The 115,343-nt window shown below is 37.7% G+C and carries 111 protein-coding genes, 1 other RNA gene, 1 riboswitch and 3 other annotated features (1 of these 116 running past the window's edge); of the genes, 21 read left to right on the plus strand and 91 right to left on the minus strand.

Annotated features, from left to right (window positions below):
* Positions 1 to 64 precede the first annotated feature (64 nt).
* The 6 genes from grpE to MKY76_RS15660 all read right to left on the minus strand — a co-directional run bounded on the left by grpE (position 65) and on the right by MKY76_RS15660 (position 6,491).
* The gene (gene grpE / locus MKY76_RS15635; RefSeq protein WP_004227038.1) at positions 65 to 637 is read right to left on the minus strand and encodes a nucleotide exchange factor GrpE; all 573 of its coding nucleotides are present in this window, start codon (positions 635 to 637) and stop codon (positions 65 to 67) included.
* A 17-nt stretch (positions 638 to 654) separates the two neighbouring features.
* Positions 655 to 1,683 carry a heat-inducible transcriptional repressor HrcA gene (hrcA, locus tag MKY76_RS15640; protein ID WP_342556829.1) on the minus strand — a complete coding sequence of 343 codons (1,029 nt, stop codon included), beginning with the start codon at positions 1,681 to 1,683 and terminating at the stop codon, positions 655 to 657.
* An 89-nt stretch (positions 1,684 to 1,772) separates the two neighbouring features.
* Positions 1,773 to 2,918: a radical SAM family heme chaperone HemW gene (hemW, locus tag MKY76_RS15645; protein ID WP_342556830.1), complete on the minus strand. Its 1,146-nt coding sequence runs from the start codon at positions 2,916 to 2,918 to the stop codon at positions 1,773 to 1,775.
* Positions 2,919 to 3,090: 172 nt separating this feature from the next.
* Positions 3,091 to 4,254, minus strand: a complete 1,164-nt coding sequence (gene chrA, locus MKY76_RS15650; protein WP_342556831.1) for a chromate efflux transporter — start codon at positions 4,252 to 4,254, stop codon at positions 3,091 to 3,093.
* A gap of 85 nt (positions 4,255 to 4,339) precedes the next feature.
* Positions 4,340 to 5,188, minus strand: coding sequence for a DUF4179 domain-containing protein (locus MKY76_RS15655; protein ID WP_112118207.1), 849 nt, complete (start codon positions 5,186 to 5,188; stop codon positions 4,340 to 4,342).
* Between the two features lie 103 nt (positions 5,189 to 5,291).
* Positions 5,292 to 6,491 carry an oligoribonuclease gene (locus MKY76_RS15660; protein ID WP_048392176.1) on the minus strand — a complete coding sequence of 400 codons (1,200 nt, stop codon included), beginning with the start codon at positions 6,489 to 6,491 and terminating at the stop codon, positions 5,292 to 5,294.
* 142 nt (positions 6,492 to 6,633) lie between these two features.
* On the opposite strand from MKY76_RS15660, the gene MKY76_RS15665 reads away from it, so the two are divergent.
* The 5 genes from MKY76_RS15665 to MKY76_RS15685 all read left to right on the plus strand — a co-directional run bounded on the left by MKY76_RS15665 (position 6,634) and on the right by MKY76_RS15685 (position 12,889).
* A complete protein-coding gene (locus tag MKY76_RS15665; RefSeq protein WP_115674115.1) occupies positions 6,634 to 7,341 on the plus strand; it encodes a polysaccharide deacetylase family protein in 708 nt (235 codons plus the stop codon).
* Between the two features lie 132 nt (positions 7,342 to 7,473).
* Positions 7,474 to 8,061: a TetR/AcrR family transcriptional regulator gene (locus MKY76_RS15670; protein ID WP_048392174.1), complete on the plus strand. Its 588-nt coding sequence runs from the start codon at positions 7,474 to 7,476 to the stop codon at positions 8,059 to 8,061.
* A gap of 22 nt (positions 8,062 to 8,083) precedes the next feature.
* On the plus strand, positions 8,084 to 9,226 hold the full coding sequence (locus MKY76_RS15675) for an FAD-dependent monooxygenase (protein ID WP_342556832.1): 1,143 nt from the start codon (positions 8,084 to 8,086) through the stop codon (positions 9,224 to 9,226).
* 338 nt (positions 9,227 to 9,564) lie between these two features.
* Complete coding sequence (locus MKY76_RS15680) at positions 9,565 to 11,208, plus strand: pyridoxal-dependent decarboxylase (RefSeq protein ID WP_342556833.1); 1,644 nt, start codon at positions 9,565 to 9,567, stop codon at positions 11,206 to 11,208.
* Positions 11,192 to 12,889, plus strand: coding sequence for a methyl-accepting chemotaxis protein (locus tag MKY76_RS15685; protein WP_257960648.1), 1,698 nt, complete (start codon positions 11,192 to 11,194; stop codon positions 12,887 to 12,889). Before MKY76_RS15680 ends, MKY76_RS15685 begins: the two co-directional genes overlap by 17 nt.
* Before the next feature lie 81 nt (positions 12,890 to 12,970).
* Here the strand turns inward: MKY76_RS15685 and MKY76_RS15690 are convergent, their stop codons facing one another.
* From MKY76_RS15690 to MKY76_RS15720, 7 genes are all read right to left on the minus strand, one after another.
* Entirely contained in the window at positions 12,971 to 13,399 is a 429-nt protein-coding gene (locus tag MKY76_RS15690; protein WP_342556834.1) for a GatB/YqeY domain-containing protein, read from the minus strand.
* A 49-nt stretch (positions 13,400 to 13,448) separates the two neighbouring features.
* Entirely contained in the window at positions 13,449 to 14,474 is a 1,026-nt protein-coding gene (locus MKY76_RS15695) for a DUF1835 domain-containing protein (protein ID WP_342556835.1), read from the minus strand.
* A 263-nt stretch (positions 14,475 to 14,737) separates the two neighbouring features.
* Positions 14,738 to 15,727 (minus strand): zinc-dependent alcohol dehydrogenase family protein, encoded by a 990-nt coding sequence (locus MKY76_RS15700; protein WP_342556836.1) that lies wholly within the window; start codon positions 15,725 to 15,727, stop codon positions 14,738 to 14,740.
* 18 nt (positions 15,728 to 15,745) lie between these two features.
* Positions 15,746 to 16,156: a GNAT family N-acetyltransferase gene (locus MKY76_RS15705; RefSeq protein ID WP_036076278.1), complete on the minus strand. Its 411-nt coding sequence runs from the start codon at positions 16,154 to 16,156 to the stop codon at positions 15,746 to 15,748.
* 69 nt (positions 16,157 to 16,225) lie between these two features.
* Positions 16,226 to 16,909: a VOC family protein gene (locus tag MKY76_RS15710; protein WP_036076277.1), complete on the minus strand. Its 684-nt coding sequence runs from the start codon at positions 16,907 to 16,909 to the stop codon at positions 16,226 to 16,228.
* 86 nt (positions 16,910 to 16,995) lie between these two features.
* Positions 16,996 to 17,334 carry a cupin domain-containing protein gene (locus MKY76_RS15715; protein WP_112118197.1) on the minus strand — a complete coding sequence of 113 codons (339 nt, stop codon included), beginning with the start codon at positions 17,332 to 17,334 and terminating at the stop codon, positions 16,996 to 16,998.
* Between the two features lie 58 nt (positions 17,335 to 17,392).
* On the minus strand, positions 17,393 to 18,145 hold the full coding sequence (locus MKY76_RS15720) for an SMI1/KNR4 family protein (RefSeq protein ID WP_342556837.1): 753 nt from the start codon (positions 18,143 to 18,145) through the stop codon (positions 17,393 to 17,395).
* A gap of 149 nt (positions 18,146 to 18,294) precedes the next feature.
* On the opposite strand from MKY76_RS15720, the gene MKY76_RS15725 reads away from it, so the two are divergent.
* The 3 genes from MKY76_RS15725 to MKY76_RS15735 all read left to right on the plus strand — a co-directional run bounded on the left by MKY76_RS15725 (position 18,295) and on the right by MKY76_RS15735 (position 19,680).
* A complete protein-coding gene (locus MKY76_RS15725) occupies positions 18,295 to 18,630 on the plus strand; it encodes a hypothetical protein (protein ID WP_103118461.1) in 336 nt (111 codons plus the stop codon).
* A gap of 10 nt (positions 18,631 to 18,640) precedes the next feature.
* A complete protein-coding gene (locus tag MKY76_RS15730; RefSeq protein ID WP_342557914.1) occupies positions 18,641 to 19,189 on the plus strand; it encodes a GNAT family N-acetyltransferase in 549 nt (182 codons plus the stop codon).
* A 356-nt stretch (positions 19,190 to 19,545) separates the two neighbouring features.
* The gene (locus tag MKY76_RS15735) at positions 19,546 to 19,680 is read left to right on the plus strand and encodes a hypothetical protein (protein ID WP_004226973.1); all 135 of its coding nucleotides are present in this window, start codon (positions 19,546 to 19,548) and stop codon (positions 19,678 to 19,680) included.
* Positions 19,681 to 19,811: 131 nt separating this feature from the next.
* On the opposite strand, the gene MKY76_RS15740 is transcribed toward MKY76_RS15735, so the two are convergent.
* From MKY76_RS15740 to gpr, 10 genes are all read right to left on the minus strand, one after another.
* On the minus strand, positions 19,812 to 20,675 hold the full coding sequence (locus MKY76_RS15740) for a GH25 family lysozyme (RefSeq protein WP_342556838.1): 864 nt from the start codon (positions 20,673 to 20,675) through the stop codon (positions 19,812 to 19,814).
* A 215-nt stretch (positions 20,676 to 20,890) separates the two neighbouring features.
* Positions 20,891 to 21,280: a tautomerase family protein gene (locus MKY76_RS15745; RefSeq protein ID WP_036076271.1), complete on the minus strand. Its 390-nt coding sequence runs from the start codon at positions 21,278 to 21,280 to the stop codon at positions 20,891 to 20,893.
* Positions 21,281 to 21,780: 500 nt separating this feature from the next.
* Complete coding sequence (locus MKY76_RS15750; protein ID WP_175400704.1) at positions 21,781 to 22,014, minus strand: hypothetical protein; 234 nt, start codon at positions 22,012 to 22,014, stop codon at positions 21,781 to 21,783.
* An 876-nt stretch (positions 22,015 to 22,890) separates the two neighbouring features.
* Entirely contained in the window at positions 22,891 to 23,607 is a 717-nt protein-coding gene (locus tag MKY76_RS15755) for a hypothetical protein (RefSeq protein WP_048392161.1), read from the minus strand.
* A gap of 328 nt (positions 23,608 to 23,935) precedes the next feature.
* Positions 23,936 to 24,556 carry an AAA family ATPase gene (locus MKY76_RS15760; protein WP_036076269.1) on the minus strand — a complete coding sequence of 207 codons (621 nt, stop codon included), beginning with the start codon at positions 24,554 to 24,556 and terminating at the stop codon, positions 23,936 to 23,938.
* 133 nt (positions 24,557 to 24,689) lie between these two features.
* Entirely contained in the window at positions 24,690 to 25,031 is a 342-nt protein-coding gene (locus tag MKY76_RS15765; protein WP_081011009.1) for a DUF2834 domain-containing protein, read from the minus strand.
* A 795-nt stretch (positions 25,032 to 25,826) separates the two neighbouring features.
* Positions 25,827 to 27,653 (minus strand): translation elongation factor 4, encoded by a 1,827-nt coding sequence (gene lepA / locus MKY76_RS15770; RefSeq protein WP_004226914.1) that lies wholly within the window; start codon positions 27,651 to 27,653, stop codon positions 25,827 to 25,829.
* A gap of 518 nt (positions 27,654 to 28,171) precedes the next feature.
* On the minus strand, positions 28,172 to 30,067 hold the full coding sequence (locus MKY76_RS15775) for an acyltransferase family protein (RefSeq protein ID WP_342556839.1): 1,896 nt from the start codon (positions 30,065 to 30,067) through the stop codon (positions 28,172 to 28,174).
* 594 nt (positions 30,068 to 30,661) lie between these two features.
* Complete coding sequence (gene spoIIP / locus MKY76_RS15780) at positions 30,662 to 31,516, minus strand: stage II sporulation protein P (RefSeq protein ID WP_225340378.1); 855 nt, start codon at positions 31,514 to 31,516, stop codon at positions 30,662 to 30,664.
* Positions 31,517 to 31,636: 120 nt separating this feature from the next.
* Entirely contained in the window at positions 31,637 to 32,653 is a 1,017-nt protein-coding gene (gene gpr / locus MKY76_RS15785) for a GPR endopeptidase (protein WP_048392158.1), read from the minus strand.
* 163 nt (positions 32,654 to 32,816) lie between these two features.
* On the opposite strand from gpr, the gene rpsT reads away from it, so the two are divergent.
* Positions 32,817 to 33,065, plus strand: a complete 249-nt coding sequence (gene rpsT, locus MKY76_RS15790) for a 30S ribosomal protein S20 (RefSeq protein ID WP_004226906.1) — start codon at positions 32,817 to 32,819, stop codon at positions 33,063 to 33,065.
* A gap of 95 nt (positions 33,066 to 33,160) precedes the next feature.
* Here rpsT and holA read toward each other — a convergent pair whose 3' ends face one another.
* On the minus strand, positions 33,161 to 34,171 hold the full coding sequence (holA, locus tag MKY76_RS15795) for a DNA polymerase III subunit delta (protein ID WP_257960637.1): 1,011 nt from the start codon (positions 34,169 to 34,171) through the stop codon (positions 33,161 to 33,163).
* 165 nt (positions 34,172 to 34,336) lie between these two features.
* Between holA and MKY76_RS15800 the strand changes: the two genes are divergently transcribed.
* Positions 34,337 to 34,474: a YqzM family protein gene (locus MKY76_RS15800; protein ID WP_004226902.1), complete on the plus strand. Its 138-nt coding sequence runs from the start codon at positions 34,337 to 34,339 to the stop codon at positions 34,472 to 34,474.
* Positions 34,475 to 34,502: 28 nt separating this feature from the next.
* Here the strand turns inward: MKY76_RS15800 and MKY76_RS15805 are convergent, their stop codons facing one another.
* From MKY76_RS15805 to MKY76_RS15860, 12 genes are all read right to left on the minus strand, one after another.
* Entirely contained in the window at positions 34,503 to 36,779 is a 2,277-nt protein-coding gene (locus MKY76_RS15805) for a DNA internalization-related competence protein ComEC/Rec2 (protein WP_342556840.1), read from the minus strand.
* A gap of 14 nt (positions 36,780 to 36,793) precedes the next feature.
* Positions 36,794 to 37,363, minus strand: coding sequence for a ComE operon protein 2 (locus MKY76_RS15810; protein ID WP_004226897.1), 570 nt, complete (start codon positions 37,361 to 37,363; stop codon positions 36,794 to 36,796).
* A gap of 105 nt (positions 37,364 to 37,468) precedes the next feature.
* Entirely contained in the window at positions 37,469 to 38,095 is a 627-nt protein-coding gene (locus MKY76_RS15815) for a helix-hairpin-helix domain-containing protein (protein ID WP_315056896.1), read from the minus strand.
* A gap of 279 nt (positions 38,096 to 38,374) precedes the next feature.
* Positions 38,375 to 39,112: a class I SAM-dependent methyltransferase gene (locus MKY76_RS15820; RefSeq protein ID WP_115674130.1), complete on the minus strand. Its 738-nt coding sequence runs from the start codon at positions 39,110 to 39,112 to the stop codon at positions 38,375 to 38,377.
* Positions 39,113 to 39,457: a ribosome silencing factor gene (gene rsfS, locus MKY76_RS15825; protein WP_004226890.1), complete on the minus strand. Its 345-nt coding sequence runs from the start codon at positions 39,455 to 39,457 to the stop codon at positions 39,113 to 39,115.
* Positions 39,454 to 40,026, minus strand: coding sequence for a bis(5'-nucleosyl)-tetraphosphatase (symmetrical) YqeK (yqeK, locus tag MKY76_RS15830; RefSeq protein ID WP_048392153.1), 573 nt, complete (start codon positions 40,024 to 40,026; stop codon positions 39,454 to 39,456). Before yqeK ends, rsfS begins: the two co-directional genes overlap by 4 nt.
* On the minus strand, positions 39,995 to 40,585 hold the full coding sequence (locus MKY76_RS15835) for a nicotinate-nucleotide adenylyltransferase (protein ID WP_315056890.1): 591 nt from the start codon (positions 40,583 to 40,585) through the stop codon (positions 39,995 to 39,997). Before MKY76_RS15835 ends, yqeK begins: the two co-directional genes overlap by 32 nt.
* 9 nt (positions 40,586 to 40,594) lie before the next feature.
* Complete coding sequence (gene yhbY / locus MKY76_RS15840) at positions 40,595 to 40,897, minus strand: ribosome assembly RNA-binding protein YhbY (protein ID WP_048392151.1); 303 nt, start codon at positions 40,895 to 40,897, stop codon at positions 40,595 to 40,597.
* Positions 40,898 to 40,902: 5 nt separating this feature from the next.
* Positions 40,903 to 41,733, minus strand: a complete 831-nt coding sequence (gene aroE / locus MKY76_RS15845) for a shikimate dehydrogenase (RefSeq protein ID WP_054550070.1) — start codon at positions 41,731 to 41,733, stop codon at positions 40,903 to 40,905.
* Between the two features lie 32 nt (positions 41,734 to 41,765).
* Positions 41,766 to 42,869 carry a ribosome biogenesis GTPase YqeH gene (gene yqeH / locus MKY76_RS15850; RefSeq protein ID WP_054550069.1) on the minus strand — a complete coding sequence of 368 codons (1,104 nt, stop codon included), beginning with the start codon at positions 42,867 to 42,869 and terminating at the stop codon, positions 41,766 to 41,768.
* Positions 42,866 to 43,387: a YqeG family HAD IIIA-type phosphatase gene (locus tag MKY76_RS15855; RefSeq protein WP_016994153.1), complete on the minus strand. Its 522-nt coding sequence runs from the start codon at positions 43,385 to 43,387 to the stop codon at positions 42,866 to 42,868. Before MKY76_RS15855 ends, yqeH begins: the two co-directional genes overlap by 4 nt.
* A 36-nt stretch (positions 43,388 to 43,423) precedes the next feature.
* Positions 43,424 to 44,206, minus strand: coding sequence for a phosphatidylserine decarboxylase (locus MKY76_RS15860; RefSeq protein ID WP_048392148.1), 783 nt, complete (start codon positions 44,204 to 44,206; stop codon positions 43,424 to 43,426).
* Positions 44,207 to 44,342: 136 nt separating this feature from the next.
* On the opposite strand from MKY76_RS15860, the gene pssA reads away from it, so the two are divergent.
* Both pssA and sigK read left to right on the plus strand, forming a co-directional pair.
* Entirely contained in the window at positions 44,343 to 44,843 is a 501-nt protein-coding gene (gene pssA, locus MKY76_RS15865; protein WP_048392670.1) for a CDP-diacylglycerol--serine O-phosphatidyltransferase, read from the plus strand.
* 86 nt (positions 44,844 to 44,929) lie between these two features.
* Entirely contained in the window at positions 44,930 to 45,637 is a 708-nt protein-coding gene (sigK, locus tag MKY76_RS15870) for an RNA polymerase sporulation sigma factor SigK (RefSeq protein ID WP_004226867.1), read from the plus strand.
* Between the two features lie 123 nt (positions 45,638 to 45,760).
* Here the strand turns inward: sigK and MKY76_RS15875 are convergent, their stop codons facing one another.
* The 17 genes from MKY76_RS15875 to MKY76_RS15955 all read right to left on the minus strand — a co-directional run bounded on the left by MKY76_RS15875 (position 45,761) and on the right by MKY76_RS15955 (position 63,683).
* Positions 45,761 to 45,916 carry a hypothetical protein gene (locus MKY76_RS15875; RefSeq protein WP_026023469.1) on the minus strand — a complete coding sequence of 52 codons (156 nt, stop codon included), beginning with the start codon at positions 45,914 to 45,916 and terminating at the stop codon, positions 45,761 to 45,763.
* Between the two features lie 51 nt (positions 45,917 to 45,967).
* The gene (gene mtnN, locus MKY76_RS15880) at positions 45,968 to 46,660 is read right to left on the minus strand and encodes a 5'-methylthioadenosine/S-adenosylhomocysteine nucleosidase (RefSeq protein WP_016994157.1); all 693 of its coding nucleotides are present in this window, start codon (positions 46,658 to 46,660) and stop codon (positions 45,968 to 45,970) included.
* A gap of 60 nt (positions 46,661 to 46,720) precedes the next feature.
* The gene (locus tag MKY76_RS15885) at positions 46,721 to 47,380 is read right to left on the minus strand and encodes a YrrS family protein (protein WP_048392147.1); all 660 of its coding nucleotides are present in this window, start codon (positions 47,378 to 47,380) and stop codon (positions 46,721 to 46,723) included.
* Between the two features lie 143 nt (positions 47,381 to 47,523).
* Positions 47,524 to 48,012, minus strand: coding sequence for a transcription elongation factor GreA (gene greA, locus MKY76_RS15890; RefSeq protein WP_016994160.1), 489 nt, complete (start codon positions 48,010 to 48,012; stop codon positions 47,524 to 47,526).
* A 175-nt stretch (positions 48,013 to 48,187) separates the two neighbouring features.
* Positions 48,188 to 48,826 carry a uridine kinase gene (gene udk, locus MKY76_RS15895; protein ID WP_112118183.1) on the minus strand — a complete coding sequence of 213 codons (639 nt, stop codon included), beginning with the start codon at positions 48,824 to 48,826 and terminating at the stop codon, positions 48,188 to 48,190.
* Entirely contained in the window at positions 48,826 to 50,106 is a 1,281-nt protein-coding gene (locus MKY76_RS15900) for a U32 family peptidase (RefSeq protein WP_313870173.1), read from the minus strand. Before MKY76_RS15900 ends, udk begins: the two co-directional genes overlap by 1 nt.
* Before the next feature lie 14 nt (positions 50,107 to 50,120).
* On the minus strand, positions 50,121 to 51,053 hold the full coding sequence (locus tag MKY76_RS15905) for a peptidase U32 family protein (RefSeq protein ID WP_115674133.1): 933 nt from the start codon (positions 51,051 to 51,053) through the stop codon (positions 50,121 to 50,123).
* Between the two features lie 5 nt (positions 51,054 to 51,058).
* Positions 51,059 to 51,691: an O-methyltransferase gene (locus tag MKY76_RS15910; protein WP_315056865.1), complete on the minus strand. Its 633-nt coding sequence runs from the start codon at positions 51,689 to 51,691 to the stop codon at positions 51,059 to 51,061.
* Between the two features lie 286 nt (positions 51,692 to 51,977).
* Positions 51,978 to 53,105, minus strand: a complete 1,128-nt coding sequence (gene mltG / locus MKY76_RS15915) for an endolytic transglycosylase MltG (RefSeq protein ID WP_048392143.1) — start codon at positions 53,103 to 53,105, stop codon at positions 51,978 to 51,980.
* 149 nt (positions 53,106 to 53,254) lie between these two features.
* The gene (locus MKY76_RS15920; protein ID WP_048392142.1) at positions 53,255 to 53,782 is read right to left on the minus strand and encodes a DUF1292 domain-containing protein; all 528 of its coding nucleotides are present in this window, start codon (positions 53,780 to 53,782) and stop codon (positions 53,255 to 53,257) included.
* 344 nt (positions 53,783 to 54,126) lie between these two features.
* Entirely contained in the window at positions 54,127 to 54,435 is a 309-nt protein-coding gene (locus tag MKY76_RS15925; protein ID WP_004226842.1) for a DUF1292 domain-containing protein, read from the minus strand.
* Between the two features lie 18 nt (positions 54,436 to 54,453).
* On the minus strand, positions 54,454 to 54,870 hold the full coding sequence (ruvX, locus tag MKY76_RS15930) for a Holliday junction resolvase RuvX (RefSeq protein ID WP_004226840.1): 417 nt from the start codon (positions 54,868 to 54,870) through the stop codon (positions 54,454 to 54,456).
* A gap of 2 nt (positions 54,871 to 54,872) precedes the next feature.
* On the minus strand, positions 54,873 to 55,139 hold the full coding sequence (locus tag MKY76_RS15935) for an IreB family regulatory phosphoprotein (protein ID WP_004226839.1): 267 nt from the start codon (positions 55,137 to 55,139) through the stop codon (positions 54,873 to 54,875).
* An 88-nt stretch (positions 55,140 to 55,227) separates the two neighbouring features.
* Positions 55,228 to 57,888 (minus strand): alanine--tRNA ligase, encoded by a 2,661-nt coding sequence (gene alaS / locus MKY76_RS15940; RefSeq protein WP_269897568.1) that lies wholly within the window; start codon positions 57,886 to 57,888, stop codon positions 55,228 to 55,230.
* Positions 57,889 to 57,975: 87 nt separating this feature from the next.
* Positions 57,976 to 58,191 (minus strand) — a binding site (T-box leader).
* Positions 58,192 to 58,259: 68 nt separating this feature from the next.
* Positions 58,260 to 59,225: a magnesium/cobalt transporter CorA gene (gene corA, locus MKY76_RS15945; RefSeq protein WP_315056830.1), complete on the minus strand. Its 966-nt coding sequence runs from the start codon at positions 59,223 to 59,225 to the stop codon at positions 58,260 to 58,262.
* Between the two features lie 245 nt (positions 59,226 to 59,470).
* A riboswitch (M-box (ykoK) riboswitch) is annotated at positions 59,471 to 59,636 on the minus strand.
* 57 nt (positions 59,637 to 59,693) lie between these two features.
* Complete coding sequence (gene hpaB / locus MKY76_RS15950) at positions 59,694 to 61,127, minus strand: 4-hydroxyphenylacetate 3-monooxygenase, oxygenase component (RefSeq protein ID WP_066036481.1); 1,434 nt, start codon at positions 61,125 to 61,127, stop codon at positions 59,694 to 59,696.
* A 123-nt stretch (positions 61,128 to 61,250) separates the two neighbouring features.
* Positions 61,251 to 63,683: an ATP-dependent RecD-like DNA helicase gene (locus tag MKY76_RS15955; protein WP_315056825.1), complete on the minus strand. Its 2,433-nt coding sequence runs from the start codon at positions 63,681 to 63,683 to the stop codon at positions 61,251 to 61,253.
* Positions 63,684 to 63,872: 189 nt separating this feature from the next.
* Here MKY76_RS15955 and hisA point away from each other — a divergent pair, with 189 nt between their 5' ends.
* The 3 genes from hisA to MKY76_RS15970 all read left to right on the plus strand — a co-directional run bounded on the left by hisA (position 63,873) and on the right by MKY76_RS15970 (position 66,219).
* Positions 63,873 to 64,640 (plus strand): phosphoribosylformimino-5-aminoimidazole carboxamide ribotide isomerase, encoded by a 768-nt coding sequence (hisA, locus tag MKY76_RS15960; protein ID WP_048392137.1) that lies wholly within the window; start codon positions 63,873 to 63,875, stop codon positions 64,638 to 64,640.
* On the plus strand, positions 64,637 to 64,924 hold the full coding sequence (locus MKY76_RS15965) for a hypothetical protein (RefSeq protein WP_048392136.1): 288 nt from the start codon (positions 64,637 to 64,639) through the stop codon (positions 64,922 to 64,924). The genes hisA and MKY76_RS15965 overlap by 4 nt, the downstream gene beginning before the upstream one ends.
* Before the next feature lie 545 nt (positions 64,925 to 65,469).
* On the plus strand, positions 65,470 to 66,219 hold the full coding sequence (locus MKY76_RS15970; protein ID WP_048392669.1) for a GTP pyrophosphokinase family protein: 750 nt from the start codon (positions 65,470 to 65,472) through the stop codon (positions 66,217 to 66,219).
* Between the two features lie 89 nt (positions 66,220 to 66,308).
* Here MKY76_RS15970 and MKY76_RS15975 read toward each other — a convergent pair whose 3' ends face one another.
* The 5 genes from MKY76_RS15975 to MKY76_RS15995 all read right to left on the minus strand — a co-directional run bounded on the left by MKY76_RS15975 (position 66,309) and on the right by MKY76_RS15995 (position 71,707).
* Positions 66,309 to 67,754, minus strand: coding sequence for an MDR family MFS transporter (locus MKY76_RS15975; RefSeq protein ID WP_066036483.1), 1,446 nt, complete (start codon positions 67,752 to 67,754; stop codon positions 66,309 to 66,311).
* Between the two features lie 172 nt (positions 67,755 to 67,926).
* Positions 67,927 to 68,586, minus strand: coding sequence for a tetratricopeptide repeat protein (locus tag MKY76_RS15980; protein ID WP_315056815.1), 660 nt, complete (start codon positions 68,584 to 68,586; stop codon positions 67,927 to 67,929).
* 74 nt (positions 68,587 to 68,660) lie between these two features.
* Positions 68,661 to 69,785: a tRNA 2-thiouridine(34) synthase MnmA gene (gene mnmA, locus MKY76_RS15985; protein ID WP_315056812.1), complete on the minus strand. Its 1,125-nt coding sequence runs from the start codon at positions 69,783 to 69,785 to the stop codon at positions 68,661 to 68,663.
* Between the two features lie 78 nt (positions 69,786 to 69,863).
* Complete coding sequence (locus tag MKY76_RS15990; protein WP_112118175.1) at positions 69,864 to 71,012, minus strand: cysteine desulfurase family protein; 1,149 nt, start codon at positions 71,010 to 71,012, stop codon at positions 69,864 to 69,866.
* A 275-nt stretch (positions 71,013 to 71,287) separates the two neighbouring features.
* A complete protein-coding gene (locus MKY76_RS15995) occupies positions 71,288 to 71,707 on the minus strand; it encodes an Rrf2 family transcriptional regulator (protein WP_004226809.1) in 420 nt (139 codons plus the stop codon).
* 203 nt (positions 71,708 to 71,910) lie between these two features.
* Between MKY76_RS15995 and MKY76_RS16000 the strand changes: the two genes are divergently transcribed.
* Positions 71,911 to 73,197, plus strand: coding sequence for a replication-associated recombination protein A (locus MKY76_RS16000; protein ID WP_112118174.1), 1,287 nt, complete (start codon positions 71,911 to 71,913; stop codon positions 73,195 to 73,197).
* 81 nt (positions 73,198 to 73,278) lie between these two features.
* On the opposite strand, the gene MKY76_RS16005 is transcribed toward MKY76_RS16000, so the two are convergent.
* From MKY76_RS16005 to hisS, 15 genes are all read right to left on the minus strand, one after another.
* Positions 73,279 to 73,995, minus strand: a complete 717-nt coding sequence (locus MKY76_RS16005) for a hypothetical protein (RefSeq protein ID WP_315056802.1) — start codon at positions 73,993 to 73,995, stop codon at positions 73,279 to 73,281.
* Between the two features lie 293 nt (positions 73,996 to 74,288).
* Entirely contained in the window at positions 74,289 to 74,807 is a 519-nt protein-coding gene (locus tag MKY76_RS16010) for a hypothetical protein (RefSeq protein ID WP_048392128.1), read from the minus strand.
* Between the two features lie 209 nt (positions 74,808 to 75,016).
* The gene (locus MKY76_RS16015; RefSeq protein ID WP_112118171.1) at positions 75,017 to 75,403 is read right to left on the minus strand and encodes a hypothetical protein; all 387 of its coding nucleotides are present in this window, start codon (positions 75,401 to 75,403) and stop codon (positions 75,017 to 75,019) included.
* Positions 75,404 to 75,544: 141 nt separating this feature from the next.
* Positions 75,545 to 76,306, minus strand: a complete 762-nt coding sequence (locus MKY76_RS16020; protein WP_048392126.1) for a tRNA threonylcarbamoyladenosine dehydratase — start codon at positions 76,304 to 76,306, stop codon at positions 75,545 to 75,547.
* Between the two features lie 301 nt (positions 76,307 to 76,607).
* The gene (locus MKY76_RS16025) at positions 76,608 to 77,690 is read right to left on the minus strand and encodes a MupG family TIM beta-alpha barrel fold protein (protein ID WP_315056794.1); all 1,083 of its coding nucleotides are present in this window, start codon (positions 77,688 to 77,690) and stop codon (positions 76,608 to 76,610) included.
* 24 nt (positions 77,691 to 77,714) lie between these two features.
* Entirely contained in the window at positions 77,715 to 79,040 is a 1,326-nt protein-coding gene (locus MKY76_RS16030; protein WP_112118169.1) for a PTS sugar transporter subunit IIC, read from the minus strand.
* 47 nt (positions 79,041 to 79,087) lie between these two features.
* On the minus strand, positions 79,088 to 79,408 hold the full coding sequence (locus tag MKY76_RS16035) for a PTS lactose/cellobiose transporter subunit IIA (protein WP_004226783.1): 321 nt from the start codon (positions 79,406 to 79,408) through the stop codon (positions 79,088 to 79,090).
* Between the two features lie 18 nt (positions 79,409 to 79,426).
* On the minus strand, positions 79,427 to 79,738 hold the full coding sequence (locus MKY76_RS16040; RefSeq protein WP_004226780.1) for a PTS sugar transporter subunit IIB: 312 nt from the start codon (positions 79,736 to 79,738) through the stop codon (positions 79,427 to 79,429).
* Positions 79,739 to 79,964: 226 nt separating this feature from the next.
* On the minus strand, positions 79,965 to 81,140 hold the full coding sequence (locus MKY76_RS16045; protein WP_342556841.1) for a GNAT family N-acetyltransferase: 1,176 nt from the start codon (positions 81,138 to 81,140) through the stop codon (positions 79,965 to 79,967).
* A gap of 87 nt (positions 81,141 to 81,227) precedes the next feature.
* Positions 81,228 to 81,506, minus strand: a complete 279-nt coding sequence (locus MKY76_RS16050) for an HPr family phosphocarrier protein (RefSeq protein WP_016991626.1) — start codon at positions 81,504 to 81,506, stop codon at positions 81,228 to 81,230.
* Between the two features lie 18 nt (positions 81,507 to 81,524).
* On the minus strand, positions 81,525 to 82,244 hold the full coding sequence (locus MKY76_RS16055; RefSeq protein ID WP_112118167.1) for an SIS domain-containing protein: 720 nt from the start codon (positions 82,242 to 82,244) through the stop codon (positions 81,525 to 81,527).
* A 4-nt stretch (positions 82,245 to 82,248) separates the two neighbouring features.
* On the minus strand, positions 82,249 to 82,971 hold the full coding sequence (locus MKY76_RS16060) for a GntR family transcriptional regulator (protein WP_004226770.1): 723 nt from the start codon (positions 82,969 to 82,971) through the stop codon (positions 82,249 to 82,251).
* Between the two features lie 552 nt (positions 82,972 to 83,523).
* Positions 83,524 to 83,723, minus strand: a non-coding RNA gene (gene ssrS / locus MKY76_RS16065) — 6S RNA.
* A 139-nt stretch (positions 83,724 to 83,862) separates the two neighbouring features.
* A complete protein-coding gene (gene aspS / locus MKY76_RS16070) occupies positions 83,863 to 85,632 on the minus strand; it encodes an aspartate--tRNA ligase (RefSeq protein ID WP_112118166.1) in 1,770 nt (589 codons plus the stop codon).
* A gap of 65 nt (positions 85,633 to 85,697) precedes the next feature.
* A complete protein-coding gene (gene hisS / locus MKY76_RS16075) occupies positions 85,698 to 86,966 on the minus strand; it encodes a histidine--tRNA ligase (RefSeq protein WP_054550047.1) in 1,269 nt (422 codons plus the stop codon).
* A 232-nt stretch (positions 86,967 to 87,198) separates the two neighbouring features.
* Positions 87,199 to 87,441, minus strand: a binding site (T-box leader).
* A gap of 164 nt (positions 87,442 to 87,605) precedes the next feature.
* Between hisS and MKY76_RS16080 the strand changes: the two genes are divergently transcribed.
* Positions 87,606 to 89,192 carry an SH3 domain-containing protein gene (locus MKY76_RS16080; RefSeq protein WP_342556842.1) on the plus strand — a complete coding sequence of 529 codons (1,587 nt, stop codon included), beginning with the start codon at positions 87,606 to 87,608 and terminating at the stop codon, positions 89,190 to 89,192.
* A 45-nt stretch (positions 89,193 to 89,237) separates the two neighbouring features.
* On the opposite strand, the gene MKY76_RS16085 is transcribed toward MKY76_RS16080, so the two are convergent.
* From MKY76_RS16085 to MKY76_RS16115, 7 genes are all read right to left on the minus strand, one after another.
* Positions 89,238 to 90,644 carry an AbgT family transporter gene (locus MKY76_RS16085; RefSeq protein ID WP_054550044.1) on the minus strand — a complete coding sequence of 469 codons (1,407 nt, stop codon included), beginning with the start codon at positions 90,642 to 90,644 and terminating at the stop codon, positions 89,238 to 89,240.
* Positions 90,645 to 91,268: 624 nt separating this feature from the next.
* Entirely contained in the window at positions 91,269 to 91,484 is a 216-nt protein-coding gene (locus tag MKY76_RS16090; protein ID WP_004226745.1) for a DUF2642 domain-containing protein, read from the minus strand.
* 71 nt (positions 91,485 to 91,555) lie between these two features.
* A complete protein-coding gene (dtd, locus tag MKY76_RS16095) occupies positions 91,556 to 91,996 on the minus strand; it encodes a D-aminoacyl-tRNA deacylase (protein WP_048392115.1) in 441 nt (146 codons plus the stop codon).
* Positions 91,997 to 92,028: 32 nt separating this feature from the next.
* Entirely contained in the window at positions 92,029 to 94,224 is a 2,196-nt protein-coding gene (locus MKY76_RS16100) for a bifunctional (p)ppGpp synthetase/guanosine-3',5'-bis(diphosphate) 3'-pyrophosphohydrolase (protein ID WP_048392114.1), read from the minus strand.
* Between the two features lie 205 nt (positions 94,225 to 94,429).
* Positions 94,430 to 95,344 (minus strand): pseudouridine-5'-phosphate glycosidase, encoded by a 915-nt coding sequence (locus MKY76_RS16105; protein ID WP_112118164.1) that lies wholly within the window; start codon positions 95,342 to 95,344, stop codon positions 94,430 to 94,432.
* A 4-nt stretch (positions 95,345 to 95,348) separates the two neighbouring features.
* Positions 95,349 to 96,440 carry a carbohydrate kinase gene (locus tag MKY76_RS16110; RefSeq protein ID WP_342556843.1) on the minus strand — a complete coding sequence of 364 codons (1,092 nt, stop codon included), beginning with the start codon at positions 96,438 to 96,440 and terminating at the stop codon, positions 95,349 to 95,351.
* A gap of 113 nt (positions 96,441 to 96,553) precedes the next feature.
* A complete protein-coding gene (locus tag MKY76_RS16115; protein WP_048392111.1) occupies positions 96,554 to 97,804 on the minus strand; it encodes an MFS transporter in 1,251 nt (416 codons plus the stop codon).
* 184 nt (positions 97,805 to 97,988) lie between these two features.
* Here MKY76_RS16115 and MKY76_RS16120 point away from each other — a divergent pair, with 184 nt between their 5' ends.
* Entirely contained in the window at positions 97,989 to 98,447 is a 459-nt protein-coding gene (locus MKY76_RS16120; protein ID WP_342556844.1) for a MarR family winged helix-turn-helix transcriptional regulator, read from the plus strand.
* A gap of 39 nt (positions 98,448 to 98,486) precedes the next feature.
* Here MKY76_RS16120 and MKY76_RS16125 read toward each other — a convergent pair whose 3' ends face one another.
* The 8 genes from MKY76_RS16125 to MKY76_RS16160 form a co-directional block, all read right to left on the minus strand.
* A complete protein-coding gene (locus tag MKY76_RS16125) occupies positions 98,487 to 98,999 on the minus strand; it encodes an adenine phosphoribosyltransferase (RefSeq protein ID WP_004226730.1) in 513 nt (170 codons plus the stop codon).
* A gap of 23 nt (positions 99,000 to 99,022) precedes the next feature.
* Positions 99,023 to 101,353 carry a single-stranded-DNA-specific exonuclease RecJ gene (gene recJ / locus MKY76_RS16130; RefSeq protein ID WP_103118487.1) on the minus strand — a complete coding sequence of 777 codons (2,331 nt, stop codon included), beginning with the start codon at positions 101,351 to 101,353 and terminating at the stop codon, positions 99,023 to 99,025.
* 141 nt (positions 101,354 to 101,494) lie between these two features.
* Positions 101,495 to 102,286, minus strand: a complete 792-nt coding sequence (trpA, locus tag MKY76_RS16135; RefSeq protein ID WP_066036497.1) for a tryptophan synthase subunit alpha — start codon at positions 102,284 to 102,286, stop codon at positions 101,495 to 101,497.
* Positions 102,283 to 103,494, minus strand: a complete 1,212-nt coding sequence (trpB, locus tag MKY76_RS16140; protein ID WP_257960620.1) for a tryptophan synthase subunit beta — start codon at positions 103,492 to 103,494, stop codon at positions 102,283 to 102,285. Before trpB ends, trpA begins: the two co-directional genes overlap by 4 nt.
* Positions 103,494 to 104,108, minus strand: a complete 615-nt coding sequence (locus MKY76_RS16145) for a phosphoribosylanthranilate isomerase (protein WP_257960619.1) — start codon at positions 104,106 to 104,108, stop codon at positions 103,494 to 103,496. Before MKY76_RS16145 ends, trpB begins: the two co-directional genes overlap by 1 nt.
* Positions 104,105 to 104,896: an indole-3-glycerol phosphate synthase TrpC gene (trpC, locus tag MKY76_RS16150; RefSeq protein ID WP_257960618.1), complete on the minus strand. Its 792-nt coding sequence runs from the start codon at positions 104,894 to 104,896 to the stop codon at positions 104,105 to 104,107. Before trpC ends, MKY76_RS16145 begins: the two co-directional genes overlap by 4 nt.
* A complete protein-coding gene (trpD, locus tag MKY76_RS16155; protein ID WP_342556845.1) occupies positions 104,896 to 105,924 on the minus strand; it encodes an anthranilate phosphoribosyltransferase in 1,029 nt (342 codons plus the stop codon). The genes trpC and trpD overlap by 1 nt, the downstream gene beginning before the upstream one ends.
* Positions 105,924 to 107,252 carry a chorismate-binding protein gene (locus MKY76_RS16160; protein WP_342556846.1) on the minus strand — a complete coding sequence of 443 codons (1,329 nt, stop codon included), beginning with the start codon at positions 107,250 to 107,252 and terminating at the stop codon, positions 105,924 to 105,926. The genes trpD and MKY76_RS16160 overlap by 1 nt, the downstream gene beginning before the upstream one ends.
* Positions 107,253 to 107,351: 99 nt before the next feature.
* Positions 107,352 to 107,593 (minus strand) — a binding site (T-box leader).
* A gap of 320 nt (positions 107,594 to 107,913) precedes the next feature.
* Here MKY76_RS16160 and MKY76_RS16165 point away from each other — a divergent pair.
* Positions 107,914 to 109,602 carry a methyl-accepting chemotaxis protein gene (locus MKY76_RS16165; RefSeq protein ID WP_257960615.1) on the plus strand — a complete coding sequence of 563 codons (1,689 nt, stop codon included), beginning with the start codon at positions 107,914 to 107,916 and terminating at the stop codon, positions 109,600 to 109,602.
* 105 nt (positions 109,603 to 109,707) lie between these two features.
* On the opposite strand, the gene secDF is transcribed toward MKY76_RS16165, so the two are convergent.
* Both secDF and MKY76_RS16175 read right to left on the minus strand, forming a co-directional pair.
* Entirely contained in the window at positions 109,708 to 111,975 is a 2,268-nt protein-coding gene (gene secDF, locus MKY76_RS16170; protein WP_257960614.1) for a protein translocase subunit SecDF, read from the minus strand.
* 346 nt (positions 111,976 to 112,321) lie between these two features.
* The gene (locus tag MKY76_RS16175; RefSeq protein WP_004226703.1) at positions 112,322 to 112,630 is read right to left on the minus strand and encodes a post-transcriptional regulator; all 309 of its coding nucleotides are present in this window, start codon (positions 112,628 to 112,630) and stop codon (positions 112,322 to 112,324) included.
* A 93-nt stretch (positions 112,631 to 112,723) separates the two neighbouring features.
* Between MKY76_RS16175 and MKY76_RS16180 the strand changes: the two genes are divergently transcribed.
* Positions 112,724 to 114,241: an oligosaccharide flippase family protein gene (locus MKY76_RS16180; protein ID WP_004226701.1), complete on the plus strand. Its 1,518-nt coding sequence runs from the start codon at positions 112,724 to 112,726 to the stop codon at positions 114,239 to 114,241.
* Here the strand turns inward: MKY76_RS16180 and MKY76_RS16185 are convergent.
* Positions 114,238 to 114,873, minus strand: a complete 636-nt coding sequence (locus tag MKY76_RS16185) for a DUF421 domain-containing protein (protein ID WP_004226699.1) — start codon at positions 114,871 to 114,873, stop codon at positions 114,238 to 114,240. The genes MKY76_RS16180 and MKY76_RS16185 overlap by 4 nt on opposite strands.
* A gap of 138 nt (positions 114,874 to 115,011) precedes the next feature.
* Between MKY76_RS16185 and MKY76_RS16190 the strand changes: the two genes are divergently transcribed.
* On the plus strand, positions 115,012 to 115,343 hold the 5' portion of the coding sequence (locus tag MKY76_RS16190) for a polysaccharide deacetylase family protein (RefSeq protein ID WP_103118495.1). Its footprint extends 520 nt past the window's final position; only the first 332 of its 852 coding nucleotides appear in the window; it begins with the start codon at positions 115,012 to 115,014; the stop codon falls past the right edge of the window.

The following is a 115,343-nucleotide window of genomic DNA, read 5'->3' on the forward strand; positions in this document are numbered from 1 at the left end:
CCTATTATGTCAACGCAAGGGATGCGTTTTCTAACTAATTTTAATTGACTAAATAGTGCAAAGACTATTCGTTCACAGATACCATTGTTGGGCGTAATACACGATCCTTTAAGATATACCCTTTTTGTAGTTCGCGTAAGACGATACCCGTTTCTTTTTCACTATCTTGTTCTTGCATAACAGCTTGGTGAATCGTTGGATCAAATTGCTCACCTTCAGCTTTAATCACTTGCAGACCTTCTTTTTCTGTTGCTTCAATTAAAGAGCGATACACCATTTCAATTCCTTTAATGATCGATGCAGTCTCTTCAGAAGTTGTCTCTACTTGTAAAGCACGTTCAAAATTATCAAGGACTGGTAATAGATCAGATAGTAAGCTTTGGGCGCGATACTTTTCAGCTGCCTCACGGTCTAACTGATTACGACGACGCATATTATCGAAGTCAGCACGTAAACGTAGGTGACGATTTTCTTCGTCAGCCAGCTTTGCTTGTAGTTCAGCCAGCTTAGCCTCATACTGTTCTTCAATTGATAACTCTACTTCTTCCTGAACTTCTGTTTGCTCTACTTCCTCAGTTGTCGTTTCAGCTTGTACATCTTCTTGTACTAAATCTTTGTTTTCCGTTGTTTCCGTCACTTGAATCCTCCTCATTATCATTCACTACGATTCTTCATAAAGGCTTGTGTTAAATCCAAGCGCATTACGTCTAATAAAGCCACAACACGCTTATAATCCATACGTGTAGGGCCAATAATAGCAATGGCTCCCTGTTGATCATCACCAATAGAATAGGTAGTGGTAATGACACTGCAATTTTCCATTTCTAGTTGTTTATTTTCTGAGCCTATCCGAATATGAATACCTGATTCATTCGGATGGAAAAGTGACTGCACTTGGCTAGTCGTCTCCATTAAGTCCAAAATCATCCGGACTTTATTTAAGTCATGGAATTCTGGTTGGTTGAACATATTCGTTTTTCCACCATAGAAAATTTTACTTTCTGAATTATGCATTGTTGCTGTGATAAGTGCGCGAATAAAATCATCCGCTGATCGAACATGTTGCTGTAACACTGCTAGCACTTCAGCCTCAAGGCTTTTATGGAGATCTTCTAATGAAACTCCAATAAGGCGATCATTTAAGATATTTACCATTTTCTCTAAATCAGAAGCGGTAAATTCAGGTGGTAGATTGAACATGCGGTTTTCTACATGCCCATTATTCGTCACGATAATCGCTACTGCTGTGTCGCTAGAAAGAGGGACAATTGAAAACCGTTTAACACGATGCCTTTGGACATCAGGTCCTAAAAGTATGGAAGTATACGATGTCAGCTCTGATAAAATGTTGGCTGACTTTCGGATAATATGCTCTACTTCTACTAGTCGATCATTAAAAATTGATTGAATTTGTTGAATGTCCTTGGAATTAATACCTTGAGGACTCAACAAATGATCTACATAAAATCTGTAACCCTTTTCCGAAGGCACTCGACCAGAGGAGGTATGCGTTTTTTCTAAAAAGCCTAATTCCTCTAAATCCGCCATTTCGTTTCGAATAGTGGCTGGACTAAATGTAATCCCTTGTTTTTTGGAGATTTGGCGAGAACCTACCGGCTGCGCAGACACAATAAAGTCGTCTACAATGACTTGCAATATCTGTAACTGCCGATTTGTTAGCATGATTATCACCTCTGTTAGCACTCAACTAAGAGGAGTGCTAATACTATTATTAAGTTATCAAATCCCACATTTTATGTCAACGATATCGCTCAATCTTCTAGCAAAAATTGTTGAAATACTTCATTGCCCACAAAACGCCCTTTTCTTGTCAGGCGAACACCAAGCTCATCCTGTTCTAAAAGCCCCTTTGACACTAGATCTTTTATTACAACATCATAATGCGCAGTCATAGGTGTTTTAAATTTCTCTTCATATATAGAGTGCATAACACCCTCTGTTTTTCTTAGCCCTAAAAACATTTGTTCTTCTCTTTTTTCCACTTGTGATACTTCATGTGCGTGGACAATTGGTAGCTCATTTGCCTCAACAGCTTCCATATACTTTTTTAATGGACCGTGATTAGAATAGCGTATACCTGCTAAATACCCATGAGCTCCTGCGCCAAACCCCGCATATTCATCATTATCCCAATAAATCTTGTTATGCTCTGAATGATATCCTGGCTTTGCAAAATTACTGATTTCGTATTGTTGAAGCCCATGTAAGGCCATTTGTTGCATCAGCACATCATACATATCCGCTTCTAAATCTTCTGTCGGTAAATACAGTTTCCCTTTAGCGTACTGATTATAAAAAATCGTTTTGGGTTCCACAATAAGAGAATAGGCAGAGAAATGTGGCAAATCAAGAGTAAAAGCTTTGGCTAATGAATCCTTCCATTGCGCCATCGTTTGCCCAGGTAAACCATACATTAAATCAATGCTGATATTACGGAAGCCAATTTTTCTAGCCAGGGCAATTGTTTCATAGACATGATCATTACTATGAGTGCGTCCAATCTTCTGTAGCAATCCCTGGTCAAAAGATTGTACACCCATGCTTAAACGATTAACACCACCGTCGAACAACACCTGCAATTTGGCTGCAGACAATTCATCTGGATTTGCCTCTGATGTAAATTCTGTCACACTATTCATTGGAATATACGTATGAATAGACGTTAGTAGTTTGTCCAATTGCTCAGGAGATAAAGCTGTCGGTGTTCCGCCACCAAGAAAAATCGTCTCGATGTTACGGAATGTTTCAGGATGTTTTTCGGTTGTCATGGCCATTTCTTTTCCAAGTGCTTCTATATATTCATCCACTGGTTGATTTTTAAAATAAAACTTATTGAAATCACAATAATTACAGATTTGATGACAGAAAGGAATATGAATGTAAACACCTCGTGCCATAGCAATCCCTTCTTTCGCGTTAAGTCTTTTCCATTTCTACATTATAACGAATCGATAGAAGGAACGCTATGAAACCTCACAGGTACTTTTAATGAATATTGATTCTGTAATGACAAAACAAACTGCACCTCCGATTATTAGTTAGAATCTAACAATCGAAAGTGCAGATTTTTCATGTATAAAAAATGACGCCCACAGCAATTCCTAACAGCACCAATAAATAAGGCTGTATTTTCCATCGAATTAAACACCATAAAAAGACAGCTACTATGAAAATATCTAACGTGCTGATGATGGTTTGTGTCACAATGGGATGTACAAAAGCGGCGGCTAGAATGCCAACGACTGCCGCATTGGCGCCTGCCATCGCACCTCTAAGTCGTGCAATTCGACTTAGGCTAATCCAAAATGGTAGCGCTCCAACCACTAGCAAAAACGCTGGTAAAAATATTGCGAAAGTAGCAATAATAGCTCCCGGAACGCCAGCAATGACCATACCGATATATGCAGCAAATGTAAATAAAGGTCCTGGAACTGCCTGTGTCATACCGTAGCCAGCTAAAAAATCTGAGGTACTTATTTGACCACTTTGAACAAATTGTGTTTCCAGTAAAGGTAAAACAACGTGTCCGCCACCAAATACTAAGGCACCTGCAAGATAAAACTTCTCTATCATAGAAATCCACTCATAATGCCATAAACCGGCTAATAGAGGTAAACCTAGGAGTAGCACGAAAAAAAGTACTAGTAAAACAACGCCCGTGGTTTTTGAAATGGGTATATGAACTAATTTTGAGGTATTACCCTCGTCACTTTTTTTTAGAAGTTGAAAGCCTAAACAAGCAGCGATCAATATTGCTGCGATTTGTGCAAATGGATGTACCCATGTCAAAACTGTTATCAATGTCAATAAAGCAATCAACCAATGCCATTTTGTCGAGAGTAGCTTTTTGCTCATATCAAAAATAGCATGGGCGACAATCGCCACTGCTACTAACTTCAAACCATGAATCCAATCCATCTTAAACTCGGTATACTTGGAGAAATAGGCAAAAAGTATAAGTATCAGAACGGATGGTAAGGTAAAACCAAGAAATGATAGAAAGCTTCCTAACACTCCTCCTCTAAGTAAACCAATTCCCATCCCCACCTGACTAGATGCAGGACCGGGCAAAAATTGACTTAACATAACAAGTTGACCATAATCATGTGCAGAAAGCCATTTACGTTTCTGTACATATTCCTGTTGAAAATAACCTAGATGAGCGGTTGGGCCTCCGAACGAGGTACAGCCCAATTTTAATGCAACAACAAAAATCTCCCAAAACCTTCGCAAACTCTCAACTACTTTCCATATCTTTTATTTCATTTTACACGGAAAGCTATTTTTTTTAGGTTAAGAGTTTGTAAAATTTACTTCATTATTCATCTTTCTTTATTTTAATTGCTGCACCTATTTTACTGCCCTCTTTATTGATTGGAATTAAAGTATAATTTTTTTCTGTTAGATAGAGTGCATCTACACGACTTCCCCACCTAGTACCCTCTTTATTTAATGGATAGGGTGTTGCAAAAGCCCACGATTGTCCAGATTTTGATTGGATTTTAAAGTGTAGCGCATCATTGACAACACTTTCCTCAGCATGAAAATAAATCGTTGTAGAAATAGGTGTGGAGACAACTTTGTCAATGGTTATTTCCTGCTGATCAATATGCTTCACTTTTTTATCAATGGAAAAGATTTCACGATCTTGTTGTAATTGCTCTTGTGAAGCATCTACCTGAAATTCCCACGGCTTCTCAATTGGTGTTTCAACATTCCAATCTTTATAACGAATAACTAATTCTAATTGTTCATCAGCCGGAAAATCATCCATTTTAATACTATTGTATATCGTATAGACGTTGGCAGACTTTGCTATGGACTGTCCTCCATTACGAACCATATAATCTTGCCCATTGACAAGAATTTGCGGAAAGAAAAATACTTGATGGTCTGGCTTAAACTCTTTTCCAGGTTCGAAAGTTGCATTCAGTAAAATTTGATTGTCATCTATAATCACTTCATTTAATGTTAACCGTCCTAAGCTATTGCTAGCTGTTTTCCCTACATCCGTTTTATAGGCTTCAAAATTCACATCCTGATCCCACCACAAATACAGCGTCGATCCACTAGCAATCATTAATAAAAGGATCACAACAATAAGCCACTTCTTACTTCTCCGATTTTCCTTATCCAAATCCACAACTCGAATCATATCATTGGACAACCGTACACCTCATTTTTATAAAAATCATTATGATTCATTGTAGTGCTCAATCATGCATTATATAACCTTCTATGTTGAAGATTCATTTATGTATAAAAGGATATTACATCCCTTTATGTAGATGACGACCTTTATTGACTTCACGCATTAAATAGTCCACAAAGAGATCATCTCTTACTAGCCATGCTTGTTTATTTCGCTTTAAAAACCACTCCGCTTCATTAAAGCTCGCAAAGGATTGTGTCAGTAGCATGTTATTTTTTTCAATTATCCAATCAACCTCATCGTTTGAATAGAGCATAAACATTTCATCTTGCTGATTTTTATAGAAAGTTCCAAACGTAGACCCTTTTACATTGTAACGATTTCTTTTTGCATCCTCTGGAATAGGCTCTATATGGAATGTTGCCACTACATACTGCTTGTAAGCTTCCTCTGTTAATGAGCAGCCAGCAGCCTTTTGATGTCCACCTCCACCATATTTGGCAGCAATAGCTGACACATCAATATGATCATGGATTGTTCGAAAGGATATCTTTTTACTGCCCATATTAATCATCGCAATATAATCAAGATGCGGATTTTCCTTTCCCAATTCATTACCAAGTTCAGAAAGATAGGATTCTGCATAGACAACCCCAGCATAGTATTCTCCCAAAGTAGTTTGAATAAGCTCCCGTTTCTTACGCCGAATGTAACGCTCTGTTTTTTCTTCTTCCATGCTTAAAATTTTCTTTTCAAAATCATCGAAGTCAAAGTGATCACTTGTTTTTAAACGCTCAAGCATTTTCTCTTCAAATTCTTCAATAGAGACTAGAAAAAAGAGTGCATTTAATCTTTGCGCTTGTAAATTGCCGTTCTTTTCCCATTCCCATGTATCGTATTGTCTTACTAACTCTACAAATTCAGAAACGGCTTCTGTTTTTTCTAATAGTCCATGGATAACCAGGTATTGATAATATAAAGATGTAGCTGACGTTAAAAAGCCTTGCTCATCCTCAATTAATACTTTTCCCCATTCATATTGATTGAAATGGAGTGCTGTCTTATGATGGTCCAACAATTGTACATTCCCAGTCGCCTGATAATAATCATGAATCCTTTTTTCATTCTCTTCATTTGGAGAAAGATCTGTAATAAACAAAAATGTTTTCTGTTGATCATTCTCCAAAAAGAATTCGATTTCGCGATCAAGTGCTGTAATGGAATTGTAGCGTATCTTCACCTTATCGTTAAAAGCAAGCTTGGCTAAAATCCCACACCCTACTCCGTCTAAATCGTTATGTGATAATAATTTATACATGTTCTCACCTCGATTGTAGTATGGGTATTTTTTTGGTATTCAAACAGCTAATGAGGTTCAATACGTAACAACATTGATATTGTTTTTCAGATAACATACATTAAAACCATACATCTTTAGGGTGAAAGGGAGGACACAGTGAATGAAAAGGAAACTAGCTTATAGTGGAATCGGATTTATTTTGATCTTTGCATTAGCATTTTCAGCTTATAAATTAATGAATGCACGTGACTATCAATTATTTGGTCCTATTACCTCTCGGGTTGAAACTCAAGAAAAGGTCATTGCATTGACATTTGATGACGGACCAACTGACAAAACTGGCTCTATTCTGTCGTTATTAGAGGACTACGAAGTAAAAGCCACTTTTTTTCTAATTGGACAGGATATCGAAGAACATCCAGAAGAGGCTAAAAAAATAGTGGAAGCAGGACACCAGATTGGTAATCATACGTATTCTCATAAACGTATGGTATTAAAAAGCCCCTCCTTTATTAAAAATGAAATAGAAAAAACAGATGCCCTTATTGCCAATATCGGCTATCAAGAAACACCCGTAGTAAGACCACCATATGGTAAAAAGTTAATCGGCTTTCCCTATTACTTAAATAAACATCAACGTGAGACCATTACATGGAACTTAGAGCCTGACACGTTCTTTACAAAGACAGAGGATAAAATAAATTATGTAAAGGAAAACATTCAACCAGGCTCCATTATTTTATTGCACCCTATGTATGATCAAACTGACAACGAACTACAGACAATAGAAGGAATTCTTCAGTCCCTTACGGATGAGGGCTATACATTTGTCACGATAGATGACCTGTTCAAATTTAAAGCGTCATGAGATTGTTTCATGTTTTTGAAAACTTTATGAATAAGCTAGACATATTATTGCAAAAAGTAATATTTAATATTATATTGACCATGGTCATATTTTGACTTTGGTCATTTTTTTATAAAGGAGCCCGTTTCAGAAATGCTAAGAGCAGAGCGTAAAAAAGAGTTAAAAGAGCAAATTTTTCTACAGGCTATTCAATTATTTAAGGAAAAAGGTTATGAGGCTGTAACCGTTCAGGAAATTGTTTCGGTATGTGGCATTGCTAAAGGTACTTTTTTCAATTATTTTTCAAGGAAAGATGACATTTTACTTTATTTAGGTACATCACAATTAGAAAAATTAACAAAACAATTAAATCATTATCACTATATAGAAAACCCTAAAGAGCTCATTTTAGTGTTATTGGGTGATTTATTGAAAAGGCTTACAGAGCATAGTGAGTTAATGAAGCTAGTTGTTATGGAAATTATGAAATCCTCCTATTTAGTTGAAAACGAATACAACAGTATTCAAAAGTTACAAAAAAGTATAGAAAGCATTGTTGAACAAGCAAAAATAAATGGCACTTTACAAAGTGAGCACGAAACACCTATTATCGCCTCTTCCATCATCAGCACATATTTCCACACATTATTATCTTGGTCTTTACAGCACAGTGAAGAAAAAGATATAGAAGCTTTGTTTGAAAAACATTTAGACATTGTTTGGAAAGGCATTAGTAAATAATTTAAAAGAATGGAGGATAAGAATGCGTAAAAAAATTATTGTAGTAGGCAGTGGAATAGCAGGTTTAAGTGTAGCTGTAGCTCTGCAGAAAATGGACATGGATGTATCAGTTTATGAAAGGGCTTCAAAACCAACTGTTGCAGGAGCTGGTATTATCATTGCACCAAACGCTTTAAAAGCTCTAGAGCCATTCGGGATAGCTCAAACAATTAAGGAAAGAGGCAAACCTAGTGATGGCTTCCATATCCTTTCAGAGCAAGGAAAGATGCTTAATAAACTTACGATTCCTTCTAGTTATCAATACATGTATTCCATCCACAGAAAGGATTTACATAATATTCTATTGTCAGCATTAAGGCCAAACACTGTTAATTGGGGCAAAAATTTTTCACATGCCATACAGGATTCGCAAGGCGTACAGGTGACATTCGAAGACAATAGTATTGTGACTGGCGACATTTTAATTGCTGCTGATGGGATTCATTCCCCTATTCGCAAGCAACTATTTCCCAATAGTTCGTATCGCTATGCTGGTTACACATGCTGGCGTGGCGTAATGGCTACAAAAGGAATGCCCAATATTAAGGAATCATTTTTCGAAACATGGGGCTCCCAGGGGCGATTTGGGATAGTTCCATTACCAAATGATCAAGTCTATTGGTATGCTCTTGTCAATGCAAAGCCCAATGATGCTAATTATATAAAATTTACTACCACTGATTTATTTAATCATTTTAAAGAATATCATTTTCCAATACCAACTTTATTAAACAATACGGATGAACATCAAATGATCCACCGTGATGTGTTTGATATTGTACCAATGGATAAGTTCTATCATCATCGTACCGTTTTTATTGGGGATGCTGCGCATGCAGTTACACCCAACATGGGGCAAGGGGCATGTCAAGCAATCGAAGACGCACGAATATTAGCAGAATATCTTAATAAGTATGAAAATATCACTCAAGCATTTGCCAACTACAATGCCCATCGAAAAGAAAAAGTAAATACTATCTCTAAGCAATCATGGAATATTGGCAAAATGGCTCAGATGAATAATCGTTTTTTAATTAGCCTGAGAAATAAGTTATTAACATTAACACCCCAAGTAATGATTCAAAAACAAGCACAGCATGTCTATAATTTTGAAACCACAAAATAAACAAACTATAACGAAATTCTTAAAATCTGCACTTTCCTTTGTGCAGATTTTTTCTTTTAACTAGTCAAATAGATAAAAAGTAATAGCTCTTAAAGTTTTTCTTATAATAATATCATCATCCTTTTTCATTTTAAGATATTTCTTTAAAAATCAAGCTACAGTAACATAGTTAGAATTTGTCAATAAAACTTAGATTTTTCAGAAATGTCTATAAATATTTTTTTCAGTAAAATATAATCACCATCTCTGCTAAAATATGCTATTATACCTTTAGTATAATGTCCTATTTTTATTAAAGTAAAAATAGAGGAAATATGAACTACAAAAGGATGATGAATATGCAAAATATCCAACAATTATTCCAGAGCGAAGATGGAAATATCCAACAAAGAGAGAATTTTTTGTCCCTATTAGAGAAAATTGTTTCCTCATTAGATGAATTAAAGAACCCAAATAAGACAACTCTTGGTCCAATGAAAGAGCGATCTGCTAATTTTTATCAAGAGCTTATGCAAGAGCATCAAGTGCCAACAACTGGGATCGGACTAGATCAAGTTGTAAAAGAATTGACACATTTAATGCAAGGACACCCTTATCATACACGTAACTTTGTAACAAATGTTTTACCGATGGCAAGTATTCCTGGAGTGTTAGGACAGTTTACAAATGCGCTATTGAATGGCAATAATTTATGGGATGTTTATGGTCCTGCTGCTGCTGAGTGTGAGGTTAAAGTAGTAGCAATGATGTCTAAATTAGTAGGCTATGATTATACGAAAAGTTTTGGCTATACTACATGGGGTGGACAAGGTGCTGTTTTTAGTGGACTTCGTCTTGCCATTGCAAAACAATTCCCTCAAGCAAAAGAAGATGGTGTTCCTACTAATTTATATTGCTTTGCTTCAGAGAATGCCCATTACAGTCTTTTAAAATCAGTAGAAGCCGTGGGTATCGGCAGTAAACATTTAGTGCGTGTAAAAGCAGGTAAAGATCATTCGATGGATGTAGAAGACTTACGTGCACGTATGACAGACGTCATCGAAAATGGCGGTATTCCTGTCTATGTAGTAGCGACAACAGGTGCTACTGATCAATTTGGTATTGATGATGTCCAAGCCATCAAAGAAGTCACAACAACCCTTGAGAAGAAATACAACTTACAACCAGTACATATTCATGCTGATTCGGCTTTAGGTGGTTTTTATGCCTTCTTCAATGATTATGATTTTAATAAAAACCCACTCCAATTCGAGTCAGAGGTTTTACAGGGATTAGCACAAATCCATGAACGTATGCAACATCTAGCCATTGCGGATAGCCTATGCTTTGATTTCCAAAAGCTTGGCCAAACACCTTATTTAACTAGTCTATTCTTGATTAAGGAAGGTAAAAGTTTACAGCTACTAGATATTGAGGACTTTGATACGCCATATGTAGGCAATCGTGGTTATGGCTCTTATCATACTGGCTATACATTAGAATGCTCTCGTATGGGTAGCTCCATTGCTATTTTTGCTGCATTGCAGGCATTTGGTAAGGAAGGCTATCAACAACTATTAGCTAATTATGTACGTGTGAATTTAGCATTCCGTGCTCAATTATCTGATAAAACACCAATGTTACAAGTGGTGAATGAAATGAATATCGGTCCTGTAACAGCTTTCCGTTTGTATCCAGACGGGCTGAATTGGCAAGCTGAACAAGCTGGTCATTATACACAAGATCAAATTGAACATATTAATGGCATCAACGCTTCATTCTTTGAAATTATTGGAGAAGGTCGAGACGAAGTATTCTTTGGTGACACAACACGAGTTTGCACCGTTCATACAAGTGATACAACACAACATGTTCCAGTTGCAGCGGCAAAATTCTTCTCAATTTCACCTTATACTGAGACAGCGCATATTCCTGATATGATTCAATTCTTACAGCAAAAGCTTAAAGTACTGGAGGCGTCCCACCTTGCGTATCGTCACTAAATTTAAGAGTTCTTTACTCTACAAATATATTGCCAGTTTCACCATTCCAATAGCGATTATTTCCTTGCTCTTTAGTATTGTGTTATTTGCCGTTTCTTACCGCATTATTGACAACTTTGTTATTAAACAATTTGAATCTACTTTAGAGATTACATCGACAACGATTTTTGAAGATATTGAGAAAAATGATGTAAAAGCAGCGGATAATGGTAGCCCTGACAAATACAAAAAGCTTTTAGATCAATTGAATGCAACGGTTAAAAAATATGATGTTGAAAACGCCTATATCCTTTCTAAAGCAAATGGTAAGGAACATATCGTCGCTCTAAGTAATACCGACAATCATCAGCAAGATTATGTATTTAGTGAAGAAATGCATGAAGCCGTAGCTAGTGGTAACACACAAACAAGTGATATTTATAAGGATGAATATGGTATCCATAAATCCATTTTTATCCCATTTAAAGATACAGATATTATTTTCGGTTTAGATATGGATGCTTCCTTCATTTCTAAGCTTCAAACGGAAACACTTTGGATTTGTATTATTTTAACGATTGTATTTGTAATTTTTGGTATAATCGTTGCTTACTTTATTAGTGTAGGCATTACGAAGCCAATTAAAAAAATGACACGTTATGTTGGTCAAGTTGCACAGGGAGATTTGGCTGTTGAACCTCTTCACATAAAAGGTTCCAATGAAATTGCCCAGCTTTCATCAGGTATTGAAAACATGACGGAAGATTTACGTTCGTTAATTAAACAAATCGCTCAAAATGCTGAACAAGTGGCCGCAATGTCGGAGGAATTAACAGCAAGCTCTGAACAGACAAGTGCATCCATTCAGCAAATAACCTCTTCTATGCAAGAGGTTGCAGCGGGTTCAGAAAAGCAAACTTCTTCGATTGAAGAAGTGGATAGTCATATTACAACCATCTCTAACAAAATGTCAGAGGTAGTGACAAGTGTAACCGATGTAACAGATAAGGCATTCCAAGCATCTGCTATATCAGAAAAAGGCAACACAACAATCCAAGATGCTACTGAAAAAATGGCCGTAACATCTCAGGCTATTCAAGAGTCAGCAGCTGTAGTAGAACGTTTAAGCACATACACAAATGAAATTGGGGATATTGTGACATTGATTACCCAAATTACAGATCAAACGAATTTACTTGCATTAAATGCTTCGATTGAGGCAGCGCGTGCAGGCGAACACGGTAAAGGCTTTGCAGTTGTAGCGGAGGAAGTCCGTAAATTAGCCGATCAATCTTTAGAGGCAACTAACAGTATTCGTACACGCATTGAAACGATTAAAGAAGAATCTGCACAAGCCGTCAAATCAATGGCTATCAGTAGCAGTAATCTTGCCGAAAGCTCAACAACATTCAATGCATCCGGAGAGGCATTTGCTGAAATTTATACCCAAGTCACTGCACTGACGAGAGAAATGGACCATGTCAATAACGTGATGTCCAATATCAATGAAGGTGTTAGCAGTATTGCTAGTTCTGTTGAACAAGTGGGGGTCGTAGCTGTTCAAGCTTCAGGCAATATTCAAAACGTAGCTGCTGCCTCTGAGGAGCAATCTGCAAGTATCGAAGAAATAACAGCTTCCTCTAATAACTTAGCTGAAATGGCTCAACAGCTTCGCAATATCATTCAAAAATTCCAGTTATAAAAATAACAAATCCGCTATGCACATTTTCGGCATAGCGGATTCTTCTTTCCATAAAAACTCTCCTACCAAAATGGTAAAAGTTTAGGCAATAATATTTTTCACAACTTTTGAAATAACGGCACCTTCAGCCTGACCTGTCAGCAATGGTTTTGCAATTTTCATGGCTTCTCCCATGTTCATTCCTTTTCCAACACCCGCTGCCACTAATTTCTCTGCAATTTCTTCTTCTGATAATTGCTTTGGTAAAAAGGATCTCAAAAGTGTCAATTTGGCTTCCTCTTTTTCAATCAGGTCTGCTCGCACAGCCGTTTGTGCACCTTCTAAAGCCTGATTTGTTTGTTTGACCTCTCGATTAATAATAGCTATTTCTTCGTCAGCTGTTAAAGCCTCTCCCTTTTCTTTTTCAGCTGAATCTAATGCTGACTTTAAAAGAGATAATACACCCTTCGCTAACGTATCTTTTTCTCTCATTGCCGTTTTTAATTGTTCAAATACTTCTGTTTTTAACAATGATCTCACTCCTTCTAACCGTCTATATCAAAAAATTATATCATAAAAATCATGAAGGATTATAGTTCGTTGCATCTGCTAACTTTACTTTATAGTGTAATATTCCCTTTAACTCACCTTCATAAGAAAAAATGCCTTGCTGAATTAATTGACGCAGACGATAGTCAATCCATTCAACCTCTCTCAATTCTTCCATATGCCCCAGTACCTCTCCAATTAACCTAGCTGCAACTTGGTAATGAATTTCCTCTTGTTCTTCCTGTAAACGTTTAGCACAGGTAATGATCAAGTCATCCTCTCTATCCTCATTATTATTTCCCCAAAGTTCATGATATTTCCATGTATGTATGCAATCGTAATCATCCATTAACAGATTTAGCCCTTCTTTGCATAGGGAGTGCCTCAATGCTTCTTTTAATGGCCATCTTTGGAAATGTTCATAAAAGTAAAGTAAATCCTCTGTGCTGACCTCTCCAGTCGATCTTGGATAATGATCCTCTGCTAACTGTGGTAAAGTATATAACTCATGAAATAACTGAAAAGTATCTAATACATAGATATCATTTGTTTTCTGTTCGAGCATCGCCAAAACGAGTCGAAGCCCTATTTGCTCATGAGCATTTTGACAAGTCCAAATCAGTATATCCTGATGAGGGGGGATATTTTTAATTTTCTCTATTGCTTCCTTCATCTCCCGCTCACATATGATCAATCCATCATCTTCTATTAGATAGCGCTGTTCCAACCATTGAAAACGAGCTTCAATTCCGTCCCTTGTATGTACATCTTTCAAAGGACCAACAGAAAAATTACCTGGCACAACAATAATCTCCTCGGACTTAGCATAGTCAGGATTACGAAAGGCTGCTTTCAAGCTCCCCCCAGGTGAATGACCGAATACAATATGCACCGTTTGTACCTTTGAAGGATCCCGCTCCTTAGCTTGCTGTAATAAAAACTCTAACATGCTATCTCTTGACTGTTCATTTATTAAAGTTAAAAGAAGCATCGACTTCGCATCAGCTTCACTCAATCGTTGTATTGACTGTTTTAGTTGGTTGATCTTCTCCATCATCTGTACTCCTTTATTTAAAAACACCTAACCTTATCATACCTCTTTATTACCTCAAATTACTAATTTAGTTAGTTTTAAAGATATGTTACTACTATTGCTAGTGAATTCTTTAATCTGGGCGGAGGCTCACTTCTTTTGAGCGACTTGCTCACTTTTTGGGGCAGGACAATGTATGAACTATTTTCTCCAGAGCTAAAAACACTCATGTCCCTATAAAAAAACATACTACACGTAGTAGCTCAACTACGACGGTAGTATGTTATTTAATCAACATTCGTTAAAAATACTTTTCCTTTTTTAGTTCCCTCAACAGCATCGATTGCCTTATGGATAGCCAATAATGGAAAACAAGCATGTACATTCATCATTTTTAAGGAGCCATCCTGTACAAGGTGTATAAGTTGTTGTATCGTTTGTTGCCATTTTTCAATTGACGTCTGACGTTGCCAATGGCGTAAATGAAACATCCTCGCTTGTACCTTTGCTTCCTTCACAATGTTTGTCCAATTTACCTGAATACCCGATAAAAGACCAATAGCTAAAAAAATACCCTCGGGCTTTACGCAGAAGGCAAGCTGATTGCCAGCCTCTCCACCAATCGAATCAATTGCTGCATCTGCTCCCCTACCATTTGTTAATGCCATAACGGTTTCGTAAAGTGGCATATGAGAGGTATCAATGACAAAAGCTGCACCAAGTTGCAGTAATTCTTCAGTATGCTGATTACTTCGTGTCACAGCAATAAGTTGATAGCCTAGCAATTTCGCAAGTTGAGCATAGAGATGTCCAATGGCAGAGCCACAAGCATTTACTAATAAGACATCGTTTGATTGTAAATTAAGTACCTCTGAGCATGTTACGAAGGCTGTAATTGGATTAATATACATTTGTGCTGCTGTAAAATCATTCATCGTGTCAGGAATAGTCACTGCAAAATCTGCTTGCGTTTTCACTACTTCCTGCCAAGTTCCCTCTCCCCGTAACGGTAATACGCGCTGACCAATAATCATTGGTGAAACAAGCGGTCCAACAGCTTCTATTATTCCTACTCCCTCATAGCCAGGGATAGTTGGTAAAGTGATTCTATGAGCATATTTCCCCCATATTGGTATTAAATCTGAGGGATTAATCGGTCTGGCTAGCATGCGAACAAGAATTTCTTGACCTTGAGGAGGCTCGATTGTTTTATTCTCTAGCCTTACAACCTCTTGCGGATTTCCAAATTCATAAATTTTTAGGCATTTTGCTTTCAACGATTCTAGCTCCTTTATTCATTCTGTATAGAACAACATCATACCAGGAGCATCTATTTCACGTTCCTTAAATCCAAGCTTCTGATAGAAAGGTTGTTTACCTTTGGCACAAAATAATTGAACCCATTTTATATTTTCTTTCTGACATTGCTCTAAAAGAGCATCCATCACCATTGTGCCAACTCCTTTTCGTTGATAATCAGGGTGCACCATCACATCACAGATAAATGTTTGATAGATACCATCAGAGATAATACGTCCATAGCCAATTAGATTGCCTTCATCATATATAGATGTACTGAACCAGCTATTACAAATAGCCTTGTATAATTGTTCATACGTATACTGCCCTTTTGCATTCCAGCCAGTTGTTTGGTGCAATGCTTTATACGAGTCTATCGTCGGATTTGTTTCTTTGATTATATACATATAACACCCTCCTCATTTTGAATAAATATACAAAATAACATATATTTAATCAACAATAAGTTTATGATGTTAGAGTTGCAGAAGCTTTAATTGCCCTTCTTCATCCATATTTAATTGTAAAGCTTCGTCTATTTCAATACTAATCGGGCTGATAACTGCTTTCTTATCAGAAAAATACCACAGACGTCCACTCGGTCCTAATAGGATATTGGCTCCGTCTTCATAGTTTCCTAGAAAATTAAGGCCATCCAGTTGAATTTCCTTGTTTGCTATAGGGTTTATAGCATACTTCTTTAATTTTTCAGCAATTGTTTGAATGTCATCTGACGTTAAATTGATTTCTCCAATATGTAACACTTGCTCTACAGAAAAATTAACTTCAGCATGTTTCGGATTTATTTCCTGTCTTGCAATAAGCTCTACTATATTGCCTTCTGGATCGTAGAAATAGCATGCATATGCTTTTAAAAACTCAAAATAGACTTCATCCTGCCCCTCTGAATCCAGCAAGCCTACATGCTCTTCTGCCCAAATCTTTGCCTGTTGAAATAAGTTACTAGGAATATTTAATGCAAAATGATACTGCTTTGGCATTTTAGAAGGCATCTTTTCAAATGTCATCCTGCTTTCTCCCACGGCTATTGTAAAATAGTCAGCTGTTCTTTCTAACAAAGTAAAACCTAACAGATCAACATAAAACTGCTCCATTTTTTGCATATCATGGACATATAATTTTACCTTCGTAATCTTCATCTTTAAGCACCCCTTTACACTCCCTACTATACAAGTAGCTGATAAGAATGGCTTCATGCAAAAGAATGAAGTTTACTTTCGTATAGTTAGAGAAGATCTCGGTCTCCCCTGCTATTTGGCTGCGATATTACGAGGAATTCTACATCTTCTTGTGAATCGTTTCGCATTTGATGTGGTAAATTTGGAGGTACTTCAATTCCCTCATGTTGCTTTAACTCAATTCTTTGGTCATTCAGTTCTATTGTAGCTGTGCCTGAAAGAACAAAGAAAAACTGCTGTGCATGATGGTGATAATGATTTACCTCAGCTGTTTGAGCAGGCATCCGCTCATGTATCACACTAAGCTCCTTATTTTGAACAAGATGCCAGCCATCACACTGTGCACCCCATTGATAGTGTTGTGCTAATGCTTTGTTAATTTTCATCCTTACACTTCCTTTCCTGCTTTAGAGGAGGGATATCCATCATTCTTGTCAATTTCCCTCATTCAATAAATTCAGCTAAGCTAATTTTCCTTTTTTGAAAATCTGCACGGATAGCCTGTAACTCGGCTTCTAACTTTAAGGCACCTGCTTCCACTCCCCTATAAATTACTAGCGGAGGCTGTTCTAAAGCCTTTCTCGCTTGTGAATAATCATAAGATAATAATTTTTTTAGCAACAATAATGTCTTTAGTTTATCTTTTCCTTCCCCAGTAATAGTTAGTTCATAGTACGCTACAGAACTTTCTTCAGGCAACATTTCTTCTAAACCAGGCGGAATCAGTACACTTTCAAGGAACAAAATTAAATTGTCATAAGCCATTGAAAAATGCCAATTGCCTGTTCCATGGGGAGCGGTAAAAACAGCCGTATCACCTCTTGATAGATCTAGACAATAGGGATCGCCTTCATCTGTGGCAATGACTAAATAATCATGTGGCCAATCCTCAATCATCTCATCTGTCACTGGATTATAATTATAGCCCTCCTGCCCACGTATTAAATCTCTTGCGCCATAGATATTTAGATTAATATAATCACCTGTAGCCCATGTAACCCTTTCAACAACATAATGTCTCAAAAAATAAACATACTCTGCTGGCAATGACCACCCACCATCCACAAATTGGCTAATATCCTCTTCTGATTGATGATAAAAAACCATGGGATAGGCTGACTCCCGCTCCTGAAGCTCATCAATAAAATCACGCATTTGCTGTAATACTGCATCGAGTTTCTTTTCTAAATCTTTCAATGGAATTCTCTCCTTTTGATGACCAAGTGTCTTTCTTGCATTTTAACATACCCCATCATTAACCAAATAAGGGGAACATGTTATAATCATTAAAATAGACTGGTAGTATGCATAACGTGAACAAAAATAACGGATGGGAGCGATCTGTCATGCAACATACGAATGAACAGATAATACAGCAAGCCAACACGGAATTTTTGAAAGCACTTCGCTATTTAGATTATGGCAAGGTAAAACAAGGGGAAGCATGTCTCAAACAAGCCACCCATTTGGCAAATCTGCTGAATGACCATATCACATTTATTCGTGCTGCCATTTGTTATGGAGAGTTGCTATGGCACGCTGAAAAATATGATGCCTCCGATCATTGGTTACAGCTGGCACTTGATCGATTGACCGCAGTACAGCAAGATATAAATGACTTACTAGATGTGGATGTGCAACGAGCTCGATCCCTACTAAACCACCAACGACATCCATTATAAGGAGCAAGCAATCATGAAATTACTTATTAGACGTCCAGAACAGTCGGACATCCAGGCGTTACACGAATTCTTTGATCTTGTCATTCGGGATACTTATAAAAAAGAAGGAATTGCCGAGCTAGTGGACGATCAACAGGATGAATGGGAAACGAAAAAACAGTATGTAGCAATGGACTTAGAAAGCCAGGGCAAAAAAAGATTTTTCTGGTTAGCTTTAAATGAAGAAACCAATGACATAATAGGCACTATCGAATGCGGTGAAGCCAACAAAATCATTCAACAAACGATCAAAGAGGAACTATTCAATTGTCTAGAAATCGGTACCGTTTTTGTTCATCCTGACTATCAAAATCGTGGGATCGGCACCATGCTACTAAAGAAAATGCTCGTAACGTTAGAAAATCGAAGGGTTCCTAGTTTTTGTTTAGATAGTGGATATAAACAAGCGCAAATGATCTGGCAGAAGAAATTTGGACAGCCTGATTTTGTCCTTGAAAACTATTGGGGAGCAAATAGTCACCATATGATATGGAAACGAACACTACCATTTCAAATATAGAAGTAAAAAATGCTCTATCAGATTACACAAGAACCTCTATGTAAAAAACAAATCTTTAGTCAATAACATGCTTTATGCATACAATATAAAACACTTTCCCAAATGATTTACAGGGTGTTATTAGGAATTACACATAAGGTTCGTGGTTTAGGGTATGACAAATTACAATGAATACTCAGTATGATTTCCACTTAGCTTTCAAGTGTTACCATCTGATGAAAATATCCTAATAAAAATTTACGGGACTCTCGATATGTGGGATAAGACTCTAAAAAAGACTTTAGATCAGTATGATGATTGATAAGCAATAAAGAGATTATAAATGCTAATACTTATTATGTTTGGAGGGGAATGAAATGTTAAAATTCATTGATGATTTAGCGGGTGCGGTTTTCGATGTTTTTATGTTGTTTTGTTATTTCTTTGCAGGCGTAATAATTGTAGGAGTACCCATTTTTTTATTAGCTAAGTTTTTCCTATTGTTTCACTAAATTTCAAACAGGTTGGTCGCACTATAAAAGGAATCACTATAAATAGTGATTCCTTTTATGACGAATACACTCAATATTAGGCTAAATATTTTGCTGCTAGTTCTCAGGTACTTATGGGCGAGACAATGCTATTATTTAATAAATTTATCATAGAACCGTTTGAGCATCGTTGCCATTTGTTGTCTTGTGAGTGTATCTGTAGGATTCATACACTTGCCATCGCCTCGTATAACTTCCTCTTCAATGGCCCACTCCCAATCTTCTTTATGTGCTGGTGATACCATAGCATTTGATTTTATCCCAACTAATAACTCTTTCATTTCAGTAAGTTCCTGTTTTAGTTGTTTATTTTCTTTCTTTAATTCTTCATACTGAGACAATGATATTTCCTTCTTCTTATCAGTATTTGTGAACCAGGATAAAGACTTAGATCCATTTAATTGGTTTAAATCTACAGTTCCTTTAATACCTGCTATAATCCCTTTGTCTGTGTACTGCCATAAGTCACAAGCAAAGTTTGGCTTTAGTCCAGGTGAGCTAGAGCCACTATAGCGAGGAATCCACAGGAAATCATAATTTTTAACGGTATCCATCAGATAAGGTTTGTAAAAATGATGGCCTGTATATAGCCCGACTTTTACAGCCTTACTTTTTAAATAATCAATAAACACCTGTGTGCCTTGTACGATATTTTGGACACTAGCACCAAAGCTTTCTTCGATATCTACAACATAAAATAGCGGATTATAGTTTTTTGCTCTGTTATAGAAGTCTTTTGCTTGTTCCAATGCCTCAGTATCATTTTTAAAGGTAACATAAATATAAACACCAAAAGGTACCTTGTACTTCATACAAGCTTCTATATTTTGAACGTATTTACGGTCAATTGTGCTTGTACCATATTGAGTGCGGATGATAGCCAAATCAACATCTTTAACCGCTTCAGACCAATCAATATCTCCTTGATGATGTGAAATGTCTATGATATAACTCATACAATTTTCTCCTCCCTAAAAATAGTAAATAAATTGTGAATAGCGACAAACCCATTGCTTCAAGCATTCTTTAGAATCATTCATTAAATAAAGTTATGTAGATTATTTTAGTCCTTATAGGTTCTTCATTTACCGATTTTTAGTGGTCAGATAATTAATAAGACAGAGCACATTTCACATAGTCGAATTAACTCTAAAAAATTAGCAGCTTTATATCAAATATTTACTTTGTAATTAAGTGCTAATTCATCCCCAGGTAACCCTCTTATTCCCCAATTATGTTTAGGCGTTTCAAAAATTGTAATTTCAACATCTTGAGGTGAAATATTTAATTTGTTATTTATGCGTTCAAATAGTAGCTTTACTAATTGTTTTTTAGCTTGAATCGTTCTACCTTCAAACATACTAATTTCTATTATTGTATATGATTCAGTTCTTTCACTTGCAAAATAAAAATCCTCTTTGTCCATAGGAAAAAAGCGATGAAATTTCTTATCTAATGGATATTCAAGTGCGTCCACCATACAAGAATGGATAATATTCGATAATGTTTCCTTAATGGGATTTAACCTTCCCTTAACACCATAAATTTTAATTTGTCCCAACGACCTCTCACCTTTCTTGACTTACTAATCTAAACTCAACTACCAAATACTGTTCTATAACGATATTATAAAATTCTTCAACATGACCATCAAGCTAATTCTATGCTTGGTTTCATTTAAACAATCACCCAATCTATTCATGAAACAAATGTGAACTATTTAAACCAACAATCCCAAAGTAATAACTCTACTTAACTGTGACCATAATTAACTGCAATACGCTGCAAGCTCAGGTAGAAACAGTTATCCAAATAGTACACATTCTGTTGTTCCAATCTGATAAAGAAATAGATATAAAATATATTATTGTTGATGACAAACTAACGTTTGAAGTTGTGGGTACCTATATACCTTAAAGCTCCAGGAAATGAAAGAGAGAGTGAGAGAAGCTCAGGACATACTGTTGCTTCGTTAGTTTCTACACCACTACATTTAAATAAATGAAAAGGAAGAACCTTAAATTACAAACCACTCAATATTAAATGAGCACCTCATCATTACTATTCAATTTCAAAAATGACCCAAACTTTATATCTACCTTCAATACTATTTTCTGTATAAACTCTACACTCTTTTATAGAAGCTAATCTAAAAGCAAGCGAATAGGCTATTTTGTAATCTGGAGTATCATATCCGTTGTAAATTCTTCCATATATTTCATTTGCAATTGAATCTGCCCAGGTGTCAGCTTCATATAGAGTATCGAAAAGTATTTCTTCTCTGTTCCATTTAATAGTCATGTCATAAACTCCTACATAGTAATAGAAATAATCTAGATGAATGTATTGTTAGGGATTTGAATTCCATATTTCAAGCAAGTAGCTACGGAGCGTTTCGAAAATCTTTATATTGCACTTTGATAATAATTTGATTTTTCCAAAAATTGAAGAGATTGCAATTACAAAGGGCTATTATTATAAAATTATATGAAAGTACTATAAAATTATTTCTAATATTGAGAAAAGGTGGAAGTGATATGATTTCAATATACAAATCATTAATATTAGCGGTGGTAATAGGGTTATACGTATATATAGCCAGTAAAAGTGAAAATAGCGTGCTTCTAAATTTTGTCATACTTTATATGATAATTTCAATAGTTTATTTATTATTTAGAAAAATTGAAAAAGAAAAAAGTAAGGAAAGATAACTTAATTAAAAGTAAGAGATTCGAGACCTTTGAAAAGATTCACTGTAAACTATCTGAAAAAAAGCAGAGGATAGTAGCCAAAACAAAAAATGCCCAAGTACTCAATTAAAAACAAGTAACTGGGCATTATTATGACTAATTACTACGTTGTGTATGTATTATACCATTTTGAAGAGTTAAATAATGGTTGTTTCGGAATCAAAGGAAGCACCAAATTTTATTCCGAAGTTCCTCTTTTTTATATGCATTTATCATATTACCGATTACCTTTTCCAACACAATTTTCAATAAGCTCGCAGAAATGCTCATTATATTTTTCTATAGGTCATGTTTCTTCTCTGAACACGGTGACATGAAGGTGGAAGAAAACATTGAAGCCCCCACAACAGAGTGGTCTTAATTGGCAGGTTTCTAAACATCATTTCCATGAATAATTCAAGATTTTTATCAAATTCTTTTATTAATTTATGACCTCTTTAAAGCCTATTCGATGTATGATAAGACGATAGCCAGAGTATCCTTCTTCGTCTAGAAACTCCTCAAATTCTCCATAGACAATTATAGGTGTATTGTTTTTATAAGCGTTCTGCATGTTTCTGATAATTTTTTCTTTCACGTCAGGGTTAGCGCTCTGAAAGTGACAATTTATAAGCTCAGAGTATTTACTTAGATAAAAAGATAGAGTGCCATCACTATGTTTTTCGAGTCCATCTGGAGGATTACCAGCTGTCCACAATAAAGTTTTACGCATTGCATAATAAGCTTTCTCCATTCCTAGTTCTGTAAGCATGACATTTATATATGTATCTTGCTCCTCAAAAGTAGAGTCCAGCTCTAACGTATCAAGACGTATTTCTCCTACGTTGTCATAATTTTCAAAACTAGAATCTTCTCCGTCTAAAATGTCCGACTCTTTAAGTTCTACTACAGTTGATTGATTTTCGCCGATAGCAGTATGCTCAGGTGGTGGAATCATATAAACTGAGCCGCCCCGTTCCTCTATTCTTTCTTTCGCTGCCTCCAGGCTGTCCTCACTGAACATAGACTCTACTAGTTCTTGCGTATGAATTTCCTTTTCAACTTCGCCCATAGACTCTTCTTCTGTCTCTGAACTACACCCTGCAATAATTACAAATAAAAGTGCGACAATTGTTATAATAACGCTTTGTATTTTCATATTACATACTCCTCCCTCTAGTTCAATTTTGTTCGAACTCTTTTAATAATACCTCAAATAAAGTTTATTTGGATAACTATTTCCATTTATTATAAAAGCCAATTCTCCAAATTAGGTCTATTTATATTTTTTGGAATACTATCACTTATATTTAATCAATTATTAAAAGTTACTGAACGTTTTTTATATGGGGTTTCTTTTATATGAAATGCATGATTAGACTTCATATTAGACCGCTTCCCAGCCTTGCTATAGGTTTGATGGGGAAAAATTTAAGACCACCCATTTTGGAGTGGTCTTTTATGGTGTATTTAATTAAAGCATTCCGTTAGTTGAATAAGTAAATCTGTCTTGCGTAGGAATCCCAATCTTTATTATCAGTATTTATTTCAATTGTAGGTATGATTGAATTTTCAGCTTGACTCCTATACTCTTGTTGTTGGTCTAATAATAATTCACACGCTAATTTCTTTTCTTGCATGGTTTTCCCTTCCCATTCATTGGGATTTCTACTACTTATTCTTTCCTCTAAATTCTCTGGTGATACAGTTAACAAAGTACATCTTGCTCCCATTCCAAGTAACTGGGCTTCTAATTCCTTAATTTCATCTGATATTGAATGAGAAAATGCTACTCGATGATTTAAATGAAACCTTTCCAAAATAAAGAATAAGCCTTTTGAACGTTGAGTTTGTCCAATTTCTCTTGACCAATTATTTAACATTTTCAACATCGTGACTCTTTCTCTTAAGACTTGTAAGTGTTCCTCTCGACTTAACGACTTTAATTCACCATTTACTTTGTGTAATACTTGCGAATAATGCTCACTGAGAACTATGACACTACGTTCGGCATCATCACTTGCGTGAAGTTGTTTCAACGCTTTTAAGACTGATGTTTTTCCAGCATTCGAATAGCCTTCTAAGATTATCCCTCTAAAATCACTCATTTTCTCCCCCTAATTAATGTAATCTCTATCTAAATAAGGACTGTAGAATTATTTACGGTTGTTAAACTAACCTGCTCCGTTTGCCATCCATGTAACACAAAATCAATACAACACCATAGAAAATGTAAGATTTTCACGTTCTTTCATTGGAGTTTAACAACACTTCTTTCTTTATGTATGACTCTCTGAAAAACAAAAATAACGGTAATGCCAGCGATAAACCAACTGTAAACAAAGTTAATAGACATATCCACTTTTCTTTAATGTTATACTTTCTTGACTCATTAAACATAAAGATTATAAAAACAAAGCATGAAATAAAAAAGTCAACAGCGAAGAAGGTCGATATCGAGTTTGCAAATAATAAATCTACTAATAACCCTAAATCAAATCCGTTTTTGTTCAAGAATTGCACCAAAAAATAATACGGGAATACTGTGCCGATAATCGCAAATAACAAGTACACTTTTCTCATTTACATTAAACTTCCCCTCTCTATATGATTTTCACAAATAATATACTTCTTAATCTCTTTCAGTTTAATCATACCTCATAAAAAATAATTTAAATAAATATTTCCATATATGATAATTAATTATAGATTAACATTTAAAATATTAATATATAAACTATATATTCCAAGAGAATATTGTGAATTATGTCTAACACTAAGAAAAGGTGGATTGATTATGAATTCATATATAAGCCATTAATTTTAGCGGTGGTAGTAGGGGGATATGTATATATAGCCAGCAAAAGTGATAATAATGTGATACCAAATTTTGTCATACTTTATCTTATAATTACAATAGTTTATTTATTATTCAGAAAAATTAAAGAGAAAAGAAAAAGAGTAAGGAGAAGATAACTTAATTAAAAGTAGGAGATTCGAGACTCTGTGAAAAGATTCACTGTAAATTAGCCAACTACCTGAAAAAAAGTAGCTGATAGTAGCCAAATACCCAGGTACTCAATAAATACGAGTATCTCGGCATTATTATTAACGATGCTAATTGAAAATGGACAACCAATAAAAACAGTTCAAAAAGATTAGGACATAGCAGATCAGCAATTACTGAAGACCGCTATGTCCATTTAACACAGAAGATGGCAAGAGATGCTGCCGATATTTTTGATTCCATCGCTAAAGATTTTTAAATTGCTTGCACAATTTCAATGCAGTGGCAAATCGGTGGCAATCTCCACCTAACTGATACAAATCTATTTGCTTAAACCCTTATAAACCCCTATAAACCCTGTTATATCAATATTACTTCGAATCATCCATCTTCAGCACAGCCATGAATGCCTCTTGAGGGACTTCGACTGAGCCTACTTGTTTCATACGTTTTTTACCTTCTTTTTGTTTATCAAGAAGTTTTCGTTTACGGGAAATATCTCCCCCGTAACATTTCGCTAATACGTTTTTACGGATGGCTTTAATTGTTGAACGCGCCACGATTTTTTGTCCAACTGCTGCTTGAATTGGTACTTCAAATTGTTGGCGTGGGATTAATTCTTTTAATTTTTCTACGATGATTTTACCTCGATCGTAGGCAAAGTCACGATGTACGATAAAGCTTAGGGCATCGACTTGCTCACCATTTAATAAAATATCCATTTTCACTAATTTCGATGGCTGGTAACCAATAAGTTCATAGTCGAATGAAGCATAGCCCTTTGTATTTGATTTTAAATAGTCAAAGAAATCATAGACAATTTCTGATAATGGCATTTCATAAATAATACTTACACGCGATGTATCAATATAATCCATCGTCATGAAATTACCACGCTTCATTTGACAAAGTTCCATAACCGCTCCCACATAATCATTTGGTACCATGATTGTTGCTTTCACATATGGTTCCTCGACACGATCGATTTTTTGAGGGTCTGGCATAAAGGAAGGATTATCGACTTTCAGCTCAGTACCATCTGTCATATGAACATTGTAAATTACGGAAGGTGCTGTTGTAATTAAGTCGATATTAAATTCACGCTCAATACGCTCCTGAATAATTTCCATATGTAGTAATCCTAAGAATCCACAGCGGAAACCAAAACCAAGTGCTTGCGATGTCTCTGGCTCATATTGTAGAGCAGAATCATTTAACTCTAGCTTTTCTAACGCTTCACGTAAATCATTGTATTTGGCTGTATCGATTGGATACAAACCACAGTAGACCATTGGGTTTAAGCGACGATAACCAGCTAATGGCTCAGCTGCAGGACGGTTTGCATAGGTTACAGTATCCCCTACACGTGTGTCCCCTACATTTTTGATAGATGCGGTTAAGTAACCTACATCACCCACTGTTAACTCAGCCTGTGGCACAACTTTTGGTGTATGTACCCCAACTTCAATAACCTCGAATTCCGCACCTGTTGCCATCATGCGAATTTTATCGCCAGGCTTAACAGTACCATTGATGACACGAATCGAAATGATAACACCTTTATAGGCATCGTAAACAGAGTCAAAAATTAAAGCTTGTAGTGGTGCATCTGGATCACCAGTTGGCGCTGGTACCTTCTCTACGATTTGCTCTAAAATATCCTCGATACCAATACCTGCTTTCGCAGACGCTAATACTGCTTCAGAGGCATCTAATCCAATAACGTCTTCTACTTCTTGACGTACACGTTCAGGGTCAGCTGCAGGTAAATCAATTTTATTGATTACAGGTAAAATTTCTAAATCATTGTCAAGTGCTAAGTAAACATTTGCTAGTGTTTGTGCTTCAATACCTTGTGCTGCGTCCACAACTAATATGGCACCCTCACAAGCAGCTAAACTACGTGATACTTCATATGTGAAATCGACGTGTCCTGGTGTGTCGATTAAATGAAATGTATACACTTCGCCGTCTTTTGCTTCGTACTTTAATTGAACTGCATTTAACTTAATTGTAATGCCTCGCTCACGCTCTAAATCCATTGAGTCGAGGAGCTGTGCCTTCATCTCACGGGAAGTTAAAGATTTTGTTTGCTCTAAAATACGGTCAGCAAGCGTTGATTTCCCATGGTCAATATGTGCAATAATAGAGAAATTTCGTATATTCTCTTGTCGTTTTAAACGTGCTTCTCGGTTCATCTTTTCCACTCCTAATTAAACTATAATGAATTATACTATGAACATAACGCAAAGTACAACAGCAACTAGACTTGAAAGCCTATAATATCAATACTTTCAGTGTTTCATGTCGTTTTTAAATTTTACAGTATTAAGTATATAAATGCAGACAAATCAGCTATAGTAGTACTCGATGTGTAGCAGTTGAAATGAAAATGTGTCTACTCGACATGAGGAGAGATTCGATGGATGAATCTTCGCCTGATCAACCAAGAAAAGCACGCTATCTCCAAAAGATATCATCATTCATATTGCTAAAAAGCGTGAACACAATCCCATTTTTTTAAACCTAAACTATGATTAGTAAAAGAAAGAATGGACATCGCACCATCTTCCATATAATGGGACAGGTCAAATATCAAGCTTACCATACAGGAACAACTAATAGAATAAATATAGGTAGAGCAAATAGCTCCCTTTCTAAGATATAGAAAAAGTCAGCTACGCAGACAAAACTGTGTATACTGACCTTTTTTATTTTATTTATTTAAGGCTTGTTGAATGAGCTTTGTTAAAACTTCTATCCCTTTTTTCTCTAAATGTACACCGTCAGGGGCAAAGTATTCAGGGTGATTGATTGCTGCTGCATGCCAGTCAATTAGTGTTATTCGCTCATGTTCCTGTGCTTTTTGCAGTAAAGCTTCATTCACCTTTGCTTCCCAAGATCGCGGCACACGTGTATTCACTAGATAAATATCGGCATTTGAAAAAGCTTCAAGGAGTGCATCCATTTGGTCAGTCGTAAAATAACCATTTGTCCCCAATTGTAGAATGACAGCATGATTAGGTTGATTAAAACTTGCATAATTTGGTGCAAGTTTTACAGCTTGCGAAACTTGACGGCCTATTTTTCCATCGATTGTAATAGTCGGATACATATTATGTAAGCTCGGTGCAATATCAATCATTAGGGAGTCACCAATGGCTAGTATGCCACGATAAAACTCATCCTTTTCAGGCTCTATAATGGTGTTATTTTCTTCTTGCTTAGGTGTTTCTATCTTTTGAACATCTTCTACTCCCTCATCCTTACTTTGAGAAGGCTTGTCGGTAGAGGCTTCAGCTTGTTTGTCCTGCTTGTTCAGATTGGCTGTAGGCTCTTCGCCATTAATTTTTATCGTTGTTGGCAGCGTTTTAGATGGGTTTTGCTGACTTTCACCCACTACACCTGTCATGCCTGTGAAAAATACAAGCAGAAAAAGAGGAACCATAACCGTTGATATTTTTCGTGGAAAAGTAAGGCTTCCCCACTTGTTTTTATTACAAATCAGATATTTTTGACAATAGACTCGGAACCCTTCTTTCCGGATGGGCATCTCAATGAAGCGATAGGATAGCTCTGCAATCATCAGGATTAGTAAAAGCTGCAGGAATATTCGCCAATAGGAAGGATTACCAATTTCATGAATGGGTGTCCCTAAAACCATGACAGGATAATGCCATAGATAAATGCCGTAGGAACGAGAGCCTATCCAACATAATGGCTTCCATGCTAATATTTTTCCTAGTATGCTGACCGGATGAGAAATACATGCAATCAAAACGGCAGCATTCAAGCAAAATAAAAACATGCCTCCTCTATAAAGAAAGGATTGATATTCATCCACATACACTATGCTTACTAAAAAAATAGTAAGTGCAATGAAACTCATAATATTTAGTTTCTTCACATGGTTCGCTGATAATTTTTGAGAAGATAGTCGTTTCATTGGCCAAACAAGTGCTAGCCAACAGCCTATTAATAATTCAAAACAACGTGTGTCCGTTCCATAATAAACACGACTAGGATCAGCGCCTGGCTGATAGAGTAATGCCATTACGAATGCTGAACAAAGGGCACCACAAAAGATGATATTTGCTAGTTTATTTTGTTTTTTAACAACAAAAAGTCCAATCATTAAGAGCAATGGCCATATCAAGTAAAATTGTTCTTCAATAGCTAATGACCATAGGTTTTTTAAAGGTGATGGAGAACCGAAACTATCAAAATAAGAGAGTTTATGAAAAATGAACCACCAATTACTTGAATAAAAAATGGAGGACAATGCATCCCCGCGCAAAGTATGGAGAAGCTCTTTATGAAAGAGCATTGCCCAAACAAATGATGTAACAATCATAACGTAGGCAGCTGGTAGTAGCCTTCTAAATCGTCCCACCCAAAATTTCTTTAGGCTGACTGTTAATTGATTGCCCTTTAAAGGTAAGATGGTAGAGGTGATTAAATAGCCCGATAATACAAAGAAGATATCTACTCCTAAAAAGCCACCTCTAGCCCAACTGAAGTTAAAATGATAAGCAATAACTGCTAATACAGCCAATGCTCGAATCCCGTCTAGTCCAGGAATATAACGATGATTTAATGACTTGCCTGACATACTATTCCTTCCTTCAATAATCTCTCAATTTCGTTTCGGTATAATGTGTTGGTTTTTTCTAGCTGTACAAAGTAGAAGTCAATCTAAAAGCGCTGTCACAATCTGTAATAACCGCACACGGCTTTGGTTATATGATGTTAGTTACATCCAAATGCTACAAGGAGTATCGCTTTTTGAAGGTATTCCCTTCTGCATCAAGATAAAACCTGTTGTCACGTAATAGAACCTTTTGGATTGATAACCATCCCCTCTCTATTATTTTTGCTTATTCACTTATATGTTTGACGATTGAAATACGATAAAAGTTTGAGAGAAAAATGAAACGTTATCATTTTTAGTCTTCTAAAAATTCATATGTATATTTGCTATAGAGGCATTCCCAAAAATGGTATATACTCCAAAAGTAAGTTTGCTTTATTTGCATATGCCTTCATTTAACGTTTTATCATGAAATTCGCGAGCCAACTTGAAAATTATAAGACAAGAATGGAGCAATGGAAAGACAATTAATGAGAATTATATCTGGAAATTTTATTATCATACAATATTAAAAAAGTGAGCCCACAAAGAGTCCCACTTTTTAATATGATTGGTCTATTTTGTTGAATCATTGACAAACGCTTTTGATATTGCCTTACCAATTACAGCAATCGTACGATTAACCTCTTCCTCAGTATTACCAATTCCACCAATCTCAATAATCATCATTTGCTTTGCTAAATCCTGATTGTATCGCCCATCAACCCCATCACCACTTTTAGAAATAACCCCTTTGGAAATTTTTGGAACGATGGCATTTAGTGTGGATGATAAACTTTCAGCATAGGCTGTATTCCAGCGGTAATTAGCATGTTCTGCCCCAACAACAATAGCGATTTTCGCATAATTTTCCCCATTATATGAGATCGTTGTAAGATCATGTTTTAATGAGTCACGATGTAAATCAACTATTAAATCATAATTATTTGTTTCTAAATGCTTACTTAAATATGGCCTCATCACATTATAAGATTCATGATAGCCTTTACCTTCTTCTTGTAATTTCTTCATAATATCTACATCAAGAACATCCGTCTTTAAACCATTTACATTAAAATGATTCACAATCTTATCCTTCAGGCTCATAATATTGACCGTTTCATGAGAAGTCGCTACCTTACCACTCACTGCTTTCACCATAGGTTCATATGCTTCATGCGTATGGGTAAATAACACTAACACTTTAAATGGGTCCGGGTCTAGGGCTTGATCTGGTTCAGGTTCTTTCGTTTGTTCCAGTACACTTTGTTCAGCTAAATTGGTAGCAGCAAACACGACTTGCTTATCTTCTGATTGTTTGATCGGAGTCGATGCTTGCTTGTTGAACGGAAGTTGCCCAGCAATGACAGGTAATACGAAAAAGAACAATAATATACCAAATGACCATTGTAGTTTTTTTAGCAAAGTCACACCCTCCTCCCCATATCGTATGGAGAGGGGATGTTAATTAGAACGAAAATAAATTTCTTGTTTTACGCATAAATAAACGTGTTTTAGAAGGACTACTCTAAGCGCTGTTTCTTCATTATTTTATAAATCACTTGCCCAATTCATTAGCATAGAAGCCACTAATTTTGCATAGCGATCAATCCAATAGTCTGCTTCTTTTGGTGTAACCATCAGTTGTGTGTGGGAGCCAGCGAAGGTTTCCTCAAACAGCTGCTGCCGCTCCTCCTTCGTCCATGTCGCCCATTCTCCAAATATAGGTTGTACTAATGTCATATCCAGTTCCTTGTTGATATCTGGTTGCCATGAGGATAATGAAAGCTTCGATGACGGTTTACTGCGTTCAGCCACGCGAGCAGCTATCGAACGGAGCATAGTTTCTACCGCATCCGCAATTAATACAGGTGCATCTACTACAGTAGGGATCCCTATTGCTGTTACGGGAATGCCAAGCATCTCATAGGAAATCTCTTGCCGTTGATTGCCTACTCCTGAACCTGGATGTATGCCTGTATCTGTTAATTGAATCGTTTTACAGAGTCGATTACTCGCTCTTGTAGCAAGTGCATCTACTACAATGATTAATTTCGGTTGCAAACGTTCAGCAATAGCAGCCACAAACTCACCAGTTTCGTAGCCTGTTTGTCCTGTTACACCAGGAGCATACATGACAAATTTTTCATCAATGACATCTAAACTATGCAAATGGTCAATTAAATAGGGACCTATTGCATCGGGTGTAATAGTGCGATTTCCTAAACCGACTATTAAAATTTTATCGTCTTCTTGCCAAGAAAGTGCGTCATGCATTTTTTTGAAATTTACAAGCAATTCTTTTTCAAGTTGTGCAAAGCCTTCTTGATCTTCTAATGTTAGTGTCGGGACAGAAAGGGTAATATATTGCCCTTCTTTTTTACCAATTTGCTTTTCCCCTTCAGCATCTACAAGAACATCTGTAATTTTTACTCTACCAGCATTCCGATCTTCAATTTGAATGCCACTTGATTGTTCAAGCTTTTCTTTTTGCTCTTTGGTCTGATGGACAACTACCTCTTCTGATTCATCGATTAAATCTGTTCGTTGCCAATTAAAATTTTGCATACAGTTCACCTCAAGCTGTAGTTTGTTCAAACTGTCAAGTAAATATTCTTTGCATTTATCTATTGCAATTTGGCCAAGCGTTTGTTAAAATGATTTTTGTTGTATTGACACAAGAAATCAATGAGAAGATATCATCTCGTACCTAATTTAGGAGGTGAAATATATGCCAAACATTAAATCTGCGATTAAACGCGTAAAAGTTAACGAAAAAGCTAACATTGCTAATTCTCAAGCTAAATCTGCAATGCGTACTACAGTGAAAAAAGCTGAAAACGCTGTTGCTGCTAACGCTGAAAACAAACAAGAACTTTTACAAGCAGCTTTCAAATCTTTAGATAAAGCAGCTTCAAAAGGACTTATCCACAAAAACGCGGCGGCTCGTAAAAAGTCTCGCCTTGCTAAAAAAGCGTAATTGTTTAAAGGATCAGATACTCTATTAGGAGTAGCTGATCTTTTTAATTTTATAGAGAACATAAAAAGCTGCCCTTATTGGACAGCTTTCTTTGCCTATAGTTGGCGCAATAAAAATAGCTCTAGATAGCGCTCTCGATTTCCACCAGACGATTTTAGCTGTAAATCAACCTCTGCTAATTGATATAATGCCCGTAGCAAATTTTCTTCTGAAGGCCGATGCCGTTGCTCAATCATAAGTTTGACGCGATACGGATGAATTTTTAAATTTTTAGCGATTTGTTGAGGGTGATAACCTTTTTTCAATAAATAAAAAACATTTGACATGGTACGAACATTGGATGCTAGCAAGCCCACTAACATAATAGGTTCTTGTTTTTGTCGCAATAAATCATGATAGATAGACAAGGCTCCGACAGAGTCATTTGCCAAATATGCGTTAAGCATTTTAAAGGCATCTTGCTCTAATGTTTTTGCCACCAAATCCTCCACTAAAGAAGTTGTAATTTCGCCACCTTCACCTAAATAAAGGGTTAGCTTGTCAATTTCCATCTGTAATTGTAGCATGTTGGCTCCGACCATCGTAACAAGCAATTCAATAGCATCTTGTGTAATGCTATTACCTTGTGTTTTGACAATGCCTTGAATCCATACGGCTAAATCCTGCTCTTTTGGTGTTTCTGCTTGTACAAATAATGCATGCTCTTTCATCATTTTAGTCACTTTTTTGCGCTCATCCAATTTTTCATAAGGAGCAATAAAAACCGTTACGGAAAAATCAGAAGGATTCGACAACCATGTTTCCAATCGTTTCACATCATGATCGATTTTTTCCTTCCCTTTCTCGGTTGCTTTTAAAAACGAAGCATTTTTAGCAATAATAAGCTTACGTTCTGAGAAAAAAGGAATGGTATCTGCTTCATCCATGACTGCATCTACTGGTACTTCTTCTAAATCAAATGTCGACATCTCCAGATCTTCTTCTGGACCCAATGCCTCTTTTAAACGTTTAATGGTTTCATCTATAAAATAGCTTTCTTCACCAACAAGCAAATATACTGGTGCAAGCTCACCTTTTTTTATTGTATTCCAAACCGTTGAAATCATAATTTCCCCTCCATCTAGCAATACTATTAGTATACATGATTTCATAGTCCTTTGTGTCTTTGACCGAATTGTGTCGATTCCTTGCCAGACGGGGAAATCACCTTTTCGATATAGCTTTTATGACCATGTTGTCTTATAATAAATAACAGAATTGGAGGGATAACAATGAATCCATTTGAAGGAAAAAACATACAATGTCGACGTAACGATGCCATCGATTCTGGTGTTGGCTTCGGTGTATCATTTGGCGTTTTCACGCTTATGTTTATTATTGCAACTATAGTAGAATTTGTATCACAGTAATTGGACTTATGCAGGAGAAGGGCCTTGGTCATTGGACAAGGCCCTTTTCATTTACGCTAACGGACCAGCGATTATCACGAATACGTATTTCGATTGATCCATTCACCCCTGTTGTCCATGTCACTAAATCTCTACTGACAAAACGTTGTACTACTTCTTCATGTGGATGACCATAACGATTATGGAGACCTGCACTAAAAACCGTTAATTGGGGCTGTAGCAGCTCGACAAAAGCTTCTGTGCTTGATGTCTTACTCCCATGATGCCCTGCCTTCAGCAATGTGAGATTGGCCAATAAAGGTCCATAACGCTTGATCAGCTGTTGTTCGCCATATTGCTCCAAATCCCCTGTAAATAACGCTGTAAACGCCTTTTGCTGCATGTACAGGACAAGAGAATCATCATTTCCCTCATACAAGGCGTCATCAGGCCATAAGTAATAAAAATCTGTATCCCCTACATGCCACGATGTCCCCTTCATTTTTTCTTTAATAGGAATATGTCGCTTATTTGCTTCTCGCAATAAATCATCCATTAAAGGCTCATTCAATGAACCAGGTGTAACGTGTATTTCCTTCATGTTAATCTCATGTAAGACTTCCTCTGCTCCCTCAATATGATCTGCGTCTGCATGCGAAGCAATAAAAATATCGATAGTTCGTATACCCTTGCCTTTTAAAAATGGGACCACGACTTGCTTCCCTACCTCATAAGGACTATCTGCTTTCTTCCACGATGCCTGCTCAAAGCGCAATACTCCACCTGTATCTATAACATAGACAGCACGTCTAAAAGGCAATTCAATGACAATACTATCTCCTTGTCCTACATTTAAAAAGGTAATCTTTGTTGCGTTATACAACATGGGTGCTAAATGAATCCAAATAACAGGGATGACAAGGATCAAAATAGCTTTCCTGAACCTTTTTATTTCCAAATAATAGAAACTTACTAAAACACTTAACATCGCCACGCAACTTAGCCAAATAGATGGTTTGCCTGGTGACCATAATTGCCAAGGAAGCTCTTGCATATAAAAGATTACTTCGGTCAGCCAATTACGTAGTGGTTCATAGCCAGCAAATAGGACATTAGCAAATGGTAAAGAAAGATAAGATAGCACAAAGGCAATCATGTTAAAGGGTAATATAATAAAGGAAAACAGTGGAACAAAAACAATATTGACAAAAAACGAGGATAAAGATAATTCATAAAAATGATGGAGTAATAGTGGGTAAACGAGCAGTTGGCACACGAATGTGATAAAAAAAGAACGACCTAGCCAAGTTCTTGTCTGCTTAAAAATAATACCAGAATAAAGAAGACTAGCGGTTGCTAAATAGGATAGCTGGAAACCAATTTGGAAAATAACACCTGGCTCAAGCAAAACAAAGCCTATAAAGCTAATAGCTAATGCATCATCGATCGAAAGAACCCACTTAAAAAAGCGCAGTAACATCATCAATTCTACTACAGAAACAGCACGCCATACGGAAGGTGCTCCCCCTGCAATGACTCCATAAACCGGTAAGAGGATCAATAGCACGACAGTAGCCATTTCCTTGCGAACTCTTATTCTAAGTAATCCTTCAAAAAAGAGCCAAGACATCAGCGCGACATGTAGCCCAGAAATCGCAAATAAATGGGTAATACCAAGCTTTTGATAGGCACGCTGCAGTTCATCCTCCATCTGATCTTGCACCCCTATTAAAAGTGCTTGAGCCTCTGCTACAAGTGATTTTGGAAAAGTCCTCTCTATATGCTTTTTCATTTTGTGTCTTACTTCGGCAAGAATAGTGAAGATGGAGGTTCGTTTTCCTACATAATGCCAATTCGTGATTTCAACAACGCCTGTTGCTCCTTTGCTCGTTAAATAGTTTGACATGGAAAAGGCATAAGCATGGGCAGATGGAGAGGGAGTCACGAGTTCACCTTTTGCAGAATACGTCATTCCAGTTAATGAGGTATTTTCATAAAAATTTTTCTCTTGTTCCGAGGAAAAGGTATAAACTACGTAAAGTTTTTGGCCATTTGTTGTTGTAGCAAACCCACGGAGTTTTTGCCCGTTTATTTTATAGTCACTTGACCAAGTTATAGGGAAGGTTGACGGTAAAGGGGAAGGTTCCGTCAGATGATTGATAGAAAGGAAAAAATAAGTTAGTAGACCACTAGTTAGCACAAAAATTGCAAGAAAACGTGACTCACCTTTTATGGTGAGCCACAGGACTAGTAGCAGTAAAAAAATGAGTAGCCATGCTGATTTGTATACTGCAATAGCAGCTATCAATACAGCAAGAGCTACCATAATCCATCTATGCTTTAAAGCTTGATGCCAAATAATGCACTCACCTTCTGTTCATATGGGAGCAATTTTTCAGCAGATACCCCACTCTCGCGAAGCTCGTGCAGCATTTCTGTATACAAAGCTAGTTTGTCATCTCGTAAAAAATCAATTTTACGTTCATCAAAGGGTACATGAACTACTTCCACTCCAGCTTTTGCAAATAACTCCTGTGCATATGGATTATTTTTATAATCCGTTGCGTAATACACACGTTCTATGCCAGCTTGAATGATAGATTTTGTACATGGTAAACATGGAAAATGTGTTACATACAAATCAGCACCTTTTGTCGGTGTTCCATATTTAGCACATTGCAGTAAGGCATTCATTTCAGCATGCACGGTACGGACGCAATGATTATCAACCACATAGCACCCTTTTTCGATACAATGCTCGTCCCCTGTAATGGAACCGTTATAACCACCTGCAATGATGCGTTTGTCCCGTACAACAGTTGCTCCTACAGCTAGTCTTGTACATGTACTACGTAATGCGAGTAAATGGCTTTGTGCCATAAAAAATTGATCCCAAGTAATTCGCTCCATATGACTACCTCCAAAAATTGTCTAACTAATTAACTTTCTCTTGCTTTTCTACTACAGTGTAGCCCTTTTAGAAAAGGGGCGTCAATATACCATCCTGTAAAAGCATTACTTTACAGTAATCGCATCCTTTAGCTTTTCAAATGTTTTATCACCAATACCACTAACATTTTTTAAGTCATCTATGGTTTGAAACTGCCCATTTTCCTCTCGATACGTAAGGATACTTTGTGCTTTAGAAGGACCGATTCCTGGCAATGTTGCTAACGTTGCTACATCAGCTTTATTGATATTAATCTTTTGCTCCTTATTAGTCTCAGTAGGTAGCGTTAACAGAGAAGAGGCTCCTTCCTCTAGCTGTTCGCCTTTGATAGGAATATAGATTACCATTTCATCCTGTACCTTTTGGGCATGATTGATAAATTGTGTGTCAGCATTCTCTGTATAGCCACCAGCAAGCTGTACAACATCTTTTATACGTTGGTCTTGCTCAAGTTCATAAACGCCTGGATACATTACAGCACCCTTTATTTCCACAAATACCTGCTGCAAAACCGCTTCCTCAGCAGATTCACTCAAATTTTTTTCTTCAATAGGTTGGATTGTTTCGATGAGCTCTTCTTGGGGAGGTGAAGAGTCAGAACTCGAAAAATAGAAGTAACAAAGTCCACTGACGACTAGTATGCTGGGGAATAACATACTTTTTTTGTACTTTTGCCATAAAGATTGTAGCACAGTACCATCCTTTCCTTGCGAAAGGTCATCATATGGAGTTATATATATCTTACACTATGGATGGGTGGTTGAAAATGATAAAAAAACGTCAGAAGTTTCAATTTACCTGTTGAAGAGAGCTATCCTCTTAGTTATATCCAGTTTTATCCGACAATTTAGCCTCTTTATCCGCCTGTTCAAGTGTTCTATCCGCTACTTTAATCTTTCTATCCACTACTTTAGCTTTTCTATCCATCAAAAAAGCCACACTGCGTATTACACAGTGTAGCTCCCTTTTCTTTATTTCAGCGCACGAATAAAAATGCGTTCACTTTCCTCATCAGGTGCCTCATCTGTAAAGTCTGCTGTAATTTCCACATGACTAAAACCGATGGCATGCAACCAAGCCATATACTGCTCGATAGTGTAAGTACGTTGCACGTGCTCCTCATCAAAGCGTTCATATAATTCACTTGCGTCATCTCGTACATAAAAGGTCATTTGATGAATAACCGAATGTTCAAAGTCGGCAGGCTCCGTATGCCATATATAACTAATGTCACCATCATCATATGTGAACGGACCATCTAAAAAAATCTCATTCATTTTAAATAACGAGTGGACATCAAAAAACAGCTGACCTCCATCACGCAACGCCGCATAGATACGTTCTAATGTCGTATAAACAGAGTGCTCCTCTACCACATAATTCAAGGAATCAATTGTGATTGTGACAACATCGATTTCCTCAAAGCCATCTAGTTCGACCATAGACATACAGTATAATGGTGCATGGTAGCCTGCACCAGCAAAGCGTTCTGCGGCAATGGACAGCATCTCTTCTGATAAATCGATTCCACTGACTTGATAACCAGACTTTGCAAATAACAAGCTAAGTACACCAGTGCCACAACCAATATCCAACAGTTTTGGGTACTGGCTGCTTGGTGCATGCTGTACAACCCAATCTACATAAAGATTGTAAGGAATATCCGTTTGCAGCTCATCATAGACATGAGCAAAGCGTTCGTAACTCACTTAGGCCTCTGGCATGTCTAGTTGCGGTGCATCGCCCCAAAGACGCTCTAAATTATAATAAGCACGCTCATCCTTATGGAATACATGTGCCACAACATCGCCTAGGTCAACTAGTACCCAACGAGCTCCATCAAATCCTTCGACACGGCGAATTTCATAGCCTTGTTGTTCAGCTACATCCTGTAATTCGCGTGCAATGGCTTGCACTTGGCGATCTGAGTTACCATGAGCAATGATAAAATAATCTGCTAATAGGGAAATTCCTTGCATATTTAAAACGACAATATCCTCACCATGTTTGTCGTCAATTGCTTTGTACGCTGCTTGTAATAAAGTTGAAGTCATCCTTCACTATCCTCTCTGTTCATCATATCGTTATAACATTCTATAGATAAAGGATAAATCGGCTGCTTTGTGTCAATTAAAAATGCCAAAGTATGGCGTACACATGCACTCATCGCCTTATCCAAATTTTTTTGTGCTTTTTTGCGCAGACGATCAACTCCATCAAATCGACGGTTCGGTTCAATCATATCTGCGACAAAAATAATTTTTTCTAAACGGCTCATATTAGCCCGCCCAGTTGTATGGAAACGAATAGCATTCAACAGCTCTTCGTCTGTGATACCAAACTCACTTTGTGCTATATATGCACCTACTGGACCATGTAGTAATTCACTACCCCATCCAATTAGTCTTTCATCTAATTTTTCATCACGAACGATATTTTCCATCCACTCAATATCAGCATATTTAGCAATATCATGGAGGATAGCTGCTGTTTCAGCTTTTTTTACGTCCTCGCCATATTTATGAGCTAGGTTGATGGCCGTTTCCATCACTCCGACTGTATGAATATAACGTTTTTCAGGCATTCTTGGCTTAATCGCCGCTAAATACTGTTCGCGTTCCATAAAGACCTTCCTCTCGTATGAACGTCTCTACAGCTTCTGGTAGTAGAAATGTCACCGTTCCTCCTGTAGCCAGGCGTTCACGAATCAGTGTGGACGATAAATCGATTTGAGGTATTTCCACCATACGTATAGGGTACTCTGTTGCCGCGGCTGTCCTTGGACGCTTTACTCCGACAAACTGAACAAGTTTCACTAAATCATCTATACAATGCCATGTATGTAGCGAATCAATCATATCGCCACCGATGATAAAGTAAAATTTCACATTCGGCTCTCTTCTACACAATGTAGAAAGTGTCTCATAGGAATAGGATACGCCACCCTTCTCAAGCTCATACGACTCTACTGAAAAATAAGGAAATGGACGAATCGCACGTTTTACCATTTCAAGTCGTTCAACATTACTAGCATCAAAACGTGCATGCTTATGTGGTGGGATGGCATTAGGCATAAAGCGGATTTCATCAAGTTCTAGCGCATGAAATACTTCATTTGCCATTAAAAGATGACCCATATGTGGTGGGTTAAATGTACCTCCAAGTAAACCGACCCTTTTCATCGTTTCACCTTATTTCGTTACTTTTGGTAATACAATCTTTTTATGATTGCGTGACTCTTTATATAAAACAACTGTCAGACCGATTAATTGGACAAGCTCCGCATGAGCGCCTGTGGCTAATGCTTCTGCGACTTCATGTTTATCCTCTTCACAGTTATCTAAAATACGTACTTTAATCAATTCACGTACTTCTAATGCCTCGCGAATTTGCTTTGTCATTTCATCATTAACGCCACCTTTTCCCACTTGGAAAATAGGTGTTAAATGGTGTGCTTCTGCACGTAAAAAACGTTTCTGTTTACCTGTTAACATAAAAATTAGTTTCCTCCTAATTGCGCCTTCAATTGCGCAATCATTGAATTTGTATTTGGATAGTTTCCTAACCAGTGTTCAAAAGCGATGGCTCCTTGATGGACAAACATTCCTAAGCCAGTGACAATCGTTGCTCCTTTTTCTTCAGCCGCTTGTAAAAAAGGCGTCATTAATGGATTATACACAATATCCGCAACAATTGCTTCTTTCATCAGCCGATCTAATGAAAATGGCATTGAAAAATTGCCCGTGGAAAGGCCAGCTGATGTCATTTGCACAATAATGCTGAAATCAGCTAGCGTTTCTTCCGCTTGTTGTAATGAAATGGCACGTCCCATACCCATTTCATCAATAATCATTTGTGCATTCGTCACCGTACGATTGGCGATGGTTACATGACGATAGCCTTGTTGCTGCATAGCAAAGGCAATGCCTCGAGCAGCACCTCCAGCACCAACAAGTAATACAGGCTTGTCTTTATGAGAAACCCCAACGGCTTCTTCCAGTGATCGAACAAATCCAATACCATCTGTATTATAGCCTTTCAGCTTTCCTTCTGTTGTTCGTACGACTGTATTCACTGCGCCCATTTTTTGTGCCAGCTCATCTAGCTCGTCTAGATACGGAATGATTGCTGTTTTATGAGGAATGGTCACGTTCCAGCCACTTGCCCCTAATGTCTTCAAACCAGCAACAGCAGATTCTAATTGATCAGGCGTTACATGTAAAGGAATATATGTCGCATCAATTGACATGTCCTCAAACCAAGCATTGTGCATGGCAGGTGATTTTGAATGTTCAATTGGATCACCCATAACTGCAAACCATTTCTTCATTTCCTAGTCCCTCTCCCTACTATGTCCTCCATTTAGATCAGCGAAGGACGAATTGAAACTTGTACACCTTTTGGTGCGTAAGCTGCTACTACTACATTCGCATGTTGAACGGTAATCCAGCCAAGCCCAGAAAATACTACATCTGTTTTCGCTTCTTTGATGGAAAATTCGTGACGAACCAATGGCGGTAACTGGTCGATAAAGTCCGCAGTTGGGGGTGCCAATAATTCTCCTTTATGCTCTTCATATAACGCATCTGCCTTCTCAAGCTTTGTACGATGAATTGGTAAATCATTTGCCACATGGATGGTAAAGGCAGAACGATCACCCTGAATAAAATCAAATCTTGCTAATGCACCAATAAATAGAGTTTGCCCAGCATTTTGTTGATACACTTTCGGCTTAATTTCTTTTTTCGGCATAATATATTTTAATTCACTGGCATCAATATGATGAGCCATTTGATGATGATTAATAATACCTGGCGTATCATATAATGCACTACCATCATCCAATGGAATATCAATCATGTCTAAAGTAGTACCTGGGAAATGTGAGGTTGTAATCACTTCACCCTCACCTGTTGCCTGCTTAATAATTCGGTTAATGAACGTAGATTTCCCAACATTTGTACAGCCAACAACATATACATTTTGTCCTTTACGATATTCATCGATGGCTTCCATTGCTTCTGCCATCCCTTTGCCTTTATGGGCACTGACTAATAGGACATCGACAGGCTGTAGTCCAAGAGCCTTTGCTTCACGTTTCAGCCAGTTGATAACTTTTTTTGGCTTCACAGACTTTGGTAATAAATCAGCTTTGTTGGCAATCAATAGGACAGGATTCTTCCCTACAAAACGATGAAGCCCTGGTAGCCAACTTCCATTAAAATCAAATATATCAACAATTTTTACGATTAAGCCTTGCTGTGTGCCAAGACCATTTAAAATACGTAAAAAATCGTCATCTGTTAACGATACTGGTTGAATTTCATTGTAATTTTTCAAACGGAAGCAACGCTGGCAAATGACCACATCCTTTTCTAATGATGATGGGGGTGCATACCCAACTGCTGTTTTATCTTCTGTTTGAATTGTTGTACCACAGCCAATACAATTTGGCATTTCAATCATTCTTGTTCCTCCCAAGTTATAATTCCTTTTCGTTTCAAATCATTAAATACGCGACGTTCAATGAAACGATTCAATTTTGTTACAAGCCCATCTGATTGTGCAACAGGCTTCACGAGCACTGTGTGTAAGCCTAAGCGATTTGCGCCCATTACATCCGTAAGGAGTTGATCTCCTACCATTACTACTTCATTTGGACGTAAGCCTAGTTGAATCAGTGCATTATAAAAAGCATTACGAAGTGGCTTTTTCGCCTTGTGAATATAAGGGATACCTAACGGCTCAGCAAAATGCTTTACACGAGCTTCCTTGTTATTTGACGCAATAATAACACGAATACCTGATTCTTTCATAATGCGTAACCAAATGATTAGCTCTTCTGTTGCATCTGGACGATCCCATTCAACAAGCGTATTATCTAAATCCGTAATGATTCCTCTAATCCCTAATTCTTGTAACTTTTCCGGCGTAATTTCAAAAATATTCGTCACAAATTCGTTCGGTAATAAAAAATTATACAAAATAGCGACCCCTAATCTTAACGTATTATTCGACCATTATAGCATATTTGCAAAGGCTTCACCCATTCGAATTGGGCTTCCTTTTACAACATTATCCGTAAATTTAATTGTATCCTTTTCAAACAGCATCACAACAGTGGAACCAAATGAGAAATAACCAACTTCCTGCCCTTTCTGCCATTTCGTTGTTGTATTGGTAAGTACAATGGAATTCACAAAGGTTGCACCTACTTTGATAAATGCAACATGCTGATTATTTGCTGCTTTCAGCTCAGTCACTAAACGATAATTATGAGAAATTGGTTTTTTACCGTATGTAAGACCTAACTGATTCACAGGATAAGATTTCTGACCAAGTGTATATTGTCGTAAGACTTCTCCATCTATCGGGCTATGGATACGATGGTAATCAGCAGGACTTAAATAAAAAACAATAAAATGTCCGTCTGCATATTGTGCAGCTCGTTCTGTATTGCCGAGTAAATCTTGTAATGCATAAGGCTTACCCTTCACAAGAAATGTCATATCCCATTCAATACGTCCAAAGGATTCCACTTTTGCGTCCACTGGGCTGGCATAGACAGTTGGATTTTTTTCAATAGGTCGAGCTTCTTCAATAAGTTCTCTTGTAAAAAAATCATGTAAACATGAAAATTGTTGTTGTTTTTTTGAAACTTCTTCAAGGTTAATATCGTATAACTTCATGTAGCTTGGTATTATACGTTTACTCCACTTCGCTTTTGCTATTGTCTGCAAAAGATGGGAAGATTGCTTACCATTCGTTAGTTCTATCAAGCGTTGATATAGTTTTTCTTTCATACAGTAAAACCCCTATCCATTAATTTAGACTGTCAATTTTTTCGCATTCGAAGTATAATGGTACAATATCTTAAGTGCAAAGGAGTGATCCCCCTTGTTTTTTTATCACAAGTTGGTGGATACCACGGTTAAGAAAATGAAATCGCACGCAGCTAACTTCATAACAATTAGTAATATGTCCTTTGGAGGCGCGGCTATTATGGCCACTCTACATGAATACTATAGCTATAGTGTCTTGTTTATCTTTATAGCAGCTCTTCTTGATCGCTACGATGGTAAGGTAGCGAGAGCGCTCGGACAAGTGTCAGAATTAGGTAAACAATTAGATTCTATGAGTGATATTATATCATTTGGTGTGGCGCCTGCATTATTAATGTATGAAGTTGTTCTAGTTGATTTTGGTTTTGTCGGCATGATGATGGCCGTATTATTTATCGTCTGTGGCGCGATGCGTTTAGCTCGCTTCAATATTAGCGAAGCGAACGGTTATTTCACAGGTTTACCAATTACAGCCGCAGGTACGTTCTTAACTTTAACGTATTTCGCAGCTTATACGTTCCATCCGGCATTTTATCTTTTCCTTTTCCCCATTTTAGCTTTACTCATGATTAGTACATTTACGTTAAAAAAAGTGTAACAGCACATTTGCTGTTGCACTTTTTTCATTTCCCACGGCTTTTAAACATATACTGTCGAAAAATGGGGAAAGGATGAAATCATTCAATGAGCGGAATTTTTACATCGATGTTGCAGTTATGGCTTGAAATCCCTGCGTTGCTTGGCTATTTAAAGGGGCAAACATTCCATAAACCCTTTTCAAAAGAAGAGGAAGCTGCTTGTATTGAACGATTTTTAGGTGGCGATGAGCAGGCGCGTCTTGATCTAATAGAACGTAATATGAGGCTTGTCGCACATGTCGTTAAAAAATTCCATCCAAAACATGAGCAACTCGATGATTATATTTCTATTGGAACAATTGGACTAATGAAAGCCGTTGAGAGCTATACCCCTGATAAAAAAACTAGACTTGCCACATATGCAGCTCGTTGCATTGAAAATGAGATTTTAATGCATCTACGCACCCAAAAGAAAGTGCAAAAAGACGTTTCGCTATTTGAGCCGATTGGAACTGATAAAGATGGGAACGCACTGCAAATTCGCGATTTACTTCAGTGTGATGAAGAAAGTGCCACAGAGAAGCTAGAGCATAAAGAGCATGTAGCACAACTATACCACTATTTGCATATGCTCGATGAACGTGAGCTCGAAATTGTGACACTCCGTTATGGATTAAATCAACAGGATGCACTTACGCAAAAGGAAATTGCAGCACGCTTAAATATTTCACGTAGCTATGTATCTCGCATTGAAAAACGGGCACTTATTAAACTCTATCAACTATATAAACGAGACCAAAAAACTATTGAATAATATATTGTAAAATGGTTATGAAAAAAATTCAATCCTTCAATGACGGAAGAATATGCCTATTTCATGGCATATAAAAAGCTCCCCTGCGACATGACTATGTCGCAAAGGAGCTTTCCCGTCATACTAGTGTGCTGATTCAGAGAGTTCTGCTGAAATCAACGTACCTATTAAAGTTGTAATAATCACTACACCTGCTGTTAAAAATAACATCATGAATGCCTCCCATTCTATTATGAAGAGATTTATTAATGTCAGTGTAGCATTTGTTTTTTGTATCAACTGTGATTTTTCTCACAGAATAAACCACACATTTTGACCATTCTGTGTAGTTTATAGTGAGGAAATTGCTTTTAATACGACTTGTGTCGAATGTTTTGCAGCAACTGGTAAAAATTCATCAAAGCTAATATTCGATTCTTTACCTGCAATATCTGATAATGCACGAATGACTACAAAAGGTGTAGCAAATTGATAACAAACTTGTGCAACTGCAGCCGCTTCCATCTCTACAGCTTTCATTTGAGGGAAATGGCGACGAACAGCCTCTACACGTTCAGGATCATTCATAAAAGCATCCCCAGAGCAAATTAAACCAACGCCATACTGGTGCTCTCCAACTGCCTTTACAGCCTCCTCAGCTACCTTCATCAATTTCTCATCTGATTTATATGCTGCTGGCATACCAGCCATTTGTCCAATTTCATAGCCAAAGATTGTGACATCCACATCGTGGTGACGAACTTCATCAGAAATAACGACAGCGCCTACCTCAAGAGCTTCATCATATCCACCTGCAGAGCCTGTATTAATGACAACATCTGGTTTAAACTCATGTAAAAGAATTGTCGTAGACATAGCAGCATTTACTTTACCAATACCGCTTTTTAATAATACGACTTCCTTGCCTTCAAAAGTTCCTGTTGTATACTCACTACCTGCAATCGTTGTGCTGTGTGCATCGTCTAATGCTGCTCTTAGAAGCTCCACTTCCTCTTCCATTGCGCCAATTACTGCAATTTTCATGTACTGTTACTTCCCTTCTTTTATCAACTCTATTAAAAATAATCAAAAGAGTGATTTTCGTCAATAGGCGCCTTCTAATGTATTTAGTTGCTCTAGCTTCACAGGCTTCCACCCTTCATTATCAACCCATTCCATGCTTACACGATACATTTGAGATTTATCATTGGTCGAAACAGTTGCAATGGATGAATTAGGACCACCATTATTTTGCATACGCCAGATGATCATATTGCTTTGGTCAATACCTGTCACAGTAGATACTGTTGCTACTTTCTCAGCCCAGTCTACAGACGTGTCGTCATATGAAGACACATGCTGACCTGTTTGAGTTGTAGGTGTTGGTTGCCAATTTTTATTCGTGATGACCTTCTCAACAATAGGATTATCTGATGCTGATTCTTCTGCTGTGCCTTGTTCTTCCTGGGATGTCTCAGGTTCTGATTCTTCTTCTGAAGGTTTATCTTCTTCTACAGCAAGATCTTCTTTTTCTTCATCCGTCGGTTCTTTTTCTACTTCTTTTTCATCATCACCGCTCTGTTCTTCTTGAACGGGTTCCTCTTTCACTGCTTGATCTGCATCATCTTGCCATTTAAACACATAGGTTGCTGTGATAATAATGAGTACAACCACAACACCAATTAGAACATTCAATAGTTTATCTAGCTTTTTATTACGAGATGGCTGCAAATGACGACCACTTCGAGTTTGTCGTTCACTCATAATGTCTCCCCCTCTCTAGGCAATATTCTATCAAGTTCGACAGCACTTGCAAAATAATTCTACTCACTATTTTACTACATAGTTTTCACGCTAAAAATGGTACAAGCAGTCAGCCAAAGGCTAACTGCTTGTACATATACATATTATTTAATTGAGACAATTTTCACTTTCATTTCGCCGCCAGGTGTTTGAACGACAACCTCTTCACCTTCAGCACGACCAAGTAGACCTTTTGCAATCGGTGATTCATTCGAAATACGGAATTCCATAGGATCTGCCTCAGCAGAACCAACAATTGTATAAGATTCTTCATCTGTTGATGGCTTACCATTGATGATTTCTACGAATGTAACCGTTTTCCCTAGTGATACTACACTGTTATCTGTCTCGTCTTCAGAAATAATCACTGCATTGCGAATCATTGATTTTAATGTTGAAATACGACCTTCTAAAAAGGCTTGTTCTTCTTTAGCAGAATCGTACTCAGCGTTTTCAGAAAGATCTCCAAAATCACGTGCTATTTTAATGCGTTCAACGATTTCTTTTCGTGTTTCAGTTTCTAATTTTACTAATTCTTCTTCTAATTTACGTTTTCCCTCAGCTGTCATAGGGTACTGTTTTTCATTTGCCAAAGTCCTTCACTCCTTGTTTCTTCAATATAAAAACATAAAACTCGACTAAATGCACGGAAGATGCATTTAATCGAATTTTATTATTTTTAAACGTTTTCAAATTACGCTTTGACCTAATAGTATGCATGCTTTTTCAAAATATGCATGTAAATATTGTCAATACCACTCTATCTTATTACAATACGTTGTCGGTTTCAAGAATAGTTTTAATTTTCGTTACCATTAAATCAATCGCCACCTCATTATCCCCACCTTCAGGAATAATGATATCAGCATAACGTTTTGTTGGTTCAATAAATAAATTATGCATCGGTCGAACCGCTGATAAATACTGCTCAATCACCGAATCCGTTGTACGTCCACGCTCTTTAATATCACGCATAATACGGCGAATAATACGTAAATCTGAATCTGTATCCACAAATAATTTAATATCCATTAAATCACGTAAATCAGCATCCTCAAGGACTAGAATACCTTCTAGTATAATAACATCTACTGGTTCAACATGTATAACTTCTTCTGCCCTTGTATGCTGGACGTAATCATACACAGGTTTTTCAATTGGTTGACGCACTAACAACTTTTTTATGTGCTCAATTAATAAATCATTATCGAAAGCTAACGGATGATCATAGTTAGTTCCTAAGCGTTCTTCAAATGTTAAATGACTTTGATCCTTATAATAAAAATCTTGTTCAATTACCACAACAGAATGCTCACGGAAAACTTCATAAATGGCGCGCGTCACACTCGTTTTTCCCGAGCATGAGCCACCTGCGATTCCGATGACAACAGGGCGCTTCACTGCCATTAGTTATTCTCCTTTCGCATCATGTTATGCGGCTTCAATGGTGTATCACATTTAAATTTTACAATTTGTAATGGATGACGAGCTGCATCTAGGCTGTTGCCATCCTCGTCCCAAATTTCACCCATTGTTAAACGGAAATTCTCAATTTCAGGACCAAAGAATTCTACTTCGTCACCAGGTTTAAAATAATTACGCTGTTGCATTGTCACTATTTTTGTCTCTGGATCATGCTCTAAAATAAGTCCAGCAAATTCATAGGTTGTTTTACGACCATGCACACCAAACATCTGCTCCTCAAAGCCAGGTGCATCATGGAAGAATGCTTCAGCCGTATCACGGTTAGCACATTTGTCTAATTCCTCTAGCCATTCACGTTTAATTTTAAAGTTATCAGGATCTGCACAATAAGCATCAATCACTTTACGGTACACAGAAACAACTGTCGCTACATAGTGAATGGATTTCATACGACCTTCAACTTTTAATGAGTCGATACCTAGCTCAATCATATGAGGAATCGCTTCAATTAATTTTAAATCTTTTGGACTCATCGCAAATGGTGCATGGCTCTCATCGAAAAGTGCTTTTTCTTCCCCATCTTCTAATTCATATAGATCATAGTCCCAACGGCATGATTGGCAGCATCCCCCTCGGTTTGAGTCACGAGCCGTCATATGATTAGAAAGAACGCAACGACCAGAGTAGGCAATACACATTGCTCCATGAACAAAGGCCTCAATTTCAATGTCGACCTTTTCCTTCATCAGCTTCATTTCTTCTCCGCCCACTTCACGTGCTAATACAACACGATGTAAACCTTCTTCTTTCCAGTACTGCACGGCCTTCCAGTTGGACAATGATTGCTGAGTAGAAAGGTGAATTTCAAGCTTAGGTGCTACTGTACGACATGTTTCAATAATGAGCGGGTCTGCTACAATAATACCAGTTACGCCCACTGATTCAATATCCTTTAAATAACGCTCTAAGCCATCCATATTTTCATTGTGGGCAAAAATATTTGTTGTTACATATATTTTCGCACCATATTGATTGGCAAATTCTACACCTTCACGCATCTCTTCAATTGAAAAGTTATCCGCATTCGATCGTAGACCAAACTCTCGCCCACCGATAAATACAGCATCTGCTCCGTAATGGACAGCTATTTTTAATTTCTCTAAGCTACCAGCTGGTGCAAGTAGCTCTGGTTTTTTTGTAATGACACGTTTACCGTTGACAATCTCACGGATTTTGTCATTTTGCTCTAACGCTAATGCCATGTTATTGTCCCCTCCTAGTAAACTGTTTCCTTGAAGATAAAGCCCGTATCTAATGGTCTAATAGCTGGTTGAATATCTTCAATTTTTGCTAATAAATCGTCTTTTATTTCTTCATATGCCTCTTCTGATTCGTCAAAATACGTATCGATCGCTTTTCGATAAGCTTCTGTTACCGCGACTACATAGTCTGGCGTTTGAAGTACACCTTCAATTTTCAGAGCATCGATGCCACCTTCAAATAATTCGCCTAGTTCATCAATAATACACATATCATTTGGACTGAAAATATGTGTACCATTTACATCTTCATATATTGGATATTTATTATTTCGTTCATCATCATGTAGGAACATATTACGATTTTCCTGGCGATTTTCAATAGCCATTACTTTATCTTGATATAAGAAATAATGGCCAAGTAATGGACGTTTTGATTGGAACATACATGTCATGCCATGTACTTGTACTTCAATTTCCATTTCGGTATTTTCTTTAATTTCTAATACTTCATCAAGAGAAAGCTCACGCGCTAACACGGCACGCGTTGCACCACGTTTCCCCCAGTAATTAGCCGTAAACCAGTTTGTAGCTGTCGTTTCTGGATTCCAATGTAACGGAATCGTAACACCTTGCTCTCTACGAATAATGAGAACCGCTGGATCACCGTAGATTAAACGGTCCACACCGATACGTTGCATTTCATTTAAATAATCAGCAAGTGCCTCTAGCTTCTCATTATGGAAAAGTGCATTGACTGCAACATATACCTTTTTACCCGCTTCATGAATAAGCTTTGTCGCTTCTTCTACTTCTTCAACGGAGAACTCTCCTGCTAGACGTAGACCAAATTGTTGTTCACCAATAACAAAAGCATCTGCTCCAGCGACTAAAAGTGCTTTTATATGTTCTAATGATTGTGGTGTCACAAGCAATTCTGGTTTTTTCATAGTAGTCACCTCTTCAAACATAGTAATAAACCATCACCGACTGGTAAAAAAGCACTTGTATAATCTGGGTGCTGCATAATCCAATCCGTGAAGTTTTTTAAATTGCGAATCATTGTTCGCTTACGACGTGGAACATCCTTCAACTCTAAATCAGACAAACCGTGCATGTACATATTATCGATATACAATACCCCACCTGATTTTACTAAAGGTGCATATTTTTCAAAAAAGCGTTGGTATTGTCCCTTCGCAGCATCAATAAAGACCGCATCGAATGTTGTGTTAATGGCCTCGTCATCCACTTCTAAAGCGTCACCCTCAATGACCGTAATTCGATCGGATACAGTCGACCGTTTAATATAGGCTTTTGCCCTTGCTACACGATCTTGATCACGTTCAATTGTAACAATTTGGACATAAGGCAATGCCTCTGCCATACGAATAGCAGAGTAACCAATTGCTGTACCTATCTCTAAAATTTTTGACGGATTTTGAATACGCAACAGTTGATTTAATGCATCAATACCTGTTAGCTGCATGATCGGTACGTGATGCTCCTCCGCAAATGCTTCCATTTCTAAAAGCAATTCATTACGTGGCTGTATAAATGATTGTATATATGCATCTGATAATTCCATTGTTTCCACCCTCATTTAAAAGGCAACGAGCGTTTGCCGTTGTCTGTACTTCATCATTTATCAACAAAAAGAAAAAGACCAAACGTGATGTCTTGGTACTTTGCCATACAAAAATGAGCAATTGCTTCGATATGCTCAAACAATTGCCACCACGCATATTTGTCCCGCATAAATGAACGGATTGATCAAAAATCACACTTTATAATAGCATGAAAATAGAAGGAAAGCTATTTTTCTTTCCTTCTATCCATCTGTTTGCTATATGATTTTTGTTCTTCCTAAATGTTTACTCTTCTTTTCGTAAATATTTTTCTACCTTCTGCAAATGCTCATCATAGGTTTTTGAGAAGTGGTTGACACCCTCTTTATCTGCTAGGAAGTAGAAATAATCTGTTTGACTTGGATTTAATGATGCCTCAATCGAAGTTTTACCTGCACCTGCTATTGGACCAGGTGGTAGACCTTTATTTTTGTAAGTGTTATAGGCATTATCCACTTCTAAATCTTCATATAGAACACGATCCTTGTGATCACCCAGTGCATAGAGCACGGTTGGGTCTGTTTGGAGTGGCATCCCTTCATTGATTCGATTATAGAAGACACTTGCAATAGTCTCTCGATCCGTTTGAGCAGTCGCTTCTTCTTCCAATAATGACGCAAATGTTAACAGCTGATGTACGGACATTTGTTTTTCAGCTAATACATCACTATAGTTCTTCACTACATTGTTCATGGCTGCTATCATCTCTTCTACAATCGCTTGTAAAGATGGTTTTTCTTCATAATAAGAATACGTAGCTGGATATAAATAGCCCTCTAAGTCATAGCGAATATTGTCAGCTAAAACAGCCTCTGTAACTAGCTCAGGATAATTAGCCATCATTTGCTGAACAAATGTGTCACTCGTCACAAGATCCATAAATTCTTTTTGTGTGTACGGTGTTTTCTTTTCAATCACTTTCCCAATTTGTTCAAGTGTTAAGCCTTCTGGGACTGTCATCGTAAAGACAGGCTTACGATATACCTTCCCTGTTTTCAAGCTTTCAATGAGTTCATCAAATGTCATTGCCTGTGTTAAATCATAATTTCCCGCTTGAAATTGTGATTCATTTTTAAATTTTGCGTAGTATTTAAAAACACGTGCATCTTTTATGACACCTTTTTTCTCTAGTAGTGTTGAAATGGAGGACAAACTAGAGCCAATTGGTACTTCTACTGCAATTGTTTTCGTTGCATTAGGGTCTAATGGTTTTAAAGCACCTTTTACATAATTGTACCCAAATAAACCAACAACTCCAATTATTAGTACGAAAACAATGGCAATAATTGCGACGATTTTTCTCACCATTTTTACCTCAGATTTTCTTTCTTGCATTTTTGAAAACATTTCTTGTTTTTTTGAACCGTTATCCACGGGTTTCCCCCCTATCACTATTCAATATCATACTAGAAATCAACTTTCACGACAAACAGAAATCGACAATTCAGGAGAAATTACATATGTAAAAAATCTGCCAACAACTTTCGTTAGCAGATTTTTGAGCATTCTAGAAATAGTTTATCCTATAAAGTGTTTAATACTTCTTCTACAAATTCCCATTCTTCATCTGACTCAATCGGGTATAACTCTTCAATCTGGCCTTCATTTCCAGCTATATATTGGGCTGCAAAAATATCACGCTCATCAATCGGTTCATCTGTTGCTGGCACATATAATACATACGATTTACCGAATTGCTCAGATGAAAATGTATGAATGACTTCGCACACTTGATCTTTTCCTTCTTCGTCTGTCACAGTAATTAGCTGTGGTTCTTCTTCAAATTCATCAAGTAATGTTAACACCACTTCATTAATCATTTCCCATTCGGCATCTGTTTCAACAGGCTGTAAATTTGTCATCTCACCTGTATTGTCATCATAATCAAAAGTCATCGCGGAAAGGTCTCCTGGAATTTCTTGACCGGTTTCATCTAGAAGGGAAAATAACACATAGGACTTGTCCTCCGCATCAAAGGTAAAGACCACACGACACTGCTGTTCCTTACCATCTTTCCCAATGATCATAAATTCTTGCGTTTCTTCATTCATTCTGTTTCCTCCTTTATGACAATTTGATGTCATTTATTAAATCGTTTTTTTGAGGTTAGACACTTTAGAATAGCTTCTCCTATTTTGAGCAAGTTTTCCCTGCATTTCTTCTCTACTTTTGAGCAGGTTCTCGATGTTTGGAGTAGGGCTTGGAGCGGTTACACTCTATTTCTAAGCGAATCCACAAACTTTATGAACGTTTCCCAACAATTGTGGATCAAATTCACACATCTACAATGCATTCATTCTTCAATTTAACAATCCTTCTACATTAGAAAAGCTTCAATAAAAAAGGAACAAGGACTGCAAGCTGCGATCCTTGTTCCAAGCTTTGAGTTAGAAGATTAGTCTTCGTTTTCATCCTCTAAAGCGTTTAAAACGTCCTCTACCATATCCCACTCTGCTTCAGTTTCGATTGGTGTTAATTCACCATCTTCACCATTTTCAGATGGTACAAATGAAGATACAAAGATTTCAACTGAGCCATCTTCATCTTCCTCTGCGCCTACCATTGAGTAAAACACATATGATTTGCCAAACTCTGGAGATTCATGAACGTGAATCACTTCACAAAGCTGCTCGTTTCCGTTTTCGTCAATCACTGTAATGTGTTGAACATGTAGTTCTTCTTCATGGTTATGCTCGTGTGCCATGCATAGTCACCTCATCAATTAATTTTTGCTATCTAAGTAGCCTTGTAAAATCATCACAGCTGCCATTTTATCAATGACCTGCTTGCGCTTTTTGCGACTCACGTCCGCTTCGATCAGCATACGTTCAGCAGCCATCGTCGTTAAACGTTCATCCCATAATTTGACCGGTAGTGAGAAATGCTCTTCTAATAGCTTTTTATAGTTCTCAGAAGCCTCTCCACGCGGTCCAACCGTATTATTCATGTTTTTTGGAAAACCTACAACAAATTCTGTTATAGTATATTCCTTTACTAGCTCAGCGATACGGTCAATACCGAACTCACCATTAGCTTCATCAATTTTTACGGTTTCAATACCTTGGGCGGTCCAACCAAGTGCATCACTTACAGCAACACCCACAGTTTTTGACCCAACGTCTAATCCCATAATTCTCATTTCTAGTCCTCGTTATTCTTTTTGATATAAAATTTAACAAGCTCCTCTAGAATTTCGTCACGCTCAAGCTTGCGAATTAAATTACGAGCATCCTGATGGCGAGGAATATACGCCGGATCACCAGAAAGTAAGTAACCAACAATCTGATTGATAGGGTTATATCCCTTTTCCTCTAATGAAGAATGAACTTTCAACATTACCTGCTTGACTTCCTGTTCCATTGATTCTTCTGGAAAATTAAATTTCATCGTTTGATCAAATGAACTCATGACCAGCACCTCGCTTTCAGAAATAAGGAGATGTGCAAACAAGCTCATCTCCAATTTCTCTTTATTATAACATGTTTTGGTGAATTAATTAAATGGATTTAACATAATCATACACAGAAAGTAGTGCTTCATCAAGTTTTGATGCATCTTTTGCACCTGCCATCGCCATATCTGGACGACCGCCACCTTTACCACCACATGCTTCCGCAACCATTTTCACAATATTCCCTGCATGGTAATTGCCACCAACTAATTCTTTTGAAACACCAGCACATAACATAACTTTTTCACCATCAACTGCTCCAAGAACAATGACTGCTTTTGGCATTTTTGCTTTCAGGTCATCCATCATTTGACGGAGTTGATTGTTATCCTTCGCTTCCACTTTTGTAGATAGCACTGTCACATCTCCAATTGTTTGAGCGGCATCAACAACTGCCCCTGCCTGTGCATTGGCGATTTTTTGAGATAATGCTTCGTTTTCACGTTGTAATTCTTTGTAGTCTGCTTGTAATGCCTGTACTTTTGTGACAATATCTTTAGCATTTGCTTTTAATAATGTCGCTGCATCATTTAATAATGCTTCTTCTTCTTTTACTGCTTCATAAGCAACTTTTCCTGTAACAGCTTCAATACGACGAGTACCTGCACCGATACCACCTTCTGAAACAATTTTAAAGAAGCCAATTTCAGAAGAGCGTTTAACATGGATACCACCACATAGCTCAATCGAATAATCTCCGATGGATACTACACGTACAACATCTCCATATTTTTCACCGAATAATGCCATAGCACCCATTGCTTTTGCTTCATCAATACCTTTTTCTTCAATAACGACCTCTATATCATCCCACACTTTTTCATTTACAATACGTTCAATTTGCTGTAGTTCTTCTTTTGTAACTTGACCAAAGTGAGAGAAATCAAAACGTAAACGATCAGGTCCTACATATGATCCAGCTTGGTTCACATGATCACCTAGCACATCTTTTAATGCACGTTGCATAATATGTGTTGCCGTATGGTTTTTAATGATTAAATTACGGTCATCACGATTGACCACTGCTTGCACTGCATCTTCCACATGCATTTCCCCAGATTCAACTACTACTGTATGAAGCGGTTGACCATTCGGTGCTTTTTGAACATCTTTTACAACAGCCGTAAAGCTATCATTTGAAATAGTACCACTATCAGCAATTTGACCACCCATTTCAGCGTAGAATGGTGTCTTCGCTAAAATAACCAATGCTTCCTGACCTTCCGAAGCGACTTTCGCAACTTGACCATTGACGATCATTGCAGCGATTTCAGTATTAACACTTAACGTATCATAGCCAACAAATTCACTTGCAACCGTTAAGTTTGCTAATACTTCATTCTGTACTTGCATCGAATCAACATCTTGTCGTGCAGCACGCGCGCGTTCACGTTGCTCTTCCATCGCTGCCTCAAAACCTTCATGATCTACTTTCATGCCTACTTCCTCTGCATATTCTTCCGTTAGCTCGATTGGGAAACCATAAGTATCATATAAACGGAAAGCATCTGCTCCTGGGATGTAATCATGACCAGCTGCTTTTTGAGATTCCACTACTTCATTAAAGATAGCTAAACCACCATCTAATGTTTCATGGAAACGAATTTCTTCATTTTTAATGACACGTTGAATAAATTCGCATTTCTCTGTAACTTCTGGATAGAAGTCTTCCATAATTTTACCCACAGTTGGTACAAGTTCAAACATAAATGGTTTTTCAATACCAATTTGTTTAGCATAGCGAACGGCACGACGTAGTAAGCGACGTAATACATAGCCACGGCCTTCATTTGATGGCAGGGCACCATCGCCTATAGCAAATGCTACTGTACGGATATGGTCTGCAATCACTTTAAATGGTGTATTAATATCTTCATCTGAGCCAAAGATTTCATTTAAGTCTACTTCGCCAGGTCGTTTATATTTACGATTGGCAAACTCCTCAATTTTTTCAATAATTGGCATAAATAAATCAGTATCAAAGTTTGTTGGTACATTTTGCACGACGGACACAATACGCTCTAAGCCCATACCTGTATCAATATTTTGCTTTGGTAGTGGCGTGTAAGTGCCATCAGGATTATGGTTAAATTGAGAGAACACAAGGTTCCAAATTTCTAGGTAACGCTCATTTTCTCCTCCTGGATACATTTCAGGGTCATTTTCATCTGAGCCGTATTCTACGCCGCGATCATAAAAAATCTCTGAGTTCGGACCAGATGGGCCTTCTCCTATATCCCAGAAGTTCCCTTCTAAACGGATTAAACGTTCTTCTGGAATACCGATTTCCTGATGCCAAACATCATATGCTTCCTGGTCTTCAGGGTGAATCGTGATGGATAATAACGCTGGATCAAAGCCCATCCATTTTTTATCTGTTAAAAACTCCCAAGCGTAATGAATTGCTTCTTTTTTAAAATAGTCACCAATAGAGAAGTTTCCTAACATTTCAAAGAATGTATGGTGTCGAGCTGTTTTCCCAACGTTTTCAATATCGTTGGTACGAATCGATTTTTGTGCATTTGTAATACGTGGATTATCAGGGATAATACGGCCATCAAAATATGGTTTCAAAGTTGCCACACCTGAGTTGATCCAAAGAAGTGATGGATCATTTATTGGCACAAGTGGTGCTGATGGCTCATGATGATGCCCCTTTTCTTTAAAAAATTCCAAATACATACGGCGAATATCTACTGCTTTCATTGGATAAATTCCTCCTATTTTATATTGTAAAATCACGATACGAATCCTGCGATTTACCGAAGAAAATAAAAAAAGCCCTCATCCCCAAAAAGGGACGAGGACTTGTCATTAGTCTCGCGGTACCACCCTAGTTGTAAGTAAAAACTTTACTTACCTCTTTAGCACTTGTAACGTCAGTGAACGGCAGGGATTAGCTGCACTCTGGAGTAGCTTTCGGCATTTGCTGTTGTGAGGATTTTTTCAGCCTAGAAATCCCTTTCTTGTGCACACACAAATACGTACTTTTTCCATCATCGTTTTTACTTTTTCTATCGAAAATTATAAAAAAAATCTATTGCGCTGTCAATTAGTACTAGTATGACTAACACTAACTAAGCAATCATTTTTTTGAAATATATCCACATACCCCATGTAAAAATAACTAAGAAGGTGCTAATTGCAATAGTTGTATAAGGGGTATCTTGATAAGGTAAAGGTACATTCATTCCAAAAAAACTAGTAATTACTGATAGTGGTAACATAATTGTCGAAATGACCGTTAATAAATTCAGCTTTTCAATGGATTTCCCACTGATAATTGAAAAATACGTATCAAGCGTGCTGTTCACTAAATCGCGATATGTCTCTGTGGAGTCGACAATACGCTCTAGATGGTCATTCAAATCTTTATAGAATGGAATATTTTCTTCTTGAATATCAAATTTCCACTGGCCATTGATTGTAGAAAAAATTCTTCTTTGTGGCATAATGGCCTGACGAATTAAAATAATTGTCCGCTTCAATGCAAGAAATTCCTCTGTCACCACTTTTGGTTGATAATCATAAATTTCTTCTTCTAGTTCATCTATACGTGCGCGAATTCGTTCTAATACTGGGAAGTATTCGTCTGTAATACCGTCAATAATTGTATGCAATAAAAAATCAGTACCCTTTTCCAAAAATCTTGGGCTATTGACACAAACATTTTCCATTTTTCCTAGCCATTGCAACTTTTGTTTATGCACAGTCACAATATAGTTTGGTCCCATAAAAATATTTAACTCAACGGTTGTAATTTCATTGTTACTTTTCTCATTATAAATTGGTGCATGGAGCACAAAAAATTTATAATCACCATAACTATCCATTTTTGGACGTGAGCCTTCATGTAAGCAATCTTCAACTGCTAGTGGATGAAAGCCAAATACATCAGCTATATTATTCAATTCATTATAACTATAGGCATATAAATCTACCCATAATAAATCTTCGTTATGAATAGGGAGTTGTAAATCAATCATATTGAAATCATGTTGGACTGTCTTGCTGCTGCTATTATAATAGTGGATTTTAATCATTGCATTTCACCTCGTGTTTGTTATTGAGGGAAACAAAAGGTCATCCTTAATCACCCTTTGTCTGCATCGGTGATCAGAAATCGATGACTTTTTATGTGTTTCCGTTTGCCTAAATGATACTTATTCGGTTCAGGACTACTATCCATTTCTCATCACCTTCCTTCCATAACAAAAACACGCCTTCTACGAATGAAGGCGTGTTGAATACACATATCAAAAAATAGCAATAAAATACATTGCATGCTTGTTACCTTCAAACGTTGAGTTTTAGCACTATGCGGCATAGGAATATGTCCAGCTACGTTAAAAAACACCTTATTTCGATGATTTCTGTTGACCCATTGGCGTCTCTCGACATTTTTGGGTAGTAGCGTATCTCCAGCATAGGAGCCTCACCTAACGAAGGGAGTCTTATTTTTTTATTCCTGTAAATGATAACGGATAGTTTCACAACTGTCAAACTTTCTATCAATCATTTTTCAAAAAGTCTTCCACTCTTTGCACTAAATGCTCTCGTTGATAAGATTGATAGAGCAGGCTAGATAAACGTACAGGATCACCAAAGAAAAAGCGTTCATACAATGTCTGTCTTGTGCCAAAACTACTCATCGTTAAATCCCAAGCTAAACGGAATTTCTTTACTCGCTCTTCCCCTTTGTCTTGAAATGATTGCAGATAATGATCAAGATCCCCATCATCCGTTGCAAAAGCTTTTGCACTCGGTATGGACATTAATCCACTTGCTCCCAGTTGCTGTATGATATCTGTAAAGGTAGGATATACTTTCGGGAAGATATGAATAGCGACCTGTAATGTGGATTGGTCTGGTCTGATAAAGCCAAAGGAATCCCTTTGTGCCTCAATTTCTGATTTTAATTGCAATGCTTTCATCGTTTCTAATGCTACGATGACATCTACCACTTTTTGATGGACATGTTGGTAATCCCCAATATTTATGGAATCCACAATCATTTGTACAACCCCTAGGATGAATTCCGTCTTAGCAATTTGACGTGACAGCACATGATGCAAAGTATACGCTTGGAAGCCACTAACATTCATAAATTGATTGGCCACTTCAACATTTTCGTAATAAAATACCCGTTCCCACGGGACAACTACATCATCAAACACAACGATTGCATCCATTTCTTCAAAACGTGCACTTAACGGATAATCAAAGGTAGAATCTCCGCCTACAAATGATTGCCGACATAAAAACTTTAAGCCTTTCGTGTTACTTGGAATAGAAAACCCGAAACCTTTTCCCTCATCATAGCCATTTGTTGATAAAACAAGAAGCTCATCTGTTATGCCACCCTGTGTCGCTAGTAATCTTGCCCCTTTAATGACTAAGCCCTCACTTGTTTTCCCAATGATTTTAGCTGCAATGGTTACTTCTTCATCCTCATAGTAAAAGCGCTTGCGATTTACCTGTGGTTCGATAAAGGTATGTGTTATCGTAATATCATTCTCGCGAGCATACTCATAGAACTTTAGCAAATGCTCTGGGAAACAATTTGGCTTCTCTTTTAAAAAATCTGACGCTGATGCAAGGGCCATTAATGTTGTATTCATATAATCAGGGCTTCTCCCCATAAAGCCTTGAGAAGATAATGCCCATTCCCTTGCCGCTTGGCGCCTCTTCACAAGATCTTCTGGCGTCAATACTTGAAGAAATGACATGCCAACTTTCTGTTTACTAGTTGGCGATTCATAGGTCATTTTTTCAAGAAGTGCCTCTTGATGTTGTAAATCAAAAAGTTTCGCTTGACTCTGGATAATTCCTTTAAAGGCAGGATGTTCTGACACCTTTCCTGTCACGACTTTCCCATCTATCGAAATATACGTTTTTAAAGCATCAATTCGTTCAATATACTGTTGCCCTGTCATTATTGGCATGCTGTCACCCCTATACATTCCCTATGTTTTTGTACTCATCTAGTATATGAAATGTCCAAATATTAGGTGACGATACATCAATTAGAAAAACCCGATTAGACAGTCTAATCGGGAATATATATTTTAGTCATCCAAAAAATCATATGGAGAGACATCATTCATACCAATCATTGGATGAATATAAGGGGCTGTTTCTACTGTTAGCTTTTGTTCAACGGAAACAGGCTCCTGCATCCCTTCATTATCTACTGGCACTGCCTCGACTTCCACAAGTTCTTCCTCAATTTCCATTGGGTTAAGTCTTGCACGTAAAGAGGTGAAACGCTGAAGGTCATCTGTACGTTGTAAACCATCCGCAAGCACATCTGGTTCACCACATAAAATCAAAAAGTTTTTAGCACGTGTAATACCTGTGTATAAAAGATTACGCCGTAACATTTTGGAATACCCTCTAACCACTGGCATAATGACCGTTTGAAACTCAGAGCCCTGTGATTTATGGATGGAGCAACAATAAGCTAGTGTCAATTGATTGAGGTCGCTTCGTTGATAGGTCACTTCAATGCCATCAAAGGATACGATCAGTAAATCTTGTTTTTCGATCGTCTCTTTCGCCTTAATAATACTAATGACCTCACCCATATCTCCATTAAAGACATTGCTTTCAGGTTGATTGACAAGCTGAAGAACTTTATCCTTTATTCGATAGGTGACATCCCCAAAGACTAGCTCTTTTCGTGTGCCAGTATCATTTGGGTTAATAAGCTCTTGAATCATTTTATTTAAATTATCTATACCAGCTGTTCCTTTGTACATGGGCGCCAACACTTGAATATTACGGATTTCCTGGCCCTTTGCGACAGCACTTTTGACAACTTGAGTTACAACGTTGGCAACTTGGTCTGCTGAAGCCTTAATAAACGAACGATCAGAGGTTTTAGCTGTTAACTCTTGTGGAATCGTTCCTTTTTTTATTTGATGCGCAAGTTCAATAATCGTTGAGCCTTCTGCTTGTCGATAAACATCTGTTAGCTCGACAGTTGGTAGCTGCTTGGATGCTAATAAATCCTTTAACACCTGTCCTGGACCTACTGGTGGAAGCTGATCCTGATCTCCAACAAAGACAACTTGAACATCTTCATGTAAAGCTTTTAATAATTGATGGGCAAGCCATGTATCAACCATTGACATTTCATCCACGATAATTAGCTTACCTGTTACTTCCCGCTCTGTTTCTTCCTCTTTTTCTTGCCCTGTAAAACCGAGCAGTCGATGGATGGTCATCGCAGGAAGCTCTGTTGATTCGGCTAATCGTTTAGCAGCACGTCCAGTCGGCGCACAAAGAATAATCGGAAAAGGCTCCTCTTTTTGAGCATACTCTTTTGGATTTAAGGATAGCCCATGAAGCTTTGCATAAACTTCTACGACTCCCCGTACAACAGTGGTTTTCCCCGTACCAGGACCACCCGTTAAAATCATAACAGCTGAATTTAAAGCCTGTTCGATGGCATTCGCTTGTGTTTCTGCATAGGTAACATTGAGTAGCTCCTCTGTTTCTCCAATGGCTTTTCGAATTTCATCTTTACTAAAATGTTCAGCCTTATTATTCCGCTCGATAAGCGATAAGATTTTCGATGCAATCCCTACCTCCGAAAAATAGAGTGATGGCAGATATAACCTTGTCTCTTCACCACAAATTTTGCCTTCTTCACGGAGTCCGATACAGGCTTGAGAAATATCCTCGAATGGTATCTCCTGTCGTTGGCTTTGTTCAAGCATTTCCTTAACGAGCGGTAAAACCTGTTCTGCATCTAGATAAACATGTCCATCCGATAAAGCTGCTGTATTTAAAATATGTAAAATCGCTGCTTTGACACGATCAGGATGTTTACCAGTTATACCTAATTTCGCACCTAGCTCGTCGGCTCGAAAGAAACCCACCCCTTCCACATCTTCAATCAAGCGGTATGGATTTTCTGTCAGTAATTCAATGGCTTCTGTTCGATAGGTTTGATAAATCTTCATCCCAAGCTGTGGACCAAATCCCCACTCATTCAATTGAATCATGACCCGCTCTAAGCCTAAGTTTTGCTCAATGGTGCGGTGAATGACTTCTTTTTTTTCAGCGGATAGACGCGGAACAGCATCGAGGGCACTAGGATCTTCTAAAATAACACGGAGTGCATTAGCACCTAGTTTTTCAACAATCGTTTCAGCTGTTTTTTTCCCGATCCCTACGAAGAGGTCACTAGATAAATAATGAATAATTCCTTGCTCAGTTGCAGGTACCTCTTTTGTAAATGTCTCAATTTGAAATTGAGCACCGTATTTAGGATGCTGTTTTAAAATACCAGTAAATCGATATTGTTCATCCATTTGTAGTGGGGGAAAATAACCAACAACAATAATCTCTTTATCTTCATATTGCAAATTCGTCTCTTGAATTTTCACACGTACAATCGAATACATATTTTGCGCATTATGAAAGATAGAGACGATCGGACGTCCGAGTATAAAAAATTTATTGAGTTCAAATAAATCTAAATGATCTGTCATGTTCGGTCCGTCCTTTCTTATAGTTTTCAATCCTTTTATTTTACCATAGCCACATGAAAATATCGCAGACAAAAATATATTCACATTGTTATTTTTACACTATTTTGACAAATGACAATTCTCTGCCTTTATCCTCCGTTCCATGCTATGATTAATATGAATTAGTTGCACGGAAGGATTGTGAAATTATTGGAATTTAGACCTTGCATCGATTTACACGATGGCAAAGTAAAGCAAATTGTAGGTAGCACTTTGGGATATACAAATCAAGCAGTTGTAGAAAACTTTATTTCTCAACATGATGCTAGCCACTATGCACAAATGTTTGCCCAAGATCGTTTAACAGGTGGACACGTTATTATGCTAGGCTCTGGTAATGAAGAAGCTGCCCTATCCGCTTTAACAGCCTATCCTCAAGGCTTGCAAATAGGTGGTGGCATTACGGCTGACAATGCTCAAAAGTATATAGACGCAGGTGCTTCGCATGTCATTGTCACATCCTATATTTTTCATGATGGTCAGCTCGATTTAGCGCGTTTAAAGCGCTTAAATCAATTAATTGGTAAAGAACACCTTGTCATTGATCTCAGTTGTAAGATGCGTGACGGAAAGTGGTTTGTCATGACAGATAAATGGACTACATTTAGTCACTTCGAAGTTAATGCTGCGTCGATTGCCTATATTGAAGATTTTTGTGATGAGCTGTTAATACATGCTGTCGATGTTGAAGGAAAAAAGGGTGGTATGCAGGAAAGCTTGGTACAGGATTTAGCTGCCTGGACATCTATTCCAACTACCTATGCAGGTGGCGTTCGTTCAATCGAAGACTTAGAAAAATTTAATCAATTAGCCCACGGAAAACTTCATGTAACCATTGGAAGTGCGCTCTCAATTTTTGGTGGCGATTTACCTTATACAGATGTAGTCGAATATTGTAAAAAAGGCGGGATCTTGTGAAGCTCATTTATAAAGATTATGTTTTTCCATTTCAAGAAACTAATTTAGAGAGAATCATAGATGGTAAGTATTTTAAAGTGAATAAAAAGGATCATTCTCTTGCAATTCATGTACAACTTGACAACGAACAAATGTTATTGGAATTTTCAAAATCACTAAAGGCAACATGTGGGTTCTTACGCGATCAAGAAACAGAGCCTTATATTGGAACCTATATTGATTTACAAATTTTCGTTGATGAGTTTAATAAGCGCTATAACTTAAATGCTGAAATTATTAGTTAAAACAAGGGGACAAATGGTTCCCTTTGTTTAACCTCAAACCCTCTTCTGCATTTCTTCCTTGCCCCTATTTCTGAAACCTTTTCATTGTCATGTGAGTTATATATTGTATAGCATAAACCACAGGGGGCTTACATGACTAAACTACATATTTTTTTCCTACCTTATTTTTATGCTTTCCGCTCTTCTTATAGAGATGATCACCGTGATCCCCTATGGTGTAGGCTTTCATAGTGGATACAGAACATGGTGGATAACTTTTGGTCCGTTTAATTTTTATATAGCTCGTATTAGTTTGCCTATATTAATTGTTTATTTATGGAAGCTTTCAATCAATAAAAATTTATCATTGACGATAGGATTGAAGTTCCTCATAGAAGGTATATTATTAATGAATCAGATGCAGGGCAAATCATTACGTTTGCTTGTGCATCAAACATTCTTTTATGGAGAGCTATAGAAAATTCCATTTTGAAGTATCTCGTTGCCATCACAGCTATACAAAAAATAAAAATTGAACAAACCGTAAAAGAAAGGATTTACAAACGATGAAAACTGAACTAGAAGTAAACACTTTAAAATCTTTTCAAACTGAATTAACACGCTTCTTTTTAGCTTACAAATTTGCTCTACAGGAAGTGGAAACGAAAATTAATATATTACAAGAAGAATTTAAGTTAATTCATGAATATAATCCAATTGAGCATGTATCTACACGTGTAAAATCACCTAAAAGTATTTTAACGAAGATGATGAAAAAAGAGCTTCCTCCATCAATAGAGGCTGTGCGTGAAAATATCCGCGATATAGCTGGTGCTCGCATCACCTGTTCCTTTGTGGAGGATATTTACAAGGTAAGTGCCATGTTACAAGCACAGCATGACATGGAAGTTGTTGAGGTGAAGGATTATATAGCCAATCCAAAAGAAAATGGCTACCAAAGCTTACATCTTATTATTAAAATTCCTATCTTTATGTCAGACCATATGGAAAAGGTCTATACAGAGATCCAAATTCGTACAATTGCAATGGATTTCTGGGCAAGCTTAGAACACAAAATTTATTATAAGTATAACAAAGAAGTACCAGAGCATATTCGACATGAATTAAAGGAAGCCGCACTACAAGCAGCTGAATTAGATCGAAAAATGGAGCGACTGAATAAGGAAATCAATATTTTAAAAGAAAATGAAGCCGAGCCTTCATTGCTAGACAGTACCCCCATCGCACATTTAGCGAAATACTTAACGGAACTACCTGGCAATCAAATAATTGATGACACTCTATTCAAAAAGTAAATTTATTCTATGGTTTAGTCGTCAAATGAAAAACCCACCTCACACGCTGCTTGATCACAGAATGTGAGGTGGATTTTACTTTTTGTTCACTATTGCGCTTTCCTTGTAGATTTCGTTGCTACAAAAAAGGAGAAAATAAGAGCACCAATAGCAAAAATAAAGGTAGCTATATATACATAACTGACGCCATTCGCAATAGTATCCTTTAAAAAGCTTACTTCTTCTAATTTAAACCCACCTTTTGCAAATTCACCATTTAATTGAATTTCACCTTTTCCTAATGAAGCCATTTTTTCACTCGTTGCTAGGTTGAAAATCATACCAAATAGTGCTGCACCAATCGCTTGGCTAAATGTATTTGTAAAAGAGTTCAAACCAATTGAAATACCAAGTTGCTTTGGATCTGCCACCTTTTGTATGGAAATCATCAACATCGGCATAATAAAGCCCATCCCTAGTCCAATTAATGATGATGCGAAATAAACGCTGAAATCACTAGAATCTGAAGATAGTCTTGCCAACAATAGTGTACCCGTAACAAGTAAAATCGTACCCATTTGGATAATGCGTTTATTTGTTAAACGACCGATTAAATAACCTGCCATAATCGAGTTCACCGTCCAAAAAATAGACATTGGTGTTAATAATAAACCAGCCTGCGTTGCATTTTTGCCTAAAACACTTTGAGCAAATATAGGAATATAAACGGTTACACCAATGACAATAGACATACCGCTTAAAGTTAATGCATTAATGACCATTAGTCGTCCATTTTTAAATAGTGTTAACGGAATAATTGGCTCCTCTGCTCGTAACTCCACCCAGATAAAAATACTTAAGAATACAAGAGCAACACCATACATTAGCAGCGATTGACCTGATAACCAGGTTTGTGTTTTACTGTTTTCGATAATAACAAACAGTAACGCAACCATGCCAATTGTAAAAAACACTGCACCTAGGTAGTCAATTTTACGCTTCACTGCCTCTAGTTGTTCTTTATAATGTTTAGCAATTAAATAAATAGAGGCTAAACCAAACGGTACATTAATGAAGAAAATAAAATGCCAAGATACTTGGTCAACTATAAAGCCTCCAAATAACGGACCTACTACACCAGAAACGCCCCATACCATACTTAAATAGCTTTGTCCTTTGGCACGCTCTTTTTCAGTCTTAAACAATTCACCAACCATTGTTAATGTAATCGGTAAAATTGAACCTGCGCCAATACCTTGAATTGCTCGAAAAACAATTAATTGCTCCATGGATTGAGCTAAACCACATAACATAGAACCTACTAAAAAAATAATGATACCAGTAATAATCATCCGTTTACGACCAAATAAATCGGCTAATTTACCAAAAATAATCGCCGCTATGGCTGAAGCTAGTAAATAAGCAGAATAAATCCAGCTTATTAAGTCTACACCTAATAAATCAGCCGTAATACTCGGAATAGCAGTACTAACAATAGTTCCCTCAATTGCAGCAAGTGCTGTTACAAGTAATAGTGCAATAAAAACTTTATTCATTCTGTCACCTTTTCCTTTCCTGCATGACATACATTACCAAGTTTGAACTAGAATTAAAAGAGAAAGAGAATCAATTTATGAAAAAATAAACAATTTTTTCTGTTTTACTAGATAAAATCAATAAAAAAGCAGCAAGAATGTTAATCAACATTCACTCGCTGCTTATTATCTATCAGTTAAATCGTTGAGCAATCATATCGTAAATATAACGTGCTTGGTCATATTCAGGTTGTAAGGTAAAGGCTTGTTTCAAATGATACATTGCATCCTCTGTTTGTTCGGTAGACACGGCATATAGTACGCCTAAATTATAATGTACATCTGCATTATTCCAATCCTGTTCAATTAAGAGATCTAGTTCCTTCTTCCCTTCCTCAAACATTTCTAATGCACATAACACTATCGCATAGGCTAAACGAATCTGTGTATCTTCTGGAGCAATTTCTACCGCACGTTGTAAATAAGGTAATGCCAATTTTGAGTTATCCAACCGTTCAAAGCATTTCCCCATCATATAATAGACATCGGCACCTTCAATATGATGTTTTAGCGCTTGCTCATATAGCTTCACGGCCTCGGCATAGCGTTCAGCATTGTAATATAAATTCGCTAGACCGTAATAGGCTGTAGCTGCTGATTCATCTACAGTGATTGCCTTTTGGAAGAAACGCTCTGCACGTTCAGTATCCTCTAATACGGCTAATAAATTGCCGAAATTTACATACCCAATAGCATTTTCAGGCTCTGCCTCTATTGCTTTTGTAAATAGTTGAGCAGCATCCTCATAACGTTTTTCTTGAAATGCTTGGATGCCCTGTTCATTATAATTCATTTGTTCTTCACCTCTATGTAGCGAAAGACTGCTTTTAGGAAGCCAAGAGGCCATAAAAGCAGTCTTAACGCAATTTATCCAACATATGTTAGTTTTTCATTACCTTTAAAGACTTCATCAATCGTTCCGCCACCCATACATTCTTCTCCGTTGTATAGCACTACAGCTTGGCCAGGTGTAATTGCACGTACAGGTTCTGCAAATGTAATGTGTGCACGCCCATCTGGTAAAATTTCAACTTCTACTGGTGTATCGGTTTGACGATAACGGAATTTTGCTGTGCAAGAAAATTTCCCAGGCAATTTTTTTGTCGAAGTATAGTTCATTTTCACAGCTGTTAATGATGTTGAATACGAATATTCATTGTCAAAGCCTTGTCCGACAAGTAGAACATTACGCGCTAAATCTTTTCCTAGCACAAACCAAGGCTCGCCGTCCCCACCAATACCAAGCCCGTGTCGTTGACCAAGTGTATAGTACATTAAACCATCGTGTTGGCCCATTACAACGCCATCCATTGTTTCCATTTTCCCAGGTTGAGCTGGTAAATATTGACTTAAGAACTCCTTGAAATTACGTTCACCGATAAAGCAAATGCCTGTTGAATCTTTTTTCTTTGCCGTAGCAAGGCCAGCTTCTTCTGCAATTTTTCGTACTTCTTTTTTCTCTATATCACCAATTGGGAACATTACATGCGCCAATTGCTCTTGCGATAATTGATTTAAAAAGTATGTTTGATCTTTATTATCATCAACGCCACGTAACATTCTAACTTCACCATCACCATTACGATCAATTCGTGCATAGTGACCTGTCGCTAAATAATCAGCACCAAGGTTCATGGCATGCTCTAAAAATGCTTTAAATTTAATTTCTTTATTGCACATAACATCAGGATTTGGTGTACGCCCTGCTTTATATTCTTCTAAAAAGTATGTGAAAACCTTATCCCAATATTGTTTCTCGAAATTGACAGCATAGTATGGGATACCAATTTGATTACATACTTTTATTACATCGTCATAATCTTCCGTTGCCGTACAAACACCGTTTTCGTCTGTATCATCCCAGTTTTTCATAAAGATCCCGATTACCTCATACCCTTGTTGTTTTAACAAGTATGCCGCCACCGATGAATCTACCCCACCTGACATGCCGACAACAACTCGAATTTGAGAGGGGTCACGTGTTTCTTTCATTGTGGTCACCTTTTCTTTTATCTAATTACAGTTTATGTTTCAATATTTTAACGAAACATAACATAAGTATTTTGCAAATTATTTTTTAGCTAGTTTTTTCACAATTAGAGCCGTTTTTTCTGCTGCATCTTGTATATCCTTTTCCGTTAAACCCTGCCCAAAGCTGAATCGGATTGAATTTCGTAGCTCCTCTGCACTTTGTCCAAACATTGCTACTAACACATGAGAAGGATCAATCGATCCTGCAGTACATGCCGAACCACTCGAAACATAGATACCTGCCATATCAAGGTTCACTAAAAATGATTCTACCTCCATGCCTGCAAAGCTAATATTTAAGACATGAGGCAACGAATACACCTCATCACCATTTACATGGAATGCTAGCTTTTCCTGTGAAAAAACAGCAAGCATAATTTGCTTAAAGTGATTGTATAGTGAACGCTTTTCTTCACGCAACTCATTTGCAACTTGCACTGCAGTCGCAAAAGCAATAATGGCAGGTATATTTTCAGTACCTGCACGACGTTTTTTCTCTTGTGCGCCCCCAAGAGCATAACTTGCTAACGGTGTTCCTGCTTTTTGATAAAGAAATCCAACACCTTTTGGACCGTTGATTTTATGAGCAGATACACTCAATAAATCCACCTGTAATTCATTTACATCAATGGACTCTAAGCCATAAGCCTGAACCGCATCTGTATGGAATATGGCACTATGCTCACGCAATAGCGCGCCAATCTCAGCAATTGGCTGTATCGTTCCAACTTCATTATTTCCATACATAATTGTCACTAAAATGGTATCATCACGAAGGGCTTTTTGGACATCCTCAATCGCGACACGCCCTTTTTGATCAACAGGTAAATAGGTCACCTCAAAGCCATCACGTTCAAGTTTTTCACACGTATGTAATACTGCATGATGCTCTACTTGCGTTGTTATGATGTGTTTTCCTTCATTTGCACGGGCATAGACAGTTCCTAAAATTGCCATATTATCAGCTTCTGTGCCACCACTTGTGAAAATAATTTCCCCTGCTTGCGCACCAATTGATTTCGCCAATAGCTCACGTGCATCATCTAGATATTTCCTTGCTTCTCGACCTGCTTTATGAATACTCGATGCATTGCCAAATACCTCTTGCATAGCAGTCGTCATCGCTTCTATTACTTGGCCATTCATTGGAGATGTGGCCGCATGATCGAGATAGATATATGAATTCATGTTGAAAACTCCTTTTTAAACTCTGTGACATCCGCCAGAGGCTTTCGCTTGATTCAGTTAATGCTTGCAAAATAATACAAGTGTTCTTCGCTCCTCTATAAGTGGGGAGTCTGCCGTACTTAGTGGTTCATTTTAGTACAAAACATTTGCTGAATCGAGATAAAAGCACAAAACCCACATCACTCATCGTAAAAATAGCCATTGAGATGTGAATAGTTCACAATCTCCCAAAAAGATGAAGTGAATGCAGGAGTAGCGCTTTAGCTTAAACTATTTTAAATATAGAACATGTAGCCTTCCACTACATTTTCCTCTGTATATTGTGCTAAATCTTCAATTGTCGTTGTATCTAACACGTTTTTTACTGCATCACGAATACGTAGCCATAACTCACGTTGCGGGGCTTCTTCATTTTCAATACCCTCTACTGGTTGAATCGGCCCTTCTAGCACACTAATAACATGGGCTGCTGAAATTTCGCTAGGTGGATTTGCTAGCATATAACCACCATAAGCACCACGTACACTTTTTACTAAGCCTGAATTACGAAGTGGAGATACTAATTGCTCTAAATATGCCTCTGAAAGTTCCTTTTCCGCCGCAATTTTACGCAAGGGAATTGGCCCTTCCCCATAATGCTTTGCTAATTCAATCATAATTGTAAGCCCATAACGGCCCTTTGTTGAAATTTTCATTTTATCACCCTCAATTAGTCTAGTCAAAATACTACCAACAGTATATCATAATCTCCTCTTGATGAACTCGGAAATACACCTAGAAGGATATGATATACTAATTAAAGCGATTCATAATCGTTCAAAATCCATATGAGAGCTTTATTTTAGCGTAAAAAAATGTATGAAGCAAAAAATGACAACGACAGAAAGGGGAAGTTATTTTGCACAATGAACCACTCGCTTTTCGAATGCGACCTTTAACCCTTGATGAGATTGTTGGTCATCAGGATTTCATTGGTCCCAACACAGCACTTTATAAAATGATTCAAAATGAACATGTCCCTTCCATGTTGCTATATGGAGAACCTGGAATCGGTAAAACATCCATTGCCAATGCCATTGCAGGAAGTTCCAAGCTCCCTTTCTTCGCACTTAATGCCACACGAGCTGGCAAAAAAGATGTGGAAGATATTGTACAAGAAGCAAGAATTTCAGGGAAAGTAATACTTTTCCTAGATGAAATTCACCGTTTCAATAAATTACAGCAAGATACACTGTTACCACATGTAGAAAATGGATCAATTGTATTAATTGGTGCCACGACAGAAAATCCCTATCATGATGTTAATCCAGCGATTCGTTCACGCTGTGGCGAAATTTACCAGCTAAAACGCTTAACGAAGGAAAATTTAATCGAACTAGTTGAAAAAGCACTTGCTGATGAAAGACGCGGACTAGGTAAATATCATTTTGCCTTAACACCATCACAAATTGAACAAATTGCAGCCGCAGCAAATGGAGATGCACGAAAGGCGTTAACTTTGCTAGAGTCCATTTACTATGCCAGTGATGAGGTGGATGGACAAACGGTTGCTGCCGACCATGTCATTGAACATCTCATTAGTCGAATTGGTGTGTATGGCGATAAAAAAGGATCACATTTTTATAATTTACTATCAGCCCTGCAAAAGTCTGTGCGTGGCAGTGATACCAATGCTGCTCTGTATTATCTAGCGCATTTATTGGAAACAGGCGATTTAGTGGCTGTCAGCAGACGCCTACTTGTTATGGCCTATGAGGATATTGGTCTAGCTAATCCCGAAGTCGGACCTCATATATTAGCTGCTATTCAAGCAGCCGAACGACTAGGATTACCAGAGGCACGTATACCACTTGCCAGTGCTGTCATTGAAATGTGCCTTGCCTCAAAATCCAACTCAGCCATTATGGCTATTGATGCTGCCATTAAGGCTATTCATGAAGGCAAAACAGGTGATATACCTCATCATTTGCGAGATGCTCATTACGAGGGTGCAAAAGATTTAGGACACGTTGGCTATCAATATCCTCATAACACACCGATCGGTACTTTTGGTGGTTGGGTAGACCAGCAATATTTGCCAGACGAACTTGTAGGAACTGAATTCTACAAACCTGTTATTGCTGGTGAGGAAAAGCGCATGGCTGGCATCTACGACAAACTAAAATCATTTCAAGATAAGAAATAATAAAACAAAGCAAAGTCACTATCTTAAGTAATTGAAATGACTTTGCTTTTTATATAACAACAGGATAGGCTACTCTAGCAATCATCCTGTAAAGCTCGGGTTATTTGTTGTATATCGTTCTTGGTAAAACAAATTTAATGGTTCTGCCAAATGTCGAAGTGATGGCAAAATGGACTCTTTCACATCTCCTTCATTTGCCTTACTATGCAAAAAAACAATCAAATTATACGACTGATACAACAAGCTGGCGAACTCTTGATTGTTTTCTCTTACCTCAAAGCGAATTGCTTTTACAGCAATTGCTTGTGCAATTTTTTGTTCTCTTGTTTCACAGGAGGGCTCCTTACTTAATTCATCATCCGACACTCTGTATAACCGTTTTAATGCATCATATACCTCTTTATTTCCACTAAATCGATCTTTTAACCATTGCAAGACAAATTGCAAAAGAATAACTGCATAGATAAGGGAAAGACATTCATCGCCACGTGATTTTTTTGCTAAGCGTTGGAAATATTCTGCTTGTGTGACTAGTTCAAAAAGAATTAAACGTATTGGATAAAGCATGGCATGACCGCTATTGATGTAAAGCTTTTCTCGATCTCTATACATAGCCAACCAAATATCTTTGACCAATGAAATAGATTTCCTTGTTGAGAGCGCTAATTGACATTGAATAAGCTCCTGTTCAATTGTCGGTTGGATAAGCTGTAGAAATAAAAGTTCATCTTCCTCACTAACTAATAAAAGCGGCTTTTCCAAATTCGCCAAATCTATTTCTATTCCATTTACAATCATTGCTTAGCCCCCTTCCAATAAGTTCTTTCAGCTAAGTTCTTACAGCGTGAGCACATATATTACCAATTTTCTAACTATAATTCGACAAAAAAACATAAATACCTTTCAAGAAAATATGCCTTTTTACTTTCGTCACAATAAAAAAGAACCCACGCTACTAAAAGAGGCAAATAAATCACTCTCTTTCCACATCGAACATTGTAGAAAAAACTGATTTAAATCCCAATAAGTTACGTAGATTCTTGACGTATAGGCTATTTTCAGAAAATAGATAGTCTATTATTGTCTAAGGTTTATGCAGGAAGTTCTTGTTCCACAAATAATTTAAATTGTTGAAGACATTGCTTCACTTCACCTTTTTGTGACAGTACTTCGTTGCGTATGTTTGTTGCTTTTTCTTCATCTTCTAGCACTTCAGTTAAAAGAGCCATGATATCTTCTAATAATTGCTCATTCTCTTCCTGCTCAATACTCGGTAAGGAATAGGCTGCTATTTTTAATAAATGCTCTACTTTTTCAGGCGTTTTTTGCAAAGCATTCGAAGAATAATAGGTCGATGCAGCTAAAAAGTAGCATAATTTTGCACAACAATCGATAAATAAATGCCAATACGTATTTGCTTTCGGTAATTCCCCTGCCCGCTGATTAACATATTCCTTATAATAGGTAGTGACTTGTATATATAAAGGATTCAATTCTCTCATGGCTTTCGGATAGTTGTTGGATGTATCCAAATAGTCAAATACAATGGCATTCATTTTCTCTTGAAGTTTAACAATATCTAAATGATCACGAATTACTTGAATTTCCATTTTCCCACTCTCCCATATGTCATTTGCTGTTTAGCTTTCTGGCTATTCACTGAGTAGCACCAAGCATCCCAAACAAACTGATCGATTATCTAATGGATGATTCAAATTATAGCAATAAACCATATGAAGTAGTGTGGACATGAAAAAAATAAGACAATTTCGTGAATTAATAGCATTTTATGTACATAAGAGGAACTATTTTGGTAAAATTATACCCTTTGTACATAATCATCAAATAAGCATGGTTCGTTTGCTCGATCGATAATTTCAATAATACTTCCATGCACATATTTTTTAATGCGCTTTTGAGGTATATAAAAATAAGCATTGTTCATAATTAACCATTCACTTAATGTTAAATCACTACCTGATTGTTGATTCGTTAAGATTTTTTTGTGTCGCAGAACATCAGCCATTTTATAAAAACCATCTGACAATTCGTAGGCTGATACATCAAAATTAAAAATGGGGCTGACAACCTGTCCAACATCAAAAATATGTATAGTTTGGTTTTCTTCATCTATAGCTAACTCTACTGTGCTAATCTCGTCGAAAAGATTTAAACCTCTATACTCCATTTGATAAATTTTTTCCATTTGTATACGCCTCCTTTTTTACAACGGTCTAATTGTAACATAGAAAAAGTAGCTACCTCTAAATACAATTAAGGCAGCTACTTCTACGAAAATGAACATTTATGCTGTTTTTTGACTATTACCAAAGCACCGTATTTGGTATTAACCTTGTACGCGCGTAATTTTCACATCTTTTAGGATGGTATTGACTACCCAGCTTGCTGCAATTAAACCTGCTACTGACGGTACAAAAGCGTTAGATGAAGGTGGCATCTTTGCTTTTCGAATTGCTGCATCAGGCTTACCTACATGTTCGACAACATCTGGACGTACGACAATTGGACTTTCATCTGAAAATACAACCGTAACACCCTTATGAATACCTTCTTTACGTAGCTTAGTACGAATGATTTTAGCCAATGGGTCTGTATGTGTTTTTGAAATATCTGCAATTTGGAAGCGAGTAGGGTCCATCTTATTTGCTGCACCCATGCTTGAAATAATAGGAATATTACGCTTTAAACATTCCTTCATTATATGAATTTTATACATCACTGTATCACTTGCATCGATTACATAATCAATGCCTTGTGCAAAAAATTCTTCATAAGTTTCTTCCGTATAAAACATGTGCATGTCAATCACTTCACATGCTGGGTTAATATCTGCAATACGCTCTTTCATGACAGCTGATTTTGATTGACCAACTGTTGATAAGTATGCAACAAGTTGTCTGTTGACATTTGTGATATCTACATTGTCCTTATCGACTAGAATAATACGGCCGATTCCGCTTCGTGCACATGCCTCAGCCGCGAATGAACCGACACCACCCACACCAAGAATGGCAACCGTTGTATTTTTTAATTTCTCGAGACCCTCTGTTCCTATTGCGAGCTCGTTACGTGAAAATTGATGTAACATCATGACACTCTCCATCTATGAAATTTTATTAGTAAACCTAGTTATATACTAAGATAAAATCAAAACCTATCTTACATTTTATCATGTTATTGTTCAAGATAAAAATATAAAGAAAAAGTCAAAATTGTCTACTTCAATCCTTTGAGATAATAATCCATAAAAAAAATTCCATCCAATTCTGCTATATATGGTAAAATGGCACATTAAAATTAGTTCATTAATCAGGTAAATCTTATATAACATTATGCTCAACCACATAAAGAAAAAGAGATTGATGACTCAATCTCTTTCTCACTCTTCTTTACTTTGTAAAACCAAATGATGCCCATGGTTGAATGCATGTTAATAAAAATAGTTCTTCCTCGACAATGCTAGCTACGACATTACTCGATCCTGTATTCGGAATGTCCTTTAGCACAATCTGTAGCTCTCCCTTATAACGAATATCTAAATTATTATCAATCGTGACATCTCCTCTTTTTAATGGCCGTATATCATGCACAGGAAAATCTCCATTTTTATATTTCACGCGGGATTGGGTGCTCCGAATCACGTATTCAGACACATCACCCCGATTAAAATGAGGCTCTTTATAAAGAATCGTCTCCTCTAAAATGCTTGTGTCTTCAGACTGGACAACCCTTAACTCAAGCTTATTACGATTTAATTGTCCTAATGCACGTAGTTCTTCCTCAGAAGCAAACATATTGCCAATAATACAATCGTCAATTAACCCTGTATGCCATAAATCTTTCGCCTGTACAGTGATTGGGAGATAACGGTGTTCCTCTAATGTAGGTAACCCGTGCTCTGTTTGCTCCCAAGGTCCATATTGACCATGTTGTGAGGAGATCATTGCTGCTGTTCTCACATTGTGCGCTTTAAAGTGTTGTGACGTTTGTAAAAAATGCTGACGAGATAGCCCCGTAAATCGTTTTGGATAAAAATTATGACAGCCGATAATGTTCTCTTTATTGGGCTGATAAGAGATAATATTATCTACATACTTCGTACCATTACTAATGTTTAATTCTATTTTTAGATGACTTGCATCGAGTGACATCAACGCTTCTTCTTGACCTGAAAATCCCATATCTAAACGTAAGGCTGCCAAATAATAATGTTCTTTTAAATAGCCAATATCCCTATAAGTTAAGCCCAAATCATCAAAAACACCTGGTGCAATATCAGCGGATATGTCAAAGCCGAGGCGTTGCGCAAATTCGTTGATTTGTTGTAATTTTTGACGCTCCTCATCCTGTTTTAATGACATTAGGCATGTGAATATACGATCAAAGCCATTATCATGAGCCAGCTGAACATAGCGCTTCATCTCCTCTAGCGTACTATGCTGCGGATATAACGAGATTCCTAATCTTTTCACTTCAAACCCTCCGTTAATTGATGCTTATACTTCCACTTTTTGTCCTCTGGATTCCACTACAGATTCCTCACTCTGTGCCGCTAAAGCAGCTTTTTGCTCATTCTGCCTTGCCATACGGTTCGCCATCGAGATAAATGGCAGATAAATACAAACAGCGATGATAATTAAGACCATACTCAAAACAGCACCACGCCAAGATTGAGTTGCTAAAAAACCATTAATAATCGGCGGTGTTGTCCAAGGCGGTGAAACGGTAGCGGCTGGCACCCAGCCCCATTTCGTTGCAAAGAATGCAATTGTTACGTTTATCATTGGTGTCAAAATGAACGGAACAAATAAAACTGGATTTAATACAATTGGTAACCCAAAAAGTAATGGCTCATTGATATTGAAAATCCCAGGTGCTGCGGATAGTTTCCCAACTGTATTATATTGCTTATTCTTTCTCGCAAATATGAAAATCGCAATAATAAGTGCTATTGTCGTACCAGAGCCTCCCATATTAATAAAAGCATCAAAGAATGGTTTATTGACAATGTAAGGCGCAACTTTACCAGCAGAGATTGCTGCAACATTTTCATTAATAGCTGGTAAATTAATCGTTTGCATGAATGGTTCGATGATATTTGCTCCATGTACGCCAAGTGTCCATAAAAATGTAGGTATAAATGCCAAAATTAAAGCAGCAAGCCATGTATTTGTAAGACCCATAAATGGCTCTTGAATCGCAGAGTAGAAGGACCCGACAATATCTGGTATATCAAAACCTGCTGAAATAATTGTACGTACTAAAGCAAATATTCCAATCGTAATAATGGCAGGAAGTAATGCAGCAAATGATTTGGCAACAGCTGGTGGTACACCAGTTGGCATTTTGATTAGTAGTTTAGGATTGCCAGACAATCTACAAAACAATTCTGTAGAAAGTAGTGCAACAATCAGAGCAATAAATATACCACCCGTGCCTGTTGTTAAGCCGGTTAATCCGCCTTCCCCGAAAGTCCCAAACGTCATGTAGCTTGATAAACTAATTACTCCAGCAGACAGACCATCTTTTTGATAACTTTTAGCAAGATGATAAGCAACAGTAAAGGCAAGTAGCAGTGAAATGATATTAAATGTAGCACTCCAAATATTACCGCCAAATTGAGTCCATGTCTCATGTTTCCAGATGGCATCGAGTGTATTTTGATAAAATTTGATAGGCAAATTGTTAATAAGTACAGCCAAAGATCCCACAATCGTTAAAGGCATAATCGTAATAAATCCGTCACGAATGGCAACTAAATGACGCTGATTCCCTACCCTAGCAGCAACCGGTACAAACTTTTCTTCTAAAAAACGGAACACTCACATACACTCCCTTTGCTTTTTATTGATAACATCAAAATTTGATGTTACTCCCCTTGGATTCGTTCATATAGCTCAATCATTTCCTGTGCTAAATCTCGAAAAGTAATAGCATTCATTAAATGATCCTGGGCATGAATTAATAACATCGAAACCTCTACCTTTTCTCCCCTTGCTTCTTGAGACAGTAACCCCGTTTGAGCATGATGCGCTTCAATTAATGACTCATTCGCTAATTTGATTTTTTCTTTTGCTGCCTCAATTTGCCCCTTTTTTGCTAGCTGAATAGCTTCCATACACTCACTTTTCGTATTTCCACTATGCACAATCAGTCCCATAATGGATGCCATTAATGCTGTATCTTCCATTCCCCATTGCCCCTTCTTTTATCCAATTAGTTGTAGAGCCTGTTTCAGGACATTTTCACCGTTCATCATGCCGTAATCCGCCATATTGATCACATCGATTGGAAAGCCTTTATCTTTATATTTTGTTTCAAATGAACCTTTCAAATAACGAACCTGTGGGCCTAATAAAAGAACATCAGCCTTCTTTGTCGCTAAGATCTTTTCCACCTCTCCTTCAGCAATGGCGTAAATATCGGCGTCAATATTTTGCTCTTGCGCTGCTTTTTGCATCTTCGACACTAATAAACTAGTACTCATACCTGCTACACACACTAACATGATGTTTTTCATTCGATACACTCCTTTTATTTTCTTCGATTGTGTAATCGCTTACTTATTTTGAGAATAGCACCTATTGGTATATACCACAATATAAATTTTACATTAAATTTATTTATATCAAGTTATTTACAAAATTGGGCTATATCAATTTTGTCGTGAAATTAATGATTATAATCAACTGGTATAGTCCAGAAAAAAAGCCAAAAAATTTTTAAATTTTCTTATTATTCAATACCTAGAAATACTCATAAAATGCTGGCTTTTCAGTAGGGATTGCCCATTGCCACTGTTCGATCACCTTTTCTACCGTAGGTTGATTAGCATAGACAACTGTTTCTTTGACAGAAAGATAACCTGCCATCATCGCAGAAAAAAGATTAATTGGTAGTGTTAACATATGCTTGTCAGAAACTGAACTTGTCTCAATTATTGCGACCTGACCATTTTTATTTATTTGATAAATATGCTCATTCCAGAGACAAAATGGATCTTCAATACGAATCGTTAATGTTTCTTGAATATCCTTCCACGGATACTGCTGCATAAATGCATAAACATCTACTACTCTAATCATCACATCCTGTATGACTTCCCTTTTGAATTGTGGCTCCTTGAAATAAAAGCCAAAAGGATAATGATTACTAGTAACTCCCGTTATGCTACTGATACTTGCTGCATGAGATGTCATATAATGCCACATAGCTTGTTCAGCTAAGAGATTTGCTACAATAAAGTCTTGGATAGTAAATGTCCCATCTCGAATCGTATAACGAATATAGCCTTCTATGTTACTGCCTTGAAAATAGGCAGCAAAGTGACTATCTGGACTCCTTCTTTCAAGTCTTTTCCACCATCCATCATCCCTTACCATGCCACTATTTCGAATGATTGCCTGTGCATTATGAAAATCCTTAATCATCTGAAAGAGCACAGGATCTAACCACTCAAAGCTCATCCTTTTCATGTCGTCTACTTGTTTCCCTAAAGAGGGAAACATAGTTTGAGGGATTGTATAATGGAGCTTCTCAAAAAATAATTCCCAGCCAAAATAACGATAGAAGGACACAGAAAATGGCGCTAATACTGAAATCGTTTGTCCATTGTCTCGCATTTTTTGCAGCGCTTCTGTCATAAGCCTTTTGATAATACCCTGTTGTCGATACTCAGGATACGTTGCAACAAAGCCAATGCCTCCCATTTTAAATGAAACTCCATGCACTGTAATATTTAGCGGTAATATTAATAGCTGCCCAACAATTTTTTTGTCATCATAAGCACCTAAGGTCGTGCTTTGCTCAATCCAATAATGAAAATCCTCTCGACGAGCCCCTGAGTACTTATTTGGAAAGCAATAGTCTCTCAATCGATGAATCTGCCCATAATCATTAGGCGAGACGATGTGAATGTCCATTTAACCACCCCTTAAATTCCCAATATTCAGATAATTATTCATAAGATTCTTTTACAGTGGCATAATCACAACCACTGCAAGAATCTTTTATCCCTCTTGCCATTCTTCTCCTATTGCTTTAGACAACATGACTTCAGTAATAGTTTGAAATAATGTTGCTACATCTGGCCCATCTGCTGAAATTTCCACTACACTTCCTGGTTTAACACCTAATGACATCACGCCCATAATAGACTTTAAATTAACGGATTTTTCTTCGTATGTTAATTTAATATCACTTTGAAATGGTGTCACTGCAGTTACGAGTAATGCAGCCGGTCTGGCATGAATACCTTCAGTAGATGTAATTTTATACATTTTCTTCATTTACATACCTCCACTCTTTCACGTGAAATTAATCCGATGTTGATATTTGGCAATCATTTTCTCATTATGTGACCAATCCGAATCAACATTATTGCTGACAAAAATCGGTAACTCTATTGAGGATTTTGCTAGTGTTTCTATGATTTCACTGAACAAAGCATTTAATAGTAATGAACCAATAACAGTAGATGCTGGCGCATACTGTATGTCATGTATAGTTAGTACACCATCACCAATCGGTATATGGGTATTAATCACAAAATCTACCACATCTTCTAGCCGCAGCCCACTATGATGACGTGTAGTCTGTTCCTTATAGTGGAGCGATTGGAGGGATAGCACAAATATCCCTGAATCCTTTGCTAATAAAGCGGCGTCAATAGGTGCTGCATTTCTCCCTGAGGTTGAAATGACGATGCAAACATCATTTTCACGAAAGTCAAACTGTTCCTTATGCTGTTCAATAATCGTTGAATCTTTCTCATTGATTGAAGAAGCTAATGCTCCAGCATGTAAAGCTAATGGTTCAATAAATATAGGACGGACGGGTACTAAACCACCTGCTCGATAAAATGCCTCCTGTGCCAATAGCTGTGAATGACCACAACCAAATAATTGAATTATCCCACCTTTTTGGAGACGTTGGACAATGATTTGAGCCACATCACTTATATGTGATGCCTCCTGTTCCTTCACAACCTGGATAAGCTTTTCGATTTCAGAAAAATATGCATGCATAAAATCACCTTTTAATTTCACTTATGAATTTATAACGATCAGCTCGATACGTACTGCGTACAAGCTCAAAGGGCTTACCATCTGATAAATAACTTGTACGTTTGATAATTAAAACTGGTGCTGTTTGATTAATTTGTAGAAACTTACTATCCTCTTTCGATACGATGGCTGCCTCCATCTGTTGTACCGCATTTCCTATTTTTTGATGGAACTTTGCTTCGATTAAGGCATAAAGCGAGCCCATTATTTGCTTCTCATCCAACTCCGGATAAATTTTAACTGGGATATATGTTCTTTCGATTGCCATTGGTTGCGCATCTGCATTTCTTATGCGCACTACAAAAAATACTTCTTCGCCAGACTCTATCATTAAATCTCTTGCAATATCCACTGGTGGTATGATTTTCTCAAATCGTAATACCTTACTGCTTGGTTCCATTCCTCTTGCCCGCATATCTTCCGTGAAACTCGTTAAGCCTTTTAACGGTTGCTCTAATTTTGGATTTGCAACATACGTTCCTCTCCCTTTTTCTCGATATAATAGACCACTATTTACTAGATTGGTAATGGATTGACGAACAGTCATTCTACTTACATCAAATTGTGCAGAAAGCTCTCGTTCTGATGGGATAGTCTCACCAATTCTGTATTCTTCTAAATAAATTCGTTGTTTAATAATCTCTTCTATTTGTATATAAATAGGTATATGAGAATTTTTCTCTAACAATTCTTGCACCTTCCTTATCGCCTTTATGATTTCTCCATACAACTTTACCTCGTCAGATCGGTTTTTGTATTTCGCATGATTAAACAAAGCTAAATGATATCCACGATGACAGTGTGAAAAGGACATATTTACACAGTCGCTTAATGTGGTGACTTTCTCACTATTATTGTAGCATCTGAGCTCAATCGTTGTACCATTATATTCTCAACTGACTAATCACCGTCTCGTAGTTTTGATCCAATTTGCCTTCTTTTCAATAGGCTTTTCCCTCATGTGTTTTGTATCAATCACAATTAAAACGCTTTCAAAATATTTAAATAAAGTGTTTATCCTCGTAATATCTGGCTAAAGATATAATGTATCTTTTCCTTTAGCGGATATAGCTTCTCAAAAGGTATAGTTGTCTATACCAATTATATGCTGCTTCATCAGAAATAAAAAGTAATTTTTCATATTTTCTAAACATTCACTCAAAAAACTCCACTAGTTCTTGTTTAATTTTATGTAAAAAAAAGGAGCTATTAATAAGCTCCTCTCAATCCTATGTATAGGACGAATCCCAATTGTGCCGTAATGCCAAGAAACATTCGTTTTGAACCCGCAATTTGCAGGTGGGTGCCCGCTTTGCAACTTTAAACGTCCCGCTTTGTTAGGGGCATGTTTGCGACTACAAAATGAAGGCTCCCGATTCTATAATGTTCGGTCAAAACTGTGAAGTAGAGTTAGCAGTTAGACAAACACATCAGGATTCGTATTACAGTTATCATAACACCACTTTTCTGATAATTCAAACGATTTTCTCTAATAATCTATAATTTCTTACGAAAACGCAAAAAATACCTAGATTCCCAACAGTATTTGCTAGGTAATCCAGGTATTTTGAATTATACATTATTTTCTAAATGGTTTGATAGCCAGGCTTAGTTCACTTAGTTGCTCAGGAGATACTTCGCTTGGCGCTTCTGTCATCAAGCAGCTTGCACTAGCTGTTTTAGGGAATGCGATTGTATCGCGTAAATTAGTACGACCTGCTAATAGCATAACGAAGCGATCAAGACCAAAGGCAAGACCTGCATGTGGTGGTACGCCGTATTCAAACGCTTCTAATAGGAAGCCAAATTGTGCTTGTGCTTCTTCTTCTGAGAAGCCAAGTAATTCAAACATTTTCTCTTGTAGGTCACGTTCGTAAATACGTAATGAACCACCACCAAGTTCATAGCCGTTTAAAACGATATCATATGCTTGTGCACGTACTGCTGCAGGGTCTGTGTCCATTAACGCTATATCTTCATCAAACGGGCGTGTGAATGGATGGTGTGCTGCATAGTAGCGTCCATCTTCCTCAGAGTATTCGAATAATGGCCAATCAGTAATCCAAAGGAAAGCAAATTGTGATTCATCGATCAGATTTAAATCTTGTCCTAATTTTGTACGAAGAGCACCTAATGAAGCTGCTACAACATCGGCTTTATCTGCTACAAATACTAGAATATCGCCAACTTCTGCTCCCATACGCTCGATTAAGGCTGCTGCTAATGCCTCGTCAAAGAATTTCGCAATTGGTCCGTTTAAGCCTTCTTCTGTTACCTTTAACCAGGCAAGACCTTTTGCTCCATAAATCCCAACGAATTTTGTTAACTCGTCCATGTCTTTACGAGAATATTTGTCAGCTGCACCTTTAATATTGATACTTTTCACTTGTTTTCCTTGTGCAACCGTATCAGCAAATACTTTGAAATTACAGCCTTCAAAAATATCATTTAACGCCACAAGCTCTAATCCAAAACGTACATCTGGCTTATCTGAACCATAACGATCCATTGCTTCTTGGTATTTCATGCGCTGGAATGGTGCAGGAATGTCAATTCCTTTTACTTCTTTCATAACCACTTGAATTAAGCGTTCGTTCATTTCTAATACTTCTTCTTGTGTTAAGAAGCTCGTTTCAATGTCCACCTGTGTAAACTCTGGTTGACGGTCAGCACGTAAATCTTCGTCACGGAAGCAACGCGCAATTTGGAAGTACTTTTCAAAACCAGCAACCATTAATAATTGCTTAAATAATTGAGGTGATTGTGGTAAGGCATAAAATTCACCTTCATGTACACGTGAAGGAACTAAATAGTCTCGAGCACCCTCTGGCGTTGATTTTGTTAAAATTGGTGTTTCAACTTCTAAGAATCCTTCATTTTGTAGGAAGTTACGAATTGTACGTGTCACATCAGAACGCATTTTGAAAGTATCGAACATTACGGGACGACGTAAGTCTAGATAACGATATTTTAAACGTAAATCTTCTGATACATCTGTACGATCTTCGATTTGGAATGGCGTTGTTTTTGCCGTATTAATTACGACTAATTTTGTTGCTTCCACTTCAATTTTACCGTTTGGTACATTCGGGTTGATTTGATCCTCTGTACGAAGGATGACTGTGCCTTCCACTTCGATCACATATTCACTACGCACTTTATCCGCTAATGCGTGTGCTTCTGCAACATCTGGACTAAACACAACTTGCGTAATACCTGTACGGTCACGCAAATCAATAAAAATTAAACCACCAAGGTCACGACGACGCTGTACCCAACCTTTTAATACGACTTTTTCGCCTTGTAACGCTTCTGACAGCTCGTTACTAGCATGTGTTCTTGTAGCCATTGTTAAATTCCTCCAAAATATCTTCAATTTATGTAGCATTTCCTAGAAATGCCCTCTGTCTATTTTTAAGCTTTTTGTGTTAAATAGTTCACTAGCTCTGAGAACGCCACTTTGTGCTGCTCCCCAGATTCCATATGTTTTACAGCCGCTGCTTGCTCTTCAAGTTCTGTTTCGCCAAGAACAAGCGTATATTTTGCACCTAGTCGATCCGCTGATTTCATTTGAGCTTTCATTTTACGGTCTAAATAATCCATCTCTGTCGCAAGTCCCTTCGCTCGGAAAGTGCTTGTCAGCTCAACAGCCTTTTGCTTCGCTTCATCGCCCATTGCAATAATGTAAACATCTAGCCCTGAAGCTGTGTCTAATTCAACACCCTCCGCTTCAAGTGCCAGCAACAAGCGCTCAATACTTAATGCAAAACCTATACCTGGTACATCTGGACCGCCAATTTCTTGCACTAATCCATTGTAGCGTCCACCACCACATAATGTTGTAATAGCACCAAAGCCTGATGCTGTGGACATAATTTCAAAAGTTGTGTGATTATAATAATCAAGTCCTCGTACAAGATTTGGATCGACCTCATATGAAATACCCAATGTATCTAAGTACGATTTCACTTGAGCGAAATAAGCAGCTGATTCTTCTGTTAAGAAATCAGTTAACGCTGGAGCCGTTTGCATTAATGGATGCTCACGATCTACCTTACAATCTAAAATTCGCAATGGATTCTTTTGTAAACGATTTTGACAGTCTGAGCAAAATTCATGAATATGTGGCTCAAAATGCTGTAATAAAGCAGTACGATGTGTATCACGTGTTTCTTTATCGCCAAGAGAATTAATCACTAATTTTAAATCCTTTAAACCCGCTGATTCGTAGACGTCCATAGCAAGAGCAATGACTTCTGCATCAATCGCAGGATCTGCTGAACCAATTGCTTCTACTCCAAACTGTACAAATTGACGATAACGACCAGCCTGTTGGCGCTCATAGCGGAACATTGGTCCTAAATAAGAAAGCTTAACTGGCTGATCAGGAGCACCAAACATTTTATGCTCCACATAGGCACGTACGACACCAGCCGTATTTTCTGGACGTAGTGTTAATGAACGCCCTCCACGATCTTCAAATGTATACATTTCCTTTTGTACAACATCAGTTGTTTCCCCAACACCACGTGCAAATAGATCCGTTTGCTCGAAAATTGGTGTGCGAATTTCGTTATAGCGATAAACACGACAAATATCACGAATAATCGCTTCAACTTTTTGCCATTTTTCAGATTGACCTGGCAAAATATCTTGTGTCCCTCGTGGCACTTTAAAACTCATGTAATTCCCTCCTATATTGATTGCTTATGATAGAGCAGCTGTAGTCCCACTTTGAGCGAATGCATGCTTTGGTTGAGCAAATTTTTGTCCGGTTGGAGCGGGTTACAGCCCTTGATGAGCGCTTTTCATACTAATTGGAGCGCCTTCCCCTCTTTTCTGAGCAAAAACAACAATCCCTCTTAAAAAACTCATTACTTTTTGAACAACAAAAAAGCCCTCGTCCCTTGCAATAGCAAGGGACGAGAGCTGTATAAGCTTCCGCGGTTCCACCCTAGTTGACACAAATGATTACATGTGTCCTCCTCTTAATCGGATAACGGCCGATTCCGTTTTTTCCTACTAGGCACTGCTTTTCAGAAAAAAGCCTCTCAAGTGTTATTCACGTGATACATTTTTGTAGGAAAGATTGCAGCCTAAGTCTTTCCCTCTCTTTTCCAATAGTGGTATACGCTACTTGCTTGGTCATAAGCGATTAATCATTTTTCGATTACCCTTTATGTTAGTCACTAGCCAAAGCAATGTCAACTATTTTTGTATTTTTCATCAGTCTATGTTGAAAATAACTAATTCTGTTACCATTTTACCACGAATTTTATGATAAAAGCATGGTAAAATAGCACAAGGAATAGGAGGAATCTGATGAGGACAAAAATTTTACATAGTATAATCATCTTCGTACTAATGGTAACGATGGCGATGCCAAATAAGAACTTTGTTCAAAGAGCTTCCGCTGACACCAGTGATCTAAAAGTCGCTGGAACGATTCTTCATTTGCGAGAGGGTCCTGGATTGTCTTATCCCATTATTACGACTTTAGAAGAAGGTGACCCTTTAACCTCAATCGGTCGAGAAGGTGATTGGTACCAAGTCAAAGCAGGCAATTACGAAGGATGGGTTGCCTCTTGGCTGACAGCACCTACTAATGCTAAACAAGTGATCGACAAAACCGTCATTTCACAAGTTGACCGTTTAAATATTCGAACAGAACCAGATATCTCTTCAGCTGTTCTTGGTCAACTTTCAACTGGTAACCAAGCAAACCTCGTTGAAGAAAATGGAGAATGGGCAAAAATCGATTGGAATGGACTAACAGGATGGGTGTCGAAGGATTATGTCACGATCAACGATAACCCTAAAAAAGAAACAGAACCCAAAGAAGATGCTGTAGAAGTAACCACTACAACCACGGCACCCGCTAACAAAGATACAACCTTCACCATTTTAGTGGAAACCCTTAATGTTCGTAAGAAGCCAGATTTGAATGCTAAAAAAATCGGCACAGCAACAAAAGGACAAGCCTTTAAAGTCCTCGCACATGAGCATAATTGGGTACAAATTCAGTACAATAATAAAAAAGTAGGTTGGGTCTATAGTTTTTACGGTACATTCTCCAATAAAGTAAAAAGTACCTCAAAAACATCAACTTCCAAAGAGTTAGAGTCTGTTACGATTATTTATAATGGGACAAACCTACGAACGGATGCCTCAACAGCAGCAGAAGTGGTTGAACGTGTAGATGCTGGTGTAAATTACCCGATAGTAGGCGTTAAAAATGATTTTTATGAAATACAAATAGACGACGAAAAAACAGCTTTTGTCGCGAACTGGGTGGTCACAACAAGTTCCAATAAAGCGACAAGTCCACAGAAAGAAAAGGAAGAGCCTCGCAAAAAAGGTACTTTAACTGGATTAACGATCGTTGTTGATGCTGGTCACGGTGGAAATGATCATGGCACAACTGGTCAACGAGGTACAGAGGAAAAGGGCATTACGTTAAAAACGGCTACTTTGCTTGCTTCCAAGTTAAGTGCTGCTGGCGCAAACGTTGTCATGACGAGAGAATCGGATGAATATGTGGCATTGCGTAAGCGTGTATCGATTGCCCATCAATATGAGGCAGATGCCTTTATTAGCCTTCATTATGATGCGACAGATGATAGCTCCATTAACGGCTTCACATCCTATTATATGAATAGCAATCAAAAAGGGATTGCTGAAGCAATTCATGATGGTCTTTCCAGTAAACTAGATTTAAGAGACCGTGGTACACAACAAGGGAATTATTTAGTTTTACGAGAGAATCGTCAAAAGGCCGTCCTTATTGAGTTAGGCTTTTTAAGTAATTCTAGTGAGGAGCGCGTCATTACAACAGCTAAATTCCGTGAACAAGCGACTCTTGGTATTTATCAGGGAATTCTCAACTACTTTAATGAACAAGATGAATAAGCAAAAAAAAAGCTGCGGATGATAACATCCACAGCTTTTTTATATTTAAGATATTCCTAATGCTACCGCAGCAATTAGCGCCAGACAGGCAATCAATGCCCACCCAAGAATCATCTTCCAGATAAACTTAATCCACTTTTCATATGGGATACCTGCAACAGCTAAATACGCCATTAATGCAGACGAAGTAGGAATAATAGAGTTCGTTAAGGAATCCCCATATTGGAAGGCTAAAACAGCCACTTGTCGCTCTAATCCTAATAAATCTGTGATTGGAATCATAATCGGCATTGTTGCAGCTGCCTGTCCACTACCAGATGAAATAAATAAATTCAAAAGAGCTTGGATAAATAACATGCCGATTGCACTGATAGCATGTGGCAAATGTCCAATTGTTTCTGATGCTGCATAAACGATTGTATCAATAATTTTCCCCTGCTCTAAAACAACTGTAATAGCACGGGCAAAACCTACAATTAAAGCACCAAATGTTACGGCCTTGGCTCCCTCAATAAAGGAATCAAAGATAGTAGCAGGTTTTAAACCACCAATTAACCCTGCAATTAACCCCATAATTAAAAAGGATGCAGTTAGCTGCGTTAAGAACCAGCCCCAGTTAAAGACACCATAAATATTAAAGCCAATCCCACAAGCCATGACAATAAATACGAATTTATGCTTGCCTGTTAATGCAGGGATGTCAATCGCTGAAACATTGGATTTAGCTTTTTGCTCAATATCGTAAATAACGCTTGCTTGAGGATTCTTTTTCACCTTAAAAGCATAGCGAGAGACATAAAAAATAGCAAAACTTAATACAAAAACATAGACAACAGCACGGAAGCCAATCCCTGAGAATAATGGTACATCAGCTAATGATTGTGCAACACCTACCGTAAAGGGATTAAGCATTCCTCCAAAAAATCCACTGGCGGCACCAAGTGTAATCATGGCTGTTCCTGTTACAGCATCAAAGCCCATCGCACGTGCAATGGCCACACCAATTGGTACGAAAATAATAGTTTCTTCCGCCATCCCCATTGTAAAACCACCAACAGAGAATAAAATCATCGATAAAGGAATCAGTAATTTCTCTCGGCCCTCTAAAGCTTTTACTCCTTTATAAACACCAGCCTCAATAGCACCTGTAGAACGAATAATACCAAATACACCACTGACTAAAAAAATGTAGAAAATAATTTGAGCCCCTTTTTCGAGACCCATTGGAACCGCTGTAAACATTTCAAAAAAGGAAACTGGCTCACTCTCAATATGATGATAGCTTCCATCTACAACGAGCATTCGCCCTTCTTCATCCTCTACACGTTCAAACTCACCCGCTGGTATAATATAGCTTGCAATACCTGCTAAAAAAATAATAGCAAAAATAATCGTATATGTATGAGGTACTTTCAACCAGCTTTTCTTCTTGACCCCCTGTTCATTTTCCATTAAACCACGCTCCTTTTTCTGATTTAGACATTAGCAGTATATTGTCGCTATTTGTCGCTAATTGAAAATAAATATACATGAGTTTAAATTTATTGTAAAGTATTAATTTTCTATTATTTCTGAAAGCACACGCTATCTTTCCTAATTAAACCTCTTGTTCCTCTCCTATAAACATGGAAAATTTTATACACATACTCAAATAATAATGGGCATTTTCAACGTTATTTTTTGTTTTCCAAAATAATAATTTCATCTTATATGACGAATTGTTTTTTATTAAGGCAGGAGCAATATGCGGCGGTGTTAGAAATGATAAAGTTTGTATGGATTGTCTTTAAATGCTTTTTATTCATGAACTTCATAAAGATCCCCTTATTAGTGGGATGAAAGACATCAAAGGTTGTAAGTAGAATGGAAAATTGTAGGTTAGCTATCCATGAGGAATCAAATGGACTTTCTTACATATCGTTTATATTTTTTTAAAAAAATAATATTCAAAGAGTAGCAACTGTTTTAATAGTTTTTATCTCTTCGAAATAAATTTGCTATTTAGGTATTTTTATTTGCCCTAAACAAATAAAAAAACCTTCTATCATTTATTATGATTTGAAGGTTCATACTTTCTCATTTTTTTGTAGTTTCCAATGTCACCCATACAATTTCCTCCATCCGAATGAAGAAAGGCGTACGATTTATCTCAAGAACCATATGGTCAGGTAGTATGGATAATAAAATACCTTGTTGAATATTTTTTTCTGTTTGCACAACTACTGCCTGACCAATCATCATGTTAAGAGTTTCGTATAAATATGGATTTGTTATACTTCTCGTCTGCGTCATGTTTAAGACACTCCTTCCTATAAAACTAACCATACTCTTTAGTATATGAAGGAATTATAGGAAATGTTCCATTATTTTGACTCTAGAAGAATTGTGACTGGACCATCATTAATTAGTGCTACATCCATCATGGCACCAAAAATACCTGTTTCCACATGTAAGCCCTGCTCGCGTAAAGCTTGATTAAAAGCCTCCCACAGTGGCTCAGCTGCTTCTGGTCTAGCTGCATTGATAAAACTTGGACGATTCCCTTTTTTTGCATCCCCATACAATGTAAATTGTGAGACGGATAAAATAGCGCCCCCATGCTCTAAGATTGAATGATTCATTTTTCCATCTGCATCTTCCCAGAGACGTAAATTGGCTACTTTTTTTGCTAAATAGGCAACATCCTCTTGTGTGTCTTCATGTGTGATTCCCACTAAAAGAACATAGCCATGATCAATTGCTCCTGTAACAGTTCCGTCCACTGTTACAGAGGCTGCTTTACTGCGCTGTAATACTACTTTCATGTACTAAACCCCAATTCTATATTGCCTATCAATTAGTTAATGACACGTTGCACCGAATATATATCAGGTGTTTGTTTAATTCGCTCAACTACTTTATGCAAATGTGAAATATTTGAAATAGAAATTGTTAAATGAATTGTTGCCATTTTATCACGGTCAGCACGACCACTTACTGCTAAAATATTCGTTTTCGTTTCACTAACAATTTGCATGATTTCATTTAAAATGCCAGGTCTATCAAAAGCTGAAACTTCAATATCAACAGGGTATTCTTTTTTCTCAGGAATGACACCATGCTCCCATTCCACTTCAATTAAGCGCTCCTGTTCATCCTCAATTTGAATATTTGGACAGTCCTCACGATGGACAGAAACACCTCTACCCTTCGTAATAAAACCTACAATATCATCACCAGGAACGGGCGTACAGCAACGAGAAAGTCGAATGAGCATATTATCAATACCCTTTACAATAACACCCGATTCCGTACGTTTTTGTGGAATTGGATTTTTCATTTTTTGTTCAATTTTCTCTAGTGCTTCTTCCTGCTCACGTTCTTTACGACGTTTTTCAGCTAAACGATTTACGACCTGTTGCGCAGTAATACCATTTACACCAACTGCAGCATACAAATCTTCTTCATTCGTATAGTTAAATTTGTCGCATACCCGTTTTAGGTTTTCGGAGGACATCGTTTCCTTTAAATCGAAATCCTGAGCACGGATTTCTTTTTCTATCATTTCTTTACCTTTGACAATATTTTCTTCACGCAGGTGTCGTTTAAAGAATTGCTTTATCTTATTCTTCGCCTGCGAGGATTGAGCTATTTTTAGCCAATCGCGACTCGGACCAAAGGATTGTTTAGAAGTTAAAATTTCAATGATATCGCCCGTTTTTAATGGTGTATCAAGCGGTACCATCTTCCCATTGATTTTCGCTCCAATCGTACGATTTCCCACTTCGGAATGAACACGGTAGGCAAAATCAATAGGAACAGAACCTGCTGGCAATTCAATGACATCACCTTCAGGTGTAAAGACATAAACCATATCAGAAAATAAATCAAATTTTAAGGATTCCATAAATTCTTCTGCGTTGGAAGATTCATTTTGAAATTCTAAAATTTCACGGAACCACGTTAATTTTTGGTCGACATTCTGCTTTTGATGATCAACGTTTTTGCCTTCTTTATATGCCCAGTGCGCCGCAATCCCGTACTCTGCAATTTTGTGCATTTCCTTTGTACGAATCTGTACCTCCAACGGATCACCATATGGTCCAATAACAGTCGTGTGTAGGGACTGGTACAGGTTTTGTTTTGGCATAGCAATATAGTCTTTAAAGCGTCCTGGCATTGGTTTCCAAAGTGTATGCACAATCCCTAATACGGCATAGCAATCTTTAATACTATCGACAAGAACACGAATGGCTAATAAATCATAAATTTCATTAAACTGTTTCTTTTGTAACACCATTTTTCGATAGATACTGTAAATATGTTTTGGTCGACCATAGACATCTGCGTCAATTTCAACCTCATTCAGTTGTGATTTCATCTCAGCCATCACATTTTCTAAATAAGCTTCACGTTCATCACGTTTTTTCTTCATCAGACTGACAATACGATAATATTGTTGTGGGTTTAAATAGCGCAGTGCTGTATCTTCAAGCTCCCATTTTACAGTCGAAATTCCAAGACGATGAGCAAGTGGTGCAAAAATCTCGAGCGTCTCTTTTGAAATGCGTCGTTGCTTTTCAGCAGGTAAATGCTTTAACGTACGCATATTATGAAGACGGTCTGCTAGCTTAATGAGGATGACACGAATATCTTGCGCCATAGCCACAAACATTTTCCGATGATTTTCTGCCTGCTGCGCCTCTTTAGATAAATATTTAATTTTCCCTAGTTTGGTAACACCATCAACAAGCACGGCCACCTCTTCGCCAAATTCACGTACCAAATCATCCCGTGTAAAATCCGTATCTTCGACAACATCATGTAAAAAACCTGCCGCTACAGTTTCTGGGTCCATTTGTAATTCAGCTAGAATACCTGCTACTTGTACTGGGTGAATAATATACGGTTCACCAGAGCTACGGAATTGCTCAATATGGGCATCCCTTGCTAATTCATATGCTTTTTTCACGAATGCGACATTTTCATCATTCATGTAGGATTTGACTAACTCAAAAACGTCCTCAGGAGTCAAAATTTGCTCTTTCGCCATAACATGTCCACCTTGCTCGTCAAATTTTTCAGATTAGATATAAACTTAATTGTATAAAATATTGTGGTCTATTGTAAAGAGACTGTATCATTTAGTTTAGTTAATCTCGTGAACAGTTCGAAAAATGGAAAAAATATTCTTCTTTTTAATAAAAAAGACCCTCTGCGACTTCACGTCACAAAGAGTCCTTGTTTCGACAAATTGATTAATGTAATTGATTGTAAGCTACAGCAATTTTCGCGCCGACTACTGCATTGTTTTTCACTAATGCAATGTTGGCATCAAGACTTTTACCTTCTGTTAATTCTTTAACTTTGCCAAGTAAGAATGGTGTAACATTTTTACCTTGAATGCCATTCTCTTCAGCTTCAACTAAAGCTTTTTCAATAATGTTTGTAATAAATGCATGCTCTAATGCTTCAGACTCAGGAATTGGATTTGCGATGACAGCGCCACCTTTTAAGCCTAATTGCCATTTCGCAGATAGCATTGCTGCAATTTCTTCTGGCGTATCTAATTGGAAGTTTACATCAAATCCACTTTGACGTGTGTAGAATGCTGGTAATTCATTCGTACCATAACCAACTACTGGCACACCTTTTGTTTCAAGATATTCTAATGTAAGACCGATGTCTAAAATAGATTTTGCACCCGCACAGATAACGGCAACATTTGTTTGTGCTAATTCTTCTAAATCAGCAGAGACATCCATTGTTGTTTCCGCACCACGGTGTACACCACCAATACCACCTGTAACAAAGATTTCAATACCTGCAAGCTCTGCACAGATCATTGTCGCTGCAACTGTTGTAGCACCTAATTTTTTCGTTGCTAGTAAGTAGCCTAAGTCACGACGTGAAGCTTTTGCAACACCTTGAGCATTACCGAACATTTCTAGTTCTTCATCTGATAGACCAATTTTAATTTTTCCATCAATTAATGCAATTGTTGCTGGGACTGCACCATTCTCGCGAATAATTTGCTCAACTTCACGCGCAGTTTGCACGTTTTGTGGGTATGGCATACCGTGTGAAATAATTGTTGATTCTAACGCAACGATTGGTAGACCTTTTGCTTGTCCTGCTTTTACTTCTTCTGATAATACGATGAATTCTTTCATGTTGTTATTCCTCCATTTCATTTTTCAACAAATCTACTGATAATTCAGGTCTTACTGTATAAGGAGATGCCAATGTATTTTTTGCATTGGTTAATCCAGCATCAATACATGTCTCAAAAGATTGTCCAGTCAGCCAACTGTGAATAACAGCGCTGACAAAGGCATCTCCTGCTCCTGTTACATCTTCAATTTTGTCAATCACTTTAGCGGCAACATGACAAGGGGCAATCGTTGTAGATGCTGCATAAACGCCCTTGCTACCAGCCGTGATAATGACATGCTCCGCACCTAATTGTAGGAGCTGTTGTAAAGCTTTTTCATAATGGGCAGCGTTTTCAATTTTATGTCCAACAATCGTTTCCGCTTCATCTGTGTTACAAATAAACCAAGTTACGCCTTGTAATGTTTCAGGTAGTCGATTCATTTTTGGCGAAGATACTGGCACAATAACAAGTGGAATATCACGAGCAAGGGCTACTTGCTGGATATACGCCACTGTTTCTTTTGGACAGTTTAAATCCAAAATAAAACAGCCTGCGTTTACAAGCATTGTTTCATGTTTTTTCAACAAGCTCGGTAACAGAAGGTCGTAAACTTCCATATTTGCTACAGCTAGTGCTAGCTCACCTTGTTCATCCATGATGGCAGTATAAGAACCTGTAGAAGCCTCTGCAAGCTGCTCTACATAACGTAGATTCATAAAGGATTCCGAAGCCTCTTGGATCACTTGCCAATCAGCATCCTTACCTGCCGTTGTCAGTAACGTCACTTGGTGATTTAATCTGCCTAAGTTTTCAGCAATATTTCGACCAACGCCACCTACACTAAAGGAAGAACTGGCAGGGTTAGATGTTCCAAATTGAACATTGCCCTTGACATGGAATTTGCGGTCTAAATTAGCGCCACCGATGCAAATAATTTCATTTTCTTCGGGTAATATATAAGCACGACCTACAATTTTTCCTTGCTTCGTTAAACTAGACACTAAATTAGCAAGCACAGGACGCGACAGATTCATTGCATCTGCCATTTCTTGCTGAGACATAAACGGATTCTGGCGAATTAAAGCAAGCACCGCCTGTTCTCTTTCATTCATAGCATCACCTTTTATTATATTTGTTTATATTATAAACTTTTGTTTGCGTTATGTCAAAAGATTCTTTATTAAAAAAGTTGAACCTCATCTTACTGAGGTTCAACTTTTTTTGTTTATGCTTGCTGAGGTGTTTGTTTTTTAACAATGATGACGAATAAACTGGCCATTGCACAAAACATTCCTGCAAGAAAAAAAGCCCATGTATAAGAGTTAAAAAATTTATAAATTAACCCTCCACCATACGCTGCAACCGCCGCTCCTGCTTGATGTGAAGCAAATATCCACCCATAGATAATACTGCTTTTTTGCATACCAAAAATTTGTCGTGTAATACTGATGGTTGGTGGCACTGTAGCAATCCAATCTAGTCCGTAAAAGATCGTGAAAATCGTTAATAAAACAAATGATCCTTGTGCAAGTGCATAAGGGAGCAATAATAGAGATGCGCCTCTTAACAGGTAATACCAAAACAATAACCACCGATTATCGAAGCGATCAGACAACCAGCCTGACGCAGTTGTGCCTAATAAATTAAAAATGCCCATAAAAGAAAGGAATGATGCGGCAGTGACTAAAGGAACGCCAAAGCTAATACAATAAGAAACAAAATGAGTACCAATTAATCCGCTTGTCGATAGCCCACAAATAAAAAAGCTACCTGCTAAGAGCCAAAATGCTTTAACCTTAATTGCCTCAAATAAACCTTTAAAAGCCATAGCTATTGGATTCTTCTTTTGCTGTATTTGTTGTTCCTCTATAGCCTCCTCTTGTCCATAAGGAGTTAACCCCATATCCTGAGGTCTATTTTTTATAAAAAGCGCAATCATGAAAAACATTATGATACTAAGGAGTAGCATTAATGTAATAGCCCATCGCCAAGAATAGTGTTCAATAATGATAGCTAGAACTGGTAATAAAATTAACTGGCCCGTGGCTGTACTTGCCGTTAAAATACCAACCGCTAATCCTCTGCGTTTTACAAACCAATGATTCGCAACATATGGGCTAAGGACAGTTAAAAAAAGACTTGCTCCAAGACCAATAATACCCCCCCAAATAACGATTAGCTGCCAGGATTCACTCATCAAAAATGTTAAAGTCATTCCTAATACTAAAGTTGCCATAGCACCTAGCATCATTTTCTTTAGGCCAATGACTTCAAGTAATGCAGCCATAAATGGTCCAGATATGCCATATAAAAACAAACTTACAGCAAAGGCTAAAGCTATGGTTGAACGATCCCAGTGAAATTCTTTTTCAAGAGGATCGATAAACACGCCAGATGATGACATTGTAATTCCTGCGACAATTATCGAGAAAAATGTGACGATTAAAATAAACCAACTATAATGAACACGCTTCACCTCAACACCTTCTTTTCTTTGATAGACTATAAAACATGTATATACATGTTTAAGTCTGCTTATTTCATTTATATGTATATACATGTATAATCATAGTAATCGTTCATAAAGCTGTCAAGAAGGAATTTCTAGTTATTGGGTGTATACTTATAATTAGTAGAATCCCCATAAAGGAGTACTGTCGATGAAGAATCAACTTAAAAATATTGATTATACACAAATTTGTGTTTGTGCAAACCTTAGAAAAAAAACAAGGGTTGTCACACAATTATATGATAAGCTGCTACAGCCTACAGGTTTAAAAGTTACACAATATTCAATGCTTGCACATATTGACCTTCAACAAGCTGTCTCAATCAGCCGTTTAGGTGAAATTTTACAACTGGATCAAACCACTATAACACGTAATATTAATCTATTAAAGCAACATGGCTATGTTGAGTTAAAGCGAGATACCAATGATGCTCGTACCAAAAAAATAATGCTCACTGAAAAAGGTTTAGAAAAGCTGCATGAAGCAGCACCTATTTGGCAAGGCATTCAAGATAGAATTATCGAGGATATTGGAACCGAAAAATACGCAGATTTCTACGATACCTTGCGAACAATGCAAAAAATTATTCAAGCCTATGACGAAGTATAAAAAAAGCGCCCACAGTGTAGGGCGCTTTTTGCCATGCTCTTAATATTGAATAAGTGTTTTAATATTTAAATCGCCAAGCTTTTCGCGACCATTTAATTCTAGAAGTTCAATCAGGAATGCACAGCCTACTACCTGACCACCTAATTGTTCTACTAAACGAACTGTTGCTTCAACTGTACCACCAGTCGCTAGTAAATCATCACAGATTAAAACTTTTTGACCAGGCTTAATTGCATCATGATGCATTGTTAACGTATCTTTACCATATTCAAGACCGTAGTCTGCACTAATTACCTCACGTGGTAATTTACCAGGTTTACGAACAGGGGCAAAGCCTATTTCAAGTGCATAGGCAACTGGACAACCGATAATAAAACCACGTGCCTCAGGGCCAACAATAATTTCAGCGCCCACTTCTTTTGCATATTCTACGATTTGGTCTGTTGCATATTTGTATGCAGGACCATTATCCATAATTGTTGTAATATCTCTGAAGGTAATGCCCTCTTTCGGCCAATTTTCAACCGTTGTAACGTATTGCTTTAAATCCATGTTATTGCTCCTCCTACGAAACGTTATTCGTCCGCTGATGTTAAACGTTCATCAAACCATTGTTTTAATTCTATATAAGGAGCATAGACAAGCTTTTGCTCCATCTCAATCTGTTCTGAACGTTGTTTGTAAGACGGTGCCTCTGTTAGTGCTTGTTTTGGAGCATTCACGTTGACAGTCGTCAGTCCACTCTCCATTTTAACAAAATCAAGCTCAAAAAACACCTGTGTCATAAATTTTAGTGTATCTAATGGCCACCCCGTATGCTTCGCTAAATCTGCGATATGCATATCAAGCGGAAAGGCTGGTCGATTTTTCAAGAACTTATAATACCAAGCAAATTGCTCACGAGTAGGTAGACCACTGAAGTATTGCGAGTCAGGCATATAAAAATGAGCATAAATACGTGAAGGCGCTGTCTTCTGTAAAACGTCCTCTAGCTTTTGAACATTGTGTGGCAAGTCTAAGAGCACGATGTAATCACTTTGTTCAATATTTGAAAGGGCTGGGTCAACCAGTGTAATAGGTGCACCGATTAATGATTGATAATAGGTCATCGTTTCTGGACGAAAGGCGATAAACCGGGCCACGTCCTTCGGTACCGTATTCAGCCATCGAGCTGTTTGACGGATACCACGAATATCAAATAACTGCCATTCTGTAGTTTGGACATCCTCGATCATAAATTGGGCTTTTTTACGTCCCTGCCATTCGTTAATTTGCAAATCGCCTATAAAGGAAACTTTGATGCCATACGTTAATTCATCATGTAAATGCCCTTTGTTAAAACCAACACTATCCAATTTATCATAGCCGTTTGTTATTTCCATTTTAATATGATTCTCGCCCGCTCCAATTTTACGCATGGAGGCGATTTCTACATCCTCTAGCACATACACAGGCTTAGGGAAATCTGTGCCAAATGGTCCTAGTGTTGAAATTTCCTCAATAGCATCCGCTGAAATTTCGTCTATGCTGAGCGGTATATCAATATGCACTACAGGTGTTAATTGCTCCTCTGTCAAACAAGCTCTTGCCTGAGCATCTAAGCGAGTACGTAGTTCATCCACATGCTCTAATGATAAGGTCATACCTGCAGCCATAGGATGTCCACCAAAATGCGGTAAAATATCTCGATTTTTAGCTAGTTCATTATATAGATGAAAACCTTCAATACTTCGAGCAGAACCTTTTGCTATGCCCTTTTCGGGATCGAGTGACAGCACAATCGTTGGACGGTAATACAGTTCAACGAGACGTGAGGCTACAATTCCTACAACACCTGCGTTCCAGCCCTCGCCAGCAACAACAAGAACTAAGGAATTGCCGATTTTTTCATCTGCTTCAATCAGTGCGATGGCTTCATCTGTAATACTTTTCACAATATCTTTACGCTCGGTATTGCAGGCATTTAGCTTTTTTGCCAATGCGGTTGCTTTAGCATTATCCTCCGCCATTAATAATTCAACACCAGGAGCTGCTTCACCTAGACGACCAACAGCATTCAATCGTGGACCAAAATAAAAGCCAATCGTTTCTTCTGTAATTTTCGTCTGCTCTGTACTGGCTATGTCACACATCGCTTGTACCCATGGACTAAGGGAACGACGCATTTCTTGTATGCCCCTCTTCACGAGATAGCGATTTTCATCCACCAACGGAACCAAATCTGCTACAGTGCCAATCGCCACAAATTCTATTAGATGGCTTGGTAGTTCACCATAAAGAGCATGTGCCAGCTTAAAGGCTACCCCTACTCCTGCTAGCTCGCCAAATGGATATTGCCCTTCTGGTATTCGGGGATGAAGAATAATATCTGCTGGTGGTAGCTCCTCACCTGGCTCATGGTGATCTGTCACAATGACATCCATACCAAGCTCCTTTGCTACTCGAATAGGCTCAATACCAGATATACCATTATCCACTGTAATGATTAACTGTACACCATCTTCATAGGCCTCCCGAAATAGGGCTTCATGCGGACCATAGCCATGGATAAAACGATTCGGAATTTTAAAGGAGACGTCTGCTCCAAGATCTAGTAAAACATGTAACATAACGGTTGTGCTTGTCACACCATCCGCATCATAATCACCATACACTAAAATTTTCTCACCATTTTCTAGTGCTTGTTCAATCCGTGCTACCGCTTCAGCCATACCATGCATAAGAAATGGGTCATGGATATTTGCCTCAGTCATATTTAATAAGCTTTCTGCCTCAGCCGTTGTTTCGCAGCCTCGTGCTGCTAAAATTTTTGCTGCAATCGCAGAAAGTTGTAAGTCATTTTGTAATGCTTGTACAAGTGTTGCGTCAGGACGCTCCACCTGCCATCTTTTTTTCGATAGAATCATCTGCTCACTTCCTTACGAAAGCTATTATACCGAATTTCTATAGGTTGCGCACTATCCGTTAGATTGATAGTTTTATCCATCGATTTTTAATTTCTATTCGTCACTTTTCCATTTCTTTCATCATCAAAAAAGCCTACTCTTCTAAAGAGTAGACTTTTCTAACATACCTTTCGAGGCGGCTACTAATGCTTCCACCGTTGCCAAATCTCCTTGATGCAATGCCGTCACAATGGCACTACCGACAATTACACCATCTCCCAAAGCCCCCATCTTTTTCACTTGCTCAGGTGTTGAAATACCAAAGCCTGCAAGCACAGGGATTGGACTTGCTTGACGTAAGCTTGCAAAATGCTGTTCTAAATTATCGGCAAAACGCGATCTTGCTCCTGTGATCCCATTAACGGTCACTGCATAAACAAAACCCTGACTAGCTGCTGCGATGCGTGCTATACGCTCTGGAGGGCTTGTCAATGAGATAAGCTGTACCACATCAATGCCATATGGATTTAATGCATCACGTAACAACTCGCTCTCTTCCAATGGGACATCTGGTACAATTAAACCCTTAACTCCTCCAGCTACACAGGCTTGCGCAAAAGACTTTAAGCCATATGCTAATACTGGATTGAAATAAGTCATGACTACGAGAGGCACTGTTATTTCATCTCTAAATGACGCGAGTGTTTGCAACACGTTTCTTAATGTCACACCAGCTTTGAGTGCACGTTCTCCTGCTCGTTCGATTGTTGGACCATCGGCAACAGGATCTGTAAAAGGAATCCCTACTTCAATAGCTGTTACCTCTAATTGCTGCAGTTTTAAAATAGTTGGCTTAATGGTCTCTAGCCCTCCGTCACCTGCCATGATATAAGGTATAAAAGCTTTATGACCTTCAGCTTTTGCCTGATCGATCGCTTGCTGTAAAGTTGTCATTTTACATCCCCTCCTAGTGCTGCTCGAACTGTGTGAACATCTTTATCTCCTCGACCAGATAAGCACACAACAATGATCTGATCTTTTGCCATGGTCTTTGCAAGTTTTGCCGTATAAGCAATGGCATGAGAACTTTCAAGTGCAGGCAGTATCCCTTCTGTTCGGCTTAATAATTGTAGTGCCTCCAGTGCTTCAGCATCTGTGATGGAGTCAAATTGAGCTCGACCAATATCATGTAAATAACAATGCTCTGGTCCTTTCCCTGGATAATCTAACCCAGCTGAAATAGAATGTGCTTCTTGGACAAAGCCGTTTTCATCCTGTAATAAATACATGTAGGCGCCATGTAATACACCTAATTTTCCACCTGCGATGGCAGCAGCATGCTTCCCAGTTTCAAGACCACTTCCTGCTGCTTCAACACCGTATAAGGCAACTGATTCATCATCAACGAATGGGTGAAACATACCGATTGCATTACTGCCACCTCCAATACAGGCAACAACTGCATCAGGTAAACGCCCCTCTTTTTGCACGATTTGCCTTCTTGTTTCTACTCCAATGACACGCTGAAAGTCCCGAACAATTTTTGGGAATGGGTGAGGACCTAAGGCAGAGCCTAAAATATAATGTGTATCCTCAACATTTGTCACCCAGTAACGTAGGGCAGCGTTCACAGCATCCTTTAATGTTTTAGAACCACTTTCCACCGATTGAACCTTTGTGCCAAGCAACTCCATACGAAAGACATTTAACTGCTGACGTTTTATATCTTCTGCTCCCATAAAAACAACACATTCTAGATTTAATAATGCACATGCAGTAGCTGTTGCCACACCATGCTGACCAGCTCCTGTTTCAGCAACGATTTTCTTTTTACCCATGCGTTTGGCTAGAAGTGCTTGCCCAATCGCATTATTAATTTTATGTGCACCTGTATGGTTTAAATCTTCACGCTTTAAATAAACCTTTGCTCCATCTAGCGCCTTCGTTAAATTTTCTGCGTAATAGAGCGGTGTTTCGCGGCCAACATAGTCTTCTAAATAATAGGACAGCTCCTCTGTAAATGCAGGGTCTAGTAATGCTTGCTCATAAGCAGCTTCTAATTCAAGCAAGGCTGTCATTAATGTTTCGGGCACAAACCGACCACCAAATTGTCCAAAACGCCCTTCTTTTGTCGGTACACTATTTGCTATTGATATTCCCATCATCTGCTCCCCCTCTTTACTGCCTGTAAAAAAGCTTGTATTTTGGTAGAATCCTTGCTTCCATTTGTTTCTACACCACTTGAAACATCCACCATAAAAGGCCCTACATCCGTAATGGCCGCTTCAATATTGTCTACATTGAGACCACCCGCTAATAGTAATTTTTCTTTGGGAATCCCTACTTGCTCAAGGAGTGTCCAATCAAAAGTGTGACCACTCCCGCCTTTAAACTCTGTACCAGGCGCGTCAAATAAATAATAATCTACCTGATAGTTGGCAGCCGCTTGAACATCCTCTTTTTCTCGTATCGATAATGCCTTTATGGCGGGATAACCTTGCTCCTGAATAAATGCTGGCGTTTCCTCCCCATGATATTGCACATAATCTAAGGGCACTCGCTCTACTGCTTCCTTTAATTCGGCTGGCGTTGGATTCACAAAGACACCTATTTTTAAAACGCCTTGTGGTACATGCTTCGCTAACTGTTGGGCTTGCTCAATGGATACACGACGTTTACTCGGTGCAAAAACAAACCCTATAGCATCTGCACCAGCATGAACAGCTGTTTTGACATGTTCTTGCTCCTGTAGACCACAAATTTTGACCTTTGTCATACCGATGCCCCCTCTTTACTTACTTGCAAATCTCGTAGTGCTTGCCCCGCATCTCCACTCCTCATTAAAGCTTCACCTACTAGGACACCACTAGCCCCCATCGAGGCTACTAGCTTCGCATCGTCCTGCGACCATATGCCACTCTCACTAATTAATACTCGATTCTCATCAAATGGAAACACATTAGCAATTTCTCTGGTGCGCTCTAGGCTTACTTCAAAGGTACGTAAATCACGATTATTAACGCCAATTAACTTTGCATCTACCGCAAGAGCGCGTTCAAGCTCTTCACAATCGTGTACTTCCACTAAAACCTCTAGGCCTAAGCCCGTTGCATAGCTATATAAATCACGTAAGGCATCGTCTGTTAAGGCTGCCACAATTAATAAAATAATGGATGCACCTGCCGCCTTGGCAAATCGAATCTGCACTCGATCAATCATAAAATCCTTACAAAGAAGTGGGGTATCTACAGCAGCAGCAACTGCTGCTAAATCTTCAAAGGAGCCTTTAAAAAATTCCTTGTCTGTTAAGACCGAAATAGCTGCTGCTCCTGCTAGTGCATAGACTTTTGCTTGAGCAACTGGGTCTGCTCCGCCAGCTATTAACCCTTTTGAAGGGGAAGCACGCTTCATTTCCGCGATGACTTGCAGTGTATGAGCTTGACACAATGATTCAATGAACGAGCGACGTGGCGTTTCTGTAAAGTTTGCTAAAGGATCTGGCTGCTCTAATAATGCACCTACCTCAATCTTTTTTTGCAGTAATATTTTATTGAGTATATTCATTACCCTACCTCCACTTCTTTAATTCGCATGCTATATGTTACAACCGCCTCTAATTTTTGTTGTGCTCTACCGCTAAAAATACTTTCCTTTGCCATAGCTACACCCTCTTTGATGGTTTCCGCTTGACCATAGCCAAATAAGCCGATGCCAGCATTTAATACTACTGTATCTAAATAAGGACTCCGTTCGCCAGCCAATATTTTTTGCATAATCACCGCATTTTCATCTGCATTGCCACCACGGATGGCCTCTAAAGGGGCCATTTGAAGACCGACATCTTCTGCGGTTAGGGAAAAGGGAATTAGATCTCCTTTATCTACTAAAACCAATGTATTTTGACCTGCTAATGAAGCCTCGTCTAAGCCTTGTGGTCCTGAGACGACAATGGCCCGCTCACGTCCAAGCATTTGTAAGACTGAGGCATATTCCATGACAAAATTCGGTCGATTAATGCCTGTAAATTGTGTGGATAATGGGACCGGATTTGTTAAAGGACCAACAAGATTAAAGATTGTCGGTTTTCCTAATGAACGGCGAACTTCACCAATTCTCTTTAATTTCGGATGAACATTCGGTGCATAAATAAAAGCGATTCCCTCTCGCTCTAGCAAATGGGCTGTTTGTGGGATGGAAATAGCTGTATGAATACCTAGTGCCTCTAGCACATCTGAGCTACCAGAGGAGGAAGAGATTTTACGGTTCCCATGCTTGGCAATTTTGACACCTGCCCCAGCTAACACGAAAGCAGAAGCTGTACTGATATTAAAAGTATGAAGACCGTCTCCACCTGTACCGCAATTATCCATATAGCTACCTTCTTTTACGGCTATATCAAGAGCAAAAGATCGCATAATAGTTGCTAATGCGGCTACTTCATGTGCAGTTTCTCCCTTCGAAGCTAAAGCTGTTAAAAAGCTTGCTATTTCTTCTTTAGGAGTATCATCCTGAAATAACCATTGCGCTGCCTGTAGCATTTCTTCGTACATGAGATGTGTTCCCTGCAGTACTTTCCCTTGTAATCGTTCCATTAGTTTTGCCCCCCATTGTTCACCAGTAACTGTAAAAATGCCTGTTCTTCCTCTTGCACTTGATGTAAAACGTTTTGCACATTTGTATATTTGGTAACAGTTATTGTTGCTTGCAAATGCATGGTATCCTGTTTAACTACAATAGATTGACCTGTTAAGGCAAAATCCAAAAGACCATTAAATCCAATAAAGCCGAGAGCACCAAAATAACCAGCTGCATACGGATGCTCCGTTGCTGAAAGTGGGGATATGGTTGCTGCTAAAACATCCAGGGCATGAAGCATTGGTAAAAGCTTTCCTTCCACCCTAGTCGTCATGTGCAGTGCCTTTTTGGACCGCTGGATACGCATAGCCTCCATGACCTGAACAGAATCTCGGAAACAAACCGACTGTAATTCTTGCTGAATAGCCCTAACAAGAAGTGCATGTGATTGCCTAATGCTTTCATGGTTGTATAATTTACGTTCATTTTCTAGTTCTTCATTTTTTGTTTCCCCTCGCGGATATGTTCCCTCTGTAGGAGTCGCAATAACGCTTTCACCTTTTACTCGGATTAGACTTTCAGGAGAAGTACCTAACACAACATGATCCTCAAATTCAATATAATACATATAGGCTGCAGGCTTTTTTTTACGTAGCTGTCGATACAAAGCCAACGTATCACCTTGAAAATTGGCTACATTGCGGTTCGGCAAAACTATCCTTGTTATGTCATCATGTAAGTTGGCTTGCATTGTCTGTAAAACCGTTGCAAATGATTCGTTTGTTGTAGTATCAAGCGGTTGATAACGATAAGATGCTTCGTCACTGATATGCCCGTTTTCTATTTGTTGAGCCAATTCTTCCAAATCAGGTTCCTGCTTTTCTGCATCTATATTTGTATGAAACAATGTCACTTCATCTGTTTGATGATCGAAGACAATAATCGTTTCATAGACATGAAAATAAGCATCAGGCAGTTCTATTTTTTTATCTACGAACATCGTTGTACCGCCAAAGCCTATATATCCAACGGCACCACCTGAAAATGGAAATTGCGTCGTATTGGAAATACGTGGCATGAGGCGTTTAAGAAGAACAAAAAGTTCCCCTTGATGCACGTATGTTTTTCCTGTTTTATAGGAAACCTCTTGGATTTCTTGGCCCACACCTTTATATGTTTTTCGTGGATTAGCACCAATGAAGGAAAATCTTCCAGCTCCTTCGTGTTGGGCAGAACTTTCCAATAAAAATTTATGTTTTCCCTGTAAACGCCTAAAAATCAAAATAGGTGTTAAAGAATCGCCATTGATCGTTTTCATTTTTGTTCTTGAACTCGTTATTTGCATAGCTATTTTGCTCCTTTTTCAAAGATTCCTTTAGCTAATGTCTAGACGAATGCTGAATGAAAATAAAAAAGCCCTCTGCAAAAAGGATTATTCCTAATTGCAGAGGACGATTATGACCGCGTTGCCACCTCATATTAGAGCATATGCTCTCACTTTTGTGCTTTACATCATGGCTATGGTAAACCATACCTTGAAAGCACCCCTATAACGTGGGGAATCACGTTCGCTTTTTTATAAGCGACTCTCATAAGTCCATTCACATAAGCTGTAAATCAGTTTACACCAGCCACTGACTCTCTTTATTACACACTTAGGCTACTACTCTTATTCAACAATTTCTCAGCTATTCTCATCTAAACTCAGCTCATCTGTTCTGTGGCTGATCTCGCTCCCGAGATCTTCTACCTTGACCGAACAAAAAGTTAGCCTTAATTCTATGCCAATCCAATACTATTGTCAATCAATTCTGACGAAAAAAGTTGAAATTCCTATTTTATCAGAGGAATCAAAAGTAGGTATATTATCCTTCTATAAAAACTTATTGGAGAATAAGATTTCCTACGATTGAAAATTCCTTGACTATTGACCATGTAAATATATCAAGTTATAGTAATTTCAGAACATCAATTTTTTCCATATAATAAAAGAAAGTAGGAAGTTTATGTCCGTTCGCAAAAAATTAAATATAGGATTCATTTCCTTAACATGTTTACTTTTTATCTCAAGCATCGTATCATTTATTCAATTTAAAACAACTCAGAATGATTTAGAAGAAGTATTGAATCATCGGATGGTGCAAATCCAATTAACAGATAAAATCCAACAACAACTTGCTTCTCAAGGTTTATTTTTACGCTCCTATATTTTAAATAAAAAGGACGAAACTGCTAAGGCCAATTTAGATCGCTATGAAAAGCTGTTACCTGAAACAGTTCATGAACTTTCTACTATTGTTCGATCAGATTATACAAAAAATATTATGCAGCAAATCACGGAATTGCAAAAAGAGTTACTGTCAAATTCACAGAAAGCTTTACAAGCGTTTAATAGTGGCAACACGGATCTAGCACTCTCAATCATCAATAATGATGTTACAAAATACAATAAGGACATTTTTAAGTTAACAACTGAATTATTAGCTTATCACGATGAACAGCTTCAAAATGTTGACCAATCTGTTAATCAAACCGTTTCACGCGCTATTATCATTGCTATTAGCCTTCTCCTTGCAAGTATTATTATTGGTTTATATTTTATGCATATGGTCAAAGCCTCCATTGTCCTGCCCCTACGCAAGGTTATTGGAGCAGCAGATACATTAGCACAAGGTGATTTAACAATTGCTGAGCTTGACCATCAATCAAAAGATGAGATCGGTACACTTGCCAATGCAGTCAATACATTAAAACAAAATCTAGCTGGTTTAATGACTAACATTCAAGATAGTGCATCCCATTTATCGGCTGTTTCAGAAGAGCTTTCTGCTAGCACTGAAGAAGTAACTGCAACTTCCGATAATATTGCTCAACGAATTCAAAATAATGTAACACATATCACTTCTTCTGCTAGTGCCTCTCAGCAAAGTGCTGTGGCAATGGATGAAACTGCATCAGGTGTCCAACGCATTGCAGAGGCGACTCAAAGTCTTCATCACAATGCAGAAAATCTGACGCAGCTTGCCCATACAGGTGGTGCAACGATTGCAACAGCAAAAGAACAGATGAATATGATCGCACTAGCAACTTCTGATATTGCAACATTAACGCAAAAACTAAGTAAGCAATCAGAAGAAATTGGGCAAATTACAACAGTGATTACAGCAATTTCAGAACAAACAAATTTACTGGCACTAAATGCAGCTATTGAAGCAGCAAGAGCAGGAGAACATGGGAAAGGCTTTGCAGTCGTAGCGGATGAGGTACGAAAACTTGCTGAGGAATCGAATCAATCTGCCAATCAAATCGTTGCTATTACAAAAGAAATTCTAACAGATACACAAAATGTTGCAGCATCAGTAAATAATGGTTTAGCTTCTGTAAAGGATGGTGTAGCCAAAATTCATGAGGCTGGAGATGCTTTCTACTCCATCACCTCTGCTGTTGCAGCATTCACAGAGCAAATTGAAGAAATTTCTGCCACATCTGAAGAAATCTCTGCTAGTGCAGAGCAGGTTGCAGCTTCTGTCACGGAAATTGCCAATGTTTCTAACGAATCAGCAACGAATTCTCATATGATTGCAGAATCTGTTGACGAGCAAGTTGCGACCATGCAGCAGGTAAATACTGTCGCAGAAGAATTAAGTGAAAATGCGCAACAGCTACAAGGCTTAATCCAGCAATTTAAATTGTAAATACTATATGAAAAATCTGCTGCTTTTTATAAAAGGCAGCAGTTTTTTTGCATGAAAAAAGCAAAGAATAGAAAACCATATGTTTTCCATTCTCTGCTCATTATATTATACAGTAGGCTCGTCTGTACCCCATTGTTTCTTCTCTTTTTTACGTAGCTTCCCATCTGATTTTTTCATTTCACGAATTTTTAATGAATACCAGATTTGAGCTGCGATACAGATTGAAGAATACATACCTGTAATCAAACCAATCAATAACGCTATAGAGAAGTTTTGAATAGATGGTGCACCAAAAATTAATAGGGCTACAACAACGATAATTACAGTTAATACTGTATTAACCGAACGACCCATTGTTTGGCGTAGCGATTTATTCACGATATTGGCCAATACTTCACGGTCATTAATTGTATCATAACGATCTAAGTTTTCCCGCATACGGTCAAAGGTAACAATCGTATCATTGATGGAATACCCAACAATTGTTAATACAGCCGCAATAAACGTAATATCTACTTCTAAACGCATGAAGCTAAAGACGGCAACAATTAAGAATACATCATGCAATAATGAAACAATTGCACCAATACCCATGCGCCATTCAAAACGAACTGCTACATAAATGATAATCCCTATTGCTGCAAGAGATAAAGCCTTAATTGCATTTTTTACAAGTTCCTTACCAACTGTAGGCGATACAGTACTTACAGCTGGTTCATGACCATATTTTTCGCCAGCTTCTTTTTTAAATTCTAAAATTTCTGCTTGTGTAAGGTCATCTTTATAGCGAATGACTGCTGTATTACTTTTCTCACCAGAGAGTATGATATCTTCTGATGAAAAATCAATGCTATCTAGATATTTGGACACTTCTTCTTTTGTTAATGTTTGATCCGATTCAATTTGTACACGAGTACCGCTTGAGAAATCGATACCTAGGTTAAGACGGAAGATGCCAAGAACCACTAAACCAGCCACTAGAATGGCTAATGAGAACGTATAGAATTTCTTACGGTTGTGAACAAAGTCAAATCGATCGAATTTCGTTGATAAATCTAATGTACCAATATTTTCATCTAGACTATGCTGTTTAGATTTTGCAATACCAAACCATGCAGGACTGTTGAAATAGCCACTGTTTACAAGTAGTCCTAATAGGACACGTGAGCCCCAAACTGCTGTTAAGAAGCTCAATAAAATACTAATAATTAATGTTGTAGCAAATCCTTTAACAGAGCTTGTTCCCCATTGGAACAATACTGCTGCAGCTAATAAAGTTGTCAACTGCGCATCGACAATGGCTGATAAAGATTGTTTAGAACCAATTTGGAAGGCTTGTTTAGCGGAATAACCCACCCGTAGCTCTTCACGTATACGTTCTGCCGCTAAAATATTGGCATCTACTGCCATCCCTATACCCAGAACAATGGCCGCAATACCTGGGAGTGTTAATACCGCATTAATCCAGTCAAAGACCACTAATACTAGGAATGTAAACACAACCAGTGTAATGATGGAAATAAAGCCTGGTAAACGATAGTAGAATAGCATAAATAAGAAAATAACTATTACGCCGACAATACCAGCAAAAATAGTACTTTTCAGTGCTGCATCACCAAATTGAGCACCAACAGAAGTTGAATAAATTTCATCTAGCTTTACAGGCAATGCCCCAGCATTTAAAATATCTGCTAAATTTTTTGTTTCTTCAACAGAGAAATTACCGCTAATCATAACATCTGTTGTATTTAATGTTTGACTAACTGTTGCTGCAGATGCATAGCGAGGCTTTGCTTTTTGTGATTCCGCTTTATAGGAATCGACACCCTCTTCAAAGTCTAACCATACAACCAGTAAATTTTGACCTGCGGGTTTTGCTGCAATTTTACTTGTTATATCAGCAAATTTTTTCGCATCTTTTAAAGTTAAGGATACAATCGGACGATTTTGTTGGTCAAAAGAGCCTTTAGCACCGTTAGCTTTCAAATCGTCTCCATCTAATAATAAATTATCATCAACATCACGGAATGTTAAATTCGCAGAAGTAGACAATAACTTACGTGCCGATTCCTGATCCTCAACACCAGCTAATTGCACACGAATACGATTTTTGTCCTCAACCTGAATACTCGGTTCACTAACCCCCATCGTATTTACACGTTCACCAAGTGCAGTGGATGTTGCTGTGACAATTTCTGGTGTAATTTTTTGTCCTTCTTTTAATTCATTTACCTCGTAAAGCACTTCAAACCCGCCCTGTAAGTCAAGACCAAGCTTGATGTCCTTTAAGACGCCGGTTACAGTCGTACTAATACCTGCTGCCAATAGCACGATAATCAGTAGGAATGCAACTATACGACTTTTTAGTTTCATCAATAAATCCTCCTCGAATTGGTGTAAGGGCTGTCCTTACACGCCAAACAAGTAACTAGCAATACCTTTTGAAACGTTTAATCCTCCTTTTCATCTAGAATCGTGTTACCTGTGCTTCAAAAAGGTTGCTTTACTTATTTCAATCGTTCATAACGCGCAAGTTTATCTTAGTATTATTAGGTACTAGCCTTCTAAATGTCAATAAAAGCAATGAAGACTTATGTAAGTAAGAACTTATTCAAAATAAAAAAAGCGCAACACACTTATTATGAAACAGGTTGCGCTTGGTGTCAATTCAACACGTATAGGATTCTTAGAATTATTGTAAAATTTGACACATCATTGATTACGTTCTGACTGGACCAAGCAGTAATTGTAACTCGTCTGTATTGACTTCTTCAAACCAATTATTACTTTGTAAAAACTCTACTTGATTAAATGAGACGATATCAGATGGTGATACCGAAAAAATGGTAGAAATGACTTCATGTAAACGTAGTTGCTCAACTTTCTTTTTACGCCATTTTTTTTCAATACAGTAGCGCCAGAGTTCTTCGGCTGTAATAGCATTATATTGATAATGCTGGAACTCTGCTATCTTACTATCAATTGCCGGACGAATCTTTTCAAATAGTTGCTCATATTGCATACTCATTTTGAATCATCTCCAATCAAAGTCGTAACGTAAGACATGCTTGCATACAAATAGTGTAAATGAATTTTTGCGGCTTGAGAAGGGACGGATGGCATGAGTTCTTTTGTACGAGGTACATTATTTTTAATGTTTGTGATTTTTTTATCTAAACTTTTTGGCTTCTTTTATAGAATGCAATTTATGCGGATTGCTGGTGAAGAGGCTGTCGGTATTTATATGACCGTCTATCCAGCGTTTATTTTCTTCATCTCACTCATTCAACTAGGACTACCTATCGCTGTGGCTAAAATAGTGGCTGAATTACTAGCAAAAAATAAACGTGAGAACATCTTTGGTGTCATGCGTACAGCCATTCTTTGGTCATTCATTGGCATGATCATTTTTATGCCACTCGTTGCACTAACAATACCATATATTTCAACAACTCTATTACATAATGAACAGACAACATTTACACTATGGATTGCACTCTTTGCTGTACCAGTATCAGTTGGATCTGGCTTATTACGTGCCTATTTACAAGGTGTTGCAAAGATTACACCGACAGCATGGGCACAAATGATCGAACAAATTGTACGTATTAGCTTCATTACTTTAATGCTACCCTATGTGGCTAATTACAATAATGCTGCTGTCACGGCTGCGGCGGCAATGGGCATAACACTGCTAGCCGAAGTTGTAGCATTCTTGTATTTATGGCTACACTATATCGTTTCCAAAAAGAAATTACTGACACGAAAAACTAAAATTGAAGGGTATCCTGCCTCACCAATGTTACGTATTGCCCTTCCCTCTGCAGGCAGTAAGCTTTTTGGTTCTTTCACTTGGTTTTTAGAGCCGATTATCTTTTTAAAAGCTTTAACTGTGGCCGGTTTAACCGCTTCTGCTGCCACTATTTTATATGGTGTCATCTCCGGTGTTTTGGTGCCATTACTGTTATTTCCTGCGTTTGTATCAACAGCCTTATCGATTGTGCTCATTCCAGCTGTTAGTGATGCCGTCGCTCGTCAGCACATCCCGCTATTACAGGAACGAATTTCGGTGTCCCTAAGATTGTCTTCGCTAGTGGGTTGCTTTGCTGCTACGTATTTCTTTGTGCATGGAGATGAATTAGCGATGAAGCTTTTCCATTTAGAAGAAAATCGTGGGTACGTTAAAATTTTAGCACCTATTTTTTATTTTTATTATATTCAAAGTCCTCTACACTCCATCTTACAGGCAATTGGTGAGGCAAGAGCTGCCATGATGAACTCCATCTATGGTGGGCTAGGTAAACTTTTCGTGATGTTTGTACTTGCCTCTCAACCAGGTATCCAAGAAAAAGGAGCCGTTGTAGCTATTGGCTTTGGGGTATTACTAACGTCATTCTTGCATATTGCAACAGTTAGACAACGTAAAAACCTGCGTGCTGGCTTCAGAATGTTTGTCGTGCCTTATAGTTGTTTTATTGCTGTTTGCGTCGCCCAGTATTTCCTTATTCCAATACTATCACTACCATTTATTTTAAGTAGTGGTGTGACATTATTTTTGCTATTTACCTTTTTATTATTTACCAATCAGTTGCGTATTACAGATTTCCGTTACATTAAAAAATTGGCGAAGAAAGTCTAGGATTCCTTTAATTGAATATGCAGCTTATTGTCTTCCCAAATACAAAAAAATACTGTTTCACTGTCAGTAATATTATTTTTTGCCAGCTCACCCATTAGCCATTCCACATCTTTATGCATGGTAAATAAATGTCTTTCTTGGATATCACCGTCGATAATCAATGGATACACAAAGGCTTTTTCATCTTTTTTATAGACAGAAAGATTGCCTGAAGGCTCTAAATACGCAAAGGCTACATCTGTCACAGATGCAATTCCGTTTTCTCGTAATTGCTGACATAAATCATCTAAATTATAGCGGTGTTTTCTCATCTCACTCTCTAAAATAACACCGTCTTTTACTAATAAAGCAGGGTCACCATCCACTAGGTCACGTATTTTTTTGAACTTTAATGACAAAAAGGCACTTAATATTTGAATAAAGAGCAAAATAATGATAGGTAGTATGGCATTAAAGAGAGGATTTTTATAATCGTCTAGCGCAAAGGCCGCTACTTCTGCAATTAATACAAATACGACCAAATCGATGACTGATAATTCACCTACTTCTCGTTTACCCATTAAACGGAAAACGATGATGATAAACACATACAAAAAGCAAGTTCTAAAAATAATATGGTAATATTCTTCCATATAAACACCCCCATACTATCAAGGTGACCTTACTTATTGTTTTTTATACAGTTTTCAAGGAATAGTCCCTACTTGTTCGTACACACTAACATAGAGCTTAGATGCTTATCACAATAAACATGCAAACAAGGTGAGGACATGACAAAAAAAATAATCGTTTTCGTTTTTGTTTATATCCTTTTTCTTATTAGACCTTATCCTATTTACGGGTATCAAGAACAGGAAATACCTATTCTTATGTACCATCATTTAGAGGACAATATAAACAATACTACAGTTATTTCACCCAAAAGCTTCGAAAATCAAATGAAATTACTTAAAATGGAAGGCTATCAGGCCATTTCTGCTCAGCAATTATATGATTACTTAAACGACCAAGCGCCGTTACCTCAAAAGCCTGTGTTAATTACTTTTGACGATGGGTATTTTAGTAATTATGAAAAAGCTTACCCGATATTGAAAAAATATGA

The organism is Lysinibacillus sp. FSL P4-0201 (assembly GCF_038593425.1).
Classification (GTDB): domain Bacteria; phylum Bacillota; class Bacilli; order Bacillales_A; family Planococcaceae; genus Lysinibacillus; species Lysinibacillus capsici.

Bases quoted from the DNA above. Each gene is read 5' to 3' on its own strand.
- hrcA (WP_342556829.1), bottom strand. From the start codon at position 1,683: ATGCTAACAAATCGGCAGTTACAGATATTGCAAGTCATTGTAGACGAC.
- hemW (WP_342556830.1), bottom strand. From the start codon at position 2,918: ATGGCACGAGGTGTTTACATTCATATTCCTTTCTGTCATCAAATCTGT.
- MKY76_RS15660 (WP_048392176.1), bottom strand. From the start codon at position 6,491: ATGTATAAATTATTATCACATAACGATTTAGACGGAGTAGGGTGTGGG.
- MKY76_RS15665 (WP_115674115.1), top strand. From the start codon at position 6,634: ATGAAAAGGAAACTAGCTTATAGTGGAATCGGATTTATTTTGATCTTT.
- MKY76_RS15670 (WP_048392174.1), top strand. From the start codon at position 7,474: ATGCTAAGAGCAGAGCGTAAAAAAGAGTTAAAAGAGCAAATTTTTCTA.
- MKY76_RS15675 (WP_342556832.1), top strand. From the start codon at position 8,084: ATGCGTAAAAAAATTATTGTAGTAGGCAGTGGAATAGCAGGTTTAAGT.
- MKY76_RS15680 (WP_342556833.1), top strand. From the start codon at position 9,565: ATGCAAAATATCCAACAATTATTCCAGAGCGAAGATGGAAATATCCAA.
- MKY76_RS15695 (WP_342556835.1), bottom strand. From the start codon at position 14,474: ATGATGGAGAAGATCAACCAACTAAAACAGTCAATACAACGATTGAGT.
- MKY76_RS15705 (WP_036076278.1), bottom strand. From the start codon at position 16,156: ATGTATATAATCAAAGAAACAAATCCGACGATAGACTCGTATAAAGCA.
- MKY76_RS15710 (WP_036076277.1), bottom strand. From the start codon at position 16,909: ATGAAGATTACGAAGGTAAAATTATATGTCCATGATATGCAAAAAATG.
- MKY76_RS15715 (WP_112118197.1), bottom strand. From the start codon at position 17,334: ATGAAAATTAACAAAGCATTAGCACAACACTATCAATGGGGTGCACAG.
- MKY76_RS15725 (WP_103118461.1), top strand. From the start codon at position 18,295: ATGCAACATACGAATGAACAGATAATACAGCAAGCCAACACGGAATTT.
- MKY76_RS15735 (WP_004226973.1), top strand. From the start codon at position 19,546: ATGTTAAAATTCATTGATGATTTAGCGGGTGCGGTTTTCGATGTTTTT.
- MKY76_RS15740 (WP_342556838.1), bottom strand. From the start codon at position 20,675: ATGAGTTATATCATAGACATTTCACATCATCAAGGAGATATTGATTGG.
- MKY76_RS15755 (WP_048392161.1), bottom strand. From the start codon at position 23,607: ATGAAAATACAAAGCGTTATTATAACAATTGTCGCACTTTTATTTGTA.
- MKY76_RS15760 (WP_036076269.1), bottom strand. From the start codon at position 24,556: ATGAGTGATTTTAGAGGGATAATCTTAGAAGGCTATTCGAATGCTGGA.
- MKY76_RS15765 (WP_081011009.1), bottom strand. From the start codon at position 25,031: ATGAGAAAAGTGTACTTGTTATTTGCGATTATCGGCACAGTATTCCCG.
- lepA (WP_004226914.1), bottom strand. From the start codon at position 27,653: ATGAACCGAGAAGCACGTTTAAAACGACAAGAGAATATACGAAATTTC.
- MKY76_RS15775 (WP_342556839.1), bottom strand. From the start codon at position 30,067: ATGTCAGGCAAGTCATTAAATCATCGTTATATTCCTGGACTAGACGGG.
- gpr (WP_048392158.1), bottom strand. From the start codon at position 32,653: ATGCAAAATTTTAATTGGCAACGAACAGATTTAATCGATGAATCAGAA.
- rpsT (WP_004226906.1), top strand. From the start codon at position 32,817: ATGCCAAACATTAAATCTGCGATTAAACGCGTAAAAGTTAACGAAAAA.
- holA (WP_257960637.1), bottom strand. From the start codon at position 34,171: ATGATTTCAACGGTTTGGAATACAATAAAAAAAGGTGAGCTTGCACCA.
- MKY76_RS15800 (WP_004226902.1), top strand. From the start codon at position 34,337: ATGAATCCATTTGAAGGAAAAAACATACAATGTCGACGTAACGATGCC.
- MKY76_RS15805 (WP_342556840.1), bottom strand. From the start codon at position 36,779: ATGGTAGCTCTTGCTGTATTGATAGCTGCTATTGCAGTATACAAATCA.
- MKY76_RS15810 (WP_004226897.1), bottom strand. From the start codon at position 37,363: ATGGAGCGAATTACTTGGGATCAATTTTTTATGGCACAAAGCCATTTA.
- rsfS (WP_004226890.1), bottom strand. From the start codon at position 39,457: ATGACTTCAACTTTATTACAAGCAGCGTACAAAGCAATTGACGACAAA.
- yqeK (WP_048392153.1), bottom strand. From the start codon at position 40,026: ATGGAACGCGAACAGTATTTAGCGGCGATTAAGCCAAGAATGCCTGAA.
- MKY76_RS15835 (WP_315056890.1), bottom strand. From the start codon at position 40,585: ATGAAAAGGGTCGGTTTACTTGGAGGTACATTTAACCCACCACATATG.
- yhbY (WP_048392151.1), bottom strand. From the start codon at position 40,897: ATGTTAACAGGTAAACAGAAACGTTTTTTACGTGCAGAAGCACACCAT.
- aroE (WP_054550070.1), bottom strand. From the start codon at position 41,733: ATGAAGAAATGGTTTGCAGTTATGGGTGATCCAATTGAACATTCAAAA.
- yqeH (WP_054550069.1), bottom strand. From the start codon at position 42,869: ATGATTGAAATGCCAAATTGTATTGGCTGTGGTACAACAATTCAAACA.
- MKY76_RS15860 (WP_048392148.1), bottom strand. From the start codon at position 44,206: ATGAAAGAAAAACTATATCAACGCTTGATAGAACTAACGAATGGTAAG.
- pssA (WP_048392670.1), top strand. From the start codon at position 44,343: ATGAAATCGCACGCAGCTAACTTCATAACAATTAGTAATATGTCCTTT.
- sigK (WP_004226867.1), top strand. From the start codon at position 44,930: ATGAGCGGAATTTTTACATCGATGTTGCAGTTATGGCTTGAAATCCCT.
- mtnN (WP_016994157.1), bottom strand. From the start codon at position 46,660: ATGAAAATTGCAGTAATTGGCGCAATGGAAGAGGAAGTGGAGCTTCTA.
- MKY76_RS15885 (WP_048392147.1), bottom strand. From the start codon at position 47,380: ATGAGTGAACGACAAACTCGAAGTGGTCGTCATTTGCAGCCATCTCGT.
- udk (WP_112118183.1), bottom strand. From the start codon at position 48,826: ATGGCAGTGAAGCGCCCTGTTGTCATCGGAATCGCAGGTGGCTCATGC.
- MKY76_RS15900 (WP_313870173.1), bottom strand. From the start codon at position 50,106: ATGGCATTAGCGTTAGAGCAAAATGACAAAATCCGTGAGATTGTCAAC.
- MKY76_RS15905 (WP_115674133.1), bottom strand. From the start codon at position 51,053: ATGAAAAAACCAGAATTGCTTGTGACACCACAATCATTAGAACATATA.
- MKY76_RS15910 (WP_315056865.1), bottom strand. From the start codon at position 51,691: ATGGAATTATCAGATGCATATATACAATCATTTATACAGCCACGTAAT.
- MKY76_RS15920 (WP_048392142.1), bottom strand. From the start codon at position 53,782: ATGAATGAAGAAACGCAAGAATTTATGATCATTGGGAAAGATGGTAAG.
- MKY76_RS15925 (WP_004226842.1), bottom strand. From the start codon at position 54,435: ATGGCACACGAGCATAACCATGAAGAAGAACTACATGTTCAACACATT.
- ruvX (WP_004226840.1), bottom strand. From the start codon at position 54,870: ATGAGAATTATGGGATTAGACGTTGGGTCAAAAACTGTGGGTGTTGCT.
- MKY76_RS15935 (WP_004226839.1), bottom strand. From the start codon at position 55,139: ATGAGTTCATTTGATCAAACGATGAAATTTAATTTTCCAGAAGAATCA.
- alaS (WP_269897568.1), bottom strand. From the start codon at position 57,888: ATGAAAGCAGTAGATATTCGCCGTATGTATTTGGAATTTTTTAAAGAA.
- corA (WP_315056830.1), bottom strand. From the start codon at position 59,225: ATGATTAAAATCCACTATTATAATAGCAGCAGCAAGACAGTCCAACAT.
- hpaB (WP_066036481.1), bottom strand. From the start codon at position 61,127: ATGCCAATAATGACAGGGCAACAGTATATTGAACGAATTGATGCTTTA.
- MKY76_RS15955 (WP_315056825.1), bottom strand. From the start codon at position 63,683: ATGACAGATCATTTAGATTTATTTGAACTCAATAAATTTTTTATACTC.
- MKY76_RS15970 (WP_048392669.1), top strand. From the start codon at position 65,470: ATGAAAACTGAACTAGAAGTAAACACTTTAAAATCTTTTCAAACTGAA.
- MKY76_RS15975 (WP_066036483.1), bottom strand. From the start codon at position 67,754: ATGAATAAAGTTTTTATTGCACTATTACTTGTAACAGCACTTGCTGCA.
- MKY76_RS15980 (WP_315056815.1), bottom strand. From the start codon at position 68,586: ATGAATTATAATGAACAGGGCATCCAAGCATTTCAAGAAAAACGTTAT.
- mnmA (WP_315056812.1), bottom strand. From the start codon at position 69,785: ATGAAAGAAACACGTGACCCCTCTCAAATTCGAGTTGTTGTCGGCATG.
- MKY76_RS15990 (WP_112118175.1), bottom strand. From the start codon at position 71,012: ATGAATTCATATATCTATCTCGATCATGCGGCCACATCTCCAATGAAT.
- MKY76_RS15995 (WP_004226809.1), bottom strand. From the start codon at position 71,707: ATGAAAATTTCAACAAAGGGCCGTTATGGGCTTACAATTATGATTGAA.
- MKY76_RS16005 (WP_315056802.1), bottom strand. From the start codon at position 73,995: ATGATTGTAAATGGAATAGAAATAGATTTGGCGAATTTGGAAAAGCCG.
- MKY76_RS16010 (WP_048392128.1), bottom strand. From the start codon at position 74,807: ATGGAAATTCAAGTAATTCGTGATCATTTAGATATTGTTAAACTTCAA.
- MKY76_RS16015 (WP_112118171.1), bottom strand. From the start codon at position 75,403: ATGGAAAAAATTTATCAAATGGAGTATAGAGGTTTAAATCTTTTCGAC.
- MKY76_RS16020 (WP_048392126.1), bottom strand. From the start codon at position 76,306: ATGTTACATCAATTTTCACGTAACGAGCTCGCAATAGGAACAGAGGGT.
- MKY76_RS16035 (WP_004226783.1), bottom strand. From the start codon at position 79,408: ATGGAAGATACAGCATTAATGGCATCCATTATGGGACTGATTGTGCAT.
- MKY76_RS16040 (WP_004226780.1), bottom strand. From the start codon at position 79,738: ATGAAAAACATCATGTTAGTGTGTGTAGCAGGTATGAGTACTAGTTTA.
- MKY76_RS16045 (WP_342556841.1), bottom strand. From the start codon at position 81,140: ATGGACATTCACATCGTCTCGCCTAATGATTATGGGCAGATTCATCGA.
- MKY76_RS16050 (WP_016991626.1), bottom strand. From the start codon at position 81,506: ATGAAGAAAATGTATAAAATTACATCTACTGAAGGTATTCATGCCAGA.
- MKY76_RS16055 (WP_112118167.1), bottom strand. From the start codon at position 82,244: ATGCATGCATATTTTTCTGAAATCGAAAAGCTTATCCAGGTTGTGAAG.
- aspS (WP_112118166.1), bottom strand. From the start codon at position 85,632: ATGGCTACAAGAACACATGCTAGTAACGAGCTGTCAGAAGCGTTACAA.
- hisS (WP_054550047.1), bottom strand. From the start codon at position 86,966: ATGAGTTTTAAAGTGCCACGAGGGACACAAGATATTTTGCCAGGTCAA.
- MKY76_RS16080 (WP_342556842.1), top strand. From the start codon at position 87,606: ATGAGGACAAAAATTTTACATAGTATAATCATCTTCGTACTAATGGTA.
- MKY76_RS16085 (WP_054550044.1), bottom strand. From the start codon at position 90,644: ATGGAAAATGAACAGGGGGTCAAGAAGAAAAGCTGGTTGAAAGTACCT.
- MKY76_RS16090 (WP_004226745.1), bottom strand. From the start codon at position 91,484: ATGACGCAGACGAGAAGTATAACAAATCCATATTTATACGAAACTCTT.
- dtd (WP_048392115.1), bottom strand. From the start codon at position 91,996: ATGAAAGTAGTATTACAGCGCAGTAAAGCAGCCTCTGTAACAGTGGAC.
- MKY76_RS16100 (WP_048392114.1), bottom strand. From the start codon at position 94,224: ATGGCGAAAGAGCAAATTTTGACTCCTGAGGACGTTTTTGAGTTAGTC.
- MKY76_RS16105 (WP_112118164.1), bottom strand. From the start codon at position 95,344: ATGAAAGAATTCATCGTATTATCAGAAGAAGTAAAAGCAGGACAAGCA.
- MKY76_RS16110 (WP_342556843.1), bottom strand. From the start codon at position 96,440: ATGAATGAAAGAGAACAGGCGGTGCTTGCTTTAATTCGCCAGAATCCG.
- MKY76_RS16120 (WP_342556844.1), top strand. From the start codon at position 97,989: ATGAAGAATCAACTTAAAAATATTGATTATACACAAATTTGTGTTTGT.
- MKY76_RS16125 (WP_004226730.1), bottom strand. From the start codon at position 98,999: ATGGATTTAAAGCAATACGTTACAACGGTTGAAAATTGGCCGAAAGAG.
- recJ (WP_103118487.1), bottom strand. From the start codon at position 101,353: ATGATTCTATCGAAAAAAAGATGGCAGGTGGAGCGTCCTGACGCAACA.
- trpA (WP_066036497.1), bottom strand. From the start codon at position 102,286: ATGACAACTTTACAGCAAGCGATCGATCAGGCAAAAGCTGAAGGTCAT.
- trpB (WP_257960620.1), bottom strand. From the start codon at position 103,494: ATGGGAATATCAATAGCAAATAGTGTACCGACAAAAGAAGGGCGTTTT.
- MKY76_RS16145 (WP_257960619.1), bottom strand. From the start codon at position 104,108: ATGACAAAGGTCAAAATTTGTGGTCTACAGGAGCAAGAACATGTCAAA.
- trpC (WP_257960618.1), bottom strand. From the start codon at position 104,896: ATGAATATACTCAATAAAATATTACTGCAAAAAAAGATTGAGGTAGGT.
- trpD (WP_342556845.1), bottom strand. From the start codon at position 105,924: ATGGAACGATTACAAGGGAAAGTACTGCAGGGAACACATCTCATGTAC.
- MKY76_RS16160 (WP_342556846.1), bottom strand. From the start codon at position 107,252: ATGCAAATAACGAGTTCAAGAACAAAAATGAAAACGATCAATGGCGAT.
- MKY76_RS16165 (WP_257960615.1), top strand. From the start codon at position 107,914: ATGTCCGTTCGCAAAAAATTAAATATAGGATTCATTTCCTTAACATGT.
- secDF (WP_257960614.1), bottom strand. From the start codon at position 111,975: ATGAAACTAAAAAGTCGTATAGTTGCATTCCTACTGATTATCGTGCTA.
- MKY76_RS16175 (WP_004226703.1), bottom strand. From the start codon at position 112,630: ATGAGTATGCAATATGAGCAACTATTTGAAAAGATTCGTCCGGCAATT.
- MKY76_RS16180 (WP_004226701.1), top strand. From the start codon at position 112,724: ATGAGTTCTTTTGTACGAGGTACATTATTTTTAATGTTTGTGATTTTT.
- MKY76_RS16185 (WP_004226699.1), bottom strand. From the start codon at position 114,873: ATGGAAGAATATTACCATATTATTTTTAGAACTTGCTTTTTGTATGTG.